Here is a 115343-nt window from a genome sequence, read left to right on the forward strand (position 1 = left end):
GGCCACGGCACAGCCACAGGTGGGGGTCAGACGGCCGATATAGGCCTTCAGGTAGCCGCAGACCATGTGGCTCAACGCCACAGCTTCGGCAAGTTCCCTCGACGAGGAGCCCTGATCTCCGGCAACGATGGCCAATGGTATGATGGCCGTGAGGCCGTGGTTGCCGCTGCCCGAGCTGCTCATGACAGGCATGCAGGCACCGGTCATGCGCAGATCTGATGCGGCGCCGGTCATGCATGTAATCAAGCCAATCAGGCCGGCCCGCTCTCGATCCAGGGCCGGCACGGATCCGAACTTCAGCCCCGCTGTGCTGCTGATGCCTTGCTCGGCAATCGCCATGTTCATTTCGACCCCTTCGAGCATCCGGGCCTCGAGCAAGTCGTCAATCTCGCCGGATAGTTGCCAGATGTCTTCAAAATCGAGCTGTTTCAATTGCTCCCGGGGATCGTCCGGTGTGTCATCCGCCATTTCTGCGGCTTTAAAAATGTTCTGTCCGTCGACTGTGATGCACGCTACGCGGTCGTGCCGCCCGGCGATAGTGCAGGCACTGGTTCGACCGGCGGCATACAGGGTTACCTCTGCCCATACCGAAGGGGCGTCCTGTTCTACGATTTCGGAAACACCTCCGCGTTCGAAGATTTCGCGAGCCCGCTGCAGCGCGGTTGCCGAGATCTGGCTCAGGGCGGTCAGGCCAAAATCGGGATCACCGCCCACGGCACCGAGGGCCGCCGCCATAGCGTTGCCGCGAATGCCGTCAACGCCCGGAAGTCCCACGGAACGACCATTTTTGAACAGATTGACGGATGAACGGACGCAGATCCTTTCTGCCTCAGCGTCAAGTTCACGGGCGGCCACGGCAGCCGCAAATGCCACGGCTCCGGGTTCCGTGCATCCCAAAGCGGGTTTGACTTCATTTTTGAAGAACCGGTGTAAATCCATATTTTTATTTTGCCTTTCAATCAGATGCGAACAGGCGGCTGGGCCTGCTGCCGCCCCTGAGTCAAAGCAGAGATCGTGCCACTCAACAAAAATCAGGATAACGAGCTATATTTATAAGAATATATTAGCGTTGGACATGTGGGACGTATGCGCATGGCTATTGTCAAACTTTCAGAATTGAAATATAGACAAGCTTTTTTCTCGAAAATGAAAAACAAGCGCCACCGTATAAAGCTCAGATTTTGTCCCAAGGAACCGCAACAAACCTGAGGAACAGCACCATGAAAAACTTCAGCCCTTCGTGGGCGGCTCCACCACAAATACGCATCGACGCCGACAACGGTTCCTTGTCTTGCTGGCAGGCAATCCATCCTATCATAGAGACTTTAGGCGAATTATTAGGTGTGGAAATCGCTATCATCAATCTTGATTACCTTTGCGTAGCCGGAACGGGGCCATATACAAAAGGGCTCGGCTTCAGGGTGCCGAAAGACACGGCCTTGGGGTACGGACTGCGATCACATGCAGGATCGATGCTGTTGCATCCTGGATCGGATGAAACCTGCCGCTCGTGTCCGATAAGAAATGATTGCCGAGATCAGGCGAATTACACAGGGCCACTCTATCTGGACGGCCAGATGATAGGTGCGATGCAGATCGTTGCATTTGACCAGCACCAGCGATCGATTTTGGTTGAAAAAGCAGAATCTGGCTTCTTCCTGGTTCGTCGGCTCATTGAACAACTCTATCGAGTCGGAGTTCTTCGCCCATTCGCTGAATCCGAGGAGAATCAAGCGACGGAACGGTGCGCCTTTCCCCGAGTGGGACAACTTGAGAACATCATCGGTGAAAGCCCGGCGATGATCACCCTGAAAGAGCATATCCTTAAAACCGCCGCCTGCGATTCAATCGCGTTGGTTCAAGGGGAATCGGGGACAGGCAAAGAACTGATAGCCCAGGCCATTCACAAATGCAGTGCCCGCGCAAGAGGTCCCTTCATCGCCATCAACTGCGGCGCGATCCCCGATGCGCTCCTCGAGAGTGAATTGTTTGGCTACGAAGGGGGCGCCTTCTCCGGCGCCAACGCCCAGGGCCGCAAAGGGCTGTTGGAAATGGCCCATGGTGGAACCGTTTTTTTTGATGAAATTTCCGAGTTGCCTTACCCGCTGCAGGTCAAGCTGCTACGCGTACTGCAGGAACGCTCGTTTCGCCGGATCGGCGGTCAATGCTTGATACAATTCGACTCACGGGTGATTGCCGCCAGCAATCAAAACCTTAGCGACCTGGTGCAGACCGGTAAATTCCGAAAGGACCTTTACTACCGGCTCAACGTTGTACCAATAACGGCACCACCGCTTCGGGAACGCAGGGAGGATATCGGTCTACTCGTGGATTATTTCATAAAGGCTTTTTCTACAGAGGCCTCAGGTAAGATCACCGGCGCCACCAGACAGTTAATGAGGCGTTTTGAAGGGTATGCCTGGCCGGGAAACGTGCGCGAGTTAAGAAATTTCATCGAGTACGGTGTGAATTTCTGCCCACCAGGTTTACTTACCCTCGAGCACCTGGCGCATCGCTTTGAAAACTTACTCCCCGTTGCTGGCGGGACAGAGCCGGATAGCGGCCGCGAGATGGATGAACGGAAAGCCGACGTGGTGAGGCTTTACCATGCCCGCAAAAGCGTGGAACTGGATCAGGTCATGAGAGCCTTGGCGATTCACGGGAGCACTGTTAAGGGGAAAAAGTCTGCGGCCCGGCAACTTGGTATCAGCCTTTCAACGCTCTACCGGATTTTGCGGGCGCAGACCGAGCCGAAGCCGGGGTCGTGCTAACCAATTGACATTGCATAGATATTGGCTAAAAAGACCTTCCATGCAAGCTTGATCCACAGTTTTTATCCCTGAAAACACCTGATTAAGGAAAGCGTTGTAAAATGGCCCGTGCAAAAAGACATTGTGTTCCCGGTCATGCATGGCATCTCACCCACAGGTGTCACAAGAGAGCCTTCCTACCAAAATAAGGAAAACCAGTGCTTATTGTCCTGTCAGTCGGGCAACTCTGTCCCTTGGTTCATGATATCCAGATATCCTGTGTAACTGAAAATCCGATTTCGTTTGAGGGAGGTCAGTTCACGGACAACCCCCAACCGTTGCAGATGGTCCAGGGATTTGTTGACCGTGGCCGGCGTGATACCTGTTTGAGTTTCCGGTAATTTCCGGGGACGGGCCAAGTCAACTAATTAAAATAAAAGTTAAATTGTTATAAAAGATGGCCGAAATACCCTCTATATTGAGATTTTTAGCGTCAAAAATTGCGATATAGGATGGTTTAATGGCACGGGCTAAACGACATTATGTTCCGGATCAAATCTGGCACATTACCCAAAGATGCCATAAACGTGAATTCCTGCTGAAATTTAAACAGGACCGTCACCGTTGGATTCAGTGGCTCTTCGAAGCGAAAAGGCGTTTCGGGCTGGTGGTATTAAACTATGCGGTGACATCAAATCATATCCACTTGATCGTGAAAGACGACAGCGATCACAGGACTATCCCACAAGCAGTTGGGCTGATCGCCGGAAGAACCGCCCAGGAATATAACCGTCGGAAACACCGGAAAGGGGCCTTTTGGGAAGATCGATACCATTCAACCGCAGTTGAAACCGGTGAACATCTGCTGCGGTGTCTGGTATACATCGATTTGAATATGGTTCGTGCCGGGGTTGTCGACCATCCATCGAAATGGCCTTATGGTGGGTATAATGAAATCCAGAAGCCACGGCGAAAAAATATCATCATTGCTTACCAAAGGCTGCGGGAGTTGGCTGGATTCAAGGATTATGGAACTTTCGCCTCAGCCCACTTGAAATGGGTTCAATCCGCCCTAAAAGACATTGACGCCAAACGGGCAAGCCGATGGACGGAAAGTATTGCCGTGGGGAGCAGACCGTTTATCGAACGCATTAAAAACGCCATGGGGGCGATGGCAAAGGGCCGCTCCATCCAGCCCACCGAAGGGGCATTTGAATTGCGGGAAGAACAATCCGCCTATAATTCGATTTTTGACCCCAAAAATCGCGATATAGACCCCAATTAAGCCCTCTATTACAATTATTATTTTTTAATTCCTGGTGTTTAGCTTGGCCCGTCCCTGATCCCGTTCTGGTGTTTAGCTTGGCCCGTCCCTGATCCTCTAATGTTCCGGATCAAATCTGGCACATTACCCAAAGATGCCATAAACGTGAATTCCTGCTGAAATTTAAACAGGACCGTCACCGTTGGATTCAGTGGCTCTTCGAAGCGAAAAGGCGTTTCGGGCTGGTGGTATTAAACTATGCGGTGACATCAAATCATATCCACTTGATCGTGAAAGACGACAGCGATCACAGGACTATCCCACAAGCAGTTGGGCTGATCGCCGGAAGAACCGCCCAGGAATATAACCGTCGGAAACACCGGAAAGGGTCCTTTTGGGAAGATCGATACCATTCAACCGCAGTTGAAACCGGTGAACATCTGCTGCGGTGTCTGGTATACATCGATTTGAATATGGTTCGTGCCGGGGTTGTCGACCATCCATCGAAATGGCCTTATGGTGGGTATAATGAAATCCAGAAGCCACGGCGAAAAAATATCATCATTGCTTACCAAAGGCTGCGGGAGTTGGCTGGATTCAAGGATTATGGAACTTTCGCCTCAGCCCACTTGAAATGGGTTCAATCCGCCCTAAAAGACATTGACGCCAAACGGGCAAGCCGATGGACGGAAAGTATTGCCGTGGGGAGCAGACCGTTTATCGAACGCATTAAAAACGCCATGGGGGCGATGGCAAAGGGCCGCTCCATCCAGCCCACCGAAGGGGCATTTGAATTGCGGGAAGCACAATCCGCCTATAATTCGATTTTTGACCCCAAAAATCGCGATATAGACCCCAATTAAGCCCTCTATTACAATTATTATTTTTTAATTCCTGGTGTTTAGCTTGGCCCGTCCCTGATCCTCTACCGAACAGTGCGCTCCCCGTACCGTGAGAAATGGTTTAAAGCCAGGGGAAACACAAAAAAGGAGGTTTGTATGACACAAGAAAAGGATGAGACCGTCGCTGTTTTCCGGTTCGGGGTCATTCACGAGTTTGTCGGCACGACGAACCTGACCAGAAGCGAGAAACGGCGACTGTTGAGGGAGAAGTGCGAGCGCAAATGGGTCATTCCCTATTCCAGCCGAACACGGATCAGCGAAAATACGATCTATCGCTGGATTCGACGTTACCAAAAAAGCAACGGCCGTATCGAATCGCTGTATCCCGGGAAAAGAGGCGATCAGGGTAGATCCCGAAACTTGGACGAAGAAACAGTCAACATCGTCCTTGCCACTAGACAAAGCCAGATGGCAACGCCAGTCCCGATGCTTTTGGAAAGTCTCAAACGCCAGACAATTGTTCCTGCAAGCTTTGGTCTTTCCACCCTCTATCGGCTGTTTCACCGACACGGGTTGATGGATCAATCCCCCAAACCGGAGGATCGAAGAAAGTACGAAGCCGAGCTGGTCAACGACATCTGGCAAAGCGATGTGATGCACGGACCCAAGGTGGTGGTCGATCAGAAAATGCGAAAAAGCTATTTGATCGCTTTTATCGACGATCATTCCCGATTGATCGTTTACGGCGGGTTCTACCTGTCGGAGAACCTGGCCAGTTTCATGGATGCTTTTGAAAAAGCACTTTCCAAACGAGGATTGCCGCGAAAACTGTACGTGGACAACGGCGCTGCCTATCGCAGCCGCAAACTCGAATTTACCTGTGCCTCACTGGCCATCGCCCTCATTCATGCAAGGCCGTACAAGCCCCAGGGCAAGGGCAAAATTGAGAGATTCTTCAAAACCGTTCGCGGTGGATTTTTACCTGCAGCCGATCTTTCCTCCCTGGAACGATTGAATCAGTCGTTTGCCCATTGGCTCGATACAGCCTATCACCAACGCATTCACAGCGCCACCGGCATGACGCCCTTTAACCGGTTCAGCAAAAACCTTGCCTGCATCCGAACGGCACCGAAGAACCTGAACGATCACTTTCGCACCGCCGTATACCGAACCGTCGCAAAGGATCGAACCGTCACACTCAACGGCAACCTGTTCGAAGCCCCGGTGGTATTGATCGGCAAGCGGGTGCTGATTTTGTATCACGAAAGCGAACCGAAAACGGCTGAGGTGTTTTTCAATCGGAAGTCCCACGGATTGTTGGTTCCCGTGGATCTGCATGTTAACTGCCGGGTAAAGCGGGACAAGAACATCAATACCCAACTCGAACCGGCCCACAAGACGGATTATCAGGGAGGCGGTCTATGGAAATGAATACGCCGTATCTGCCGTTCTTCGGTTTTGAGAAAGAGCCCTTCACGGCGGATATCGCGGTGACGGATATACTTGAAACGGATCAACTGGCGGCAGCGAAGAACCGTTTCGATTACAGTTTGGGGTTAGGGGCGATTTATCTGATCACCGGTGAGATCGGCTCCGGTAAATCCACAGCCATCCGTTATCTGGTAAACGGTCTGCATCCTTCCGAGTACAAGCTGGTCTACGTCACAGCCACGTCCGGTTCCATCCTGGAACTGTACCGCCTGATCATGGGAGAACTGGGAATGAAACCTGCCGGGACCTCCCGTGCGGCCATGACCGATGGAATCAAACGAGAAGTATTGGAATTGATCCACGGGAAAAAACAAAATGTCGTTCTGGTCATCGATGAAGCCTCTTTGCTCCGTCTGGAAGTCTTCGTGGAGCTGCATACGCTGTGTCAGTTCGAGATGGACTCAAAACCCTACCTGCCCATGGTACTGGCCGGACAAACTCATTTGATCGACAACCTGCGATATCCGGGTTGTCTTCCCCTGGCATCGCGGGTGGTGGCCAAAAGCCATTTCATCGGTTCCAAAAAAGAACAGATGCAAACCTATCTTCAGCATCATCTGACCATTGCCGGAATCGACCGGATGCTGTTCGAAGGTGATGCTATCACGGCCATCCACCAAGGATCGGGCGGCATCTTCAGGAAAGCCAACCACCTGGCTCGCGGTGCCCTGGTTGCCGCGGCAATGGGTCATGAAAAAACTGTCAACGCGGAACATGTGCGGCTTGCCGCATCCGAAATATTTTAGGAAAGGAGTCGATATGCCATCCCATCCGACCGCCGAAGATATCCGCCAAAAACTGGAGGCGCTTGTATTGGCCGCCATCTTAAATGTGCTCAACCGATTAACGGATGAGTTGTCTGTGGTAAGCCAGCAGAAAAAGATGAAATTTTAATCCGATTCGATACGGTTTGCCCGGTGAAACGGAGACAGGCTCTGCTGGGGAGCAACCTGTCAAGGGATAGCCGGGTGCAGGAGGCATTGAATAAAATGCCCAGAGGGGAGTAGCAAATCAGAAATGCTGCTCCCCTCATTTTATTCAAGCCTTCCTGCCCATGCCTTGAAAAACCCATAAGATTGGAGCGCGTAGCGCACCCTAATAGAGGTCCGACCAACGGTGGAAAGTCGTTGAAAACCGGTGGATATAAACAAAGTTCCAGTAAATTTGAAAACTTCGAAAACTCTTCAATTTAATCCGAAAATTGTCTTCCGTTGATTGCGGGAATCAACAGCCGGATGGCCTTTTTTACCGCTGCTGCAATCTCAACGCAGGCTTCGAATTCATTCTCGACAGGCTGCGATGGGCGCGGTTCCGCGTCCATAACCTCCAGGATTTCCTGTTTGGCGCTGATGTAGGCATCGACCTTTTCCTCAAACATGAAGTTGAAGGTCATCTGGTTGGGGTCGGGTGAAGTTCGCTTTGCCATTGACGGGCGCCTCCTGCTGGCGTAATAGATTGACTTGTCAACCTATGGGCGGGTCTATTTTTTGCGCCGGTCTAGACGTTGACCGGTATGTTGACGCGGGATAAGGTCGGATCATCAGGCACACTGCGAATCGCTATTGCGCTGATAATACTCAGGCCATACGTTCTCAACGCACTTTCCGATGGCCGCAGCTACCGCACGCCTAACATGATCCGAAACGCACTGATTGCCGATGACCCGGTTCACCTGGGACCGGGATACACCGCAATCCCTTGCAATGTCCGCCTGAGATATTCCGGCTTTCATGAGTTCGATTTTAATTTCGAGAGGTTTCATGATTGCTCCCTAAACCTTTTGAAGGTTGGCTCCTTTTTTAGGGTTTATGTTGCGCGGATGGTGTTAACTAAATACCTGAATAACCACGTATGGCGTTATGTGCCAAGATAAAAAATCACATATAGAGTTTGGCAAGCGGCTGCAAAAGATAAGGAAAAAGCTCGGCCTTAAACAACCAGAAATGGCTGAATCTCTTGATATAGCGACGAGCACATACCAATACTATGAGAGGGGCGAACGTGAAGCGCCTTTCACAATAATAAAGAAATTAACCACATTTGGCGTTAATTCTTCTTGGTTGATCACTGGTAAGAAAGAAACCAATTTTGATATTGGAAATAATGAGTCAAAAGAAGGCAAAACAGACGGTAAGCCGCCTCATTCTGCTATCATTCACAACTTTCAACAAAATGAGTTTGCCGGGGATATCCTATATGGCCTGTTGAAACTTGGACAATTCAAACCTGAAGCGCTGCAGGAAGTGAGCGATTTTATAAAATTCAAGATTGCCATGTATGATCGTCGCCATGGCGAACGTCGTCGACAAGACGCTTCAAATTTCAATCCAGATGAGGAACGCCGCTCTGGCCAAGAACGCAGAAAAGCGGCGGGGAGCTAACGCTTGTCAGGAGCAGACATGGCCCCGCCTGGCAAGCGGATAAAAAAATTGGAGGCCAGGCAATTATTCTCGCTCCAGAAAAGTTCACCAAATCCAATGGAGAACTCCTTCGCTGGCCCAAATTTCACGACGGCTGTGTCGATTCGATAATTACTGGCAGCGGGCTCATCGAAAAATGCTTGGTCAAGGGTGATTACCCGGCAAATATCAGTCCTAACTATTTTGTGGGAAAGTCTCTGGATGACATCCAGGGAATTGTGGACGGCATACCATCAATTAAGGAGGCCGTCCTTTCTACGATCCGAATGGGCAGTGGGGTGCCTGTACAATGTACCATCAAAGGTCATCGCAGGATCGGCATGACAATATTCATGCATCACCGGTACGCACTTCTGCGGCTCTTCGCGCAGAGAATTTGATTCAAATCCTTCCTGTTAAAAACTGATACATTTTTGTTGAGGTAATCGTTGTCTTCGGCGCGATATTTTATTGAAAACATTTTAGCTAAAAATGCCATTAAGAAACTACTCTCAAAAGAAATTTACACGATAATCAGTGAGGCTAAAACTGATAGCATATTTTTCGAAAAAAGTTTTCACCATCAAGGAGTTTAAATTGTGGTTACAGAACCCATCCAGATAACTGAACTTTCCAAATACTTAGAAGTCGCGCGGGAAAAATATGATGCATGCATGTCAAGGATGGATCTACCTATACAGATAGATGGTGAAAATGCAGTAGCAAGATTCAAATATGTTAAATTTGATAAAAATGGACAACCCAAATTCAAGGATCTTGCCGAGTGCCTTGCAGATCATATCACTCAATATTGTTTTTCAGTACGACGTAGGCAGAGGGCAATGTCCGAGGCCGACCGCAATAGGCTATATCGAGAGGCAAAGAAGCTTATGAGGTCATATGCGACAAGTGGTGAGGCTGGAGAACTTTTGCTTTATTTCTTACTTGAAGCGGTTTTGGAGGCACCCCAACTCGTAGCAAAAATGGACCTTAAAACAAGCACTGCCATGGAAATCCATGGATCAGATGGCATCCATATGCGTTGGGATGATTCAGCGAATTGCATGGACATCTATTTCGGTGAAGCAAAATTATATTCTAATATATCAAAGGCTCTTGATAGTGCTTTTGAAAGCATCACCAGTTTTCATAATAATAGGCAAACAGATCGAGAACTAAACATTGTAACTAGTCATTGTAAATGGGCAGATAAAAAGACAAAAAATATTGTATTACGCTATGTTGATCGATTAGATCCAATTGATGATTGCCGATTTAATCATGCGTGCCTCATTGGTTATGATTGGAAAAAATATAAGAAATTAAATGATAACCAAAGAACCACTTTCTTAACAAATTTTATCGAAGATTACAGTAAAGACATACCTCGTTTGATAAAACTTTTGAAAAGGAGATTCGAAAAATTTGAATTCTGTGAATTCAAATTTGAAATATTTTTTCTTCCTTTTAGGAGCGTTCAAGAGTTTAGAGATGAATTTACTAAAGCGTTATAAAAGAGATTAAAATGCCCACAGGATTAGACCTTAAATTAGAAACCTTATATGAACGCCTTATTGTTCACCACGTTAGACACCAACTCCCGGGAAATGCACTTTCAGAAGACGAGGCAATGTCTCAGTATGATTATAACCGACTAATGTCATTTGCATCTTGGTTAGCGCTTAAAGAAGATCAGGGTGACCAGGCAAAAGCATACGAGATAGCAACTCGAACAGCTGAAATGATACAGAATTCTAATGAGCCGCTGCTAAAAGCTGCTGCTGTCATTCTCTCGCGATTAGGAAATTTTCCTGGCCGACAACTTCTTCAAAAGCGTTTCAATTGTTTCGAAAATAAAAAAGATTCTTCATCGATGTATTTGGGATTCGAGACTATTGCTCGTGAGTGTGAAAACACGGTAGAGGTTACTCCCAATAAGCCCTTCCTTCTAACCAACTTTCAGAAAAGACTTTTTGACGGTCTTTCAACAGGACTTTCGCTAAGTGTTTCTGCACCGACCTCAGCAGGTAAATCCTTCGTTTTGTGTCTCGATACCATACGCAGGTTGAGAGAAAACGCAGGGGCGAGTATCGTTTTTGTAGTACCAACAAGAGCATTAATTCGCCAAATAGCTGATAAAATATCAAGGGAGCTTAAAGAGGCTGGGTTGAGTCAAGTTCCCGTTCGTTGTGTCCCACTTCCAATTGAAAGGTCCGAAGCAAAATGCGGCATAGTCTATGTGCTAACACAAGAACGTTTGCTTAGTTTGCTGTTCAGTGACCAAGGGCAACAGTGGATAACAACTTTGATAATAGACGAAGCGCAGGGCGTTAAAGATGGATCCCGTGGGATTCTTCTGCAATCCGCCATAGAAGAAGTCCATGATCGTTTCCCGACGGCTGAAATAATTTTTTCTAGTCCATTAATTAGGAACCCTGAATACTTATTGATGCTTTTTAATACATCAGATTCAGGTGCATACTTTACTGAAATACACTCTCCAGTTTCACAGAATATTATTCTATTGTCGGATGTTAAAGGGAAGCCATCACAGGCAAATTTTGAATTGTTAATGAATTCGAAACGTGCTGATCTGGGTTTATGGGATTTAACTTTTCGACTCCGTGGTCCCAAATTTGTACAACAAGCCGCCCTCGCAAGGGCAATTACACAAAAAAACGATTGCACAATATTATATGCTAATTTCCCCAAAAACACTGAAAAACTCGCAGATGCTTTACTTTCTGATGATAGTAATGAGATTCAAATAGAGCAAGAGGTTTTGGAGTTTATCGATTTTTTAAAAGAACATATCCATCCCAAATATCCTTTGATTAATCACTTGCCACATGGTGTTGCATATCATTATGGTTTTATGCCAGGAATTGTAAGATCACGTGTCGAAGATCTTTTTATATCAGGAAAGCTAAGGTTCATATGCTGTACGTCGACCCTCCTTCAAGGAGTCAATTTACCGGCGAGAAATATAATTATCGAGAATCCACGTAAAGGTTTGGGAGTCCCAATGCAGAGAGGGGACTTCCTTAACTTGGCTGGCCGCGCTGGCCGCTTATTGGAAGAATTTCACGGAAACATATGGTGTATTCGCGGTGATGAATGGGATCTGCCTGAGGGAAGCAACGAACCATGTTTCCAAGGAGAGATACTACAAGAGGTCTCATCTGCCTTTGAAAAAGTGTTATCTGATGGTGGAACATTGGTTCAAAAAACCCTTGATGGAGAGGTTTTACCCGAAAAAGAGAATGACTTGGCAATTGGAGCACTGGGAAAATTGTTTGCTGATTTTATTCAAGTCGATAAAGATTTGGATACTTCAAGGTATTCTAACGACAACAATAAGGAAAAGTTAAAGGAAACCAAAGAAAAATGCGCAGCAATTAAAGTTGATATGCCTAATTGGGTTTTTAAAAGAAACCCCACAATACATCCTGCTCGATTACAACAACTTCACGATCACCTAATTATACAGCCTGATATTGAAGAGTGGATCCCATTGCTACCACATGAAACTGGTTTTAATATGCGGATGAAACGCATATTTAGGGCAGTTGAAATTAATTTGAGTTTAGTCGATAATGAAAGCTATACTTTTGATGCTTGGTTAGCCTCACAGTGGGTTCATGATCAACCATTACGAGCGATAATTGAAAATCAAATCAGAAGAAAAAATGATCCTCCCCGTGACGTAATCTATGATATTCTTGATGCACTTGAAAATAGGATACGATATCGCTATGTGAAACACACTCGTGCTTACCAAGATGTTTTAATCGTAATTTTAGAGGATTCAGGAAAATCTGATCTGATAGAAACTGTCCGACCACTTCATCTTTTTCTGGAATGTGGTGCATCTAGCACAGTCGCCTTGAATTTGATGAGTCTTGGAATATCAAGAACAACATCTCTCTTGTTGAAGGGAGTTATCCAATTCCCTGAAGAGTCCTCCCCCGAAGAATGTTTTGATGTTTTGCGCAGGATCAATTTAAATAACCTAAACATTTCGTCCTTATGCAAACGAGAACTGATTAATATAGTTGGATCAAAAATTTAAATAATTTCTATCGGGAGGGAATTCAATTCAACCAATAGAGTTCCCATATGTATAAAAAGCCTCTTTGGCATTGCACCAGCTAAAAAACCAACAGGGGTACCTTTCCCATCAAAACGCTAAATTCTGAACTGTTTCTGCCGATATAGCCCCATAGTAGAGGGAAACAAGTCCTTTTTTTATTTGGTTGATTCTTTTCTGTTTTCCACCATTGCGGACGGATCAGAAAACAGCTTAACGGTGCTATTCCCGCTTCTCAACTTCGGGCAAGGTCCCTACCTTGGGTCTTGGCCATTTTTTTAATCGCTGGTCAGTTGTTCTGGAAAAGATTCTCTCGATAGGCAAACTTGGTTAGGACGTTAGGAAGGTGCAAGAATGAAATTTAGGAAGCAAAAATCCCCAAATTTCATTTCCCACTTTCGGTTTTCACGCTAAAACCCTTTTATATTGATTTTATATGATATTTTTAATTTCACACCGTTTTGAACCCATTTCCCCGCGTTTCCGGACTTTTTTTCCATGGTGACCATCGCCTGGTGGGCATAAAACCCGAAATAAGCCCCCGGATATAAAGCCTCAACGTCTATTTAAGCCCCATTAAATAGACATTCAACCATTATTAAATCCGGCCCAAAAACACCCTAAAAACCGGTTTTGGTTTCATTCTTTCAATCCGGGTTTCATCGCTGCACAACATCACGCAACGCCACGACATCACAACACATCCCACTGGATCCCGCCCTGTCCCGGCCAATCCCGGGTGGTTTCAAACCAAGTGCCAGATCACAAATGACAAAAAGCAATTAACTTGAGGTACCCAGAGTTACCTCCTATCGGTATATATAGGGTATAAATAAGAAAGGGGTTACAGATCTTTTCATCTGTAACCCCTTGTGATTATTGGTACGCCCGGCCCGATTCGAACGGGCGGCCTACGGATTCGAAGTCCGGCGATACAACTTTCAAAATAAACTCACAAGTTGTTTCTACGATAAAACTCAAAATCTGTTTTTTGGAAAATTAAATTGGGTTGGCAGTAAGACTACCGTGCAAAAAGTTGATTCAAATCGATTCCAATTATGCCGAACAACCCGAACAACATCCGAACAACAAAAAAAGGATGTTAAAATTAATTAACATCCCTATTTTATTACCAAATTTTGGTGGAGGGCTCGCCGCCTTCCAAAAACTTAGTCTCCCCAGCGCCGATACATTAAAAGTCCTTTATTTACAATGCCTTGAGAACCTCTGAGTCACGTTCTCCGCATCCCTACGGGGGAAATCCTTTTCTCCACATTTTCCCCAAACAGAGAACGGACGTGGGTTCGATTCCCGTTTGCATATCAAACGCGGTGATATCGCAACTCAAGTCTCCATTATTTCGTTCTCTTTGTTTATGCATGACCCTCCCCGTGAGCAACCCTTTTTATAACCGTTCTCGTTCTCCCGCAGTTAACTGAGAACCTCTCGATATCAATGGGTTATTAAAAATCCAGTCGTTTAGTGTCAGACGGAAGCGTTTTTAACGTGGACTTCCTTGAGGGAAGGATATCCACGAAACGCACGCGTCGCGTTGAGCAGTGCTAGCAGGGCGGTACCCATATCAGCGAAAACAGCCTCCCACATGGTAGCCAAACCAAAGGACCCGAACAATATGAATATCCCCTTAATGGTCAGTGCCAGCACGATATTCTGCAAAACAATTTTTCGGGTGTTCTTAGCGATGCTGACGGCATCGGCCATTTTTGTCGGAGCGTCGGTCATCAGCACCACATCGGCGGTTTCGATGGCGGCGTCTGAACCGAGGGCACCCATGGCCACCCCCACATCTGCCCGGGCCAAGACCGGCGCATCGTTGATGCCATCTCCCACAAAGGCGACCTTTCCGTCCTCTTTGGTTTCCGCGAGGATTTGTTCGAAAATTCGGACCTTGTCTTCCGGTAGCAATTCGGCATGAAATTGATCCAGATTGAGAGCCTTGGCAACGCTTGCAGCTGCGCACGCGTTGTCGCCCGTTAACATCACAAGCTTCGAAACCCCATCTGATCGCAGCCGCTCCATTGCCAGCTTGGCATCCGGTTTGAGTTGGTCACCGATTAAGATGTGACCGGCATATTGATTATCCACCACTACATGGGCAACGGTGCTGTCAAAGTCACATTTTCCATGATCGATCTGTCTTTCATGCAAAAGCGCATCGTTACCGACGGCGATGCTTTTCCCGTCAAAGACAGCCTTGACCCCCTTTCCGGAAATGGCGACGTGATTGCTCACCAGCGATTCATCAATGGCAAGACCTTTACTCGTCATCGCCTCTACGATGGACTTGCCAATGGGATGATCGGAGTGCAGTTCCACGGCTGCGGCCATTTGCAGTACCTGGTCCGACGAAAATCCATTGTCGGTAACGACACGATCCACCGTAAAAACGCCGCGTGTCAAAGTGCCGGTCTTGTCAAAAACCACTGTTTTGACTTTTGAAAGGGCATCGATGAACATTGATCCCTTGATCAGGATTCCACTGCGCGAGGCCCGGCCGATTCCACCGAAATAACCCAAGGGGATGCTGACCACCAGGGCACAGGGGCACGAGATCACCAGCAACACCAAGGCGCGATAGATCCAGGTCGAGAATTGGGCGTCATTTATGAGTAGAGGCGGAACCAGGGCGATAGCCGCCGCAATGGCCACCACCACCGGCGTATAATAACGGGCAAAGGTGGTGATAAACTTTTCAGTGGCGGCCTTGCGCGCGGCCGCACTTTCAACCAACTCCAATACCCGTGCAATCGAAGACGCTTCAAAAGGCTTTGTGACCCGAACCGTCAGCGCCGATGCCGTGTTGATGCTACCGGCCAAGACGGTATCGCCCGGGCGCGTTTGAACCGGAACCGGTTCGCCAGTCAAAGGCGAGGTGTCCACCTGCGAGACTCCTTCAATCACCGTACCGTCCAAAGCGACTTTCTCGCCGGGCTTGACCAGGATGATTTCGCCCACCTTGACCTTTTCGGGAGAGGTTTCCTTTAGACCACCCTCAGTCTTAAGCAAGGCCCGGTTCGGCCTGGCAGCCAGCAGCCCGCGAACCGAACGCCGTGATTTGGAAACTGCCATGTCCTGCAGCAGTTCGCCAACCTTGAAAAACAGCATCACACCGACTGCCTCGGACAGGGCGTGTATGGCCATGGCACCGGTCGTGGCGATGACCATAAGCACATTCTCATCAAAAAACTGCCCTCGCCGCAGCGTCCGCAGCGCACCGATTAAAACGCTCCAGCCGGCCAGCAAGTAAGCGGCAATCACGATGGGATATTCCACCCACGCCCACGGCCGCTGGTGCAATTGGTCTTCAAAAAACAGGTGAATCGCGAAGATAATACCAGCGATGATGATGATTCCGACTTGCTTTTGAAAATTGCCCGCCTCCGTTGATTCATGGTCATCCGCTTTCGAGCCCTGCAGGGTGGGCTCGATCTTGACGTCGGGTTCAATGCGCGCAACCGCTGCCAGAGCCTTCGAGATATCGGCCGCCCTCAAGTGCAGGGTGAGATTGGCAAAATCAACAACCGCCGCTTCAACTCCTTCGGTATTCTGCAGTTCCCTCTCTATCTTGGCCGCGCAGGCGGCGCAGTCAAGATTTTGAACGCGAAATCTCTTTTCCTGAACAGTTTCCATATTGCGACTCTCCTCGGCTATCGGTCGTTTCCCGCCGCTCGAGTGAGCTTATATTGTTTGGGGCAATCTCCAGAAAAAAGCCTATCGGCATCCCTTCGGAGAAAACCGCGCTTAATGATTAAGTTGGCCGTTCGAGATATATCATACGCCACCCGCCTTATCTCAAGGGTGTTGCGATGACTGTCCCAAATCACGTATTTTGCACGCGGATCGCCATCCCTGGGCTGTCCGACGGCACCGACATTGACGATATACCGATAATCCGAATCGAGTTTAATAGTTTCCTGCTGCAATGTATCGAATTGAAGATCCTTTCCATCATAACCCATGAGCATCAGGCGGTGGGTGTGTCCGGCAAAGGCAATGTCGAAACTGTTGGATGCAAAGGTTTCTTTAATCTCTGACAAACTCATATGGTTCAAGTAAATAGTCGGCGAATCAGGCGGACAGCCGTGTACCATCAGCGCGCCATTCATTTCTCGATAATACGGAAGGTTTTTAATATAGAGCAAAGACGCAGGTGTGAGATATTTCTGGGTCTGCTCCAGCGATACAATTGCCTGCGGTGAAAAATCGTCACGATAATCCCTATCGATCAGAGCAATCTCGTGGTTGCCTACGATATTGGGGATGCGAAATTTTTCCAACAGGACGAGAGCCTCTTCCGGTTGTGGGCCATATCCAATGACATCTCCCAAACTGACAATTTGGTCGACACCTGATCGCTCGATATCATCCAGGCAGCGGACAAGTGCCTCCAGGTTGCCATGAATGTCAGATATCACCGCTATTCTCATTGTCCTTGCTTTCTCGCTCATTCCGCCGAATTGTCGACAGCGGCGTTCTTTACAGTCCTGAAACCAATCTCCTCGAATCCTTCCCAGGGGAAACGCTCAACGACCGCGGGTAAAGAATTTTTATCCTTCGGAGCCCCCTCAACGCCACCGATAACCGCATAGCGATTTGTTTTCGAGGCGTCCGTCGATGGCTGGCCCTGCTGCTCTATGTAAACCCATTCGCCGATCTCATGGTTCAATCCCTTTATGCCCAACAGGTTCGGAGAAAAAGATGCGGCTGATAACAGAAATTCAGAACTCTTTGGTTCAGCTTTATCTTTGGCGCTCGGATTTGGCTCATGAGAAGCGCTGCTCCAATTTTCCGTTTCGCCCTGCCAGTCTCCCATCATACGCATCATGCCCCCCATCGGCTGGGTATTCACTTCCGCTGAGGGTTCTGCATTCACTTCCGAGCTGTCCGCTCCCTTGACCATTGTAAAGAGCATTTCCATTTCTGTCGGCAATCGTCTGCCGAAGTAGTTTGCAAAGGCCGAAGCGCCATAACCGGTAACGCGCAAAGCAGGACTAGAGGCATAGGCCGGATCACTGACATGAAATTCGTTGTTTCGGTAGACAATCGGCTCGTATCCCGCGCGCACCTCTCCCAACAAGAACCAGTTTGCACCACTGCCTTTCACCACACCGCTTTCTATGCTGATTTGTGAAAGATTGTGATTCAAAAAATCGACGAACTGCTGGTTGGTAACGAAAAACTCGTCCATGTAAAACGGTTCGATCCGGATCGATTGATCGCTGCTCCCATCCAATACCGCAGGGATCGAAAATGGTCCCCCTTGGATGAGGTGCTGTTTTCCAAGGTGCTCAGACGCGAAAGAATCCTTTTCGACGTTCGCCAGTCTTGCGGTAGTCTCGTTTTCCGGTCCTGTCTGGGTTTGGTGCTGGCCGGGAGCTGTCGAAATGCCACCCTTCGGTGGACCCAAGCCGGGTTCACCAATAAAATGCCAGACGGCCATCGACATGACCGACAGCACGGCGACAATGATACCTGTCCATATCCATCTCGGTTTCGTAAATAGGGAGGCTGATCGTTGCCGAGGAGATTTCGCATCCGCTTTATCGGACACCAACCCGTGGATCACGCGTTCAAGCTGTCCGAGCATGTCCCGGACGGATTCCGTTCGCTCGTCTCTGCTCTCAGCCGTAGCCATTTGAATGATTCGATCCAGCTCCTTAAAAAAAGGCGATTCGGTTTTGGCCAGCTTTGCGCTTTTAAACGGCGTTCCAGACTTGATTTTGCCGTCAACGGCTTCAAAGAGTATTTTCCCCAGGGAATAGACATCCGCGCGCTGGTCGGCTCGTTTGAAATCGAAAAAATGCTCCGGAGACATGTAATGCGGCGAGCCTTTCACGTCCATGGATTGGGTTACCGGCTTCAGCCGGCTCGAACGCGCCAGACCGAAATCGGCGATTTTGGGCGTGTCCTGGTCCATGAGGACATTTTCAGGTTTAAGATCGCGGTGCACAACGCCGTTTTCGTGCAGTGCCATCACACCCGTCAGTACTGGTAAAAAATACCGTTTCACCCAGGCTATGAAAAGATCCTCCTCCGGATAGAAGCCTTCCTCTGACATGGAGTCTCTAAGAGACCCGCCTGGAATATATTCCATGGCGATGTACTCTATGGATGCGTCTTGATCACATTTTTTTACGGTAATGGCATCGTGATCGAAAACCTGTAAAATATTCGGGTGCCGAATCTGGGCCATGGCCTGGACTTCCCGTCTGAAACGCTGGACCAGGGTTTCGGCCTCTTCGTCGCCCTCGTCAATGGATTCAAGCCATTCCCGTGAAACGACTTTGATCGCAACATCGCGATTCAGGTTGCTCTGGTGCGCCCGATAGACCTCGCCCATCCCGCCCTTGCCAATAAAGCCGAGGATTACCCATTTGTTGTTGAGGACCTCGCCGATCTTGAGCGTGGTTTTACAAGTCGTTGTCATATCATGTGCTTTCAATTCCATTATCGTTTTAATCCCCCGGCACCGATTCGCCCTCTCAGCGACTGAATCGTTCCGGACTGTTTGTCGATCAAGACCTCATCAATGACGGTGCCATCCTTTTCAACAAGCCGGGCAATGTAATATCGGCCGGTGTTTCTCAAATCCTTCAGGCCGTATTTTTCCCATTGATCGTCGTCAAGATGCCGATTGATAATGATTTTGGCAGTGGCGGTTCCCATGCCGTCAAAATATCTCGTCAGGGGATCTTGCCCATCCTCTATTGTTTCTTCATCAGTCGATTTTTCGGTCTTGCTTTTTTGATTAACGTTTTTTGATTGCATGTCAGGCACTTCCTTTCGAGCTTCGCAGTAAAGAATAACGTTTATGGCTGGGACAGGATTTGCCTCATTTTGACAAACTCTTCCCGCGAAATTTCCCCCTTGGCGAATCGCGCCTTCAAAATCGCCTCGGAATCGGAACGATCCCGGAACGGCCCCTGCGAGGCTTGGGTTTGCGACCTGAAGATACGAATTACGACATAAACAATTAAGAAAAGAGCCAAGCCCCATATCAGCAGGGACAATAAATTACCTGGGAAAAAGCCGCCCCACCAGCCGCCCGCCATTGGTCCATAATCACAGCCCCACATGATCGGTCCTCCTAATGTCTTTAATATGGCAATCGGTTTCGATTCGGCTGCCTCATCTGCTTTCAACTAAACTGAATATTCATGGTGCCATTCGTTATTGCCTTACTGAATAACAAATTTCGTGCCACAAAACCATAAAAAGGTGTAAGTATTTGATTAAATATAATTTTCTGGTATCAGAACAAGAAACTAAAGACCCTTGAGGAACATATTGGCGGGGCCATATTACCCAGCATGTCTGCACATGGAGATCGACCTGTTGCTAAAATACCCACTCATGCGTATACTGTTTAGGAGACAGGAAAATAATGAGGATGCCATGATTTCAAAAACAAGTCACCGCAGTCGGACAAGCCTGCACACATCGCCTTGGATTATCATTGGATCGGTGTCAATTCTGCTTATCGTCGTGGTGGTCCTGGCATATCAGAACTACAGCCGCGAAAAAAAATACATGTCCCGGATCTTAAGCGAAAAAGGGGCTGCCATTATCAAGGCGGTGGAAGCCGGAGCCCGTACGGGAATGATGGGGATGATGTGGGGCGGGCAGCAGGTACAGACCTTGCTCGAAGAGACCGCACGGCTCCCGGATGTATTCTACATCTCGGTGGTCAATAGCAATGGCTTGGTTCTGGCCAGCAGCAATCGCGGCTTGATCGGCACGCAAATGAGCGGCGGTCTTCCTGAAAAAGGACTTAATCAACCCGAGGCAACCAACTGGCGGTACAAGCGCATTGATGATCAGCGCAACGCGTTTGAGGTTTACCGGTCTTTTCGGCCGGTCTCCCATCGGGATACATGGATGGGCGATCGGATGAGACACATGATGCGAGGGCGCGGCATGATGATGGGGCCTGATAACGACTGGTTCCTGCCTTCCGCAAGCGGCGACAGCGACCAAATCATACTGGTTGGTTTGGACCCTCAACCATTTGAAGAAGGGCGTAAAGAGGACATCCGCAACACGGCCATTATATCAGGTGTCCTGATTCTGCTGGGGCTGGCCGGCTTTATTTCGATGTTCTGGATGCAAGGATACCGCTCGGCCAAAAAATCACTTCAGGACACCAGCGCCATAAAAGACCAAGTTGTAACCAGCCTTCCTGTGGGGTTGATTGCCACGGACAAAGACGGGAAAATCGCATTTTACAATAGCGCCGCCGAGCGGATCACCGGGCTTGACTTGGCCCAGGCGCGGGGGAAAGAACCCGACAGCGTTCTGCCAAGTCATTTATGTGGGTTGAAGGAGTCCCTGGATCTTGGGGAGTCGATAAACGAAAAAGAAATGGAATGTGAGTTCACCGAAAACAAGATTGTCCCGGTGAGCATCAGCGCCTCGGAAATTATCAACGAAGAAGGCCAGTTTGTCGGCCAGGTTTTGATTATTCGCGATCTTGGCGAGGTACGCCGCCTTCAGGGTGAAATCCGCCGCAAGGAGAAACTGGCGGCGATCGGCGGTCTTGCCGCCGGCGTGGCCCATGAAATCCGAAACCCGTTGAGTTCCATCAAAGGCATCGCTTCCTACTACAAGAGCAAGTTCGAGGACGGCAGCGAGGACAAAGAGATGGCCGGGGTCATGATCGAGGAGGTGGATCGCCTCAGCCGAGTCATCAGCGAGCTGCTGGAGTTCGCCAGGCCGACGAAATTAAACAAGAAGCTATCCGATATGAATGAACTGCTGAAACATTCAACCCGGCTGGTCGAGCAGGAAGCAGCGGCGAAAAAAGTCGATATTCAACTCAATCTTACATCCGATTCCATTGAGGCCGATGTCGATCCGGATCGTCTGACCCAGTGCTTTTTGAATCTGTTTCTGAATGCCTTGCAAGCCATGGAAAGCGGCGGCCGGTTGACCGTTTCCAGCTCCACAGGCGCAAACGGGAATGTTGCAATTGACATCAAGGATAACGGCTCGGGGATATCCGCAGAAGGTCTCAGCAAGATATTCGACCCCTATTTTACCACCAAACCAAAAGGCACCGGCTTGGGCTTGGCGATTGTGCACAAGATTATCGAAGCCCACCAGGGGCAAATCAAAGTTCGAAGCACCAGTGGTCAGGGCACCGTGTTCTCGATTGCCCTGCCGCTTGGGGACAGCGAAATGAGGTTATCATGACCATACAAAACCCTTCTCACATTCTGATTGTCGACGACGATCTAAACCACTTGAAAACGCTTCAAACCATCGTCAGAAGTTGGGGCTACAAGGTGTCCACGGCCGACGACGGGGTCAAGGCCGTTGAAAGTGTCAAGGAAAAACCGTTCGCCCTGATCTTGATGGATGTGCGCATGGCTCAGATGAGCGGCATCGAGGCCCTGAAGCAAATTAAACAGTACAATCCGGCCATACCGATTCTCATCATGACTGCATACTCTTCGGTTGATTCGGCGGTAGAGGCCTTAAAATCCGGGGCATACGATTATTTGACCAAACCCCTGGACTTTGAAGTGCTCAAAATCAGCCTGGCGCGTGCTTTGGAGCATTCCGGCCTCAAGGCGGAAAATGCGACCTTAAAATCAAAGATGAGCGCTGATTACGAGCTGGAAAATATTATCGGAAGAAGCCGGCCGATGAAGGAACTGGTCGACATGATGGCCATGGTTGCACCATCGGAGGCAACCGTGCTGATCACCGGGGAAAGCGGGACCGGCAAAGAGCTGATCGCCAAATCCATCCATCACAACAGCCAGCGCAAGGATCGCCCCATGGTGGTGGTCAATTGCGCGGCACTTACCGAGACATTGCTGGAATCGGAGCTGTTCGGCCATGAAAAAGGTGCGTTTACCGGTGCCGATAAACGCCGCGAAGGCAGATTCAAGCAGGCTGACAAGGGAACCATTTTTCTGGATGAGATCGGCGAAACCTCCGCCGCGATGCAGGCCAAGCTGCTGAGGGTCATTCAAGAGCGGGAAATCCAGCGGGTCGGCGGGGAAGAGACGTTAAGCGTGGATGTGCGGATTCTTGCCGCAACCAACCGGAACCTTGAGGATGAAGTCAAAGAAGGAAAATTCCGTGAAGACCTTTTTTATCGGTTGAACGTCGTCACCCTGCGCATCCCGCCGCTGCGCGAGCGTCAAGATGATACTCCTTTACTTGCCCAGCATTTCTTGGAGAAGTACGCGAAAAAAAATCACAAGCAGGTCAAAGGCTTTTCTCCGTTGGCAATGGATATGCTGCTAAAATACGCTTGGCCCGGCAATGTCAGGGAACTTGAAAACGTCATTGAGCGCGCCGTGATTCTCCTGCCGGATGAACACATCACAGAGAAAGAGCTGCCTGTCACCATCACCTCAAGTTATGCCGAGAAAAGCGAATGGGTGGCTCCGCCCCCACCGGTTGCAGCCAATCGCCCCCTGGACGAAGTTGAAAAGGAGGCGATTTTGGCCACACTTGAAGACAGTGGCGGGAATAAAAGTGAAACCGCACGCAGGCTCGGAATCAACCGCAAAACCCTTCACAAGAAACTCAAAGATTATGGAATAGATTGAGATTCCTAATGAAAGCGAATTCTTAACGGTCCATAAACTGCCCCTTTTAACCCCACAATGCAATTCGGGACAGACTAAAGTGGGTATTATTGAACCACATCCCCACCTGCATGCCTTAATCCGACCTACCCTACTGCATACTTAATATTTTAAAATCTAAGTTATTACAGGTACATATATTAATTTTGAGCCGGAATGGCAGAGTATTGGCATCATGTTTGCTCTATTCCTAAGACAAAGCCAAACGGCTTTCAGAAAGCGGCCGCTTTTTTGATTGGGAACAACTAATCGCAACGTATTACATAATGGAGGTACAAAATGAAACGAAATACCAAAGGGATTATGACGCTGGCCGTATTGGCCGTGTTTGGATTCTCGACCCTCGTGTTTGCCGGTTGGGGCGATGGATACGGCCACATGATGGGACCGGGTATGATGGGACCGGGCTGGCAGCAGGGGAATGGCTATTACGGAAATCTCTCCGCCGATGAAATCGCAAAACTGGATCAGCAGCGCGCAGAATTCTTCCGGGCGACAGAAAATACCAGGCAACAACTGTATGAGAAGAATCTGGCTCTGCAAAGCGAACTGGCGAAGGAAAATCCGGACACCGCCAAGGCATCAAGGCTTCAAAGCGAAATTTCCAAGCTGCAAAGCGACCTTGATCAAAAACGATTGGAGTATGATATCCAGGCCCGCAAATCAGCACCCAACTATAACCGCGGCTATAGAGGAGGATATGGTTCGATGATGGGTTACGGCCCCCGCGGTGGCGGATATTGCCGGTGGTAAACCAAGACGCAACGAAAAGCGTATGACAGGGCGGCGAACGCCGCCCTGTCATACATGAAACCAGCAGGGAATCCATAGGCGACTGCATCAAAGGACGACTCGATAGGATCGATAGAAAGGTGAGCTGATGAAAAGGAATTTTTTGAAAACGGCGATAAGGCCAATCATGCTTGTTGCGATAATAGGACTTGCATTAGCGGTGCTGGCAGGCTGCGGAATTGGCCATGGGCCATACCGGCATGGTTACAATAATTATCATGGTGCCGGAAGCGGCGATGATTACCGCAATAGTGGCTCCCACGGGGCTATTTACGGCCCCGACGGTAGTGGCTACCACCGACACAGACCTGCTGGCTACGGGGACGGCCGAGGCGGATACTGTGGGTGGTGATCGAGTTTATTCGCCCCAATATGAATAATCATCGAGGAGAAAGCTATGATCATTAAATATGTTTATAACAAAGTGTTGATGGGGCTTCTCGCGATATGGAGTCTGAACAATTTTATGTTAAGTCCCGCATTCGCCCAATCCGGCGGGTACCGAAACTGGCACATGGGGCGCTGGATGATGGGCGACTGGGGAATGGGGTGGTTCGGTATGATATTCATGTTACTTTTTTGGGTTTTAGTCATCGTCGGAGTCGTTTTTCTGATTCGCTGGCTGGTTCAAAACACGGGCGGCAGAGGCTCCTCCGGTGTCGGCACAGGTTCTCAGGCAATGGATATTTTAAAGGAACGCTATGCCAAGGGAGAAATCACCCACGATGAATTTGAGTCCATGAAAAAAGAGATCCTTAGATAGCCCTACAGGAGACCGACTATGAGAAACAGAAACACAGACCTGGGATTCGATGGCGGGCATTCCAGAAGGCAATTTTTGAAGTTGGCCGGCTATGGGACCATAGGATTGATGGCAGGCGGGCTCTGGCCTGGATTCGATGGTTTCGCAGCCGGACAAGCTCCTGATACAGAATTCATCCCCGACCTCGACATCACCCTTTCCGCCCGCTCCGGCGAGGTCGCTGTTTTACCGGGAGATCCCACTGGGGTTTGGCGCTACCATGCGACGGTGCACAAAGGCGACCGTGCCCGAATCGTTGAAATTCCAAGCAGCTATCTTGGTCCGATCATCAAAGTCCATCAGGGCGAGAAAATACGGATTCGCTTCAATAATGCCATTCCGGAAGAGTCTATCGTGCACTGGCACGGCCTTCATGTGCCCGCGATCATGGACGGACACCCGCGCTATGTCGTTCCGCAGGGGGAATCCTACTTGTATGAGTTCGAAGTCAAGAACAGAGCCGGTACCTATTGGTATCATCCACACCCCCACGGCAGAACCGGCCCACAGGTGTATCGTGGTTTGGCAGGCCTTTTTCTTGTGTCCGACGAGGAAGAGCAAGCTGTTGGCTTGCCCGATGGCGAATATGATGTTCCACTGGTGATTCAGGACCGAACATTCGATTCAGGCAATCAGCTGGTGTACATGTCGGGCCACAGAATGGAGCGGATGACCGGTTTTTTGGGCGATATGATAATGATAAACGGGCTGCCGGATTTCACGCTCCCCGTATCGACCGGTGCCTATCGGTTACGCTTGCTGAACGGCTCTAATTCACGAATTTATAAGTTGGCGTGGGAAGACGGCCGGCCGCTGACCATTATTGGTACGGACGGTGGATTGCTGGAAAGGCCGGTCTTCAGAAAGTATGCGTTTTTAAGCCCGGGAGAACGGTTGGAGATCTGGGCCGATTTCAGCGATAATCCGGTCGGCTATACGACATCCCTTTTAAGCCTTCCCTTCGATGTCGGTGGCATGGGCGGGGGGCGAATGGGCCGCGGCATGATGATGGGCGGACGAATGGGCCAAAATCAACGCCTTCCAAATGGTGTGGCTTTTTCCGTGTTTAAGGTGAAGGTGGCCCAGCCTGTGAAAACAGATTACCGTCTCCCGGACACACTTTCCGAGATCGGGCCTGTCCGACCTGATGACGCAGCGAATTTTTTTCGTCCACGGCAGTTCTATCTCACGATGCGGCATATGCAATGGACGATCAACGGGCGGGTGTTTCAAATGGAGGAGGTGGCAGACGACGAGATTGTCCAACTGGGCTCAACGGAGATTTGGGAATTCAACAACACCGGGGGTGGTATGATGAATATGATGAACATGCCCCATCCCATTCACCTGCATGGCAAGCAGTTCCGCGTTATTGAACGCAGCGGCGTTGCACATGAAGGCTATGTGGATGAAGGATGGAAAGACACGGTTTTGCTGATGCCCGGTGAGCGGATCAAAATATTGGTTGATTTTGACGATTATCCGGGAATGTTTCTGTACCATTGCCACAATTTGGAGCACGAAGATATGGGTATGATGCGCAATTATTTTGTGAGGAAATCTTAAAAATTGATGAAAGATCATGCTCTTCGTGGTTTTCCACCTTGAGCAAAAATCTCCAATTCTCCAGCAAGTTGATTGAGCTCTTCCTGTGCCTTTCCTATGATCAGGCTTGAGCATTCCATACAGTAATTGTTCTTTGCCATGTTTTCCTTAATCACCAAGCACTTGTCGCCTTTGCATATCACGTGTCCCTTGTTACGGGAGCACTGCCGCCGACGCTGAGCGGTTTCGAAGCAGGCGGATACGAGAAGGCGCTTTAGTTTAGGCATAGGTCATCTCCTTGAAAGGCGCTCCTGGATTTCTCCTTGGACCTCGTCCCCAATCTGATCTATCTGTTCAAGGACTTCCTCCAATCGCTCTAGCGGAATCTCGCCGCGCGTTCCGCCGTCGGCCTCAAGCCGCTCATTGACGGAGCGGTTCACGATCTGGATGACCGCCGCGAAATTGTTGACGCTTCGAAGCTCAGGATAGGCCAACGCAATGTTGCGTCCATTAATCGAAGCGCCAATCGCGGTCACGACGCGGTTAGCCAGGGTCCGGGAACGTTCATTCAGCCTTCGTCGGGCTTCCTGGCGTCGACGCTGGGGAGTTACTGGAATCTCACGGGGCTCCATGCCTTCACGGGTCCGAGCCTGGATGAGTCGCTGGCGGAGGTTGTCTCGGGATAGTCCGAGCGTTTCCGGATCAAGACCACGTCTCCGAAATTCCTCTATCAGGTCGTCGATCACTGCATCGTCCATTGGGTCCAGGTATGCCTGCTCAATGAAGTGACTGATAATTTCGTCCTGGACCACCATATCCGGTGTGAGGCGTCTCCTTTGGCCAGGTTCATCCGCAGGAGGGCGCTCATCTCCCGATTCAAGCCAGCCCTGGATAAGTTCCTGGTCCTCCTGATCAATTCGCCTGAAATCATCCCAATGGCGGTCGATGTTCAGTCCCACATGGGAAACCGCAATTCCTCTATTATCCGTGTGCTGCGGGTTGTTCTGGTGGATGACCCTCATCACCCTTCCGATGAACTGGACATAGGGAGATAGCGACCGGAAGGGTTGGAAAATTGCGGCCACGCTGAGATTTGGGTGGTCGAATCCCTCGCCGAGCATTCGAACCTGAACGATGCAGTCGATACGGCTTCGCCGCAGATCTTGGAGCACTTCCTCGACCTGGTCCGCCGGCATGTTGCTGTGAATTTCACGCGCGTTCAAGCCGCGCTCTGCATAGAGCGAACGGACTTGGCGGGAATGGTCCACTGAGCAGGCAACAGCGATCAATTGATGGAAGGTTCCAGACTGTCGTAGATGCTGAAGCCATTGGATGCTGGCGTCCACAATAGACCGGTTGCATTCCGGGGCCAGGGCCACACCGCGGCTGAACCATTCCTCGTCCCGTAGCTGAAGGACCTCATCAAGGGTGTGATGTCTGGAATCCCCTCGATAGGTGAAGGATATCTCCTGCGGAGCAACGTTCACCGCAGTGATCTGCTTGATATACCCACGCACCATGGCTGTGCGGAAGGGGTAAGCGTAGACCACCTCACCAGCAATCTCGCGACCGTCGCCCCTAAAGGGCGTGGCGGTTAGACTCACGACCTTGGCGTTGGGGAACCGCTCAAACACGCGCTCCCAGCTTCTGGCCACATTGTGGTGACCCTCGTCAACCATGATAAGGTCAAAAAAATCATCCGGGAAAGCAGGCAGCCATCGATCAGCCCGACTCGCCAGTTGCTGGATGTTGGTTACAACGATATGGGAATTCTCACAGTCATGAATATTTGCATCCTGACCGTCCAGGACGGCGGTATATGGACCATGATTTACATCAGTGAGGACACGTGTGTAGGTCCAGAAGCAGTCCCGCCCGGCAATGTCGAAGGCCGTGGAGATGCCCCGGCGTATCTCAAGGTTCGGAGCGATCACCAAGACACGACCCTGGGCGATACCGAAGGGAAGCAGCGCCATAAGCCCCGTTTTTCCGCAACCCACTGGAATCTGGAGAATGGCGTGCTCGGAACTGTTCCGAAAGTGCTGGCGCGTACGGAACCATCCCTCGACCTGGGGATCGCGCAGGTCGGGATTACCCTGGATATACGCCTGGGTGTCATTAAAGAAACGTGCTATATCTTCATTTGTCATTTGCGACTTCAGCCTCCTCCTTGATCTTTTCGTAGACCTCCTTAAGGGGATGTTTGTTGACCGCCTCCCGGAACTAATCCTCATTCGTGAATTTTGGTGTAATCTCTTGGTCCTGGTCCATTCGGTTTATGAAGCGCCCTCCAAAGCCTTACATGAAATGTAGCCAACGTTTTCCAGCGTGTTGCCTTCCTCTATTCCACATTGTCATTTAACCCCAATCCCCTCAAAGCCGCGCGGATGTCGTCTGTTTGCCGTTCGCCAAGGCCTCCTTCTGGTGAGGACTCAACATTCACCGTAATCTTAAGACCGCCAGCTGATACGAGTTTTGAAAGCACCTTCGTGTAAAAATTCATCCATTTTTGAGGCGGGATTTCGCCTGACCATTTCATTGTCTGTTCAGACGGAGGTGTAGTAGGTGTTGGCTTTTCTCCTGCAGGACTTGGTTCCTTGGCTACAGAGACACTGGCCTCGCCCTTTACACCCATGGCCTTTACAATCACAAGAAACCGTCCCTCGTCTTCCCCTGCCTGAAAGACGCCCTGCTCATCCATGACGCCACCGGTCGCGTTCCACTCGAGATCCGAACATTCGAAGTCACGGCCAAACTGATCCAATCCTTTTGCACTGAAGGTTTGCTTTGTCCCCGGTTTCATCTGCGCATATTCGGGGGTGACAAGGATACGAGTCAGTTCCGGCGGCTTGATGTGTTTCTCCGCATCTTCTGCGGTGATGATGAAGACATCATCTGAAATCTCGACATCGTTCTCATTAAGGGATTGTTTATAGATGAAGGGATCATATCCGTCCGTTCCCTGGGACACATAGGCCATTTGCCCTTCTGAAACACCCCGGGCAATGGCCCCTTTGACGGCCTCAACGCTCAGTAAACGAGGGAATAGCGGGGATGCGAAGAACGTATCCCTGACATCCTTTGTGCTCCACTCAGGCTTTGCGGGCGGCCAGTTCTTGAGCAAAAACCTCGGGCTGACCGCCTTCACAATCTCGTCATTCTGTCGCAATGTGGATAGAATCAACTTTGTTGGCGACTCGGCAGAACTTGATGTTACCAATCCGAGATCGACCGTTTTCAGCGCACCGTCTTTTCCCAGAAGCATAACCTTATTGTAACTGCGCCAGACGCTTTCCTTCAAGTCCCGGCGCGCGCGCTTCAAATGCTCGGCCAATTGTCGCCGCTGACCGTCGTCGAGGTTCATCGTACCTTTTTCGGCATCGATTGCCTCCCATGCCAACAATTTACGGGCGTCATCCCGCATGACGTCCGCGTTGTCCGGCACCACCCATATCAAAGCGCTTTTGAAGGTGCGCATGGAGCTGCCGGATTCTTTTGTCATGGCGGTGATTTCGGAAACAAGTTCCGGTGTATCTCGCAAGGATTTCTCTGGCGGACCGATTACGAGTGTAATAACAGGCCGGTTGGGAATTTGTCCGCTTTTCTCGGGAAAGAATACACGCTCCAGCCCATCTGCGTTGGCAAATACCTTTTCGACCTGCTCACGCACCAACCGCGCAACATCCTCTTCTTTAACCCCGGCGCGCCGATCCGAATAGCGCTTGTTGAGGTTCTCCATCATGCTGAAGTAGTAGCTGTTGCGCTCAAGGGTCAGGTAGTAGCATCGGTCGGTTAATGACTCCAGAGCGGTTTCGACATTCCCAATATCAATGGTCGGTCCGGCAACGGCCAGCCGTAGTTCAGGAACCGTCGCCGACTGCCTGTTCTCGCCCTGCCCACCGTTCGACTCAAAGAACACAGCCGTGGCGGATTTCTGGTGGACGCATGCCTTGCGAAGTGTCTCTTCCGCTTCCTTGTCCAGGAGCACGGCATGCGATCCCTTGCTACCCGCAATGTCGGTTGCGACGGCTCCCTCCAATCGAGACTCGCCGAGTTGTTCAAATACCGCGGTGCGAAACTGAGAATCACCCAGCGGTGCGGAACCCAGGCCAATCAGCAATTCCCTCTGTGCCCCTTTGAATCCGCTCTGGAAAGCATGGGAAACCCACAGGGCCAGAAGCCGCAGGACACCACGGGTTTGCTGAAAACGCGGTAGTTCGCGCCACTTGCGCTCGAAAACCGAGATCACCATCGGGTGGAAGGGATAGGTCGCCTCGAATGCGTCCTGGGCATGATCGGTGAACCAGTTGGGGACCTGGTTGCGGTTGTCCTGAATCCAATCGGCGTGTTCCCTGCATGCGTTCGAGGCATCTCTTGGCAACAAAAGCCTTCCTTCCGCGCCAACGGCCCGGAGGTCCCACTCGAACAAGCGCCGACGGATGATTTCGGACATCTCATTCTCGGCGGACATAATGACCGGCTTACCCTTGCGGTCCAGCATCTTCTTGAGACGCGTATAGTCCGCTTCGTCGTCTGCCCCCATTTCCAGTTCCGACGCGGGAATCGACACCACGGTGACCACACGATCCATCCCCGAGATTTCCTCGGAGAGCTTCATCAAGAAGTTATACATCTCCCCGGCGTGCTTGGTTTTTCGCTCGGGGCTGACGTAGTTCATGACTTCGTCAATTAGCAGCAGGGCGGGTTTATCGTCTGGGATCATCTTCCTGATGACATCGCCTGCCGGGGCTATCCCTTGCGCATCGTGTTCGCGCACAACATCAAAAGAAGCTTCCCCGCCCAGTTGCCACGCTAGCTCGCCCCATGGCGTACGGCGCTGAAGCGTGCCGTCGTCGCCACCGCGCCCAGTCAGCACATCAAAGCGTGTTCCGACGAAAATTCCGACATTCGCTTTTGGAATCTCGCTGACGTCCCCGGCTTGGAGAATGGATTGCACACCCATAAATGCCTTAGCCGCACCACCGGATGTCGCCAGATGATAGAGCAGCGCCAGGGAGTGGGTCTTACCACCACCGAATTGCGTTGTCATGTTATACAGGGCTGACGCCTCGGTGTTAATACCGTTCAGGCGGCGCAACACTTCTCCCGAAACGGCTCTCAGGTTCCGTGTCAAGAAGGTCCGCTCGAAAAACCGCACCGGGTCTTGATAGTCGGGATGGGCGTCACCGTCGCGAATATGATCCAAATGAACCGCGAATTCAGAGGCATCCAAGGGGCGGCCCTCCCGCAAGTCCTCGCGGGGGTTGACCACTTTGTACCAAGGCTTCAATTTGGGCATGAGTCGTTCCTTTATCCTTTAGAATCCAAGTCCTTTTTTACGTGCCAGCACGCCGTCCACCCATCGTTTTTCGTTGGTGTGTGACGGATAGAGAGCCGAGAGCGCCTGGGCGAGAGTCCAAAACTGCGGATTCGTGCCGATGCCGTCGTCCACCAAAAAGCGCTTGAGAGCCGCGCCCCGACCCGCCGTGAATAGTAGCATCGCCTGGTGTAACTGGTCCAACGCTGTTTTGCCCGCCGGAGGCCGCTCGAGTTCAGCCCGTTCCGCCACGGTTTCTTCTTCGTCGGGTACTCCCAGGAGGGAGAACAGGTCTTGCTGGACCGGACCATCCTTTTTCTTGCAGCGTTTGGTTGTCGCGCGGACGTCCTCTTTGCCGAAGAGATAGCGCGCCCGCGACTCCGCTGACAGCAGCATCGCCTTGTCTCCTTTAACCTCGACCAAGTGGGTCAGATTCTCCAGGTGACAGCCCAGCCCCTGGGCGATCTTTCGGGCTGCATCATATTCGAGGGTGTAACCCGGCAGGCTCGTAGCCTTCTCGTTGTCCGCGCCATTGCCGTTCGCTTCGGTGCGTAAGGTCCAGAGCCACATGGCCGTCAGTCGGGCATCCTCCTCGAAGCCGCTGGCGTTCGCGCCTTCAAAGATCATATTGAGCGCCTGCCGCGCCACCTCAGCCCAAATCTGTTCCAGATATTCGCGCAACGGCACAACCTCACCGCTGGCCTTTTCGACCGAGGAGTAGCGGGAGAATATCTCAAGCGCCGGTCCCAGGCACGCAAAAATAGCGTCCGCGCCCACCACGCCTTCCGACGCTAAACGGGGCAGCCAGTCCGCGATGCGTCCCGGTAGTTCCGAAAGCACATCCCGCCAGTCACCTACACGTTCGATCACGTTGCCGTCTTCGTCTTCTCGGGGGCGGCAGACGATGTGAACAGACGAACCGAGTGCTGCCGATTCTTGCGCTCGCTGTCTAGATGGCCGCTCTGTTTGAATTGGCCAACTTCCAGTAACAATCCATCCAGAATCAATCAGGCCCGTGACCAGGGCTTCCCAGCCTTCTGTAGTTTTATTCGCGAAGACAATAGTTCCAACGCTGTTTGGTTTGGAAATATCGCGTCCCCGTGAGAATACGGTGGACATCTGCTCTTGAAAATACTGGTGATCCTTAACTACTCCATCTTCACCATGAACCACATTGTATAGAACAATTTCCTCAGATTTTGGGACAGTGCCACCATCATAGTCCATCGCGCTGTCAGAAAGAGCACGTTTCGTCCAAATATAAAAAAAATCAGACAAATCAGAGTATGGAAAAGCGTCGTAATATGGTGGATCTGTAAAGAAAAAGTCGACCGAGTCAGTTGGCAGAGGTACTGTCTGGGCAGAAACTCGCTGAACTGTGGCTGGAGTGATACCTCCAGCAACAAGGCCCCGGACGACATTGTTTATCCACTTCATTTGCCCCTGCCAACTTCCACTTGCGCTAGCAATCGCCACTGTCTCAGCAAAATCGAGATTAACAGGCATACGATTCTGCCCACCATTCGCTGCTGCAACCGTTAGCCTGGTCGGGAGCCAACGGCAGTTTGACATGCAGAGATCATTAACACGCCCAACGCCTAGTGCGAGGATCGATTGGACCTCAGTGCGCTCCGAGCAATCCTGCACCAACCTTGAGAGGGTGGTCATCGATAGAAGCTGGCGTGGGGTATATAGATCGCTGAATGTATCAATGCCATAATTTCTCTGCGAAAAGGCCCGGCCAGCACCGGAACCTATGCCTGGGGGTGTCGGTTCCTCTGGTACAAAACTGTGTTTCCCAGTGTATGCAGCCTTTCGGCGCTCGAGTTCACTGGCAGATTTTCGAATGGCGTCAAGGTCGCGATCTCCGGGTAGACGGTAGAAACGCCCCTTCTGACCAGGCCGTGTGGTGACCACGGCGAACAGTCGGGCGTCGTTGGCGCCGCCTTTACGTGGTTTTAGTTGAGCGCGGACCGACTTGACGGGGGTGGTAAAACCGCAGCAAGGGCAGGTGGCTGAACCACGCGCCACCGTGGCGTCGAACTTAGGCTTCTCACAGGCCATTTCAGGCTTGTCCTGATAGACCCAATTCCCGTTCTCTTTCTTAATGATGACAAAGTCGCAGCGTTTCTCATCAGGCTTGGGCACAATCTGTACAGCGATAGATTTCTCGCCCTTCTTCGCCAACCATAGCGACCGCATGAGCGGTACTTCCGCACCGCAACCTGGCCCTTCGCAGGTAATCGTTCGCGCCCAGAGGTAAGCAATCGGTGTCGCTCCGTCTTCATCCTTCGGATAGAACTCGGCCAGTTCCTTCTCTGCCTGCTCCTTGATCCATTGACCCCACTTTTCGACTTCGTCGGCCAGGCGCTGTCCATACTTCGGAATGTATTCGAGCACGACCTTGTTTAGCAGGACGGCCACGGGGTTCAAATCACTGGCAAAGGCATCGGCCCCGCAGCGTAGCCCTTCTAACGGAATTGCGCCTCCTCCGGCGAAGGGATCAACAAGCAACGGTCGGGGTGCATCCTTAATGGCGTCATTGAGGCTTTCAACGCTGATTGATTCGGGAAGGGCAAAGGTGCTATTGTCTTCCAGCGCGTAATGCGCAGCCACAGTCAGCGTTCGTGCCACGGCCAGGTAGGCAGGATCAGTCGAGTTATCCCAATTGGCAAAGTCTGCGATAAAATCGAGCATCACCTTACGCAATTCCGCCGCATCATCGAGGCAGTGCGGTGTCCTGGTAATCTTGTTGAACCGCAGATAACTGTCTGTACTGCACTTTTGCAGGTGACTTTCGCCCCAATATGCCATCAACCGTTTGGCAACATTGATGAACCACGGTGGACAGATATCATCACATGGATCGGGCCACAACGAAGCGCACACCACTGCCCGGCACGCTGCCAACGGCCGCCGCGCCCACCAGATATGGAGTGTAGAAATATGCCCATGACGAATCGACTTCTCCCGCCGTGCATGCGCCGAAATCCGTTTGATAGGCAAATCCACTTCTATTAGTCGTTTGGGGTAGGTCACAGATGCTTCTCCTTCGGCTTTCTCAATCGGTACAAGTTCTTTTTTCGTCTCTGGATTCGTGTGCTATGGGAATAGATTCACTGGCCTCTTTCTGCGGTTCTGTACGTGCGAGAGCGGCGAGTACCTCAGCCACATTCGGTTTGCCTGACTTCCGGCTTCTGCTTAGCGGCTTTGCATGCAATTCCCGCAAGGATATCTTGATGTCTTCCTGCATATCTCCGTAGTTCAGGTAGAAAATTCTGCCACAAATTCCCGCTGTCCTGTTACGCGCAAAGCCCGACAACCATTTGGGGGACGGGTCGGAAATCAGTGCCGCATCCGCGAGTGATAGCTTAATTGCCGTTGCTTTCCCGACACCGCCCGGATACCACTTTTGCTGCGGTTTGGCCGCTGAAAGTACAGTCACCCGGTCTTCGTCCCACACGTCCTGTAAATCGCGCCGGATGTTGAACAAAAGAATGCCTTCTACAAGACAAATGATGACATGCGCACCCTGTTCCAGCGCAGTGCGGATGACGGGGCGGTCCGCCTTTGCGGAATATCCGGTCAAGATACGGACGCCTGGATTGGTCAGTTCCTTCACGCAGGCTACGACACCCTGTATTTCGCGCTCGGACGGTTTAATCGATGGGATTACCGCCACCATGGGGCCGCTCAGTGCTTCCACATCCCCCCTTAGATAAACGGTTGCACCTGATCTGCCGCGCAACGTCTCGGGATAGCCGGGATCGCCAGATTGCAGTCGTTTGATACCGAGTTCCTTTAAACGGGCGAGGGTTGACTCGTCCAGGCGCTCGCCGGCCGCGTGGGAAGACGATGGTTCAAACACGATAATCTCGGCGGCCAAATCGCCAAGAGCCGCCTCTATCATTTTCTGGACGCGTAACCAGTCCAGTCCGCCGTGCCCACAGCCTAAGGCAGGAAGGGCAACGCGCACCTCACCGTGTTTCTCGACAAACTCACGCAGCCATCGCAAACCCTTCTCGACGTACTCGTACTCGGAAGGTTGCCTCCAGTGATCTTTCGTCGGCAGGTTGACAACCGTGACAACTTCGTCGAACTCACTCTTTTCCCAAACGTGGGGCTTTCCTGGTCGGACCTCACCCGCCTTGCATGCCTTTGCGTACTTCTTGAACATTTCCGGGTATCGGTTCTTGAACGCCAGGGCCACGCCCGCACCCATTACGCCAACACAGTTCACCGTATTGATGCGGATGTCCGCAGGTGTGTCAAAGATATCACCTTGTGCGTAGCGGATCATCTATTCCTCGTCCTCCAAATTTTCCAATACCCAATCCCGCAGATCGGGCAGACCTGCCTTAATTCTTTCGAGCCATCCGGGATGTGAAGAGATCATCCTGGCCAATCCACCTTCTGGAATAAGGCTCTCAACGTCCGCGCAATTCAAAGCTGCGAGCATATCGAAGTCTTCAGCGCACTCGAGCACTTCGAGAAGTTGCTGCCGGTCGCGTCCCTTGCCTACGATATCACCGATCAAGTCATGGTAAGCGACGAGTAAAATTACCTGTCGAACCTCTTCCTCATCGATTGTTTCGATATCTTCGGTCAGAATCCTTTGAACCAGTGAAATTGCCCTCGCGGGATGATCCGCGTCGACTCTTTGACGCCCTTGATCGTCTCGCGGGCTTTTTCCCTTGCCTATATCATGAAGATATGCGGCAAATTCGACCAAAACCTTTTCTCGGTCGGATAGCGCTTCAAAGAGGTCAGAGTTTCTCAGCTTATCGACCACGGTCCGGGTATGCGCCCCGACATCCTCACGATGCTCCTGGTTCGCGGTGGGCAGATCGTTGATTTCAGCGAGCTCCGGCAAAGCGCAGAAGTCATCATCGAGCTCATCAACAGCGTCCTCAATACTATCGAACATTGCTTCATCCGGAGATTCTTCACTCCGGGTCTCCATCACTTCCTTTGCAGCCGCTTCATATTGATTTCGGAGACATATCGGTCCCGTGACGATCGATACCCTTCCCCCTTTGTCGTAAAAATTGATATAGTAGAAGTGCCTTCCCCTGTGGCCATCGAATACAATAGCGGGAGGGTCTATGTCGGCTTCGGCGTAAATCTCTTCAACCTTTTCCTTAACCATATCATTCCAGACAATGATGTGGTCGATTTTCGACACTTTTAAACGCCTATGAATCAACGCCTCAGCCATACGCGCGTGGCGAGCATCATCAGACGGGCTACCCCATTTCTTGGAATCGATATTCGCCCAGTCGAGGTTTGCGAGATCTGAAGGGTCTGAGTAAAATGTTGGAGGTACAGCAGTATTTGCCGAGGCATTAGTGAAAACGGCTTTAGGCAAAGCCAATACGTCAATGGGAACACCAAGATAAAGCAGATAGAGTTGATCAACGTTCTTTGCGTTTACGACCGAAAGAAGCATGGGAGACCTGGAACAGAAATAGAAAGGTACGTAGTCGTGCACAACGCCGCCGGGTCCAACTGGAACGTCCATCACTGCCCGACGGTCCTGAATACTGCTAGATGCAATGGAGATATGGGAAATTCCGCGCCGCTCCTTTTCGTTGTATGACAGGAGGCCGTGCTGCAAAATGTCCGGCAGATTTTCCAGATGCGTAAACTGGTAGATATGGCGGCTCTTGTGTTCATCAGGTATCGACATATCTCAGCCCTCCTCCGCCCGCAAAATATCCTGCGGTCCGACATGGTAATGTTCTATCTTGACGAGGGGTTTCCACCCAAGGCGAGCAGGATTTCGAATGATGTGCAATTCCGGATTAGTGGCGCAGTTGAAGACGACGTAGAGCCAGAAGTCACCTTGGAGCCGTTCGGCGGTCTGAAATTCATTGGTCGTAAGAGCCACCTCGCCGATGTGGGAACGGCCTTTGACTTCGATGAATCGAACTTCAACAGAGGTCTGCGGGTCTTCGGAATGGGGCCGACGCGAGATGAGGTCGAAGCCACGATTCTCACTTTCAACGCTCTGCACCTTCCATCCACGGGCCTCTTCGTGGGCAATGACAGTTTCCACGGCAACACGCTCGATTTCTGGATCGCTTACCATGGGCTTTATGTCAGGAGCCTCACGGTCCGGGTGCGGCAATACCCAAGCGGAGGCGAAACGGTGAATGTTACTGATGGTACATTCACGCTCCTGGAGCAGCTCGGCCCGACGGGTTTCGAGACGATTATTCAGTTCATCGAGACGGTCCTCAGTCATCTTGAGACGCCCCTCAAGGCCGATTTCATTAGTGCCCGCCTCTTTCTGGTTCATCAATTCGGCGAATTGGCACTGCACCTTGTCGATGACCGCGTTGAGACTGATTTCCATGTGTTCGGAAATCCTACGCGTTTCCTGCTCCCGGCGACCTATTTCCGCTTTAAGTAGGGGTTGTAAGGCTTGCTCATGGAGCGCAATTTCCAGAGCGGTAGCGTCGGGCGGTGTCAACCCCGCCGGGATTTCGGTGCCTTTGGGCGCAAGAGACAGGTCAAGAAAAATGGTGGGTTGCTTGACCATCATACGACCGTTGAAGTCAGTCTGTACGGCAAACAGGCGCTTGTGAAGCACATTGGCCCGCCCATCCCGCACCTCCGCTGAGAAAACGTCCAGATGCGCGGGGTTTGATGCGTGCAAATCGTAGAATACAGCGCCGCGTGAATGGCAATCTCTCACATCGCGCTCAATAAAAACGCGGATGCACTCAAACAATGGATGGCCGGGTGTCACCCACTCGAGGGTTGGATCTTCTTGAAGCTCCTCTTTGTCAAAGACGATGTGCTTGTATTCTCTGCCCAGGCGGCCGAATTGTGGCTCGAGTTCATTGGCAAGCGGCATCAGATTGCGGGGCAGACGCCCAATGCGGTAAACGTGTCGGTTCTGCTGCTGTGCTTTGGGTGAAACGCCGGCCAGCGGTGCAGCCCCCAGGAAGAAACCCTCAATGACTTCCGGAACAAGACGGCGTTCTTTCGCCTCTTCGGACTTTCCGACGATGGCCGATAGGTTCAGGCTTCGTTTGGCCAGTCCCTCCAGCGTGGATTCCGTGATCTCGCGCAGGCGTTCGGTATCCACCTGTTCAATGATGCGTGATTTGATGAGTTCCTCGGTCATCTGGTTGTGCGCATACATGTCCCGGAGCATCCGCTCGATTTGGTTGGCAGGAAAGACGTCGCCCAGGACATTGAAGACCTTGCCTGTGCGGTTCGGGTCCAGATCGGCTTCGATCTTATCAATCCGCTCAAAGAGTTTTTCGAAAACCCTGCCTTCACGGGTGTTCGTCGCCACAAAGTTTTGGATATAGCAGTCCTTTTCCTGACCGTAGCGATGGATACGCCCCATACGCTGCTCTAATCGATTCGGGTTCCACGGGATGTCGTAGTTGATCATGTACCAGCAGAACTGAAGGTTGATGCCCTCACCGGCAGCCTCTGTGGCCACGAGAATCTGGCAATCCTCCCTGAACTCTCGTTCTGCATAGATACGGGTCCCAGGGGTGTTCCGGTCTCCGATCTTCATACCACCATGGATTTGCGTGGCGTTGAATCCCCATTCTCGTAACTTCCCGAGAGGGCGCCCGTCGTGGCCGTCAGCCACGAGATAGTCCAGTGTGTCTTTATGTTCGGTAAATATGAGCAGCTTCATCCGAGGGTCATCAAAGAAATTCTCGTCGGTCAGGAAGGATTTCAGCCGAACGAGTTTTGACTCCACTTCCCGTTTTTCCAGCGCACACGCCTTCTCGACCAGGTTTTCGAGTTCAACGATATCATCGCGAAGGGCTTGGGGGTCGATGGAAATGACGGCTGCTTCGGCGGCTTCCAGAACGGATTGCTGCATGTCCTCGGGCAGATCTTCGAAATCGTCCGGTATTTTCTTCTCAATTTGCTTTTGCCGGTATTCTTCAGGGTTCTCAAGAATCCAGCGACGCTTTTGTATCATTCTTTCCAGGGTGCGCCGGACGGCATAAATGCTCGATGCGAAACGCCTTTGAAGCATGGCCATTGTAAATCCGACAGCCCTGGCTGCCGCCGTGTTCTGTTCCGACGCACGAATGGATTGGTCTTCAACATATTGGGTTAACGCATCGTAGAAATCCAGTTCCTCATCGTCTATTTCGAATCCGGCAGTGTGGACAATTCGCTTGGTGAACAGGCTCTTCGATTTTCCGGTTTTTTGATCAGGGAAGGTGACCAGCGCTTCCTTGACGCGGCGCAAATAAAACGGAGCCTCATTACGTTCCATAGCGAGGTGTATGCTCTTTACGTCGGCATACACGTCCGGATCGAGCAGCCGCAGGAATAACGAGAAGTTCTTGGGATCGCCTTTGTGCGGTGTCGCAGTCATTAAAAGGTAATGGTCCGTCCTACGCGACAACGACTCCCCTAATTGATAAGCCAGCGTCTTTTTGTCCTCGCCATAGGCGCTCATTTTGTGTGCTTCATCGACAATGACCAGATCCCAGTGGCTGCGCATCAAACTGTCTTTTGCATCCTCGATGCGGGACACCCAGGAAACGGATGTGATCACCAGGTCTATATCCTGCCAGGGATTTGCGCCGTAATTGGCCCGAAGCAAGTCGCTCCGGATCACTGTGAAGTCCTCGCGGAAACGGTCTTTGAGTTCACGCTGCCACTGAAAGGAAAGATTGGCGGGGGTGACGATCAACACGCGTCGAATCAGTCCACGAACTTTCAATTCTTTGACAAGTAATCCTGCCATGATCGTTTTTCCAGCGCCGGGGTCGTCGGCGAGTAAAAACCGGATGCGTGGGAGTTTGAGAAAGTAATCATAAACAGCTTCGAGCTGGTGCGGCAGGGGGTCTACGCGAGCGATGGAAAGACTGAAGTAGGGGTCATACTCATATGCCAGACCTAAACGAATAGATTCAATCCCAAGCCGAAAACGCTCCGGATCGCCATCGTATGGCTTTGAATCCGGCGAAACTTCGAGTGTCGCTATCTGTTCCGGGGACAGAACGGGCTGATGAACTTTGCCTGAATCCAGCCCTTCCGCGATAACTTTAACCGAGCTTCCCATTGGAATAACGGCAATGATTTTGACGGGTTCAGGAAATACTGGCCCGTATGCGATAGCATTTGGTTTGAGTTGTTCAAGATTCATGTCTTACCATGTCCCTTTTCGGTGATCATACTCGCTTGTTGCATTGTATCTGTCCGCGCTGATCTTCCATCAATTTCCCGTGGAGTCCTTCTGCCGGCCAGAACCAGAGCCCGCTATGTTTGCCCCTCCAGCTTCGACCCACGCGTCAACTTGATCTCTCTTGAATTTCCAGAGACGACCCATACGATGAGCAGGCATGTTATGCTTATCGATCCACCGGTATACGGTGTCACTGCTGACCCCGAGGTACTTGCCTATTTCATCTACTGATAACCAACGGTCTTCCATCTCGGCCATTTCTTGTGCTCCTCATGGGCGATTCTGTTAATAACCACATTCGCCGGAGGCGAAAACGGGATAGCTGGGCACAGCTCTCCCAATTTAAACCTTCGGTTAATATACATGGGTAAATACCCGCTGTCAATTGTTTTCATCAGGATAAAGCCGCACAAATAGGTTTAAGCGCGCCCCCATTGACCTTTGGCGACTCTTTGCTGGTGAGGTCGGCATTGCATCCGTTAGAATTAGGCAGGTGTGATGTGTGGTTTCACGCTATTCCCTGGAAATGGAAACCGGAAGGAAAAGAACACCGATCAGGTTCGTTCCCATGCTGTTCCGGTGTGTTTCTCCCATTTTCCGCCACCGGCTAGATCGGTGTTAAACCACTCATCTCCCAGAGCTGGGTTGGGGATGGCCGCGTCCCGCTCGGCCTCGGAGCCTTGACCGCGGCGAACGGATCTGCGGGCTGTGAGCCCCTGCCCCAAATGATCGGACCCGAGCAGGTCCTGCCAGCCGAGCGAGGCTGCCCTGAGACGCGAAACAAAGGTCCGATAGGAATCGGCGTCGCGAGCGGAGCGGTAAAGGAGCAGGGAACCGTCAGCGTCAATAGCGAGGCTGGGCGTGTAGCAACGTTCGAGGAAGGGCCCGTCACCCGCCTGAAACACGGGATTGAAAGAAGCCTTTGTCCAGTGGATTCGGTCCCAGGACCAGGCGTAACCGATGCCGGCGTTTCCTGCCGCGCCGCCGGAGTAGAGCATCCACCAGCGTCCGTCAGCCAGGCGCTCCACGTGGCAGGAGGAGACGTAGCCGTTCACCCCTTCCCAATCCTGAGCATCGATCAGTCCGGAGAGGATCGGCGTGTCCCCATAGAGTTGCCAGTCCATCCCGCCGTCAGAATAGCCCAAACCGAGACTGTCGTTGCCGCCCGTCGAGGCGATGAAAAGCATGGCGTAGCGCCAGGTGAAAGGTTTGCCGGGAATGGAGGTCGGTTCCGGGTTGTACCAGAGGAATGACGGCCCGTAGTGACCGCGGTTCCAGACAGCCTCGGTTCCCTCGGTAACCAGGTTGCCTGTGCAAGCCGCATCCTCGGTGAACACAGAGGCGTCTGCCTGCGGATTGCAGACAGCGATACGCAGACCGGCCATAGCATAGGGCTGGTTCAGAACGTCCGGGTCCCAGTAGAGAATCCTCAGGCGGTCAGAGGCTTCCAGGGCGCAGACGACATGGTAGCCGTTGGTCGCGATACCGGTGATCTCTTTCTCGTTATCCCATGTGATCCCGTCATCGGAAAAGGCGCAGCTCATGCCAGCACCGTCAGCGTAGTAGGCGACGAAATCCCGAAGCCCGGTCCCGTCGTGAAATCCACTGGGAGAACGAAGGACACGGACGTAATAGGCCCTGTCCGCCGTAATGGGCAGTGCATGGGGATAGTGATGATCGAACACGACCGGTGGCATGCCCTCTGGGGCTTCCGCACCTGAAGGGACGAGCAGGAGTCCGAGATCGAGGGCCCGGACAAGGTCCTCGGTCATGGCTGGTAGGCTTGTTGTTTTTCCCGGTCCGAGCGTGCCCGGCAGGCCGGGGAGTTCCAAAATGGTGTCGGTGTTGCTTTGAATTGTAATGGTCATGGTCATATCCTCTCAGAGTGGCTGACGCCGGAATCCAACAGCTTCCGGTTAATCCGCTTGGTTTCGGTTTCTTCCTGCTGAATGCGCTTCATGATCTCGGTAAAGGCCTCAGCCTCTTTGCTGGGAAGATCGAGCTCCGTTTCTATCCGCTGAAGCCTTGCATTCAGGTTCGCAATCAATTCAAGTGCGTTGTCGCGGATGACGCCGTCGCGTTTCTCACGCGGGGAAGGGATAAACTCGGTCAGTCCGCCTTGTTGTCTTACGATCATGGGCATTTCTCCATCAGCTCAACGTTGCCCCGAGGGTGTGAATCCGGGGATAGACCAGGTTGTTACCGGTCATTTCCGCCTTGTAGCGGACCTCGGTTCCGCTCGGATCGGAGAATGTCCGGGTGAGCGTGTACTCGGTCCACTCCTGATCGATTTCGCGTGTTGTCTCGATTGACATGGGCTCCCAGGTCGCGCCGTCGTCGTTGGAGGTGAACCAGTTGAGGCTGGTACCGCTGGGGATGTTCATCTGCGTGTAGACCTTGGTGGATTCCACTCCCTGGGTCAGTTCGTTCTCTCTGGAGATGTAAGCCCCGGTCGTGTTGTTCAAATGCCCGATCAGGTTCACGTCCTTGTAGTTCAACGCAGGCGAATCATTGACCGCGGTACTTTCAAAAAGCGCCCGCAGCAACACATCGTTTGCGATGTTCGGCAGGTTTTCCTCCTCGGCGGGTACGATAGCGTCCCAGGTGGTTCCACCATCCGTGGAATATTCCCAGACGATGCCGGTGCCTTCCGGGATGGCCGAGTATTCATCAAGATTGAGCTCGCTGAACTGCGCACCGGTGACAGGCTGGAATCGAACCTCGCCGGACGGCTGGAAATCGTATCCGTAAATCTTTACTGTAAGATCGGAACCGTTGAGCGGGGTCCAGGTCTCGGCATTGGAGCTTTCCAAAAGCACACCCTGGGCATAGGTCTGCTGGGTGATGACGCCGTTTTGCCCCATCTGTCCCAGCGTGGCGATGCGCACGCGATAGTTGGTACTGTTGGTGAGCAGCACCACCGCGTAGCTGGTGTTCGCCTCGGCGTAGAATGGGTCGTCGAAGGTGATCTTGGTTTCGCCACTCAGGCTGATCTCATCGGAAGAGACCACCTTCTCGGCCATAACCACTTCGTTGGGCAGGCCGGTGGTGACACCGCGAATCTGAACCGTCACCGGGATGGACGCGTCCTTTTGAGTGAAATGAACGCCCACAGCCGAGACGACACGGTTCTGGGTAAAACTGAAGGTCTGGGCCAGCGGGTCGCGCCTGCGCCATCGCCATCTCCAACGCCACACCGTCCGAACGACCGGCACCCGGACGATACGCGGCGGAACCCGTTGCACGATGGTTTGTCTGCGCACAATGGTGCGGTTGACCACAATGCGCTGGATTCGTGTGATGACCAGCGGATCGTTGACCTGCAGGTTGGTCTGGGCCGAATAGGTGCCGTCGGTTACTTCGACAATCCGGTCGCCATTACGGACATTGGTTGGGATAACAAAGGATGCGTTCACCCGTCCGGCAGCGTCAGCCGTGAGGTTGGAAGCGACCACTTGTCCGTCGCAGCGTACGGTGACATCTGTTGCGCTGGGCGTGAAGTTGGAACCGACCACGGCGATACCGGTCTGTCCCCGGCGTCCGATGTTCGGTGTGATCTCCACCGCGGCATCGGGCTTTTCAAAGACCGCATAAGGATTGATGTTCTTCTCCTCGGACCAGTCGGCCTGTTCGATCAGGACCTCCTCAGTGCCGGGAAGCAGCACCAGGCTTCCCTTGAACAGCGCGTCACTTGCGCCCAGGTCGACTTCGAGCAGGTTGGGTGTGGAAACACGATCCGGTCCCACAAATTGACTCACGCCGTCAATCCTGGCGCTCCATTCGCTGTGATAGATATCGGACTGGGCATCATTGGAGAAATCGTCCGAGTAGACGCCTTTCTTGGTTTGCGCGTCCCGGTTCTGCAGCTCGTTGTTCATCTGGAACTGGGCGTCGTTGTACTTGAGGTCTTCCACGTCATTGATGATCTCGTGGATCTGGTCCATGGTGACGCGGGTCAAACCGAAGTTGATGATGTCCATCTCAACCGAATTGGGCGGACAGTCGACGCTGCAAAGCCCCAGTGTGCCTTCGGGCACGACCGGCAGTTTTGGAAAATCAGCCGGCGCACCTTCCAGTCGTTTTATCTCACTGGTCGTTGCGTAGATGATGTCTTTGCGACCCAAGTAGTAGTCGTAATCGACGCTGCAGTTTGAGCCGTCCACCGGGTCGTCGCCGAGTCCGGTCCGGCCGAAGTTGACCAGACTCAAATTGCCCAGAGCCACCTGCACCGGTGACATGGTCAGACCGCTGGTATTGGATGCGGGTGGGTTACCGCCAACAATCTCGTCCACGCCGTCATCGACGTAGGTGGTGACCCCGGAAGCGACCTCCTTGAGAAGCTGAAAATCAGCCCGGTCGGAGTTCTGCGAACCACGATAGACGCGATAGCCGGTGGCTCCATTGACCGGCAACCAGGACAGCTTGTTGATTTCACCGGCCAGGGTATCGCGGGAAACGACATCAGCTGGGTCATATTCGGTCTCGCCGGAAGCGTCCAGAACCGTAACCTGGTAAAAATGTTCCCCAGCCGCAGGATGACCCGACTCACCAAACCAACCACCGTCCACATAATCCGTGCCTTTGACCATCTGCTTGGTATAGGTCCAGCGCACGGTGTAGGTGGTGCCGATGGCCGGTTCGCTGCCTGTCCCGAGCCAGTCCACATAATTCCCGGACTGCTGCCAGTCCACGCCTTCCTGAAAAACGGTCGCGCCCTGGCTCACCTCGAGAATATCCACCACCGGATTCGGGGCCAGCAGATCCTCGCCGCCTCCCACCGAGCCGCGAGTGATGTTGGAGACAATCTCGACAATGGCCTCGACCTGGGTACTTTCCTTCAATGGTGTGCTGTTGAGTGCGTAACGCCGAGTGCCGACGTTGTACGTCTTCTGCTCACCGCGCACCGATTTGGTGGCGACGGATTTGGGAACCATCGTGGTTGTCGGCAGATCCTTCTGCAGGCGGAATCCCTGTATGTAGGCCCGCCCTGCGTTGGTGATGACTTCGACGTTGTCGCTATCGTTATCACCGATGAAACTGTCCAGCCCCTTCACCAGGTAGCTGCCAGCCTGGTCGAAGGTTCGTTCAGCCAGATTCTGGAGCAGCGAGTTCAACCCCTCCGCCGCGGCAAAGGAAAGCTGATCCTCGGTAATGGAAGAAACCGTAATGCGACTGCCGGGAATCGTCCCCAGGAGATCCCGGAGGTACATGTTGGACTTTTCCTGGACCGTGGCGGTGACGTCACCGGTTTCCCGGTCGAACTTGTAAATGGGAACGACTTTGCGCTCGAGAACGTTATTGGGCAACGTCTCACCGCTCGTGTCATGGTCTTTCAGTGTCAAAACCCATTTTTCACGCTCGGCGGTGGGCTCGCCCGTGGCCGGATTGATGAGCGCCGCGTCCTGGTTGTAACCGTAGTTGTATTTGAGCAGCTCGACGTAAACGTAGTCCACACCCGATGTCTTGGCGGGATCGTAGGTCAGAACCGCGCCCGGAATCTGCTCAAGATAACCGTCGACATAGACAATCCCTTCGGCCACGGTCACTACATTGTCGATGACCGACACCCCGAGCCCGCTGATGACCGCCCCCTCCTTGAAGAGCATGTCGGCGATCTTCTTGCGCTCGAGGTTGATGATCTCCTGCTGCTCGTTCAATTCCGAGTCGAGCAGGTCACGGTCCTGGTGGTAGCGGATCTGTTTATAGTTTTTTGTCGGGTCGAATGTATCGCGCGAGATGGACATGGTTGTTCCTCCTAAATTTTGATGACCCCGACCAGCTCCACCCGCGTATCGGAGGTCTTGTTGAAGTCGGGGATGTTTTTCACTTCGTACAGGTACCCGGACGTGAGCACTTCACCGCTCGGATTGGTGTCCGGGTGGTAAACACCATTCGCCGCGTAATCCGATTGAAGACCATCGATATAGGCCACATCACCACCGAAGAATCCGTACTCCCGGATGGTAATGCCGTTGGCCTCACTTTCCTCGAAACGGAAAAACACACCGATGGTCTGGGTCTCCTCGGCGGTCTCGATGTAATGGATACCGTTGACGACCAGCGTCCCCTCCGAGTCTTCTTTGAGGAATGTGCGCTTGTAGTGCTTCTTTCTCGCCCGTTCGGTTTTAAGCGCCGTCTGGTCGATATCCGGCGCGGGCGGGTTGAGCGGGTCGATAAATGTGGCGTCACCGTCGCCGATGGCGCAGTGCGTGATTCCGTCGATGGGCTCTCCCATCAGCAGCCTCGCGGTGAGGATGCGGCCGGTTTTAACAATAAGTCCCAGTGACATATGTATTCCTCCTTCAGGTCTGGATCGCGTGGCTTTCGTTGATCAGCACAGCGAAGATTGTTTGTCCGATGTCAAAATCGCTTTCCAGCTGATGAACCACGCGTTGTTCGGTGTCCGTGTGACGTTCGATGGCGGCCGAAACCGCTTGCCGTGTATCGCCGTTGATTGAAAATGGGCGTATCACCAGCACGGAGATGTCTGTTTCGTATTGAGGGAAACGGACAACCCACATGCGGGCATCGAATTCCCGCAGCAGTGAATGCACAATCCTGGCTTGCGAGTCGGCTTCGACGGTAAATGGCGTCCATATCCGCATGGCGGTATTTGCATTGTTTCTCACCGTTCGTATCGAACTCGTCGCACCGACGGCCTCAAAAACAGCCGCCGGAAGGACCGGTCCCTGGGCGCGATTCATCGGGACCACACGTCCGGCGTGTGGTTGTAGTGTGAAACGATTGCCGTTATGGGTTGCCACGTCTCAGCCTCCCGCGAATTCGATATGCCACGCCGATCATCCGGGACGTCCGAAATTGTGGTACGACCCGTGCGGCTTTCTTGATTATTGCCTTCTTATTTCCTTGTCTTACAGCCATCTCTCTACTCCTTCACCGCGCACCACCCCGGTCCGGAGATATTGAATATCCGGTAGGTCATTCCGCTCATGTCGAGCACATCCTCTGAATCAGCGGCTCCGCTTCCGATGGCGTAGACTTCGATTAATTCGCCGCGCAGCTCTTTGTAGGCGCTTGATGTATGGGCTACGAGCCATGGAAACATGGTGAGCAGGCCGTAACGCTTGTCCGGGTTTGACGCGGTGTGAAAATTGCCGTGCGCCGCCGCCGATGATCCGGTTTGACCAGAGGTACTGGACCAGCCGTCGAACTTGTTCAGGGCATAGAAACTTCCCGGCGATTGGTAGCGCCCGATGATGACCGGTTGGGGGTCCTCGCCGATCTTCGCACCCACCGCATAGGCGTTTGCCAGACTCGCCACTGTTACCGTGTTGGGCGTAACGCCTGTATCCACGGCGGTGATCTGAACCCTTTCGATTCCAGCGTCGTCTTTGATCTGGTAATATCCATCCACGGTGAATATCGAGGCGTCGTTTACCTGCAGGACGACGTCGCTTCCGGGAGCGGCTGCGGTCTGGGTCACTGCCACCACGCCGGACCAGAATCTGTTGATCAATCCGCTGTAGTGGCCGTAGTAGGTTGCCGCCACCTTCGTGACCACGAATACATGATCGAGGTCGGCGAAGAACCAGTACAGAAACTGCGAAGCGTCCACGGTGCGGATATAGGTGTAGCTGTTGTGGTAAGCCTCTTTTACGCCCGCGTGTGCTGTTGCGTCCCAGAAAAGGCTTCCGCGTACGGCGATCCGGTCGGTATTCGTGTCGTCGATGAACTGCAGGTAAATGTCCTCGATGCCGGACTCGCCGACTGATTTCAGAACGTGGTAGGGATCGGGCTGTGCAGATCCGTCATCGTGGAGCGTCCACCCGACAACGGTCGTCAGAAAGTCTTTCAGCTTCACCAGGAAATCGGCGGTGTTGTCTGCGGTGCCGGATGTGCTGTGATAGGCCATTTATTCCTCCTACAGGATCGGGTTCTCTGTACCGGTGACACGGAGCCTGAGATCCGTCTTGTTCTGTACAGGTGTTCCGGCGGGCACGATGCAGCGCCTCCATAGCGAGACAGTGACGTTGTGCGCCTTGTCGCCCATGTTGAGCGGCGCGCCGGGAGTGGCTGTGTCCAGTTCCGCTTGGATCAGCGCCAGCGCATACCAGTCCGATTCGTCTCCGCCTACGGTATCCACCGGTTCAATTATCAGTCCCGTGTAGTCGTATCCGGAGTAGATTGCGGCACCGGCGTCATGCGCAGCTGGGGCTGTTCCCCCGTAACCGCGCTCCACACCGAGCGTCGTGGTTCCAGCGCCGCTCAAAACACGCAGTTGTTCGTTGTCGATGATGATGACTTCACCGTCGGCGAAGCGGGGCTCATCCAGCTGCAGTGAGGTTTCTCCCGAAGCCAAAGCAACAGCCAGAGTTGTCTGCTCGTTGGCGAGGAAAAGTTCCTTGTCTTTTGATTCGCCGTCGGTCCCGTTGTAGGTGTCGTCATCGGGGTTCGAGAGGTCGCCCTCGGATACCTGCTGGACCAGGGTGATGTCTTCATATAAGTGAATCGCCATAAAATCCTCCTATGCCGCCGGCCATTGCGTGACGGTGTACTGATTGGCTGCCGCGTCGATCCCGGTCTGGACTTCCGCGTGTTGGTCCTTTTGCCGGAAGCGCCAGCGCAGGCACGGCTCGGACAAGCGAAAACCGGAGCCGTTCAGCGGCATGTGGCCCAACCGCATCGGCCGGGTACGATCCACCGAAAGGCGGAGCCCCGTGTGGTTAAGCCTGCGGTTGTTGAGAAGCAGTGTCTCCACGCGTCGGCGGCGGGGAATGCCTGTATCCACGGTCAGCTCGAACGATGCCCGAGCCTCGGTGATGTATGCGTCGGTGATTTCAGTTGAGTTCAGGGTCCGGCTGTTCAATGAAAATCCGGGGCGACGGGCACGCCAGCGGTCCACCACGTCCCAGGCCCCAGAGACCTCCGACCAGTCCGCATGGGCATAGGCAGTAATGAACAGATGCCTGCCGGCAGCCGCGCCGGACACCTTGTCCATACCGTTCACGCAGGAATGCCCCAATCTGAACCAGTGAGAAAGTCGTGAACGGCGACCGTAACGATGGGTCCGCCGGTTCCCCTGATTTTCCGATTCGCTATGAAGCGCCTCGGATAACAGATCTTTCTGCCGGAATTTTATCTTGCAGGCCGGAGCGGATTGATTGAGTCGAGACCGGTTCAGATCCTGACCCGCCAGTCGCAAGACCGGCGTTGTGGTATCAGATGTTGGTTTGGTATCGATCCCGCAGCAGACGGCGAACTTCCGCTCGCTTATCCAGAGATTGGGCAGCCGGTCGGAATTGAGCGGTACACTATTCAACCGGAACCGCGGTGTGCGACCGTGCCAGCGTGAGAGACATACACCGGCCCGTTCAATATCCTGCAGGAGCGTTGTGCCGTCTGTAATCCGCCACAATCCCCAGGTCTTGTTCTTGCGGGTCAGGTGGTAGTCGGTGTTCAGCGCGTTGTGATTGACTACGAAAGTTTCATGCAGATGACCCAGACAGACGCGCTCCACCACCTTTTTGATAACCGCCTCAAAATCCGATTCCATCGACAGCAGCGAGTAGAGCCACTGCAGAAAAAAGACCCTGGTACTTGCCGGGTGATGGAATTCCAGTGCCGGACGAACGCCTTGTACGATGTTGTCGCTTTCGATGCGGTAGACACCGAGGCTGTAGATCAGTCCGGGCAGCTTTGAACGTCCCACCAGTGAACGTCGATTAAGCCGCAACGCCTTGCGGAAGGTTTCTTCTATACCTCCCTGCCAACCGATGTCAGTGAGAGACCGGCTGATCGCCGGGATAGTCCCTTTACGCCGATAGATCTCCACGGCCTCACGAATGAGCCTGCGCTGGGTCGGAGCGTCGGCGAGGGGATCGAAGCGATGTCCCACGATCTCTCCGAGGAAAGGGAGAAACCTGTCTTCGCAGCGGTCGACGTCAAAGAGTTCTGGAAATCTATCGATCAGTTCCTTGATCTCATCGAAACTGGCCGCAGGGACATTGAGAAGAGTCTGCAGATCGCCCGAGCCGTCACGTTCGCGGTAAAGCGGCGGCAGGAGGTCGATGAGTTTCTTCTCGAAGTACGATGCCATCAAACAGCCCTCCTGACATCGATATTAAGTATGCCGAGGACGGCGATTTCACCGGCTCGGATTTCAATATCCTGCTGCGGAGTGAACATCTTCACATGGCTCACACCGCGCACGCCGTCGATAGTGGAAACCAGGTCGGAGAAATGCACCGGTACGCCGAAATTCATCCGATCAAAGGCAAAAAAATCCTCCAGCGCCTGCTCGACCCGGCTGTGCACCAGATCCAGGTCTTCTCCCGCATAGGCGAATATCTCCGCGTCGATAACCACGGGTCGATATACCGGCTCAAAGAGATTGATCTCTACTGTGATGACCTTGCGCGATTCCAGATATTGGGCAAGGTCCTCTTTAAGAAGTGGTGAGGGTGGCCCACCGCCGTCCGGGGCGACAGCCAGGTTGACCTGGTAATAACGGATATTTCCGCAGTCGTTGACATCGAGAATCTGTGCCTTGGCGACACCGGGATAGCCCTCCGCCAGCGACTGATAGTCTTCCTTGGTGACCGCCTTCCACAGGGAACGCACTTCGGCCGGGGCTTGCTTGCGGGCGTGTTCCAGGCTCTCGCGGTCGGTTCCGCCGGTGGCCGGTACCGGATTGTCGACCGTGAGAGCGACTTGTTGACTGTCGAGATAAACGGGTGTCAGCAGTTCGCTGACCAGATTCGATCCGATGTTCCCGGACGCGCCCAGGGTTTCGAGATACGCCACCTCGATTTCCACTCCGGCGGTGGGAACTACCCCGCGTACGCCGTCACCAAAGACGATACTGGTCTTGTCCAGGGCGTCTGTGTCGGATTGAAAGTGAGGGGATTCTACTTCGCTTTCCTGGAAGTGAAGGACCTCTATCCACTCCTGGTCTTGTATCCGGATGCGGATGCTCCCTTGAGCGACCGCCGTCCCGGTGAGATTGATCGTCTGGCCCGGCTCGCCTGTGCCGGAAAAGGTTTCAGTTTTGCGAATCCCCTGGCGCGCGCCCACTTCGACCGCCATCCGGCCAGTCGGGATGGTGGCGTCTTTGGTCGTCTCAAACTCGACATCTTCGTCTTCCAGACGGGCCCTGCACGCCGTTCCTTCCGGTATGACCAGATCCGCGTCAAGGGGCGCAGCCAGGGAGAAACGCAAATCGGTTGTGGCAGCCACCGGCGAGTCCAACCGGTAGCTGATAAGTTTGCAAAGGTTGATGACGTTTTGCCGCTGGCGGGCGGTGGGCAGAAAGGCTTCGGCAGCCTGGGCGTCCAGATAGTACGCCAGCATATCGCCGACGCCGCAGAAAAGTTCGAGCAGAACGACACCGAGGTCGGACGCGTTGAAGTCCGTCCAACGGTCTGTCAGCTGCGGCACCCGCGCCAGAAGTTCCCGACGCAGGGAGTCGTAGTCCTTGTTTGTATAAGCGATACTTGCTCTGCCCATTTCCGGTCACCTGTCGGTTTTAGCAACATGGACTCCTCAAGCTGTCGCAAATGACAGAGAGGACCCGCTTGTTACTTACCCCTAAACGAGGCGATTTTGGTTTTGAACAGAAGTATTCTGGTAAAACATGGTAGAGAAATCGGGTTCTGCTGAGAATTTGATACTATTTCTGCAGACAAGCTATCCTGACCGAATTTGTTGTGGTCATATGCGCATTTTAGCCTGTTTTAGCGCACACCTCTCCACCGGTTTTACTCCAAATTTTATTTTCCCTGCGGGTTATTCGATAACCGGCGCTTTGCGGCACCGTTCAAACAACTCCGGCAAGCGTAGGTTTTCCAGGCAGGTCCTAGTCACCTTTAAGACCGTTTGCTCACTGTGGAAAACGATTTTACCGGCGATATCGATCAGCCGTCTACGCACCGTGGAGGCATAGGAACCAATCGATAATACCGGCGCACTGACATCTTCTTTAAACGACTCGAGCAGAAAATGACCGACCAGCATCATATAATACCAGGCTGCATTGGGGGCGAATCGTTTGAAAGGCAGTTGTTCGTGACCGAAATCCTTCAACGCCCGGTTGGCCAATTCGTCGCTGCCGCGTTCATGATAGCAGGCGACGAGCCCATTGGTGGTCAGATATTCCACCGCTCCGGCGTTTTCCAGCATACCGTCGATCGCCTGACCTTGACCGATGTTGGTGACGATGATGGTGTCAGGCCGAAATCCCGGAAGGTAAAGCTGTTTGCTGTTATCGTGCATCAACCGACAAAAAATCGCGCGGCGGAATTGTTTCCAGTTGCCTTGCCGGATACCGAACTCGGCGTATTTCCAGGCTTTCTTCTTTCCGGATTCGAACCGTTTCCATTTGGACGCATCCCAGTTGTCCGCCATTTGCTTGATGTCTTTATACACTTTGCCGCCGCAGACATAACCGACATGAAGCCTTTCGCAAAGCTCGAAGATTTTCTGGTCGAAAAACCCGCTGTCCATGCGGATGATAATCGGCACATCCCCACGGTAGTCGCATCTGATTTTAAGAACCATGTGCCGGATCATATTCAGGACCGTATCGCCATGATTGGAATGTTTGTCCCCACTGCGAAACACCGCATCGACAATCAAACGTCCCCAATTCATTTGCAGGGGTTGAAAGCCCTTTTTCTTCTTGTAGGTGGGCTTCACGCCGTGCCGGCATTTTGCATCGTCATTGTCCATGACCATCGTATCGATACCCAATTCGATCACATCGGGTTGCGTAATCCGCAGACGCCAGATGAAAAGGGCCTGCAAAAGGCGCCGGAACAAAAACACGCGAGTCCAGGCGAATGCTTTGAAAAAACGTTTGATTTGATGAGAAGAGGCCATGTCTTCAGTTGGCGTCTCTATGCTGCCGGCATAGCCCTCATCGCGAGAAATCTGGTCGAAATATGCCAGGCGCCGACTGGTCCCATCGGCGAAAAAGCAGAGCACTTGTTTGAAAAGTTCTGTAATGGCAAGGCCTTTTCGGTTCTTGCGGATGGATCCAAACCAGCGGTCGAACCAGCCAAAAACCTGAATGCCGTGCATATACGCCACGAACAGGGCCAGCCCGGCTCTTCCGGTCAACCGGTCGGACGTCGTTTCGATGCGTTGGATTTTGAGTTCACTTTGTCGGTAGTTTTTGCTATGCTTACTCATAGAGTCCTTTACCTATTGGGTGTGTTTACGCTTGTTGTAAACATGGTGGTTTTTAACAAGTATTATAACACATTATCCAATTTTAGAGGACTCTTTTTTTGTGAAAATCGCGTATTTTAGGTTACCGGCAATGGCGCGGAACTGTCGGGGAGCGGATACTTGAAGCGGCTCGCGGTGGAAGGGGTATACCAGGTTTCCTTCCACCTGGCTCTGGATAACGCGGTAGGAGATACGGACCGGCAAAATGTGACGGTCGATATTCTGCGAAGAATCGTCAAAGGACACGTCGGTGATGACCACCCGCTTTTCCCAGCGCTTGACGGCGTCGATGACGTAATGGCGGATCAGGCCTTTCAGAACTTCATCGTTGGGTTCAAAGATGAGATCCTTGAGCCGGGAGCCGAATTCGGGGCGCATGAATCGTTCACCCGGGCGGGTGCCGAGGATCTGGAGGATGCTCTCGTGGATGTGTTCATGTTCCAGCGAGGTGGCTGATGAGACCTGCGCCCCACCCGAGCGTTGCCGGAATCTGAAGGGAAATTTCAGCCCTTTTCCAAGAAAGTTGAATCCCATCATTCACGCTCCTCACAAATCACAGGAGCAACATCGTCGTTACCGTATTCTTCTCCGGTTCCTGCGTTTTCCGGAAAATGAATGACGAGGTCCAGACCGTTCGCCATGGAAAGATGGATCGTACCGTCGGCTTCAATGATTCCTTTGTGACCGCTTTCGGCTGCGGTGAATCCCTTGGCTCCGCCGGGAACCAGATGCACCTGAATATCCTCACCGACACCTTCGATACGAACGATGGCGAGAATATCGACGGTACCGGCAGGGTTGCCGACAACGGCGGTACGTTCGTCGTGAGAGACATCGAGACGGTATCCGCCCGGCAATTCAACCCGATAACGGCCTTGGGCCGTCTGGACCGGGTCGATATCAAGAGGCAAACCCTCGATTCCGGCGGCTTCATGCGTAACGCGGATCGTTTCCGGTTTAAGTATGAGTTCCCGACTGTCAGGAAGCGTCACGATACCACCGCTGGCAGGTTCAAGGGTGACGGCGGTTCCATCCCGGCTGATAGAGACAAGGCTGCCGTCTGCATTCACCCGCACAAGCACGCCGTCAGCCAGGGTGAAGATACGTCCGCCGTCCGGAAGATCCCGAACGATAGTTCCTTCCGGCATGGATACAAAAGGGTGAAAATCCGGCGGATCGGGTTGTTCGACCTGTTGAATATATTCCTGGGCGCTTTCCGCGTGGGCCTCCAATACGGTCTGGGCTTCGGCGCGGATCGCCTCCGAAGCGTTGTGGCTCTGCTCCAGGATATCCTTGATCGCGGAGACGCTGTTCTTGACCTGGAGAAGATAAGGTTCTTCTTCCTCGCCGGTCACGCCAAGGCCGAAGGCTAATAACCGCGCCAGCGTCATGATTTCATAGTGGGACAACGATGAACTGGTTTGTTCTATGATCGGCCCACCTTCCTCACCGTATCCGTAACCGTCTCCATATCCTGATCCTTCTTCATCCCAGAGGGCCATACCACGCGTCTCCTTTATGACGGTTCACCATATCCGCCGCCATATTCCTCGATCACTTCAATCTCTACGTAACGAATGCTGTCCCGCGACGGAGAATCGTAAACCATGATGATCGTGGCTCCCGTGCGCCAACCGAGCCGGACGCGTCCTTCCCAATCGACCCAGGCGATACTGGAATCGGCAGTCTCATATTGCAATTCGCCTTTTGGCGTTCCGCGAATCGAGAGGGGAACCGACATGGACCACCAACTGCGCGTCACCTTGATTTTTTTTGGAAACACATCCCAGTAATAAAACCCCAAATCTTGGTAATTCATCCGTCGAACCTCAGTTGTCAGTGGTGTCCAGGCTGCCGGTGACAATGACCGCGCCGCAGGCGGTGACGTCGCCGATGCGCGCGTTGGGCATACCTTCAGTGGTCGTATCGAGGCTTCCGGTAACAATGGGCGTGACCCCATGACCTGGAATAGGACATGCGTGCAAATCACCCAATCGTGCAGCGGGCCTACCGTTGACCACCGTTCTCATTGCGCCGGTGATGATCACACCGCCGTGGCTGGAAATGTCACCGAGTCTGGCTTGCGGTCTGGCCATGATCATTTCCCCGTCATCACGCGAATCAAAAAGCCGACCACACCGCCCACGGCTCCGCTGATGGCGAGTACCAGCCCTACCACCTTCCACATGGTCTCGACACCCATCTTCTGATTAAGACCTGTTTGCAGGTTTTTGATGTCGTCACTGTGACGACGCAGATCACCCTGGATGTTGCGGACCACAAGATCGACGTTCTCCTTGTCCGATTTTTTTTCGATCTCGCGCTCGATTTTTTCCAACCGCGCTTGGATTTCCCGGCGGTGATCTTCAAGAATCGCTCTGAACTCGGCTCGCCAGGAGTCGAAGGTGCGCGCCAGGAGACGCTCATTTTGCTCCCAGTTGCACGGTGTTTGGCCGTGATCGTGTTCATCCATCGGGTTCTCTCCTTTTTAGCGAAAAGCGTTCTCGAATTTGAAGATCGACCTCGAAGCGATCCGCCAGCCCCCTGCGCTTCAGAGTATTAGCAATGGCTTCCCGAGACCAGTGGACCTGTTCCAGCCGCATCTCATGGGAAATAGACCGGGGATGAACCCGGTATTGGTAAAGCGGCTTTTGAATGTGACGAATTTCAGTGACTTCAGATAAACGCATGCATAGGTCATAGTCTTCGGCGCACCTGAAATCGGGATCGATACCGCCCGCTTGCTCGAAAACGGAACGGCGTATGAGCCGAAAATGGAAAGTCATAAAATCGAGAAGCAACCGGTCCTTGCTATACGGAATACGACACCGCCGACCGTGTCCCTTAACCCGCCCGACAGTGTCAATGAGCTGGTAAGCTGTATAGACCATCCCCACCGACGTATCACCATCCAGGACCGCGACCGTTTCTTCCAATGCTGTGGGTGACAAAAGGTCATCGCTATCCACCCAGCACAGGTAGGCCCCGAAGGTATCCGCCACGGCGGCCTTCAAGGATTTAACGGCCCCCCGGTGATCGCATGCGGCGACACGGACGCGTCTGTCCTTCTTTGCATATTCGATGGCGATTTGGGCGGTCTTGTCGGTGGAGCCGTCATCCCAGACCAGTAGATCGAAGTCCGTATAAGTCTGAGCAAGCACGCTTTCGATGGCTTGGCCGATATATTGTTCTCGGTTGTAGCCCCTGATTATTACCGACACTGATGGATACATAAGATTTCCCCTCATGTGTTGATCAAGACCTTGTTGCTGGAGCGAACGATGATGTTGCCCATAACGCCGTCCATGAGGATGACGCTGCCGGATTTGTCGGTGGCCTGTATTCGTTCTCGCCCCGCGGCCGCGTTCATGACCACCACCTGGCCGGCCTTGTCGGTCAGCTGGATCTTTTCAGCACCGCTGGTGGAATCGATGAGAATCTCCTGAGTACCGCAAAGCCCCCAGATATGAACTTTTTCCCGTCCCTTGGTGGTATCGATGAGAATCTTCTGCCAGCGGGCCCGGGTCTTGTCGCAGGATTGGATATGGATTTTCTCCTTATCTTTCCATGCCTCCCACCGCATGAACTGACGGCAGAGATCGGTGATTTCGATACGGCCATGCTGGTCCTTGATGTCGGCGTCGATGTCCAGTTGATCACCTCGCTCGGCGTCCTTGGTCCCCCGTCGTCGGGAGTTGCCGGTTTGAGCATTCCGCTTTACCCGGCAATCCATGTGAAGGATTTGCCCGGCGCGGTCGATGATCTTTAAAAATTCCTCTTCATCCCGGTCGTCAAGCACAATGGTGTGGCCGGTCTCGGTTTTGAGCAGTACCTTGCGGCGCGGGCAGTAATATGGCGGATGGCCGTGGTATTTCTTATGTTCGAGGTTATCGTGGCTGTCGGGTTTGTGTTCGACTTTATCCTCACAGTCACGGCAGGTGGGGTCGCTGCAGACGCGTTTCGACTCCTCAGGCTGTTCACCGGGATTGCTCTTTGCCAGCCACACGCCCGACCAGATGGGGAACTGGACCTTGCCGCCTTCGAACTCCGCCCATACCGATGCCCCTTCTTCGGGAACAAGAAACACGCCGATGTCCTCGTTACCGCCGTAGGGAAAGCATGGCGATGCCCAGTCCGACCAATTCTCCTTGCCGGTACCAAGCACCGCCGGCACTTCCAAACGGCAGCGCCCGAGACGTTCGGGGTCGTTGTTATCGCGCACAAAACCCCGGTATTTGCCGTACCAGCGGTTCTTGTAACGCTCCTCATGTTGTCGGTCCTGGGTTTCGATCACAGACAATCCTCCCGCTTATTTCAGTGGCAGAACGCCGCGCAGTACCTCTCGCACCACACGGGTCGCAAGTCCATCAGCCTTCTTTTTCGGATCGGCCTTGGTCACCGCGTGACGAAGGGCATCCTTGGCCGCCGTCTGGAGATTGATTTCCTTAGTTGCGACTCCACTTTTCACCTCTTTTGCTCCCATTCGCTCAATGACACCGATAACCGCATCCAACGCCGCGGCCTTGGCCCGGCCCCACGAAGTCAGTTTGATAATCGCCAGAAGCGTCGCGAGAAAAGTCCCGATGAGCTCCTTGTGGTCCAAAATAAAGGTCAGAATCTGTTCAAGCTGTTGCATGGTCGTTTCCTCCTGTGTTTTTCAGCGCTTCTGCAAGCGCAACGTATTTCCCGTCGAGCTGTCCCCAGCGGGCTCGTCCGTCTCGCACATCCACATGAATAAATCCCTTATCCGGATAGACGCCGATTCCGCCGTTGTGAAAGGCCTCAATATCTTCGGCCAAGCGATACATCTCGGCCGGAGTCATTCCTATCACTACGATGTCCGCCGCGGTTCCGAGCAGATGCTGACTTCGGGTTGCTCCGCCTATCGCCCGATTGTGTTCCGAACAGCGGTAACCGCTGGTGACTCGAACCGGCAGACCTGCGAGATCGCGCAGCTCCTGCAGCGCATCCACCAGCCGCTGGTTGATCTCGGCCCGGTCGCAGCATCGACATGCGAATTCATGCCGTGAAAAGTTCTTGCTTAGATCTCCCATTTATTTCGCCTCCTTACCGTCGTTGCCCGCTATCCGCGTCGATGGTCACCATCTGAGGCGGTTCTTCCTGGGGTGTCAGCGGCGCTTCCTGATCGTTTTGCTTGCCCTTGGCCTCAATCGACTTGTCGCCGGCTCCTTTACCCAGGGCGTTTTTCTTGAGTTTGAGTTCGCACTGATATCCACCGTCACCGATGGCGTGGCGGATCGAATGGCAGTAATAGATTCCGGAGAACTTCTGACCGACGCCCTTGACTTCCACGTTCTGTTTGGCCCGCAGTACGGGAATGCCGATGGTGACGGCGACGGCCTCGACCTGGCGGAGCTCGGCTTCCTTGAACTTGCCTTCGGCCAGGTCCTGGGCGGGTTCCTGACGCGGCTCTTCGTGGAAGCCTTCGGAACGTTCAAAGCTGGGAACGATTTGTCCCGACTCCTGTTCCTTAAAGGCTCCCTCGCCGGTATTTCCGTCGACCAGGTAGGTGCGCTTACCGAGAGACGTGCGCTCCGGCGTGGTCTCGTTGTTGGCGGTATGTTCCACGGGCTCTTTCTTGCGTGGATTGACGCCGGTGGTCTTGGTCTCCGTTCCGGCTCCTTTTGCCCCCTGTGATTGGGTGGACGGGCGGAAGGAACGGAGCACGCCCTTACGTTCGGTGAAGTATTCAAGGACCGCGGCGGGCTTTTTCTCCAGCTCGCGGGGATGAAAGTGCAGTTCGTCGTCCTGGATGTAAAAGGCGTAGCCCGTAACTCCGTCGCCATCCTGTTCACGGGCTTTGATTGCGAGTTCCTTGAGAAACTGGGCGTCGGAGATGTTGCTTTGCGCGACCCGCAGATGTTGTCCCTTGGTGGGCTTCACCACCGACGTCAGCCCGTTGGCGGAGCTAATCTCCTCAGCGATCTCCGAGTAGAGGATGCCCGGAGCGGGCTTTTTCCAAACCTTCTGGTTCTCTTTGCCTGCCAGTTTGAAACCCTTGTCATAGGCCTTGATGCGAATGGTTGGATCGCCGCTCTCTGGAAAGTCGTAATCGATGTCCTTGATGACTGCCTTTTTGCGCGGGGAGAGGTTGTCGACATATCCGAAGCGCGCGACGATCTCGTTGCCCTCCTGGAACAACGGATCATCCACAAACTGCAGGTTGCGGTTCGTGACCGACAACTCCAGGACATCGAGTTCCTCCTCGTTGTCCTCAAAGACGAATGAGGTTATCTCCTGCGTGATGTCCGCCGATAATGTCTGTCCCTCGATCTGAATCAGGAACGTCGGTTTGAATGTGTCGAAATCCATGCGCCTAACTCCGGTTGTACCGCCGGCATGGCGGTCTTCACCGGATACTTACCGGAGCCTGGGAAAAGTTGTCGGCGCGAATGGAATGAAAGGCTTGAGTCAGCTCAGCAGACGCATCAGAACATGTTCAACGGACGGAATACGAAGCACGGTGCCGGGTTCGATCTCCAGGGGGAAAAAGATGTCGTTGTAATCGCAGATGATCCACCACAGACCGGCACGGTCCAGGTAGCGGTGGGCCAGCAGATCCAGCCTGTCGCCCTCGACCACCGTGTGGAAGCGATCATCGGGACGGGGAGTTGTATCGACGCGCGGACGGACTCCCAGAAACTCATCATCATGATCCGTGTAAAGGATGCCCGCTGCATAGCGGGAACGACGTCCGATCATCCGCGCACCTCCGAGTAATCCACCGACTCGTCGATGTACTCCTCGAGCACCATGTCGACTTCGGCATGTTGGGGAAGTAGATTGTCCCTGTCGAACAGGTGAAAAAAGCGCGCCTTGACCTGCCTGACCACGCAGAGCACACCGGGATAAAGATCACCAAACATGAACAGCACACGGTGCGGCGCGTTCTTGAGCATCGTTCCTGCATGCTCCGGGTAGAGGAGCGAGCGCAGCCAGTCCACCGATTCCTTGACCGGTCCCTTGAAGAATAGAATCTTGAAGCTGATCTTACGGGGCTCGCCGGCCACATATTGGTAGCGGGGATGGCTCATCCCTGGAATCTTGATGGCGGCGTAAGCGGTGCTTTTGTCGTCCACGATATCGTTGGGGTTGTATTGGAAATCCAGGTAGTCACCCGTATCCACATCCACGATGTATGCTGCGATCTCTTTCTGGTCCCAGGCCACGATCAAAACTCCTCGATCTCAATCACGGTCTTGCCCAAGTTAAGGGCGTGGTCCATCTCTCTGCGCATGCCGCTGGAAACCCCATCTCCGATATAGGCCCAGACCTCGTCACAGCTTTTCATGAAAATCAGTCCACAGGAGATGCCGATCTCCCGCTCCGACGCCTTTTCATCGTCAAGGAAGCGGGTAAACAAAAGATGGGGTGCGAAAGGAGAAAAACCGCGCTCCACAGCCTTGCGGCACAAGCGCTCGGCGACAGTTACATTGCGGGTGACGTCTCCCGCATATCGACTGCAAATGAATATTTTTTTCATGCTATCCTCACAGCGTTTCGTAATTCTTGATTTTGCGCTCACGCAGATCGCGATAGACCGATTGGGCAACCTGACGTCCATCGAGCAAGGTGGTCACCGAGACGTCGATGGGCCGTTCCGCGAGCGCGTCGAATTTGCTCAGGATGGCCTCCAATACCGGCAGGAGGTTCTCTCCGGTGGACGACTGCGTGAAACCGTTATTTCCTGCTCCAAGGACACCTCTGGTCTCGCCGAGAAGACGCGATTGTTCAGGAGGCGCAGCCTCCGGTCTCGTTTCCATGATCGCCGGTTCGGTTCCGAAGAGAGGCGTTCCCGCCGAAGGGATTTCACCAGCTACAACCGGCGTAAGCGCCAGTGTCCCGGCCAGCATCGATGGTACGGCTACACGTCCCAACATATCGTTCATGAAACCGAAGGCTCCAGCGATTGCCTTAGCAGGAACCGTCGCGGCCTTGGCGATCCCTCCAGCCAGCGCTTCCAGTAGTGCTGATCCGCTACGAGTCAGATTGGCCAGCGGACCTTCCTTGGCGTCGGAAAACGGCAACAGATCGCGAACAAAAGACAGGGCCGACTTGGCCGCCCGGTACGGTGCGGTGACCGCCGATTTGATCCCTTCTCCCACCGTGGTGAGAATGGCTTTCCCGCTTTCAAACGCGGTGCCTGCCAGGTTGGATACAGTGGACGTCACGGAATCCCACGCTCCCGAGGCGGCGTTCTTTACCTTTTCCCAGGCGGAAGATGCGACTGAAGCCAGCCCCTCGAACGGAGCTTTGATCCACTCCCAGGCGCTTTGCGACATTGATCTGAGACCGTCCCAGGCCATGGATGCGGCGTTGGTGATGTGACTCCACGCACTTGAAGCCGCATCGGCGATCCAGGTAAAGGGTGCGCTCACGAAGGACCACGCCGACTGAGCAAGGTTGCCGATCCCGTTCCACAATTCACTCGCGGTGGAACGAATCCCGTCCCAGACGCTTCCGGCTACATTACCGATCCAGTTAAACGGCGCGGCCACGGCATCAAACGCCGCTGCGCCGAGACCCTTGATCCCGTTCCAAGTGGAAGCGACCACGCCAGTGACGCCGCGCCACGCGGACGCGGCCAACTCGACGCCTTTTCGAAACGGCCAGGTCAGCGCCGAGAGGATGCCGGAGCCCAAGGACTTGATGCCTTGCCATACCCAGCGAACAGCGGAGAACATCCCCTTGAGCGCCACACCGAGTATCTTGCCCGGCAACGAAAGGACTCCCAGCATACCTTTGGCGAGAGTCTTGAGAATCGCCGCCCCGGAATTGCTCAGACTGGACAAAGGTCCTGTCTCGGCATCTGAGAACGGCAGCAGCTTTCTGAGCCAACCGAGCGCCTTCTTGAGAAGTTCGAAAGGATAGGTCACCGCCGACCAGAGACCTTTTCCCAGGGCGATCAATAGCCGTTTGCCGGCTTCGAAAAAGGTCGTGTCGCCCGAGAAAAAGCTCCGCACCGCCCCGAAAACATCCCTCAAAGTTCGCACCAGCGGCAGGTCCATGAACACGGCGACCAGCGACGATGCGATGGCGGTGAAGAACCGTCCGATAGACGAGAACAATCCCTTGATAAAATTCCAGACACCGACGATCACATCCCGGGCCCACAGAAACGGTGTGGCCAGGAAATTAAAAACGGTGCTGCCTATGGACTTTAATCCGTCGACTACTGAGAGGTCGCCGGTGAGCACTTGCCAGACTGTGTAAACCACCCGGCCGACCATGCGGAGCGCCTGGACCAGGAGGCGGATCGGCAGGAAAAACTTGTAGATGAACTTCCCGGCCTCGATGAAAGCCGTGACAATGGTCTTGCCCAGCCAGACGACCGCGCGCACCACCCAGGTGACGATCTTGACGACCGCCACCAGGTTGTAGATTACGAACTTGAGCAGATACGCGCCCACCTTGGCGATGACACCCAAAACCGTGCCGAGCGTTTCTCCCAAACTTCGATAGGATGAAGCGTCGGCGGAAGATGCCGCCAAGCCGAAGATTTCCAGAACCGAAAAGACCGCCTTGTAGAGAGCGCCGTATGCCTGCATGAGCGCACTAACCGCCGGTTCAAGAATCGCCCGGATCTTTCCGAACGCGTTGGAAAAGGCTTGCCATAAACCTGTCAGGAATTGGCGCACCCGGTAATAGATACGGAACACCGTAATTACGAGTCCCATCAATCCGGCCGCCTCTAACTTTTTGGCCAGCTCAGCCGACATCCGTCCGGACCCTCCGCTCAGGGAAGAGATCAGCTCACGGATACCGCCCACGACGAGTTTTACCTTTTCCCACGCTCCAAAAATCGTGTCGCGGATGCCGCCGAAGTTGGTCTCCCACGCCCGTTTGAGCAAATAGACGGCCAGCACCACGCCTCCGATGATGGCCACAACCGGCAGAAAATAGGTAGCGAACACCGACCCGACACCGGCCACAGCCGCTCCCATGGCCGCGAGACCGGCCTTGATGGCGGGAAGCATCAAACCGATGGTCCCCGCGGCGGCGATCACGCCGCCCACAACCACGAGCACCGCACCAAGGGCCATGGACAGGGTGAGAACAACCCTGGTCAATCCCGGCATGGACTTGGCCAGTTTCTGAAAGAAGAGCACGGCTTTGGAAATGCCCTGAATAATCGGTGTGACCACCGGGAGCAGTGTGCGGCCGAGGATTTCAGACAGGTTACTGATCTGCTGCCACAGGAGCTTGAACTGGCTGCCGATGTCCATGTTCATCGCCTGGGCCATCTCTTCGGTGACGGCGGTGCCGGTCTTCATGGCCCGCGCGACGGACTGAATATTGGTCTCCAGCGCCCCTACGCCCTGGGACATCTGTAAAAGGAACTTGACGGCTTCGTCGGAACCAAAGGCTTTCTTGATCTCCACCTGGGCCGCGGCCTGGGACAGGTCGGGGAAACGCCCTTTGATCTCCTGGAGGATGGGGATAATCCCTTTCAATCGTCCCGTGGAATCGATAAACGAAAGCCCGAGCTTCTCGCCGGCCTCGGCGGCTTTCATGATGAATGCCTTGTACAAGGTTCCGGCTTCCGAGCCGGGCATGGTGGTCTGGAGTTGCCCGAGTATGGCGAGTTGTTCCTGCAATGGGACATTGGAAGAGGCGGCCACCGCGCCGATGTTCTTGATGGCGTCGGCCATCTGGCGGCCATTGGTCTTGAAGGAAGCGACCGTCTGGGCCATGGCTCCGGCGAAGGTCTTCGCCCACTGCGCGTCCGACATATCCTGCATGATGGGCTTGAAAATGCCGTAGGCCGTGGTGAAGGTGCCGACCATCTCTTCGGTGGTCGCCTTGGTGGCTTTGCCGGTAAGGGCGGCCATGGCGGTGAACGATCCGACCGCTTCGTCGGTCAACCCGGATAAAGCGGAGCGGACGTCATAAGCGGCGGTGATGAATTCGGCCTTGGTCGATCCGGACCAGGTGTTGGTGAAGGATTCCGCGGCGTCTTCAATAGCCCGCAGATCCTTGACTCCGAGGGAGGACAGTTCACCGAGTGCTTTCTGGGTGGCTGCCGTGGATGCTACGAGACCGACCGGCAAGGCCATGAGCGCCAGACCCGCGCCGATCATCATGGTGCCTTTCTGGATACGGTCGAGGTTGCGCGTCATACGCTCGCTGGAAGCGGCGACTGTGGCGTCCAAGGACTGCATGGACGTCTGGACCCGGGCCGCGTTCTGCGAAAACCCGTCCTTCATCGAAACAACGACACCGAGTCCAAGATCTTCGTTCATGTGCGATTGCGCTCCAGTTCCTCACGTTCAAAAGCAAGCTGCCGCTCCATGGCTTCCACGAATTCGTGGCGGACCCGAAGCGGCAGCGCCCGTGTTTCCGAATAACTCCAATGGAGCCCGCCGTAAGCGAGAAAGAAGATGTCTCTTACAAGCGAACTCCGGGGAACAAAAAACCCGGTTCAGCCTCCAGACGCGTGCGGATACGGATACCGCAGGTCTCGCACTCGGTCTCCACGGTGGTATCGACGCCTGCGTCAACCCGCAGCATTTCCTGCCGCAGGGCGCTGCGGTCGCGCAGGGACATATCGTTCATCAGCTTCTTGCTCGGGGCCGCGCCATCGATGTCGATGAGACGGATCAGCATGGCCGAAGAGATGGACGGTTCTTTGAGCGCGGCCAGTCTTTTTTCCTTTTGTCCGTCCAGATAACCGAATCGCACCTTGCGTTTCGAACCGGGCAGGTCAAAGGTGAACTCCCGTTCTTCACCGTAAGGTGTAACCTCCAGATCATCCATGTTGACAGTCACGATGTTCGCGGCACGACAGGCTGTATTGGGACAGAGCAGTTCCAGCTCCGCCTCATCCCCGAGAGATATCTGCCGCAGCTTGACCAGGATAAACAGACGGTCTCCGGACAGAAGGTCGAGCACGTCTTTCATAGACGGCTCCTCGATCTCTCCCAGCCGGACGGTACAGTTCCTGAGCACTTGGTTTACAGCGTCACCGTTCCTGATGAGCCTTTGATTGGTAAGCAGTTCCTCCTCGGCTCCGGTCATTTCTCTGAGCTCGACTTCAGTTCCGCTTGGCAGTTCAAATATGTGCATGGCTTATCTCCTTGAATCAGGTCCAGTACTGGTAACTGATGGTGAGTTTTTCGATGGTGTTGTCCGTGTTCGCGCCCTCGAGTTCGTCGTATTCCAGGACCTTGACCCACGCTCCGTGCAGGGTCCACCGCCGGGTTTCGTTCCCGGCGCGGTCGTAACGGACGATGTCGATGTCGCGCATATAGTCGTTGGGCAATCCGCCCACAACAGCGTTGACATCCACCTGTTTCTTGGTCCATTCCCGCGCGGCCTCGTCGGAACCATCCTGCAGGATGCCTTTTTCAAGGGTGATGTCCTCGAACTTCACCCGCCCGGCGACCTTCTGGTCGAACATTGAACCGGCCGGTGCAAAAGCCACTTCCTCGAATTCGGTCTTGGGCTCCTGGCCTTTCTTGAAGAGCGCCACATCGAAACCGTTGACCTCGATGGCGAACTGCCAGTTCTGATACAGGCTCTTGGGCATATTTCCGCTACGCATGGGCTACCTCCTTACGCTGTCTTGAAGATTTCTTTGAAGTCGGCCCCGGTGGCGGTGAGCACGAAATTGAGTTCGATGAATTCAGCCGTCTTCGTGGGCTTGACGAAGATGCGGGCCACCAGCTCGTTGCGGTCGATGACCGCCGGGGTGTTGGTTTCCTCGTCGCACTGGACCGCAAAGTCATAGAACCCGCCCTTGTCCTTGATGTCCTGTAGAAAGGGATTGATCAGCCGGATCAGGGCCCGCCATGTCTGCGGATTGTTGGGTTCGAAGACCACGAAACGAGAGGATTCGGCGATGGCCTCCTCGATATACATCATCAGCCGCCGGACGTTTACGCGGTCCAGAGCGGAGGGTTGACTCTGCAAGGTCTTCTGTCCCCAGATGTTGATTCCGGTGTCGGGGAAAGATGCAATCACGTTGACACCCTCGGGGTAGATCACGTCCCTTTCACCCCGGCTGGCCTTGTAACCGAGCGACAGGGCGTTGAAGATTCGTCCGCGGTCGATGCCGGCGGGGGCATACCAGACATAGGTTTTCTGGTCGCTTCGCGCGTAACATCCGGCCACGGCCCCGGAGGGTGGAATCAGCTTTTTCTTGCCGGTAACCGGGTCGCTGATCTCAAGCCATGGGTAGTAGAGGGCCGCATAGGACGAGTTGAACGCCGCGTGCGAATACATGCCCTGGCCTTTGCGGAAATTGACTGTTTCAAGTGGTTCAAGATGGATGGGCGCTTCAGCGACGAGCATCAGGTCTTTGCGGTTTTCGGCATAGGTGATTCCGGCATGAATCACGTTGGCAGTGGTTACGCCGGGAGCCATAAGCATGTTCAGGGCGTCGATCTCGTCAAAAGCGTAGAATCCGGTGTGCTGCGAGGGGTCTCCGATGTAATCGATGTCATTCAAATCGACCAGCCCGTCGTCGCCGCCGAATAAACTGAATCCGCCCTTCGCAGGCCGATCATCCGGTGTGCCGGACAGGGGGCCGAGATCCTCGACGCTGATAAACTCGGAGCGCTCGTTGATCGCCAGCTCCACATGATTCGACGCCGATTCATCCATGGACAGGTCTTTGAAAACTTCGACGACCTCGTCTTTAAATCGGACGACGAGATTGAATCCCGTGGCAGGATCAAGCGTGCCGTCCTCAATTTGAACGCTGAGACGATCACCCCAGACGCCTTCGTTAACCGCGAGCATGCGGAGGGTGTCCTGGGCGTCCTGTCCGCCTGCAAGGTTCGCGGACGCTGCCGATTGTACGATGCCCGTATCCTCTGTGGTTGCTTGAACCAGGGCGTCCGCCTCCGGCTTCGCGGCAATTGCCTGGGCGACCTGGTCCGCGGTGGCGGCCGGATCGCCGGCGCTGTCCGTGGCCAGATTGACGGTGATTGCCTGACCTGTAACATCCACGGAAAGTTGTGTGTCGGTTCCCGAAGCGACGAGCTCTATAGAGATACCGTTTCCATCGACACCAGCCTGACGCGCAAGCCAGGTGATGCGATCCGTCCCGGCGGTGCCGGTTTCCAGCATCGCGGCTACAGCTCGCCGGTCCTTCAGCGTCACCGATGATTTCACGGCGGTGAGGCTGCTCTTGTCGGTGGGATCTGTCAGGTGGGCGATCCGATTCACATAGAGAACCGAGCCGCCGTTATCGAAGAAGGCCCTTGCGGCGTAGGCCAGATAACCGGCCTGCAGGTAGGAGCCGAACTTGTTGATGAACTGTTCCCAACTGGTGACCAGCACGGGCTTGTTGATCGGGCCTCGTTCGGCCACACCCACCATGCCGCAGGATGATGTGGAAATCTGTTTGACGTAATAACTGAAATCGATCTCGCGCGTGTAAACGCCCGGGGAAAGATAGGTGGCCATGATTTACCTCCGTTTCGTGCGCCGGGACGTTGGGGTTCCATCGCCCTTTGGTTTTGTCTTGGTCTTTTTCGCGGGAGACTTGCCTGTTTTCGCTGAGGCTTCCGGCGGTTTTGCCGTCTCGGTCAATAAAATCAGCCCCCGCTTTGCCGCGGCTTCGATTTCAGGTGACAGCTGTTCATTGCCTATTGATTTGCGTTCACGCGGGTTCAGATGCAGTCCTTGTCCATCGCCCGCGAGGTGAAACGTGAGCGGTTGGAAAAGTAGATTCTTGATTTCAATCATTTTGGTTTCTCCTCGTTTATGGTGTGTAGAGACGGTCCTCTTCGACACCGTCACGGAATTCGAACTTGCGGTCCTTGATGAGCGGACCGACTTCAACAGCCCCGTCATACACGGGGCAATCTTCGATACGGCAGCGACCGGAACTCTGGCGAAGATCTGAAAGATTCACTCTGCGCAAACCGCCCAGGGCGGTGAGTTCAGTGAGATTGAGCGATCCGCGGTCCTCCACGGTCAAAACCGGATGGCGCTGATAAAAACGGGCGACTTTTTCCTGGAGATCAAGCAGCTCGCCTTCATGCGCGGCGGTGACGACGACATCGAAGTCGAGGTGGTAAAGACGCGGATAGCGGCATTCTTCATAGCTCAGGTTTGGGACATCTTTTTCCACCATGCGGGCCTGGGTTCGGCGGTCGCCGTTTTCGATCAGCGTTGGTCCCTGCAGGATCAGGCTCGGGACATTGGGTACTTCGAACACATCGTCCGCGGCCACGAGTACCGCATCGGGGTCGATCTCGGCCTTTGTCAGGCGAATAAAGCTTTCAACAACTGTTCGAACGGTTTCCAACGATGCACCTCCGGTTATCCGGTTTCTTCTGGCTGTTACCTACCGGAACCTGTGCGGAAGTGTCGGAGTCGTCAGAGAACAGAGTGAATGGCCTGCCGGTAATTTTCGATAATCCGCTTGCGGTATTTCTGCATGGTGGGATGGAGAAACGGTCTGGGCGGGATCACAATCACCGCTCCATTGGGATGTTGGATAGTAGCTCCGTATTCCATTACCGCTCCGATATTGACCATGTCCTCACCGTCCTTGTTGACGGTGCCTCGCAGAAGTCCGACAAAGGCACGGTCGGCCATGATCTTTTGGGTGATGGCGTTGACCAGGAATCCGGTATCGATCAGGGCTTTGCTGGAGCCCTTGCGTTTGATAGTGCTTTCGGCGAGTTTGGCGAATGGTTTTCCGCCGGGAGCCTGGCTGCGGATGCCGCGTTTGATCTCCCGAACAAGCAGGATGGCGTTCTTGATGGTCGCTTGACGAAGCGCCAGGGCCAGTCGGGCACCGGGGGCATTGGCCAATTTCGCCCGGGCCTTGTCCCAGTCTCCGAATCGCTTAACTCCCATGGAGACGAACCAATTTGAGAACCTTGTGGGTCACCACGCCGAACAAACGCTCATCCTCAATGGTCTGAACACGAAACTCATCCGCTTCACTTCGGATGTGGTCTTCCTGCCGGATATCCATGTCCGGCAAAACGCAGGCGACGGCGTCGATTTTATTGCTCAGGTCTTCCGGTGGTGTCTCCACAAACTCCAGAGGGAACGGTCCGACTTCTTCGTATGTCGCGTCATCCGAACCGTAAAGCCGTTCACCGGGTTGACTTCGAAGCAGTACCGCCTCTTGTCCAGAGGCCAGAATCAAGTCCTGTACATCTTCCGCCGCCGAGATCTTTTCGTTATCGGTCAGCAGATTCACAAGTCGCCTCCCTGCTCGTAAATGACCGGTTTCATATCAGAAGGCGAAATGATGTAGTCCTCGGGGCTCGCCGCGGCCCCCGGCTTGATTTCGCTCAGGCGTTGCTTGTAAAGAGCCTTGAGGTCCTCCTCGAGTTTCGCCCAATGCTCGGGCTGCTTGGTCTTGTCGACCCGTTTGTCGCCGCTGGAAAACGAAAAGGTGTTCGCTGTGGTCGCACGCATGACCTGGCAGGCGTGTATCTGCCCGAGCAGCAGAAGCAGCTCGCGCGTTTCGCCTTCGGGGTCCGGTACGACCTCGTCACCTACAACGGATAGCGATATCTCCAGATCACGGGCCAGGCGGTAGACGCCTTTATGGATGCACCGCTGAAGTACATCATCCGCGAAAAGAGCGCTTTCAGGATCGGCCAGATCGATGCGAAGCGTGAGAACGAGGTCAGCTATCGCCACCTTCCACCTCCACCAAGCGCTTCTTCAGCGCATCGATAACCGTGCGTCGTTTTTCATTGGCGAGATGGGATTTGAGCCTGGCGGTGTCGTTTTCACCACCGACCTTGGAGATAGCCTCGGCCGCCGGGAGTTTTGACCAGTCAAGGTCCGTCTCACCGTCTGTTTCTTCCTTGGGTTTGATATTCGTGTCCGTGGGCGGATCTTCATCTTTTTCCGGCCTGGCGAGCAGGCCGGCTGAGATCGCTCGTTCCATGTGGGGTGTCAGCTCCTCGACTTCTTTTACACGCCCCGGCTCAAGTCGAAGTCCAGCATCGGCGATGACCAGGATTCCCGGTCGGACGTTTTTAACTTTGAACATAATAAGGCCCCTCCATTAGCCGAGAACCTTGATTTTTGCCATGATATCCGGACGCGTGATGCCTTGGCCCAGCTCGGACCATACCAGCCAACCGGTCTTGAAACGGGTCTTCTGCTCAATAGCCTCGGTCTTGATGTTTTCGCGCACCGGCATCTTGCCGACTTCCTCATCAGGAATAAGGAGAACCTCGTCCAGGGACTGGGCCGCAGTGAGCAGGATACCGCCGGTGCCGTAGTTCTTGATGACACCCTTGGCGCGCAGCTCGGCCTTGGTCTGGGGGTCGAGGTTCCAACTGCGAAGGTCGTTGAACCGCCGGCCTCGCATGACGATGTACTTCACCGACATCTCCATGTCCTCGATAATGGAGATCGCCTCGTTGAGCGCCTCCTCGGTGAGGCTCGTGCCGGTCACTTCCACCGTGTTGGCCGCCGGAACCGCGGACGAGATCACGGTAATGCTCCGTTTATCGATCTCTTTGCGGATTTCATCGGCAGCGGATGTCTGGATATCCATCAGGGTACCGATGTTGCCGTTCTTGAGCACCGAAACATCGACCATTGGCGCGGAGTGGATGCGGTGGGTTGGGAACTCCACTTCATCCTTTCCCAGCTCCTGCTCTTGGGCCTCGCCCTCGTTGCTGATCCAGTAGGCCTTAACTTTCGGCTTTTTCTGGTACAGCGGCCGTTCTCCCTTCGGCAGGGTATGACGGGTGAGCAGGAGAGATGAAATCTCCTTGCGTTTGATCTCCTGTTCAATGGGAGCGGCAATGGCGGCGGCCAGAGCCCGCATCCCTTCCGGAGACTCCAGCGCCTCGGACATGAGGCGGGCCATGGTCTCCATATATTCCTGGCTGTGTACGTTCACTTGAGTCTTCTCCATTTTAGGTCTCCTCCTGTAATTAGATGACAAGCCGGAACTTCAGCGTTCCGCCGGAGACGGAGACGGCCCGCGCGATAACCTCTTCACCGGATTGAATACCCGAGGTGAGGACGCCGGTGGCCGAAACCTTCAGGTCGTCGCCCGGATTGACGGTGCCCTCGAAAGCGTCGGTCTCGTACACGCCGCCCATGCAGTAAATGCCGGGCATCTCTCCGTTCTTGTAGTCTTTGATCAGAATGCCGAAGGACTTGATGGTCGGATCGGTGTTCACGGCGAACAGATCGTCGCCGACGATCCTCACCACCTGACCGAGTTGGCCGTCCCCCTGCATGTAGCCGTCGCCGTAAGCGAGGCCGCGATGGTTTGGGTTGATGTAAGGCATGGTCTATCCTCCTTATTAATTGGTTTGAACCGGTTCGCCGGTCATCAGACCCACGCGTTGGTTATAAGCGGCCATGAAGCCGGTCTTGAGCTTGTCTTCGAGGCTTTTCTTCCCGTCGTCCACGTCCCTGGGTCGCACGCCCGCGTCGCTGCGCATCCGAGGATCGTCTCTCTCGTCATCCGCTTTCGCCTGCTTTTTCCCGGCGTTGTTTTCGGGTTTATTCCCGCCGTCTTTGGCCTTCTCGGCGTCCGCCTTGATCATCCGATCAAAGGCGTCCTCGGTAGCGCTGAAGGCATCGTCGGAAAGCCCGGCCAGCCGGGTTAACTCGTTCGTACGGTCTTCATCGCTATCAAAGGTGATGCCGTGCTTTTCCACTTTGCTCAGGAGCTTTTGGGCTCTTGCACGGTTGGCCGCGGCTTTTTGCTCCGCTTCCATTTCTTCCACCTGCTTTTGCAGGGTGAGCACCTGTTGTTTGAGCTCCTTGTTCTCCTTTTCCAGCTCCTTGAGTCGAGCCTTATCATCAGTGGTGCCACCACCGCCGTCTTCGGTCTTCTTGGCGGCTTCAGCCGCCTCGTCTTTCGCTTTTTGTTTCTCGTCCATCGTCGGACCTCCTTCGTTAAGAGTTTCGGAAACCTCGCCCCGTTCAGAGGCGACCTGGGTGATACGTGCGTTTTCATCAGCGCCCTTGCGGTCAAGAAGGCCGAGGCCGGTGAATGTCACACCGTGAAGAATCTCAAAGACGGGCTTTCCCTGGAATGCGCCGCCTTTGTGTTTGCGCAGGTGAATGCAGTAGTCGTTTTTCGACTGCACCCGCTTGCCGCAAATGGAGCACTCACCCTCTTCGTAATCGCATTCCATCGAGACCTGGGTGATGATTCCCTTCCGGATCAGCTTGTAGGCCAGTTGGGAATGCGGGCTGTCCGAGATAAAGAGTTCACCGGCACACTCGATTCGCCCGCCGTTTTCGTCTTCGATGAAGTCGGCCGACACGATGCCGCCGACGATGTCCGTGAATTCCTGGGAATGTTTGAGATCGATCTTCTTGTTGACGGCTGTGGTGTAACGGGCCGCCAGTTCATCAGAGGTGAAATGGTCACCGTTCTTGTTGGTCCCGGCGCGACAGAGAACAAAGGTAAACTGCGGATCACCGGTTTCCTTCACCACATCCAGCGCTTCCGCGCTGAGGACCGTCGGCACAGGCGCATCGATCTCCACCGGAAAGGAGGTGTGGCAGGCCGCGGCGGAGGATGAACCAGACGAACGAGATGTGCTGCGTGGTTTAGTTGAGACGAACAGCAGCTCCCGGGCATGTTTTCCTTCCCGGCCGATGTCCTTGGCGATGTTGTAATCCACCTCCATACCGCGCACGCGAACCAGGCCGTAGTGCTCGGATAGAATCTCTCGGATTTCCGCTTCACGAGGAAATGCTCTGTCGCGGTATGACAAAAGGACCGTTCCATACTTGCCACGGGCGTCTGCGGCCAGCGTCTCCATCATGGACCGGATGGATTCCTTGGTGTACCTGGTGCGGGACGGGAAATTCTTGCGGGGGTTGGAATGAATTTTCTTGTCCGCCCAGCGGGTCATCAAACCTTCGATGAAATGAAGGGAATCCTCGTAATCGTTGCTGCCGAATTCGGTCACGTACGGCGGATCGAGATACAGGACATCCGAACCATAGCGCCGGACCGCTTCGGTCGCGTCCAGGTTGAACGCCTTACACTCTTTGCCGTTGTCAAACACTAGATTGTTGAGCTGGCGGACGGTACGCTTGAATGACTCGATAAATTTCGACAGCGGAGGATTGGAAAGCTGGGACTGTTCCAGGCTCGCCTCGGATTCCAGGTCGGCTTTGCGATGCATCTTCGAGCGGGAAAACTGCCCGAAGGCGCTCTTAGCCTTGACGGTACTCCCGAGCGCGGCGAGAGCCAGGTCTTTCTTATATCCGTGAAGCTTCTGGATATTGGCCCACACCTGGTCGAGCCAACGGAGCACCGGCTTGGTGTAGTAATAGCCGTAGAATTGATCGACGATGAAGGTGCCGGCGTCCGGGTTGGGGGCGAGTAACCTCTCCACATCCTCGTCAGTCAGCTTCTCGCGGGAATTTTCGACCACCGCCTTGGCAAGGTGATAAGGGAACCGCAACAGGTCGTTAGCAATAACCTTCATTCCCTTGCGTTTGAAGTGGTAAGCCACGTTCGCTCCGCCGGAAAAGGCGTCGAGAAAACTCTCAGCGTTCTTGGGGAGCTGGCTTTCAATCCAGCCGAGCATCAGGTATTTGCTGCCCATAAAACCGGTGACTCGGACGGTGTCCGCCTTGCCCGCCTGGCAAGACAGCAGGTCCAAGGAATCACCGAGTGGCGCATCGGCCAAAGCGCAGATATTTTCTTCCACGCGCAGAGCAGCCTCGGTCGCCGTGGAGGCTTCGTGTTTCTTGATCCACTCCTTGGCTTTCTCAATCGTCCAACCGTCCGGGTTGCGCTCGGTTTTACGAACAAACCGGTAGGCCTGGAGCACCATTGAGCGGGGATTATCGTCTTCGGGAACGAATTCCTTTTTGAATCTGCCGATTATGATGGAGACTCCGTCGACGCCCTCGAGCGTCTTATGCCGAAAACTGTCGGGCTCGAATTGCTTCGGGTCCTTGGCATGGTAGCGGATCTCGTTTTCGGTCTCTTCCCAGACCGCCTGTGTTTTGATGTTTTCAGCAGCGGCATCCGCTTTTGCGGACCGACCTTTACTGTGTTTACAGATAAAAAGCCGCTCTTTGGCGTGGGAAGCGTCCCCGTGCCGCGAGGTGATGGAATAATGGTGATCGCGGGAACGCATCGCCGGCTCGAAACCGTAAGTTGTTATGATTCCCCGCATCTCCCGCTCATTGGGATACGCGTGGTCTCGGTACGAAATCAGCCAGTTTGGGATGTGCTGGGCGTTGCCGAGGAAAGTCTCGAAGAACTCCTTGGCGTTGGTTCGGGAAACGGTTTGATGGTCCGTCTTGTAGTGCTTGGTCTTTGAACCCTCGACCAGGGTCAAACCGTCCCAATACGTCATCAGCCCTTCCACAAAGTGGTAGGACTTCTCGTAATTGGTGGTCGAGAACTCGGTGGCATACGGTGGATCGAAGTAGGCCAGGTCCACACGCACCTCGGACAACAGCCCGTTCACGTCCTTCCGGTAGGCCTTGCACTCTTTGCCGTTGTCGAAAACAAGCGCGTTGATGCGGACCACATTCTTGCGGAACCGCTCCTTGAACTCTTCCGGAGTGTCTTCGCGTTTTCCGTAGCGGGTTGAGGAGGAAAAATGGCCGAATCCGCCCTTGCCCGACATGCAGGTCTTGCCCAGGGCGAATAAGGCGATGTCCTTCTTGAACCCGGATAATTTGTCTATATTGGCCCGGATGGTGTCGATCAGTCCGTGGACGCCCTTGGCGAAGAATATCCCTTTGAAATTGTTGCGGATAAAGGAACCCGCCTTGGCGTTGCCGGCCAGGAGCGCTTCCAGTTCCTCGTCGGTGAGACGGACATTGCGGTTTTCAACGATGGCCCGAGCCGCGTGATAACAGTAACGAAGCCGGTCGTTGGCCAGGACACGCAATCCCTTGGTCTTGTACATATAAGCCACGACAGCCGAACCTGAAAACGCGTCCAGAATGGAGCCCACACCTTCCGGCGTGTGTTTCCAGATCCAGTCGACCAGCTTTTGCTTCGAGCCGATGTAATTGGTGATGTATTTTGGCCGTTTGGCCGGTGACGCCTCATCTGTGACAGCCTCCTTGGCCTGGGCTTCAAGGGTTTCGAAGTCCAGATCAAGAGCGGCATCAGTCTCAAGCAGAAACGCCAGTCGGTCACGGTCGGTGGCAAAAAGCTCCATTCGTATCTCCGGTCATGTCGCGACAATCTTCAGCTCTCCGCCCCGCGGAGCGGGTGCAAGAAAGCCCTGTCGCTGGATACCTACCGGAGGCCGTCGAAAAGTGTCGGGAAGATGGCCGGGATGGGATGAGGAGCGCGAATCTCAGTCGTATAAATGGATCACGCGGTTCCTTTGGGAATCTTAATCGTTTTCAGAGCTTCTCTGGTAACCGTTTGAGCGGCTTCCTCTCTTGCCGCTTTTTCAATCGCCTTGATAAGTTGCTGCTTATTCTTGGTCGTGGCGATGTGATATCTTTGCTGGGCTTCAATCAGGGACTTGCCTTTGAGTCCAGAATGGTCCACTTCTGGTTCCAGCTTATCGAGCAAGTCGATCACGTCCTGTCTTATCATGTAGATTGAAACGCCCTTTGTCCGGGCAACCTCCTGCAGTTCGTCCATAGTCAGTACATGAAGTCCTTCACCTTTTTTCAAGCGCTCGGATACAATCTGCGCCTTTTTCAGTGCCCTTTGCTTCTTGGCCAGGAGTTTAACCAGGTCATCCTTGGTTCGCAGCAGGCCGATTTTGTGTTCTTTTAGCTTCGCCTTCAGTACGGCTCCGGTGAGATCCGAATGGTCGAAGCCCGGCTCGACCTGGTCGAGCAGTTTGATGAAGTCGGCCTTGGTGCGGGCGATGGAGACGCCGTTTTGCTTCGATAGGGTCTGGAGCTGCTTCACGGTGAGGGTTTTCAGGTCCGCGACCTTCCCGCTCTCGAAGGCGGCCTTTAGCTTGGTGTCCTCCTTGGACTTCGCCTTTGCTTGTTTTTCGATGGCCTGGGGAGGGAGGATGCATGCATCAGGTTCAGCCGCAGCCTTCGCGCCCAACTCACCACCGCAAATCACCAGCGGCCAAGCCACCACGCTGGTGCAGCGACAGTTGGGATGGGCGGGCTGACGGGGAAACCTGCCTGTATCGAAAACCTTTCCGTCCAGCGGGCCACAGATCGGGCAGACCCGCTCATCCTCCATGGTCATCCATTCGAGCTTGCGAACACCGACCTGGTCGTGGAATTTGATCCGCCCCTGGTTATGGGCCCTCAGCACCTCAGTGCGTGCGATTACCTCCATACGGTACTGAGCCTTGGTGAACACTTTGGAACCCGCGTGGCGGAAGGATTCCGGGTCCTTCACAACACGTCCGAGATCGCGGGCGATGTCTTCGACACCTTTGCCGGTGGCGATACCGTTCATCACGGTCCGTTTGATACCGTCAGCCAATTCGCGGTGGACGTCTCCGGCAAGCACCATGTTGTAGTTGGTCATGAAATCGAGAGCGTCGGTGTTGACAAGGGTGAAGACGCGGGTGGCGAGCTTGTCGATGCCATTGGGAGTCAAGTCACGGTAAAACGGCAACTGGGCTACAGCGAATTCATCGATGCCGCGGTAGATGCCCTGGCGGAAGGAAGCCTTCGCCGTCTTTCGGAAAAGTAAAGTCTGGTCCTGGTGAAGCCGGGATGTGGTTTCACGGATATCGGCCTGGAGCTTCTTGAGTCCTTCGACAGCGGACAGCTTGTTGTCGGGAAGTGAGCCGAGGCTTTTATATCTGAGAATGGCCCGACGCACCTCGTCTTCGGCGTCGGTGAGCATGGCGGTTAATTCGGCGACCGTCTGCTCCGTGTACAGATTCCTTGCTCGCACGCTTTTCTCTGTGGCCCGGCGGATGGCCTCGGCCTGGGAAACAGGTTTCTTCGCTGCGAGCGCACCAATCATTTCTCGCACTCCCGGCAAGCCGTCGTCTGCTCTGGCACTTCACCTTCCTGATCGGATGGGATTTCCGAAGGAACGGTCTTGGAGTCGAAGAAGCGGCACACCGGGGTGTCGAAGGTGGTTTCGTTTCGCTGGACACGGCAGTGGTTGCGTTCGTCATCGAAATGCGCGCAGTCGTCACAGACGGCATCCCCTCTATCACCCCGGGCGAAAGGACCAGCCCAAGACGCCTCCGTCCGGCTTCCGGTGGGATTCTTTGCCGGGTCGAGACCGAGCATCTCTTGTGCGGTCTCAACACCCATGATTCCCGCCAAGACCATGTCGGCGATGGGCTTGACCTGTTTTTCATCCAGCAGGTCCACCGAGCGTTTCTCGTTTTCACGGTTGGCCGATTCGATATCCGGATCGAGGTCCATCTTTAGTTGGAGGCTGGAGCGGCTGATCAGTTTGCGGTCGTAGAGCTCGATGAGCAGACGCTTGACATCCACCGCGTCCGAGAGATCGAGGTCGTTGAACAGGAACTGGAGTGTCTTGTCTTCGTAACCTTTAAGCTCCGCCCAGTCGTCGAAAATCCAGGCAAGAATGTTCCGTGCGGCCTGTTTGATCTCCCGGATCATCACGAGCATCTTTTGGAGACTCACCGAGGCGGTGGCGAAATTCGGACCGTCACCGGTGACCAGGGAACGCGAGAGCCCCAGGGCCACGATAATATCTTCCTTTACCTCCTTGACCTTGTCTTCAACGTTGAGGACCTGCCCCTCGGTGCCGTGAGTTTCGACCGTGACATAAAAAGGCACGACCAACCCGCTTTTGAGGTCCATCTTGTTGACCATGTTGCGGACTTGTTCCAGCATCTTCTGATCGGGCATGACCATCTTTTGGCCGAAAGCGCCGCCGACCTTGAGCAGGCGGAATGGTGTGGCCCAACGCTTGGCGATGGCTTGTTCAGCCCGGCGGTAGTCACGCAACAATTCAATGGACTGGAAGGCGGGCAGGACCAGCGAGTTGCCCCGTGGGGAAAATGAAGGCGCGTCCCATTTGAGGTGGAGTACCTGATCGACCGGCAGTTCCAGACCTTCACCGATTCCGGGATTATCGTCAGGAAACTGGCGGGCCTCCATCATCTGTCCCTGGGCATACTTGACCTTCACGGAAACCGGATTGACGCATATGACCTCTTCCAGATCCTTACCGTTTTTGGTGTAGCGCTTGAACCCGACGGCGTCGCCTTTGACCAACAGTTGGAGAATCATGTCCTTGACGAATGCGGAGATGTTCAGCCGGTCGGCCAGGGAAGCGGCATCGTTCTTCACATTCTCATCGTCGCTGGTAATTTTGATTTCATCGCCTACAGCGAAGGTACGCCAGGAGTTGACGCAGTTTTTAACCAGCGGCTCTTCGATGTAATACTCCCAAGCCTTGCGCGCCCGTTCCTCCCAGGTTGCGGGTATGGCCTCAGTTGCGTTTACCTTGCTGAAGACCGAAGGGTCCAGGGCCGCCGCCGTAGCCAGAGGTGCGATTACCAATCCATCGGTTGATGAATTGGTAGTGGGACCGTTGCCATCGGCGGTAGTGGCGATTTCATCTGAAGTTGTGCGCTCGTTTTGTCTCTCCACCAGTATCCTCGCGTATTCTTGGCCTGCGGGTGCGACATCTGCGCCGTGTGGCGAGATGAAGCTCGTCCTGGGGTTATCTACCGGAGGCGGGGAAGAAACGTCGGTTGGGCGGGTATGTGATGTCGGTTCAGATAAACACCGGGTCTGTCAGGATAGGTATCAGGGAAACGGTCTCCTCTCCGATCTGATCGAGATTGGCCTGTTCCCGGGCCAGCAGAGCACAGCGGACGGCATCGATAATGTGGTCGTTGCCTTTGGAATAGATAACCCGGCCATCACGCAGCGTGTAGGTGTGGGTGGTGAATTGATCCTCCAATTCCAGGTCCTCCGCCGGAAAGACAATTCGCCGACGCTGGAGCGCTCCGTTGATGAGGCTGGTCATGAACTCCTTGGTGCGCTTTCTTACCTCTTTCCCATCCCGCACGGCCAGGGTCGTCATCCCTCCGAAATCGTAGCCGCGCAATCTACCCTCCAGTTGGAGATCTTTGTATTTGTCCAGTGTGTGAAGCTCCTGCACCACGGCCAGACCGTTGCCGCCGTTGTCCACCCCGATGCCGGTGGCGGTGTAGTATCGGTCCAGCAGCGCGATGGTCTGGGCGATGTGCGGGTAAGCCACGTGTTTCATATGAACGCGTAGGACGAGTTTAATGATTCGGCGCTCGCCCAGTTCCAGCTCCTGGAACACGACGAGTTCGGTCGGATCGTTGGTGTAACCAAGATCGCCGCCGATCCAGAACACGCCTGTCTGGGGTACAAGATTGAGTAGCGCCTCCAGCCGATCGTGCGATTCTTCTTCGGTATCGCAACCACTCAGCTCTTCGCCCGTGATAATCACTTTCTGATATTCCAGAAGTTCCTGGCGGCAGAAATTCAGATATTCAATATTGAAGGCCCCATACGACGGCTTGCCGTGTTCGCCGGCCACTTCATGCTGCCACCCGGCGCTGTCCCGGCCGCCGTAAAACTCCAACAGCTCCGCTTCGCGTTCCTCAGACCATATCGGGTTGAGCCAGGAGGGCCATCGAAACACCTTGAACTGCGTTGAGGTGGTCAGGCGATAGTATGTGCTGTTCCGCATCCCGTTCGGTGTGGAATAGATTCGCAGCTTACCTCCGGATTTCAAACACTGACGCAGCGCCTTCCACGCCCGCTCTGTGAGCCAGGCCCCTTCATCCACCCAGACACGTTCGACGTGAAGTGAGCGAAACGCGTCGCCGTATGCTCCGGCCGGGCGGAAATAGAGAATGGTGCCGTTGGTGAATTCGAGCCGGAAGTATGGTTTGCGATGGATCTTGGGTTTGCCGTATTTGCTCAGAGCGATACTGGCCATGAGATCCGGGTTAGTGTCCAATTGGAACTCGATCTCCTCGGCAATACTGTCGAGATGCCCCTGGTGCGGTGCGGCGATCAGTCCTTGGCCTCCACGGGTGGTAAAGGCGAAGTGGAGCGCGTCGGTACCGATGCAGACACTCTTGCCGACGTCACGTCCATCCAGGTGGATGATGTTCTTGTCCGGGCACAGCAGATCCTCCACCTGGTGCGGCCAGTATGTTCTTCGGCTGCCGTCGCGATTGCCCAGGTATGCCTGACCCCAGAGCACGGGGTCGGCCAGAGTCTGAGCCAGCTTACGGTCCTTGGCGGATATCCGCGCCATCAAGCCAACCTCGCTACAAAAAATGCCCACGGTACCGTTTCAACTAATATGGCCAGGGAGGCTGCTAAAATCGCAACTACGATGGCCCGCAATATAAGCTCCAATTCCTTTTTCATGAATGCCGTCCTCTCACTGCAAATACTTGTACATTCTTTAAGTAACCTGTGAATACGCCTTGACTTCCTTCGCACACGAAGCCTGTATGTGGATGTGCAATAACGTTGTAAATCAATGTGTTATAGAAATTTACAAACAATAACGGAGACAAGCCATGCACCGCAGAACCAGCAATAAAGACGCCCAGAAGGCATATCGAAAAAAACAGGAAGAGATCACAAAACTGATGGTCAGCATCCAGAGAAAGCTGAGACGGCATGCCGGGGAATCCGTTCATTGGGGTCACGTTGGCGACCTTGGCCATGTTGAAGAGCTGCTTAGCCAGATCGATGAATTCCTTGGATAAACCATCACAAACAAAAAAGGAGGTACTATTATGATGGAATCTACACTGCACGAGGCCGCGAAGGCCTACATTGAACATCTGAGGACCCAGGGCAAGACGGAGCGGACCATCTACACCTATGGAAAGGATTTCGAACAGATCGAAGCCTTCTTCGGTGCTGAGCGAAAGCTCACCAGCATCCTCGTTCCCCACGTTGGGAAATTCTTCAAATCCGATGTGCTCCTGAAACTGCAAAACGGAAAGGAACGGGCCAAGCCCACGGTGGATAAAACCAAGCGTGTGCTGCGCATGTTCCTTATCTGGGCTAAAGAGACCGGTCGCATCGATAAACTGCCTCTGCCCAAGGGAACCCCCATGGGCCGGAGCGTAAAGAAAGGAGACAAGAAAAATGACGAACACAGCCAACATTCCGCTCCAACTCCTGCCCAGGCCTGAGCCTTTTGGGCAGGCGGTGGAAGCCTTCGGCAGAAGGCTCGCCGCCGATGGTCGCTCGCCGAACACAATCAATGCATACATGCGAGACCTGAAATGCTTCGCGGGGGTGCTCTCGGTCCGGCATCCGGGAATTGCTGTCAATGGGGTGACGACAGGTATGATCGATGAGGCGTTGACGGCACCGGCGGTTTTGCGCACTGTTTCAGACACGCCTCGCTCACCGGCTTCACTCCACCGCTTCAAAGCGGCGGTCAGGTCCTTCTTCACGTGGCTGGAGGAGACAGGCCAAGCTTCGGAGAATCCAGCCAGGTCGGTGACGCTGCACAGGATTCCACGCACACCACCATCCTTTTTGACTGAGGCTGAGAAGCGAAGACTGCTCAAGGAACTTCGCGGGCGGTCTTCGACATTGGCCATCCGGGACCGGGCCGTCATTGAGCTGTTCCTCGGCACAGGAATCAGGCTGCAGGAGCTTGTCGACCTGGACATCGATGACGTTGACCTTGACGCCAAGCATTTGCACGTTCGCGCCAAGGGTGATGTTCCACAGGTGAAATTCTTGAAGTCCAAACTTCGATCCCTCCTACGCGGTTACCTGAAAGAACGCCGCCGTCAGGGTGACTGGGAATGCCGGGCGCTGTTCCTCTCTAACCGCGGAACACGCCTTTGTGAGCGTCAGGTTGCCCGAAGGCTTGAGCACTGGCTCAAGGCCGCGGGGATCGAAAAGCAGCTTACTCCGCATTCGCTGCGGCACACGTTCGCCACCCACCTTTACAGCCGAACCGGCGACATCCTGGTTGTCCAGCGCGCCCTCGGGCATCGCGACCTGTCTACCACTCAGATCTACACCCACCTTGTGGACGGGGTGCTCGAAGACGCCATCGAAAGGCTGTGACCGGTCTTCCGGTCCGGGAATACGGCGGTCCTTCGGGACCGCGTTCTCGTTCCAGGCTCCAAGAAGGCAATGACAGTATTGAGTGACAGTAGGCTCACAGTGACGCGCCTGAACACAATTCAGGATCATGATTGGATCATTACTGCGCAGCATCATGGGTGATGGGAAAAAATGATTGACTGATGTTTCCCGTTTCTGCGGCTTTCGGAATGTCAGAGAACACGTCTTATCTGACATTCCGGCAAACTGAAGCGCCGTAAATCCGCGTGACTGGCGCTCTCTTTTCTGGATGGCTCTGGTGTTATCCGACATTATTTCTGCGTTTTCTTTTTCTTAGCCGACTTCTTGGTTGGTTTCTTTTGTGACTCGGCCAGTTTTTCAAGCAGGGCGGTGGCCCATTCGGCCGGAGTGGTTTCCGGTCCCTTGGCGGCTTCACCCTCGCGGGCGATCTTGGTGGCCTTCAGGTCCTTGAGATGACAGCGGATCATGCGGTCGAGCTTCTCCGCGGCGTCCCAGTCGCCGGATTCCTGGGCCCGGCCCAGCTTGAGAAAGTAGACGGCCACCAATTCGACCTGCATGAAGTCAGAGCTCTTGTTGAACACAAAGTCCTGATAGAGTTGGCCGATGATGGTCTCGAACAACGGACGCTCCTCGGGTGAGAGGAACCGGTCGGCATAGATGCCGTGGCGCAAGCTGTTCTGGTTACCAGGAAGCGCTCCCGAGCCGACGCGTGCCTTAGCCGAACTGCGCACCTCCTCTTCGGATGCCGCGTTACGGTGCCAGCGGTCGAGCTGACCCGCATCCTGTTTTCCAATCTTGTTTTCTGCCTTGTCGTCAGCCATGATCTCCGCCGTTTTCGTTTTGGCACTTCGGGGTTCGGGGCGGGAGGCGAATTTCGCCCCCTGTCGCAGCCTCACGGATGTCCCCACGATTACTTACCGGAAGCCGTTTCAACCTGTCGGATCTCGGACTCTCTTCTGCGGTTGGCGAGGATTTGATTGACCCGTCGGGTGGTGACGCCGGCCAGGTGGGCGATCTCCTTGGTATTGACACCCTGTTCATGAAGGGCGATGACGAGTTGACGGCGCTCCTTGTAAAACCGGCTTGGGCATGGAATCCAAAGCACGCCGGTGTGATATTTCTGGACATCCTCGAGCAGTTCCTTGGGCAGAATCTTTCCCGCGTTGGCGTATCTTTTCATTTGTCAGTCTCCACTTTCTTTAACCATGGCTGCGAAACGTCCGGGTTGTGAAACCGCAGCGTGCTGGGACGCGGCGTGTTAGCGCCATGGATGATCTCGATGGATTGTTTTGTAACCGCTCCGATTTCCCGGTCCTCATCGACAAAGCAGACCAGTCCGTAATCCTGGCCGCAGGGAAACCGAAACCGTCCCTGGTTCTGATACAGCCGGGCTTCGGACCAACCGCAGGCCATGGCTTCATCGCGAATGGCGTCAACCTTGGCTACAGCCCGAGAAGTCACCGGCTGCTTACACTTCCAGGCTTCTTCCGCGGGATAAATCCAGTCTTTTTCTTGATGTATGGCAGGAACCTGGTAGGTCCTCGGATTCATGCCGCGTATGGCCTCCTGCAGGGCGTCTTCACCGAACTCCTCGATAGCCAACTTTTGTATCCGGTTGAATCGTTCCCGCAGGAGGTTCCATCGGTTGTCCGATAGTTTGCCGACCTTATGAGCGTTACCGGCGGCCGCCATCCTGGAACGAAGCCAGGCGAAATATTCGGGATCGAGACGGCGATAGATTTTTCCTTCGTATTCGATATCCCGATTTCCGCCTTCCTCGTATTCGAGGTGTCGAGACTCCAGATCGGTAGCCACGCAAAGGACTTCTGGAACAACGGATACTTCCTCGACCGGCGGATCAGGGCTCTGAACGGGGCACTCATCCTCCTTGCCGAGGTGAGCGATCATCGTTTTCATCAAACTCATAGGCGCATCTCCGGAAGTTGGGATTTACTGTTCTTCCCGTTACATACCGGAGCGAACGCGATACCGCCGGATTGCGAAGGTGCGAAGGTATCCTGCCGTCCTAAACACCTTCGCAGGGACCTTCGCAGTGCTGTAAGTGATTGATAAGATAGATAGATAAGATAAATAGAAGGTGAAGGTGCGAAGGGTGTAGAAGGTATTACTCTCGTGCGGACAGAAAAAAACACGGGTAGATCGGAGAATGTCTGACCGGTAAGACGTGTGATATTTTTTTTCGACAGAAGGGTGCGGACCCCTGAAACCCTTCGCACCTTCGCACAATCGGCGCAACTGTTTGAAATAACGGACGTTAAAGCTGCGAAGGTATATAAGGGTATGCGAAGGGTACCCTTCGCAATATCGTTCCGGGAAAGAAAAGGTGATCAGGCGATGTAGGTGATGTCGTAGGTGGCGGTGCGCCGGACGGAATGATTGGGCCGGTTGACCGTAATATCGAACCCGACCTGCCGGATGGTGTCCAGGTCGTTCGAGAACCGTTGGGCGAATTGTTGAACGGAGTTCATGTGGAAGGACAGGCCAAAATCCTTGGCCAGCCTTTTGATGGCGATGAAGAGGTCGCGAGCCAGGGCATCCTTGATGGTTTCCTCGTCCAGAAAATCCAGTTGATATCGTTCAAGGAAGGCGGCTTTGTTGGTCTTTGCCACATTGAGCGCGGTACTTTCCCGGTCGGCCTCCAACGCGTGGCGGTAAGCCTTGAAGAGCGCTGCCAGGACCGTGGCGATAGGATTTGATTCCCGGGCTGTTTCCATGCTGATTCTGTTGAGCGAAGCGATCCGGTCGAGAAACTGCCGGGGCATGGTTTCAAGCGCCTGGTCGATCTCTTCCTGGGGTTCACCGGCCAGCATCATCAAGTACATCAGGCTGAGATAGTCGTTGCAGCGGCGTTTGCCGTGATTACCCAGAGTCTTGTGAAGAAGGCGCATGACCTTCTCCTGTCCCCCGGCGTTGATCATGGCCAGAACCTGTTGCGTTCGCTTCATCAGCGCCGAGATGATCAGATCCCGGTGTTCGCGAATGGCTGCCAGAACCTTTGCCTCCAGAAAACAGTCACTGGCCTGCTCGTCCAGGTCGAAGCGGATGATAAAGGATCGAGAGAGTATCTCCGCCAATTCGCCTCCGAGTGGTTCGATACCGGTGGTGTTCAGCAAACACTTGGTGCGCTCGATGACAGTCTCGGTGTCGGTGCCGCTTTTGCGCTTTTCCTTGGCGATCCCGGTGATGCTGGTGAGGATGAAGGTTGTCAGGTCCTCGGTCATCTGTTTGACTTCAATGTTGTCGAGGACGATGAGCGGATTCTGCGAACCGTCGGTGTAATTGGCCGCGTCGGTGCTCTTCTTCTGCTGGGGCTCGCCATAAAGCAGCGCCGATATCAATTTGCTGGCCGTGGTCTTGCCCGAGCCGGCCGGACCTTCGAAGCGTGTCATCGGTCGTGTCCCAGCGAAGTCGATCAGCAAAAAACAGGACAGCCAGGAAAGGATCAGGTAACGGTCGCCCGGTGGACAGGTCATATTGCCGAGGATGAGTTCGCTCAGCAATTGGTCGGCCGCGTCCGGGTCGGCATCAGGCAGAAATCGGATGGGCTCCAGCTTGCGGGAGCTGTCCAGGATCACTCCGTCGGCGTTTCCGCCGTTCTTGAGTATCTCGATACCGCCCGGTGTGATCTTGGCTATCTCATGGTTGGGATTGTTGAGGTTGAAATACACCGTACAGTCGCCCACGTTGGTGTGCAGCCACGAAAAGTGGTCCCGAACCGGGCCTCGCTCGACGGCGAGGTTCGCCAGCACCTCGTAGAAGGTCCGGCCGCCGCCGGTGGTCTGAACAAGCCCCGTATGTTTGTAGATGACCGAGGAGTAGAGCCTCTTGCGCCCCCGGTCCGAGGTGTCCATCCAGAATATGGCGTCCTCGAAAAACATGAACGGCTCGCCCTGTGGCGTGCGAAAGAAACGGGCTCCATTGGCGGTGAACCAGTCGTAAGCGGCCTCGGCCACGCGGGGATAATCCGGCGATCCGGATTCCTCCTCCGTTTCAAACATGATCTGCTCTATCCGGGCCCGGCAGGAGCCGGCTGGCGCGCATGGTGTTCGTTTTTCCCGTTTCTTTTCCTGCTTGGTCTGAGCGCGTTTTTCCTTTTGTAGCATGCGAACTTGGTCGCGCAGAACGGCGAGGGAGAGATTGGATTTCCCGAAATGCTCCTGGATGAGTTTTAAATGCCGGTTCTGCTCCAGAGGAACAAGCTGCGCCACTTCGCGTAACACCGGCTCCAGTGACCGATTTCTTTCCTCCTCGGACACGTCGGCGGGCAGGCTTGAAATCCCGAACTCCAGCGGCATCTTTGCCTCGGCGATAAGTCCCTCGAAATCCGTTGCGGTGTGCCCGGCGGCGAAATAATCGTTGACATCGATCTTGGCCGCGGCCAGAAGTTCTTTAGCTTCCTTGATCTCTTTTTCCGGGCGTCCGGCAAGACGCTTGGTGAGATCTCGCGGACCCACCGCGGTATCCAGACCGAAACGCTCTTTGAGCTCTTTTCGTGCGTTTTCCCGATGCTCATCAAGGGGTAAGACCACCAGCCTGGTTTGGATCTTGTACCCGGCGAGAACGGACGCGGTTTTAAGCGCACCGTGCAATCCGGCCTGGGAAATCTCGTTGTCTTGGCAGATGTAGACGGTCTTGACGGTGCGCAGGCGCGGAAGCAGCCGTTCCCAGTCGGCGGCCCGGATACGGACCGTGACCGGCGACACCGCTGCGAACCCATGCTCCATGAGTGAAATGCAATCGGTGACACCCTCGGTGATGATCAGCCGCTCAGGATTGGCGAGAAGACAATCCTCGTTGAAGAGATAGCCGTTGTTGATACAGGGGGCGATGTGCTTGTTCGAGCTGTCGTTATGGACCGGGAGCTTCTTGTATTTGCCATGTTCCCAGTTCCGATCCGGAGTCCACGGCGTTTTGCGGCCGATCATGAAGACCACGCGACCGCGGCTCCAATAAGGGAATACGATCCGTTTTTCAAAGAATGGAAAAAGGCCGTCCTGTCCAGTCGGGCGGAACGCGCCCGTCGCGGATAGCTCCCGCAAGCTGAAGCCGTGATCCTTGTTGGTCAGGGTGGCGATGACACCTTCACGGTTTTCCGTATCTCCATTGTTGTCCGCATAGCCGATCAGCAGGCTCTCGATGGTCTCATCCGTGATCCCGTACTGAGAATGGAGCCATTGAAAAACCTCGGGGTTTTCCTTGAGCCGATGGTGATAGAACGAAGCGAGGTGGGTCAGTGCGGATTGAACACGCAGCTCCAGACTCCGCGCCGCTTCAGCTTCCGCCATTTGCTCCGGAGACAACCCATAGCTGGATAACGAGGGAAGACCCGCCTTGACGGCCAGGAAATCGCGGGCACCCTGGTGGCTTTCCGGCATGGGACCGGATTGACCCCGCGTTACCACGCCGTCATTGATGAACTCCACCAACTGCAATACATCGCCGCCCAAGCCACAGCCGAAACAGTACCATCCCTGCTTGTCCAGCATGACATGAAGCGACCGATGAGACTGGCTCTTGTGGTTCGGGCAATCGCACTGAAGAAGGTTGGCAGACTCCTGCACGACTCTGCCGCCCAAAAGTTCTCTCGCCACGAGGCCGATGTCGATCCCGGTGACGAGTCGATAATACTCCTTGACGTTATTCGATTGCTCCGATGCCATTCCGGCTCCGCTTCCACATGTTTTCATATCTGCAGCTCAACCGAAACAGCCGGATCGTTTGTGGTCCCAGCCTGGTCGGGTATAAGCAGCAGCGAAAGGAATGTCTTTCGTTCATCCTGCCGGCGCTTTCGGGCGCAATTCTGTATTCCCCACCGGTCTCCAATGACAACGGCCGTTTTCCTGGCTCGGGTGACGCCGGTATATAAAAGGTTGCGGTGATGCATAAACGAGTGCGCCTTATGAACCACAACAATGGCGCACGGAAATTCTGAGCCTTGGGCCTTGTGTATCGTGAGCGCGTAAGCCAACTGCAGGTCCTGCATATTCGGCGAGCCCGATTCGATATCTACCGGCACGCCATCGAATTCGATGGCCATTGAACCGTCGCGGTCTATACGGATCACATTGCCCATTGCGCCGTTCATCACGCCGAGGTCGTAATTGTTTCGGGTTTGGATCACCTTGTCGTGAAGCAGGAACTTTGGTCTTCGGCCCGGTTTCGGAACCGGTGCTTCAACGTCCCAGAGTTTCTTTTGGATCAACCTTTGAAGTTCTGTGTTGAGTGACTTGGTCCCGAGCGGGCCCTTGTGTGTCGGCGTCAGTACCTGGACGTCTTCTCGAAGGTCGTAGCGCAGCCGTTCATCCAGTACATTTTCGAACAGCTCGAGGAGGAAGCGTTGGGCGTCAGTCTGATCCGTAAACTGATCCACCACGTACCACGCCCGGCGACTGGAGTCTTCCGGCTCGCTGGTCTTGCGGATCTCCCCGCTCAAGACGGCAATACAGTTTTCCTTGAGTACCCCTGCTTGTCGCACAACCGTGTCCAGCAAAACCATCGGAACGGCTCGTGACTGAGTGAGATCCCGAAGCATATTCCCCGGTCCCACCGGGGGCAGCTGGTTATGGTCTCCCACGAGAACCACCGCTGTGCGCTCAAGATCGATGGTTCTGAACAAGTGCCAGGCCAGCGGAATGTCGACCATAGAGACTTCGTCGATGATGATGACATCGGCGTCGATTGGATCTTCGGGGCCACGCACGTATGTCTTGCCGTTGAATCCCAGCAGCCGGTGGATGGTGCTCGCGGAATGTCCGACGACCTGCTCAAGTCGCTTGGCTGCCTTCCCGGTCGGGGCTGATAGGACCACTCGAAGCTCGTGTTCCTCGAATATGTTGGTTACGGCTGAAACGGTGAATGTCTTGCCGCTACCGGCACCGCCGGAGATGACGGAAATGGAGTTTTTCAAAACGGTGTAAACGGCATCCCGCTGACCCTGGTTGAGTTGCGGTGCTACTCGTGAAATCAGTGATCGCAGGTCATCCCCATCGTCGAAGTGGGGATTTGCCTGTTTCCCGTTTGCGAGAGTCGCCGCCAGATCCTCTTCCATTCGGCGAATCTCGGGTTTTGCCACGAGGAACCGTCCCCCCCAGGAGGTACACGAGAGCGAGCCGTCCTCTATGAGTGCGTCCAGCGACTTTTCAATCCGTTCACGGCTGTCGAGGACATCCATGACAAGCAACGTATTCGCCCGGTCAACCAATTCCTCGTACTCGACCCAGCAGTCACCGTCATTGAGGGACTCTTCAACACAATGAAGCAACCCTGCCCGGATGCGAGTGTCATGCTCCTTGGGCGTACCCATCTTGCGGGCGATCTTGTCGACCCGTTTGAATCCGAAGCCGCGCACCTCCCGAACAATGAGGTAAGGATCGGCCTTGAGCATGCCGAGAACGTTGTTGCCGAGCTTCTTGACCAGGCTTGTCACCTGGTGGTGGGTCAGACCGAAAGCGGCCAGCCAGGTGATCGCTTTATTGACCTCCCTGGTTTTTTGCCATTCATCACGCAATCTTTCGACCGCAGCCAGCGGGAGTTTCGCAGCCTCGGCCACGGATTCCGATCGTTCAAGGAGCGCCTGGTCGAAATCATGTCCGAAGCGCTCGGCGATAAGTCGTGCCTTGACCGGCCCGATGCCTTTGATCTCTGGATGATTGGCCAGGTAGTGGGCGAGTCCGTCCGTGTCCAGCTCGAGGTCGTATTCCATGGCTTCGACATCGAATTGGCGACCGTACTTGGGATGGATGATCCAGTGGCCGCGGAGGACAACCGGCTCGTGCTCACGCACAAACAGTCGGCCCGCGAATTGGATCTCTTCGCCGGAGGAGGTTGCCAGCCTGCCAGCGGAAAACCGCGGCCCGGCGTAGAATACTGCTTCGACGCGACCGCGTATGGTTACTTGATCTCTGGTTGTTTTTCTTCGCATCGTCTCGATACCTTCCGGTGAAATCGCAATAGGAATTCCTCCACAAATCGGCAGGCGACCTGCCGGTCGGAGCAAAAGAAGACCGGGATTTGGAAGTCGACGACGATGGAAATAACGGTTCCAAGGACCGCGTTTGGATGGGCTCCTGATCGGTAACGTCCGGTCAGGACATCACGCAGGTCGGATTCGACCACGACGCACGCGGCTTCGTACTCTTCGAGACGCTGAAGCTCCCTGTAAAACCGCTTTCTTTGGCGGATGACGGTGGAGACGAAATCCTCGAGGGTTTTTCGCTCCACCGCCACAGAGTCTTCGAATCCTTCAATCGAGTAGTCGCCGGCTGGAAGTGCTCGGCGGACCACTTCGCAGCTGGCACCGAAGGCGTAGGGCTCCTGTTCCCGCGTATCGACGACGACGGTAATCCGGTCCACGTTAAAACGGGGTCAGGGCGTCTTTGGCGGCTGTGTCGTACTCGTCGCCGCCGTCTTCGAGCACAATGCGCTTGTTGAGATAGACGTTTTCGTTTTCACCCCGCGTACGCTTGGTTACTTCGAGCTTGATGTTGATCAGTTTCTCGAGGTTGGCCGGAAGGTCCGAGATCTTCTCAAGGCTCAGGCCGCAGGTGTGCAGGTCGGTCTTGAGCCACTTGATATTTTCGCGGGAGACCATGACGTTGTTCCGCCAGAGCAGACGTCCCCGGAACCGGGGCGCAATGATGCGCAGGGTCCACTTGAGCATGGGATTGCCCGAGGTCTTTGCGCGCGTCAGTTCCGCCCGCTCGACGTTCACCTGGTACTTGCCGTCGGGAATCGGCTCAAACTCATGATCTTCAACTTCCGCTTCGGCGAAATCATCGTCGAACTGTGCGAGATCGATGTCGTCCTGGCCGTAGCCTTGGTCATGGTTTTCGTAGTTATCGTTTTGCATGTTTCTATCCTCCAATCAGGGTTTTATTTTCCGGCGGAGGCAGGCACCTTGCTCTGCTTGTCCCCGGAGCCGACTTGAGATCGCGAGGCACTCGCCTTGGACGCGGTCGCCGGCATGTTGAACACTTCAATGAACTTGCTGAAATCGAGATCGATGGTCTCGGGCAGACGTCCGGTACGGTCACCGGCCTCATAGTTGGGACTCGGTTTGGTCCGCATCACACGGCGGTACGTGGGATTTCCGTCGTCGTCCTTGGTTATCTCGAGGTCGCAGAAGAGAATGAGGTCGACCATGCCGAGCACGATCTTCCGGGCCTTGTCGGGAAGAGTCGGAACAATGCGCGTGTGTTTGCCTGTTCGGGTCTCGATCTCTTTTTCCACCGAATGCGAAACAAGAAAAAGGCCGTATGACATGAAGGCCATCTTGGTCAAAACGCGGTGGAACTCGTTGTTGATCAGGGCCCAGCCTTTGCCGTAGCCGAGATCGGATTCGTGCTCGATCTTGAATTTCTTGCAGATGTACTCGCTGCACATCCGGTAGGCGTTGTCGACCGTGTCGATAATGATGGTCTTAAACGGGTGTTTGCCTTCGGCGATATCTCCGCAGGCGGTAAGCAAATCATCCCAGCTGCTTATCGGTACCTGATAGACATCCAGGGCGTTGAGTCCGGGTTCGGTCGCCAGGAACAGCGCGCCGTCGGACTGCGAGCACCAGGTTGATTTGCCGATCTTGCTGCGGCCGTAGATGAGTACCGTGAGGTCGGCCAGGTCTTGTTTGGGTTGGGTTTTCTTCGTTGGTAGCATATTTATCTCCTTTTCATTGGTCCTCAGAATGCCGGGGACTCTTCGATTGATTCCCCGTCCCGCAGCTCTTCATGCGGAGGGACTTGTTGGTACAGGTTCTCAATGACGTTGGGACTGCCGTCGGAACGGCATAGCGGGAAGTAGGCGCAAGGCCGGTGGTAGTGGAAACAAAAGCCGGTGTTGCGGTAAAAAACGCCGCGTCTCCGCGCGTCCAGGAAAGCCTGGGTCAGTTCCCAGAGATCCTCCTGCAACGACCTGAACTGATCGCGGGAGATGTAAAGGGTTTCCCGGTGGAACATTCCGAGGTCCGCGTACTTGACGCGCAATCGTTCCTGGAATGTTTCGTCCGATTCAGGCAGTTTCCGTTTGGCCGAACTCTTGCCGGTCTTTGACTTGGCGATAAGAATCCGGCGGCGTTCCTCAAACTCCGCCTCTGTCTCGCCGCGGCCTTGCTGAAGCCGGGCTTTGACCAGGATGTTGTAAAGAATGCCCGCGATACGGAACCCTTGGGTCTGCTCGATATACCAGGCGTAAAGAATGATCTGGAAATCGGTCCACAGCCGCTCCAGATAATCAGCATCGATCTGTGAGGCGGTCTTGTGTTCCAGTAGAAAGAACTCGTCGCCGATCCGGACAACGCCGTCAACTTTCCCAGCCAGGACGAAGCTTCTGGATGAAGCACGCGTGGCGGGGTTGACGATTTTTCCTTTGAAGGTCTTCTCCAGCGCGACGACCTCGAACTCCTCGGTCTGGTAGCGCGCGGCGTAGCCCTTCATCATGGCCGTGGCCAGGTGCCAATCTCGTTGTTCCCGGTCTTCCTGGGCCCGGTTGGGGCACGCGCGGTCGATGAAATCCAGCACCTGTTTCAGGTCCCGATCACGGTGCCAAATCTCCAGGCATTCATGGATCAAGGAACCGAAATTAAGGTTGTGATTTCGCTCCAGCGGAACGAGTTCACGCTGGTAACGCCAGTCGCAGGCCTTCCGGCAGTTGCGGAAGAGGCTCCACATCGAGTAAGTGGTCAGCATTGGAGTATTCATCACGCGGCCCCCGTTGCCTGAAGGCCGGTGTCCTGTTCATTGCCATGGCCCAGACGCTCGACCTTGAAAGCCTCCTCGCCGAACTCGCGAGTAAGAAACCCCGTGAAGATCCGGGCGATGTGACGGCCCACCTCGGTACCGGCGTCGACGACACAAGACCTCTTTTTTTCTTGCAGGCAGAATGATGCGTCCAGCCGAACCAGGGAGCGCCCGTGCAGGCTTTCCGTCGCAAGGACAGCGAGGAGCAAAGACTCCTCCACGTCTCTGAGCGGAACGTCCGCGGTAAAGTTGTATCTGTAAATTTCTCTGTTCATGAGTTTGCCTCCGTTCCCTTCGGTTAACTGTTTTTGAAGGGGCGCGCCCGGGTCCGATGTTTCGATAGCTGTTTCGCTTTCTCCAAACATCCGACCCGCTCCTTACCTACCGGAACCGGTCCAAGAGCGTCGGGCGATCACAGGTAATCCTTCAGCCCCGCGTCCTCGAACAGCGTCCGCAGTTTCTTGATGGACTCGTAGATGGTTCCCCGCGGAATACCTGTGTCGCGGGAGATATCTGTGACACTCTCGACCTGGAGGCGCTTGCACAGCTTGCGTAGTTCAGGCGGCAGTTTTTCGACGGCGCTGCGGACGTCGATGGACAGCCCCCGTAAATCGGATATGGGGCGGGAGAGTTTGCCGGTGCGTTGCAGGTAGTCGTCCTGGTTGATGGTGTCTATCCGCTCGACGGAACCGCCTTCTTCGTTTTCAAAGCGGTCGTTCAATGAAAAGGAGCAAAGTCGGTAATCCCGCATCCCGGCTTTTTGCGCCTCGATGATCGTGGCGACCTTGTGCTCGACCACCCGGGCGATGAACGTGTTGCGCTGGGCACGTTCGGGTTTGAACTTCGGTAAGCGGCGGAGCAGATCGAACACCATCTCCTGCTCCAGGTCCTGGCGGTCCGATTCGGTGAACCCAACCCGTCCAACCAGTTGTCTTGCCTTGTACCTGATGATCCGGACGGCATAGTCGTCTATGCCCTGATAGCGATTTTCGTAACCCATTTGAGCCTCCTCGGGGCCGAGGAGGAGCTCGTGTGGGTGCCGACATTCGCCGGGAGAGACGCGTTACCTGTGCCTTGCGGAGGTGTTGCGAGTTCGCCGGTTCTGGCGACACCCACAACGACCTCCGCTCTGCGGCCGGTCTGTTGTCTGGTGACCTTGTTTTGTGGTTCCGGGCCCTATGCCCGAACCGTTTCTTTCACACTCATGCGGAAGGGAAGTCCGTGCTTGATATCCAGACTCAGCACCGTTCCGTTCCCCAGGCGGTCGAGCTGTGCGAAAAGCTGGGTAGCCTGGGATTTCAAGGCGAAGTCTTCGACCGATACCTCTTGTCTCGGGCCATTTTCTCCGCCGAACTTGATCTCACGAACCACTTGCGGAGGCGGATCGAAACCCGGTTCACCGTCACGCACGGTCAGCTCTTCGATCCGCCCGAAATTGATTCTCTGCATCAGCTCCAGCAGGCGTCTCCGCCCTGGAGACAGCGATGCCTTTGTTGCCACTTTGGTCATGCCGAACCTCCTTTCGCGCCTCGCGGCGCATAAAAAAGCCCCTGGGAGGTAGGTCCGGCGAAGGGGTCCTCCCAGGGGCACTCACCCGGTCTCCCGAGCGATGTTTTACGGGGTGAAGGTTTCGCCGAACCTGTCACCCTTCTTTGGCGAAATTTCGTTGGGACTCTCGATGGAGGCAGACTGAAGAATGGGAAGGCTGGCTAATTACTCAGGAAAACAGGGGGATAAGGGAATTAGAGGAGGGAAATTTTTCTTAATTTTTTTTACCGCCCCCGGTGAAATTTCGTTGGCTTCGGTGATTTCACCGGAAACGGGCACAAAAAAAGCCGCCCGCTAAGGTCGGCCCATGTGTCGGTTTAATATGTGGTTTATGGTCAGGCTGAAGTGAAACCGAACATGGCCCGTTGCTCATCCCAGTCCGTGGGGAAGGTTTTGGTCAGTTTGGCCAACGACAGACCGGTCGGCTCCTCACCGTTCAGGATTGCCTCGACGATGTCGGGGGCGAGCGTGGACAGCTTCAAGATGCGGGCGACATAGGAGTTATCCACATCCAGGTTCATCGCGAGATCACTGATGGACTTGACCTCGCCGCTCTCAAGGATATCCGCCCAGGAGGACGCTCGGGCCAGTGCCTGCACGATGGCGGTCTGCACCATTTCTGGGCTGTCAGGAACATCGCCGTCAAGGGCTTTGGGAGCGATGATGACCTTCCGTCCGCGCATCCGGCGGATCAACATCGGAATGTGGATATGCAGATTGCCGGTCTCGGTAACAGTGATGGTCGGTTGTATGTTCATTTGCCGTTCCTCCGTTCCTTGACTTCACACGCCAGTCCGGTCAGCTCGGTGATGAGGCTCGTCAAGCCGTTGGTTTTCAATTCCATATCGATGCCGGTTTCCCTGATTTTCACGCTCTCTACCAGCATTTTCACAAGCCGATTACGCTCCAGGGGAAACAGGTCTTCCCAGAAGGTCTCGATGCTCTCAAAGGCTTCCGACACATCCCGCTCCGTTACCTGGCCGCTCTCAAACACCCGCAATCCGGCTGACACGTTTGTCAGATGCCGGGTCAGGGTTACCGCTCGCCGGTTGATCGTGGCCAGTTTTTCCTCCCGGTCGGGTTCGTTCTCGTCGGGCGACATTAATTCAAGGGCCTGTTTACGAACCAGCGTAAGGTCTTCTTCAAGCTGCTCTTTCTGTTTCGTCAGCCTGTCCCGTTCGGCTTCTTCCATCTCCTTGGCCGCGAAGTAGGTTTTGGCCACCAGCGTCGGGGTTCGGAATACAGCGCCCAGTTGTTCGAGCACAGCCTTCTCGATATCCCCTGCGGGTACCCGTTTCAACGGGCAGCGACTGACAGCCCGCTTGGCGTCCTTTTCACAGATGTAGTAGGTGTAGCGCCGTTCGCCTTTTTGAGTGTAGGTCGGCCCCATCGAGCAGTCACAATGACCACAACGAATCACTCCCTGCAGCGGGGAGATCATCTTGCTTCGGGCTTTGGTTTGCTTGGCCCTGGTATTCTCAGAGAGAATCGACTGGACCTTGTCCCACAGTTCCTTCTCGATAATGGCCTGGTGCTCTCCGGGATAGCTATTCCCTTTGTGGACCACTTCGCCGTTGTAGATCCGGTTACCAAGCAAACGGTAGATATGGCCGGTATTCCATTCGGCCCCTTTCCGTTCTTTTCCTTTCTTCGTGGTCCATGATTTGGTTTTGTATCCCTGTTCATTGAGCTCTTGGGCCAGCATTCTGGCCGATGCCAGCTGTGTGAATCGCCGGAAGATGTGCTGAACCAGGGGTGCTTCGTCCGGGTTGGTCAGCAGCTTCTTGTTTTCCCGATCCACGTCGTATCCGAGTATGGCCGGGCCGCCGCAGTATTTGCCCCGCCGCTTCGCCGCCGCCACCTTATCCCTGATACGCTCGGCGATGACCTCACGCTCGTATTGCGCAAAGGTTATCAGAATGCCGAGAAACATCCGACCGGTCGGGTCGGTGGTGTTGAAGTGCTCGGTAACCGAGACGAAATTTATACCCTTCTCATTGAACAGATCTACCATTTTCATAAAGTCGAGCAACGAACGTGAAAGGCGGTCGATTTTGTAAACCACGATTACATCCACTTTCCCGTCGTCCACGTCATCGAGGAGCCGCTTTAGCGCCGGACGTTCCATGTTGCCGCCGGAGAATCCACCATCGTCATAGCGGTCCGGCAACCCCTGCCAACCCTGCATTCGTTGGCTTTCGATATACGATTCTGAAGCCTCCCGCTGGGCGTCCAGCGAGTTGAATTCCTGCTCCAGGCCTTCCTCATGACTTTTGCGGGTGTAGATGGCGCAGCGCAGCGGCTTCTTCCGGGTGGATGTTGTATTGACGTTATCAAGCATTCTTGCCACCTCTGTTCTTTTTGCCGTAGCTTTTTTTCAGGCCGAAAAAGACCTTGCCGTTCCAGCGGGTGCCGGTGATTTCCCGAGCCACCGCGCTGAGAGAACGAAAGACCCGGCCGTCGTATTCAAAGCCCTTTTCCCGGGCGGTGACCTCGTATCGACGGTCATTCCAGACCCGCACGAACCGTGTTCCCGGCAGGATGTTTTTATTGGATTTGCGCTCCTCGGACACCTTGCCCTCGACCGTGGCCACCGGATCGTCCTGAGAGATTTGCCTCAGACGTGTCTTGGCGGTTTTAGACAGGCCACCGTAAAAGAGCTCCTGGATGCGATAGGCCAGGCGCTTGATGAGGAACTGCTTCTTGTAGCGGGGCGGGTCGCTGCCATAGAGGTCGATCCATTTCTCACGAAGTTGCTCCAGCGTCAGAGTCTGGAGCGTTGCCAGTTGCCGCAGGACGGAATTCCGGGCCCTTTCATCATTTTTCCCGTTGCGGGCTGGTTCTTGTAAGTCATTCATATACAACTCCTTATCCAAGGTTTCGGACGCGTTTGTCATGAATGAATGCTCGATTTCCGCAACAAATCAAGTCCTTCTCCGGTTGTTCCGGAAGATTCTTCGATATCCTCCAAGTTATTACTGGAAAATGCTTTGCGGACCTTTGAGCGCAGTACGGCAACCGCCAGAATTGAGGCGATGACATCCAGCCGGTTGCCAGGCGAAAGTCTCTTCGGATCAGGCTGTACGCCTGCTTCGAAAGGTATGGGGCTGGTAGTTTCAAGGGATAGATCGGCATCCAACATCGGTTCCTCCGGCGAATGTGACCGGGTTGTCGGTGTGGATGCCGGGATACCGTCATGCGGTTGAGATGCGTGGTTGCCGGCACCCACAACCGCCTGAGCTCTGCTCCCGGTCAGCTGTCTGGTTTCTAACTGCTCGTCCGGGCGCGATGCCCGGCTCTGTCAGTGGTTACATACCGAGAGCGTTCCCCGACTGTCGGAAATCCGGCTTTATAAGACTTCTTGACCTGATAGGTATCAGGTTGTATATTGGATCTTTATGCGGCCCAGTGGGCCTTTTCCTCTTTCTGAAAAATGGAATGAGCCATGGGCAGAAGTAAGACAGAGAAAATTACACCGCTGCAGCGGGAAACCCTCGAAGAGATGTGCCGCTATATCGACGCGAAGGGATATCCGCCGACGGTGAAGGAACTGAGCGTGATCCTTGGTATCAGCCATTCAAGCGTGCATGAACGCATTAACCAGCTGGTTCGAAAGGGATATTTAAAGCGTGAAGGCCGTAAGGCGCGCGGCTTGACCGTGGTCAAGCGGCCAAAGGATATGGCTGCCGATCTGGTGGCGGTGGCCGTGGTCAGAACAGTCTCAGCGAATGAGCCCGTCCTGGCCAAGGAGAACATCATCGGCGAAGTTCTGGTCGACGCCGCCACTGTCAAATCCGGAGAATTTTTCGCGCTCCGCGCTTTGGATGACAGCATGACGGACGCGGGAATAAACGACGGCGACCTGATCATCGTAAGACGTCAGCAGTTGGCGGAAGATGGGGACATTGTTGTGGCGGTGCTGAATGGAGAAACCACCGTGAAACGGTTGAAGATGGAAGCCAAACGAATCGCGCTTGTGCCAGAGAATCGCAGGCTGGCCCCGGTCACGATCCGGCCGGAGGATGACCTACGGATACTGGGCAAGGTTGTGGGTAGGAAAAATAAATGAGAGCGCCAAATAAAGGAAGGCTGACAAACTAAAGCAGGAGACGACAATGGCAACTTTCAATCTGCGCCGCTTTTCGAAGCCTGGGATGCTCAGGAGGATCGATCCAGAGCACTTGATCGCATTTCTTGAACCGTATGCGGACTATTTTTCAAATCGCGGCGTGGAGTTGCCAACGACTGGAAGCGGGGATGAACTGGATTACAAAGCGCTGAGCCAGGCTCTACTCAATCCGAATGCGTCCACCCCGGATGACTTGGCCGAGGCTTTATATTACGTGAACGAGATGTCCACTCAGGAAGGATTCGACTCCCTCCAGGAGGCCATTGCTGATACTGATTTAGATGTGGTAATCGGCGAGAACGCCGCTCACGCGGACCTGGCAATTCAGGTATGGATGCAGGACCGAGAACTCGTCGAACGGCTTCACGCCGAACAGTTCCTCTTTCGACCTCGCTCATTCGAATACTTCAAAACCAACAACGGTTCCGTCCCGGAATTTAAAGTACCTCCAGCTGAGACGATTCGAGCGCTGGAGGCCGAGTTGGACGAATGGTTCGCCAAAAAACGCCGGGGGAAACATTCAAAGGTCTATGTGTTTCCCAAAGAGGATTACACCTGGTTTCTGGTGCGCCACGGCAAACCTTATGCCCGTGAATCCGTGATAGAGGCAGGTGAGTCTGCGGCCCAGTATTTCCGTCCTGAAAAGTTCGATGTCATCGTGTACAACCCGGTTCATGGTGAAATTCGGATGAACGCCGAAACCAAGGGCGAGAAGGATCTCTATCGCACCAAGTTCGGCAAGTATTTCTTTGGTGATAGTGAATTTTTCAACGGCAAGAGCAAATTCACCCTCGAACCGTTAAGGGAGATCGGCGAAGATTCCATCCTTTGCGATGACATCGACGGTATGGAATGGGTGCGTCTCAAGGAGTATCAGATATACCACGGTGGTTCACAGAAAGATGTGGAGATCAGAAAGGCCGAGGATATCTTCGCCTCTTTACGTGAGCGAGAACGGTCGATTCCTCAAGGCGGCCCCCTTATAAGAGCCAGCTTTCTCATCAAGTTCAAAGACTCCAAGAACGCCAGGACATTGACCATCAGCTCCGGAAACCGGGCGCAGTTCAAGCGGGACGATGACGCTGAAATCATCGAGCAGTGGATGACCAACCGGGGTTTTATTGTCATGGATTCGGAGGATGGCGGTGAGTGATTGTCTGCTCTGGCAATACCTGGAAGATCTGCCCGGGCAAGCCGCCCCCCTGGTCGAGTGGCATCAGCATCTTGACGGGTGGTCTGGGTTCCAGAATTTCCAAAACCGCTACCTCAAATTGACCAGAAATCATGCAACGGCCGTGGATTGCGCGACGCAATGTGGTCTGGGGTGCCCGCGGAAGGTTGTAACGCACGCCCCCAACGATATCGTGGCCGTCTGTCCGGAGCGGGAGGAGCAGCCGTACCCGCTCAAGCGGCAGGACACTCTCATCTATTCAGTGAATCGACCTTCCCTGCACAAGGATATCTGTTCGGCGTTGGGGATCGATCACCGCGAAAGCAGGGTTGACGGCTGCCGGCACACATGGCGACTGGGTGATTTTGTACCCACGGCCGGACTGGTCTTTCCCGTATTCCTGACTCAGCAGGAAGGTCAGGACGAACTGCTTGAAATCGTGAAGAATCTTTGCCTGCTCCATGCCGATCCCTTTGTGCTCCTGACACCGACCCGGCGACGGTTGTCCCCTCCAGCCGAACAGATGCTGGCTCAACGCAAAGCCGTCTTCCTGGCGCTGGAAAATGAGATGCCGTTCGACGTGCAAGGCTGCCTTCAGGTACGCCGGACTCCCGACGATTTGTTCGCTCCGTTTCACGAGGAAATCCCCGAGCCTGGCTCCGGTGGCATGGTTCATTTCGATACACCGGCTGGAATCAGTTGGGGCAGAATCACAATCAAGTTCGTCGATGGGCATACGGTCTCAATCCACACCACGAAATCACACGGCCGATACAATTACACACAGATGGGGATGGCCAATACCCGAAACGGGAATCCCACTGTCCATTGGACACTGTTGCTGGACTTTGCAGAAAATCGTGGTGTCATAGATAATACCAGCCCCAAGGATACCCCGTTCCATAACATGCCAAAACGCAAGCAGGACCTATCTAAAAAGCTGAGGCAATTTTTCCGGCTTGAAGATGAACCCATCGAATATCTGAAGGAAGAAGGTTGTTACCGCTGCCATTTCACGATCAAACCAGAGGGAGATGATGAATTTGCATAACGACCATCTCTGCCACTTTGATTTTGAAAAATCTATGCCTTCCTCAATTAAAAGGGCTGCGGACTGGGCATGGACCTGTCTTGAACGCCTTTCCTCATCTTTCTGTTCTTCTTTTTGCCAGCCAGAAACTAAATGCGAACTGCAGCATCATCTAAAAGCAAGTCATAATATCGAGTTCGAGGAGGCTCAAAAGACTTTCCATCAGGCACTGGCATATCTACCTGTAATTGATGTTGCCAATGATGAATGCCCCGCCTGCTTGGTTACGAATGCCCTCAAAACATTTCCCTTAATTGCTTCCAAATCAGAAATCGCTCCGGTTTCTGAACTCAAAATGAACGGAGTGGACTGCTATCCCGAAGTTGTCCCAATGGGATTAGATACAAAGAGGTCTTTCCCTTGCTGTGTAATAAATACATGGATTGGAGACTCAGAGCACGAAATAGAAAATCAATGCCGGGAAATGGCTCTTTTAAACTTGGACCTTGATGAGTTGCCATCAATGCCTCCATGGGAATACGAAAACATCGAACATGCGTTTCTGCCCGGGCAGGCCGTTGTAAAACGACTGTGGGCAATCAAGCAGGGTGAACCTGAAGAGGAGGTCAAGAAAAGTGAACTCTTTCGGCACAACCTGACGAATGCTGTTGCTGCAACGATATGTTTGAGAGATTTGGTGAGAATAAAATGCTTTTACCCAGATGCAATACCAGAAGGTGATTTTGACTCTTTAATGGACTCCCTTACTGAGTGGATAAACTGTTCTGTTGAAAAGGAGCCTTTGCTAAAGAAAATATCCGACGAATTATTTAAGATCGAAACATCTGAAGCTTCATCTTATTTGGATTCTCTTTCAGCATTTTATTCAGTGATGTTGCTTCACCATCCCGACATGCCTTTGATCGATAGCGATCCGGGTAAAACAAAGGATACTATTTCGAAGATCATGAACAAATGCATCGAGGAATCCTTGCAACCGATCAAAGACGCTGGTGAATATGTAATTAATGCAAAGCTGAAAAGTTGCATATATCCAACGCCAGAAGGCCAGCAGCAATATCGTTCTACATCCAGGTATTTTATGATGCTTAGAGAGTACTGGATGCTTTGCCAAAGAGCTATCACAGATCGTACTTGCCATCATGTGGCTTGGCACCCGTACCCACTGTCAACCCTTGTGACCAATTTGAAGCACCGAATTGATACCTGCATCAAAGGGATGTCGGAAACCGGATTCGAATTTAACGAGAATATCAAGAGTGACATGGAAGAGCTGGTTGAGGCTCTTTTACTCTGGGATGTTGATGAAATCAGTATAGGTGGCGAGGAGTTATTAAACAAGATCCAGACTGTAACTTTGTGGTTGGAAGAGACTGACATTAAACTTGGGCGATGCCTTGTGGCGATGATTCCTGAAGAGCAGACTTATATTGAATATGCAAGGCAGCTTTTTGAGAATTACGATAATGATGCCAAGACATCGTTTAAGAGGATGTTGGATAACGCGGATAAACAAGCGGCAAAACAAAAGAAAAACATTACAGAAGGTTCCCAAAAAGAAAAAACTACAGAATGCTTTCCGACGCCAGACGGGACAAGATGGTCCGATATAAAAATCCAGTTTAGAAACGGGCACACGGTTACGATTTGGGCCGGTGGCCAAAGCGGGAGGTATACCTATTATCAAATGGGCATGTACAGCAAGAAGAATGGAGACTGTACCGTACAGTGGAAGCTCCTGGAAGCATTTGCCAATTCCAGAGGCGAAATCGATTGGCGCAGCCCCTTAGCAACAGACAAATTGAAGAAACAGAAGCAAGAACTGTCAAGGCGCTTGCGGGAATTTTTCCGTCTCAAGGAGGACCCCATCGAGTGGGTCAAGGGCGAAAAATGTTATCGTTGCCGGTTCCGAATCCTCCCTGAAGGAGCCGACGAGTATTGAGCATTCCCTGCCGGGAAATCCACATTAATCCCATTTCTTAAATCCTGCGAGGGACTTTTTGTTCGAAAATTAGGGTGCTTTTTCACACCACAGGCCGTGTTTCCATAACTCCCCAAACAGGCCGATGGCTTAAGTTATTGATATAAATAAGATTGACTAACCGGACGAGCTTCAGACTTCGTCCTGAGAAAACAGAGAATCCAGGGTCGAACAGAGAATGAAAGGCTGGAGAATGATGGAAATGGGGTGGCAGGAGAGGGGTCTGGCGTCGATGTAAAAACCGCCCAAACCCTTTGAAAACAAGGGGAAATAGAAAACCCGTCGCCCCCGAGAGTGGTCTCGGAGAGACGGGTTTGTCTTTTGTAAATGGTGGAGGGAATGCCGACCTACCACAAAACAGTCTCAAAGCCCGCGCTCCTCGTAACTCCTTGATAATAAATGCCGAAGTCATCTCGCACAACCACTTCCCGACAACCCGACCAGAGAAACGATTTTCTCCCCTGATTTCCCGGCACCGGACGAGGGTGACGAGTTTGCAGTAAAAACCGAATACCTGGCATCGAGCCGTAACAACTTCGAATCCGATTTTCGGACGCCGGTTCGGTTCCCAAAATGGGAATCGAATTGAGGTGCGCATCACCCCTTCGGCGGATACGGATCGTTCCCGTGACTGTCCTTGTTCTGGATCTTCCCGTCCTTGCCATGGATGTAGAACTCGGTGCCTTGGTTCTGGCTGATCTTGCGCCCGGCATCGACGGCATCCTGCTTCTTGTCGAAGTGCCCGCTGCTACGGGTCGCGCCGTCTTTTTTGACGTCCCAGCCGCCGTCGGCGTTGGGCACGACATGATGTGATCCTGGTTTCTTTGGCATGGTCGCCTCCTGTCTACTTGTGAAAATTTCCCGAAGAGATTTGCAGTATGTACATCAGCCACGAATCGGTTTTGAGGAGAATGGCCCTGAGCTGCTCATCAGTCAGCTCTGTTTCCAATTCGTGGACCCGGTTGAACAGCTCGATCAGCTTCACCAGCGCCCGGGTATCGTGTATCAGGAAGTCGGTCAGCGGATCGTTGTTCAGCTCCCGGCAGACATAAAGCACCCTGGCTCGACGAGTAGGCTTGCCGTCATGTAGCAGGTCCTTCTGATTGGACACCCCCGGAATCCACGCTGCGACCAGAGCATCGGGTGCCAATCGCCTGAGCAGATGGTTCCACAGCTCCCTGAGCGAGCTCAGAATGTGCCTGGCCCGGTCGGCATTGTTACCATAAAGGGCATCCCGAGCGCCGATGTACGGCCGAGCAAGCTCTGGATCGACCTGCTGCAGAAGAGCGATGCAGCCCGATGTTTCCAGCTCTGCTTCGGCGACAAGCTGAATTTCCGTTTCGGCCTCGTCCTCATCCCAGTCGTCCCAGGGGCGAAGGGTCTCGAGCGCGAAGCTGGTGGTGTAGATCTCACGAGTAGCCCCCGGCAAAACGAAGGCAGGCAGCCGCGTGATGTCCGAGATCTCCCGTAGAGACTCTGCCAAACCCCCATACGATGCTGCCACATGTGCTAAGTGGAATAAGATCGAGCATCGAATGTTTTCCTTTATCACTCAAAACTGGCGCGGCCGTCCCCTTGTCAGCTATGAGGCGATTATCAACCTGATCGGAAGCACTACCACTACCTCAGGGCTGCGTATCAAGGCCAAGTTGAATCGCCGAAAATACAAAACCGGATTAAAAGTCTCCAATGCAGAGTTGGCCAAGATAAATATTAAGCCCGCCAAATTTCATGGAGATTGGAACTATAAAATACTTCCAGGAATGACATAAACTGTTCAAGTTATTTATGCGCAGGCCCTTACCACCCAAACCATGCGGCGCAAGGGAGAGGTCGTGTGGCGGGTGGTGCAGGCATATATAACCCGATGGAAAGTAGAAGAAACAATTCGGTTCATAAAACAGAGCTATGACCTTGAAGATGTGCGGGTAATGACATATGAGCGACTGAAAAACATGGCCACTTTGGTTCTGGCGGCTTCGTTCTTCCCCAGCGTCCATTCCGGAGCCAAGGCCAAGCTGGAGGTCCTGGCCCTTCACGTGCTCAACGCCGCCGATCGCATCTTCGGAATCCCCAATTTCAGCTATTATGCTGCGTATTCCGCTCAATCTGACCACTCATTCCGGAGGATAGTGACCAGTCATTCCGCTCCAAAGTGACCACCCGTTCCGCTGCATTGTGACCACCTGTTCCGCTGGATAGTGACCACGTGGTCGGAGCGAAGCGACGCTGGTTTTTCCTACCTCCCAGACTTGTCTGTTTTCGTCAAGGACGAACGGATTTTTCTCATGGACTCTCCTTTCAGATTGATTCTGTGAGCGTTGTGAACCAGACGATCCAAAATGGCGTCGGCCAGAGTGGGATCACCGATATGCGCGATCCAGTTTTCCACAGGAACCTGGGTGGCGATGATGGTGGAGGAGATCGACTGCCGATCTTCCAGCACCTCTAAAAGATCCCGGCGCTCGGGATCGGTCATCGGGGCGATGCAGAAATCGTCGATGACCAGGACCTTGATCTTTGACAATCGATTCATCAGTTTGGGGTAGGAGCCGTCGGCCCGGGCAATGGCAACCTCCTGGTACAGCCGCGGAGCCCTTTTGTACATGGCGGCAAAACCGTTGCGGCAGGCGCTGTTGGCGATGGCACAGGCCAGATAGGTTTTGCCGACACCGGTGGGGCCGAGGATGATCGCATTCTGGGCCTTCTTGATCCAGTCGCTGCCGGCCAGCCTCACCACCAGGGATTTATCCAGGGCGCGGGGCGTCTTGAAGTCAACATTCTCGATACAGGCACAGTCCCTGAGTTTGGCGGTTCGCAGCAGCCGGGTCATGCGGCGGTCCTCTTTAAAGGTCCACTGCCGATCCACCAGCATGGCAAAACGGTCTTCAAAGCTCAGCTCTCCCAGATCCGGTTTACCCATCTGCTCGGCAAAGGCATCGGCCATGGCGGTCAGTTTCATATCGCAAAGCTTGTCTATGGTCTGCTGGGTCATCATGGGTGAGTCTCCTTCTGAAGGTAATAACGCGAGCCTCGGATATTGGGATGAGAGACGCTGCTGTCCTTGGACGGTGGCGTCAGCGGTTGCTTGTCGAGCCCGTTTTTGAGGATGGATTCGACATTGTGATAGGTATAGGCGCCGATGGCCACCGCTCGTTCGCAGGCCTTTTCCAGTCTGTCGGGACTGTAGCGTTTGCCCAGGCGCATCACTCCCAGACAGGATCGGAAGCCCTGCTCCGGATGCGGCTTGCGCCGCATGATTTCGGCAACCATTTGTTGGGTATACGGCCCCGTCTTTCCGGCCCAATGGATAATCCGTGAAGGCGTCCATTGCAGATGGCGCTGATGGGATTTGGGCATGTGTTCGGCTAAAGTGGTGTGACCGTATTTGCGGTGACTTCTATGGTGGCTGGCCACCCGGCGGTTTTTGTGAAAGACCGCGATGGCCGTGGCCGTCATGCTCACGTCGAGCTTCTGTCCCCGCAACTGGTAGGGAACGCTGTAATAGTGGCGGTCCACCTCCACATGGTAATCGATGTTGGCGGTCGCCTTTTTCCACTGGGCGAACTCGTATCGATGGGCAGGCAGCGGGGCCAGCGCCGGCCTGTCGACGGTCTCGAAAAGATGGTGACGGGATGCCTTCATCCGTTGCAGCGGGCGCTGGTTGAACAGCACCAGCTTCTCAGCGATCGCCTGATTGAGTTCAGCCAAAGAGAAGAATCGGTGGTTCCTCAATGCGGCCAGTATCCAGCGTTCGGCGATCAATACGGAGGTCTCCACCTTGGCCTTGTCCTTGGGCTTTCCGGGCCTTGCCGGAATGACCGTGGTGCCATAGTGGCGGGCCAGATCCATGTAGGTCGGGTTGACATCCGGTTCGTAGCGGCACGGATGGGTGACCCCGCTTTTCAAATTGTCGGGGACCAGGATTTGGGGAACCCCGCCGAAGAACTCCAGGGCACGAAGATGGGATTTGATCCAGTCGGGCAGTTTCTGGGACGCGGTGGCTTCAGCAAAGCTGTAGTTGCTGGCGCCCAGCGTGGCGACAAAAATCTGGGCCTCGAACGCGACCGCTCCCGTTCCGGGGTTGTAGATGGGCACCGTCTGTCCGGCATAATCGACGAACAGCTTTTCACCGGCCAGATGTTCCTGCCGCATACTGATGTCGAGGCCCTTGCGCCATTTGTGATACAGCTCGCAAAAATAGCTGTACTGGTACCCTTGCGGATTGTCCTGCTTGTATTCGTACCACAGCAGCTGCAAGGTGACGTGTTTGCGTTTGAGTTCCTTGAACAGATGCTCCATCGGCGGCATGGCTGGTTTCTGGGCCACAGCCCGATCGACCTTTTGGTATAGGCGCCGTTCAAGTTCCCCGTCGTCGATACCGTCTGGCAGCGGCCAGGTGATCCCGGCCTTTTCGGCCAGTGCAAGGTATTTCCCCACGGTGACATGGGACATGGCACAGCTCTTGGCAATCTTTCGGTTAGTCAACTGGTGCTCGTATTTGAGCCGCAGTACCTCTTTGAACTTTCGCATGGATAATCGATCCTTTGCCATCAATCCCCCTCACGGATAAAAATGAGGAGGATTATCGTTAACGGGTCAATTTATCCAGCGTCGCTTGGCTTGCTGAAAAAGTGGTCACTATGTTCCGGAATCGGTGGACAGTATGCTCCGGAATGGGTGGTCACAATGCAGCGGAATGAGTGGACAGTTTCCAGCGGAATGGGTGGTCACTTTGCGGCGGAATACGCAATTATGCCCTGGTTTATGGAATTAAGGAGGTATTGACCAAGGCGGGAAAGGGGGTATATGCAGCCGACAAAGATCCTAAAGGTAACATCGAGCAACTCGTACTGTTCGACCTGTGATCATTTTGGGGAAACCCCAGATAAGCCTACCTTTCAACAAGTCATTAAAGAACAGTTCGTTCCGGCAAGGGGAAACGAGGTTAAAGGCCGTTTCCAGGTCTCGCCCCTCCAGTTTGCACAGGACCAGATGGACTTGTCCACGTGCGATACACACAGGCAAGGCGCGGACCTCTTTTGTCGTCCAACATGAATATTGAGTGCATCCATCTCCACCGTATGATCCTTTCAGGTCGGTTAAAGACGGTTATATTTGATCGGGTCACTAAGCCATTCTTTTCGCCTAAGGGGGTTCGGGCTATTCTTTTCATATAATGACGTCCTCACACTTATTCAAACGACTCAGTTGTTATCTTCGTTGACGCCACCAGCTTATTCGGGCTTCAAGATGATTTAACATTCTCTACATCCTCCCGCTTCTCATGATCGATATCAGCAGCCAGAAGCCCATGGCACCTGCAACCAAGAAACCGATCAGGCCGATAACAGGGATTTCATGCCACTTGGGCGGAATCCCCGAAAGCACAATAAGGCCCGAGCCGATCACCAGGGATGCCAGGACAACGGAAAAGGAGAGCCGGTTGCTGATCCGGTCATTGGCGGCGATCATCGGTTCCAGTCCACGATGTTCAAACTCCATTTTGACCTTGCCCTGTCTGGCCAATTTGAGAATTGTTCGAACCTCTCCTGGGATATCCTTTAAAAGGTGGAAAAGATCGGTCCCGGAATTTGCCATGTCTTTGGTGATTCGTCGGGGGTGGATACGGTTTAACTGAATGCGCTTCATGAATGGAGCGGCCTGTTCGATAACATCCAAATCCGGATCGAGCGCTCGGCCGAGTCCTTCCACTGTACTCAAGGCCTTGATCATCAAGAACAGATCAGGCGGAATACCGAGACGATGTCTTTTCGCCATCTCCAGAAGCTGGTGCAACAGCGGTCCCAGTTCCACATCCTTTAAGGGACGGTAGCAATGTTGATCCATAAACTCGGCCGTATCTCTTTGAAGGGCAGGATAATCCGGACCCTCCTCCGAAAGCGTGAGCCTTAGCAGGGCTTTTGCCGCCTCTCGCTCATCCCGATGGACGATACTCATGATCAAATCGGCGAAACGTTCCCGAGCTTCCAATTCCAGTCGTCCCATCATGCCGAAGTCTATATAGCAGATGACATTGTCCGGAAGGACAAAGATGTTGCCCGGGTGGGGATCGGCATGAAAAAAACCATGCTCAAAGATCTGCTTCATGATCAAAACGAGGCCCTTTTTGGCGATTTTGATCCGGTCAAGCCCCTCTTTTTCCAACCGGTCAATGTCGGAGGCCTTAACGCCGTCTATATGTTCCATGGTAAGAACCCGTGATGTCGTTGCTTCGCGATAGACCTGGGGCACATAAACCGCATGCTCATCCTCAAATTGCCTGGCAAATCGCTCCATGTACGCAGCTTCCAGGGTGTAATCAAGCTCCCTCTCCAACGTATGGGCAAATTCTTCCACAACCCTTGTGGGACGCTGGATATCCCATCCTTCCAAATGACGCTCCATTAAGCCTGCCAGGTGCATCATGATCTCCAGGTCCACTTTAATAATACGCCGGATACCCGGCCGTTGAATTTTGACGACTACATTTTTTCCATCGAGCGTTCTCGCTTGGTGGACCTGACCGATAGAGGCGGCGGCAAGAGGTTGCTTTTCAAAACTCGAAAAAACCTGATCAATCGATTTTTGGAGTTCCTCTTTGACAACTGCTTCCACCTCCGGGAATGGAAACGGCGGCACTTCATCCTGAAGCTTAGGAAGCTCCTGAATAAACTCTACTGGCAACAGGTCAGGCCGGGTGGAGAGAATCTGGCCCATTTTGATGAAGGTAGGGCCCAGTTCTTCCAATACCATCCTTACCCGAACCGCACGGGAGAGCGTCTCTATTTTTTCCCGGTGTTTTCGGGAGAACAACTGCAACCCGATTTCCAGGTACTGTTCGATCTTAAGCGCGTCAACCATGTCTCCAAAACCATATTTTAAAAGCACCGTTAGAATCTGGCGGTAACGCTGCATGTGGCGGTAGGTTCGCCCAACACTTCCGATTTTTAAAATTGCCAAATTATCCTCCTTTCCCGGAAACAGGTTCAAGCTGGACCCTTGTTTTGTTATACCCTTACTCAGTATGTAAAGGAAAGGGTAATGGAGCCGAAAACCTGATCGTCTTCTTGCCCTTCGAACTCTTTTGTCCGCAAAACGTGGGTGTAGCAAAGCTTGAAGCGATGAATGATCAATCCGACGCCTGCTCCAATATCAGCCACAAAATTTTTTTTATCAACGCTGTGACTGTCGGTAAAGGTGTTTCCGTTCAGAAAGATGTTATGCAGCACGGCACACCCGTCAGCCGCGGCAAAAACATACAGACCGAATCCCTGGTCACTGGAGACGCGCGGGTCCTGTGCATTCAGAGGGGCATTGGGATCCCCGGACGGTCGGATTAGAGACGTCCCGAAATCCCAGGGGATATTCCATCCCAGCCGGGCTTCCATTCCAGCATTGGCATAGGTGTAAACATTGCCCAGTGCGCCGCCTATATGAGGAATGACATCAAAACCAAGTTTCCCGATATCCCTATCATACAGAAACCGCCATTTTCGTTCGTATATAACGGCAAGTCCGGGTTCGTTTTTAATTTGATTGTCCCAGCCATTCGGACGTTGAGAACCTACCAATTCATGGACCAATTTTTGCGTCTGTTCGGCGAAGGATGCAGGGCCTACCATGCCGAGCTGGATCTCCATCGAATCCAAACGGCGCTCATTTTTACTGTGCAAACCGATGCCGAAGTAGGTCCATCCCGAATATGGGCGGTCATCTTCAAGCAGATCTTCAGCCTCGATATCTTCAGGTGTATACATGTTCTGTCCGATGGAGAGAACGACATTGCGCTGCAAGCCCGTCTCATTGATGAAAGGCAGCCGACGGATGAGCGGCAAACTCCACTCCGGCAGCCTGCCACTCTCTGCATAACCTGTCAAATCATGTGAAATCCAGGACAGCTTTACACCGTTGGTGTAGCCCTGGTCGGTATCCGCAAACAGATCGTTTTCAAAATAAAAACTGAATGTCCGTGAATTTTCCGCAGCTTCACACGGTTTATCCCCAAAAACAAGTGCAATGCTCATTGGCAGCATCAGCAGTACCAAATATTTGAATGCAGTTCGTTTCACAGTTTCAGCTGTCACTATAAGTCCTTGATCCTCAATCGCTTTATCTTGCCATGAAAATGCTGGGTTGAGTCGCTACTGGTTGTCCTTTTCTTTTTGAAGAGCGTCTTTTGCCCCCTTCCACATTCCCGAGATGGCCCCTTTTGCAACGTCCACGGATCTTTTTCCAAGCTCCATCGCTTCATCGGCCATGGCGCGGGCTAGTTTGTCGGCGCTGTTCACGCTCGTTTGGACGGCTTCTTTTCCGGCTTTCTTCAGCCTTCCGGCGACTTTTTCCGCTGCGTGGCCGGTTTTTTCCCTTAGCACGGAAGTCGTTCTTTCAGTTTGTTCAACCAGATCAAGCAATACTGCCTTTGCTGTTTCTCCAGATCGTTTTGCCACCCTGCCGGCAGTCTCCAGGAGAAGTTCCTCGATTGCCTCAAGATCTTCCTTTGTCCGGGCAAGATCATCGTGGACAAATTCCTTAGTCTTGTCTCCAATAGACTCTACCGCTGACACGATTCCTTTTTGGGCACCTTCAAAGGCACCATGGGCAACATCCTTGACCTCTTGACCCGCTTCCTCCGCGGCCTCCACTGCGCCGGACATGACTTTTTCGGCAATTATCTTCACCCGGTCAGCGGTGAACCGCCTCTCTTTAAGCGCCCTTTCCGTGGCATCCCTGGCAATTTTAGTGACGGTCTCTTTCACATTCTCGCCGGTCTCGATAGCCTGTTTGACCGCCTCTTTAACCATCTCCCTGGTCAAACCTAATAGTTCCGTACTATTCAGTTTGATGTCGGTTGAAACAGATTCGATCTGAGTGCGGATCTCTTCGGAAAATACTTCACCCGCCTCTTTTGCTCCCTGGAGGGCATCCCTTACAGATTGGGCCAGTTCGGTTTTTTCTGCTGCGAGTTTTTCTTCAACTTCACGCATCTTTTTTCTGACAACATCGACAGCCTGATCCTTATGGACACGGACACCTTCTACGGCTCCTTCCAGAGCAGCCTTGATATTCTCCGCCGCATCCGCTTCGGCAGCCCTTAATCCTTCCACGGCGGCAGACACGGCATCCTTCACGATGGGCCGGATTGCTTCCGCGCCACCTTTGCCTTCGGATACGGCATCGGCCACCGCCTTTCTGACAATTTCATGAATCTTTTTCGAGGTAATCTTTCCTGTCTCCTTAGCAATCTTTACTTCTTCAACAATACGGTCCTTCACTTGATTCTCCGACATGGTTTGTACCTCCTAAAATTTAATGATGTTGATGGTTACAAGCTGATTCTACGCCTGATTTTCCGCGCTTTTTCCCAAAGTCCCAGACCGGACACCCAGGCCCTCCATTTTTCAACCTCCAGTGATGCGTAATTGTTGAACATATACAGTTCTTGCGCCCATACAGTGGGAATGGTAAAGCGCTGCAATGTTTCCGGCCCGACCAACGTCCCCACCTCGCAGGCCACCTGTTCCCGTGCCGCTGTTACCATGAAGTGGAGCCGGTTCAGCAAATTGACCTCGCTTGCCCCCGCATCCATGTCGAGAGAAAGCAGATTCAAATGAGGGAACATCTCCCTGAGTTTATTCTCCATCCCCTTTCCGGTAATGTGATTGGCAATGCAGCCGAAGGGCTGGAGACAGATGATGTTGCCGATCCCTTCATTGAGCATGGCGATCATTTCGGCGGTGAGAAGCCATCCTTCGCCAAACTGGTTGGCCAGGCTGACAACCTCGTCGGTTATTTCAGCCAATTCTCTCAAGTCATGAGCCTTTTTATAAAAGCGAAATCCCTGCATAACCCGCTCGATTTGGCCGATGTGGTATTTTGAGTATATCTCCAGCAACCTGTACTTGATACGATCTACCAAAGAACGTTTAAAAAAGGCCTTTTGGTCGTAGGTTTCATTGATAAAGCGCTGGGCGAAAAAACTCTGTATAGGAGGAAGAACCACTTCCACCCCCTGGCCGGACAGCCAGTCGATGATATTTCCGTTGGAGAAGAAGTTATATTTAACGAAGATCTCTCCAACAATCCCGATTCTTGGGACAGTCTTGTCGTTGATCTCAATCAGGTTGAAGTCCGCCACAGCTTTTTTCAGAAGATGGAGAAGATAATAATAATCTGCTTTCTCGATGCCTGTCTCCATTTCGGAGAGGTATTTTTCATGCAGGTTTTTTGATGTCCCGGGCACCTTTTCCCTGACCATTGTGGATAGATGCATCCTGGCCAGGGGATCGGCGAAAATAATTCCCAAGCCCATCCGTTTTATCAGCCCCATTTTATCTATTTTAAACCACGGCTGGGGATTGATTTCCTCATTGGATATGGCGATTACCGGAACCTCATCCAGGCCGGCGGCGGCCAGTCCTTTTCTGATAAGCGACACGTATGAGGATGCTCGGCATTGACCACCGGTCTGGGTCAGAATAACAGCGGTATTTTCAGGATCGTAGCGGCCTGAATGGAAGGCCTTGATGATATCGCCGGCAACCAGGATAGAGGGGTAGCACATGTCGTTGTTGATGGTTTTCAGACCCCATTCAACCGAGGCCTTATCCTGGGGCGGGAGGACTTCAACCCGGTAACCGAGGGGCCTGAAGGCAGACGGGATCAGCGGTGAATAGAAGGGTGAAAAATAGGGGGCGATCAGGGTTCTTTTTCTATCTTCGTCCACAACCGTTCGGTCTGTTTTTATTGTGCCGATGTCTGTGGCCCTTGTTTTACCGTTCTTTTCTTTCACTGCCTCCAGCATGGAGCGCAGCCTGATCCTGACGGCGCCCAGGTTGGCGATTTCATCCATCTTAATCAAGGCATGGATTTTTCCACCGTAACGCAAAATTTCTTTGACCTCGTCGGCCGAAACCGCATCCGGCCCGCACCCGAAGGAGGTCAACTGAACCATTTGGGCATTGGCCGTGTTCGTTACCCACCCGGCAGCTGCGTACAGTCTGTTTGCATAGCTCCACTGGGTCAGGACATTGACATCTTCCAGTGAGACAGCATCTGCATTCAAGGGAACAGCCGTTTCACTGATGACGTCCACTCCCAGTTCCGTCAACAGATTCGGAATACCGTGGTTGATAAGCGGGTCTACATGGTAGGGCCGGCCGGCAAGAACAATAGTTGTCCGTCCCCCGGCATCCGCCTTGCTCAGCATGGTTTTCGCCATGGACCTGAGTTGTTTCCTGTAATTCGACTGTGCCTCTATCCCCTTTTCGACGCCTTCTGACACCGTCCGGTAATTGATTCCAGACTGATTGAAGAACAGATAAAGCTGATCCTTCAGCAGATTGAAATTCTTAAAGCTGATGACCGGGTTATCCAGGGGAATTCCAAATTTTTGCTCAGGGTTAACCGCACTTTTCAGCAGGTCGGGATATCCGGTAACCACCGGGCAATTATAAGTATTTAAAGCATTTTC

Annotated in this window: 101 protein-coding genes and 1 pseudogene (2 of these 102 running past the window's edge); 23 read left to right on the forward strand and 79 right to left on the reverse strand. The window is 53.8% G+C overall.

Annotated features, from left to right (window positions below):
- A protein-coding gene (locus DSCA_RS01045; RefSeq protein ID WP_155314684.1) for an L-serine ammonia-lyase, iron-sulfur-dependent, subunit alpha crosses the window boundary here: on the reverse strand, positions 1–939 show its 5' portion. Its footprint begins 336 nt before the window's first position; only the first 939 of its 1275 coding nucleotides appear in the window; its start codon is at positions 937–939; the stop codon falls past the left edge of the window.
- A gap of 281 nt (positions 940–1220) precedes the next feature.
- Here DSCA_RS01045 and DSCA_RS01050 point away from each other — a divergent pair, with 281 nt between their 5' ends.
- The 6 genes from DSCA_RS01050 to DSCA_RS32825 all read left to right on the forward strand — a co-directional run bounded on the left by DSCA_RS01050 (position 1221) and on the right by DSCA_RS32825 (position 7241).
- On the forward strand, positions 1221–2771 hold the full coding sequence (locus DSCA_RS01050; protein WP_197904707.1) for a sigma-54 interaction domain-containing protein: 1551 nt from the start codon (positions 1221–1223) through the stop codon (positions 2769–2771).
- Between the two features lie 499 nt (positions 2772–3270).
- The gene (locus DSCA_RS01060) at positions 3271–4035 is read left to right on the forward strand and encodes a transposase (protein ID WP_155314685.1); all 765 of its coding nucleotides are present in this window, start codon (positions 3271–3273) and stop codon (positions 4033–4035) included.
- Positions 4036–4157: 122 nt separating this feature from the next.
- The gene (locus tag DSCA_RS01065) at positions 4158–4877 is read left to right on the forward strand and encodes a transposase (RefSeq protein WP_231716580.1); all 720 of its coding nucleotides are present in this window, start codon (positions 4158–4160) and stop codon (positions 4875–4877) included.
- A 135-nt stretch (positions 4878–5012) separates the two neighbouring features.
- The gene (locus DSCA_RS01070) at positions 5013–6287 is read left to right on the forward strand and encodes a DDE-type integrase/transposase/recombinase (RefSeq protein WP_155314545.1); all 1275 of its coding nucleotides are present in this window, start codon (positions 5013–5015) and stop codon (positions 6285–6287) included.
- Entirely contained in the window at positions 6278–7093 is an 816-nt protein-coding gene (locus DSCA_RS01075) for an ExeA family protein (protein ID WP_197904692.1), read from the forward strand. Before DSCA_RS01070 ends, DSCA_RS01075 begins: the two co-directional genes overlap by 10 nt.
- Before the next feature lie 13 nt (positions 7094–7106).
- Positions 7107–7241, forward strand: a complete 135-nt coding sequence (locus DSCA_RS32825; RefSeq protein ID WP_269434622.1) for a hypothetical protein — start codon at positions 7107–7109, stop codon at positions 7239–7241.
- A gap of 295 nt (positions 7242–7536) precedes the next feature.
- Here DSCA_RS32825 and DSCA_RS01080 read toward each other — a convergent pair whose 3' ends face one another.
- On the reverse strand, positions 7537–7773 hold the full coding sequence (locus tag DSCA_RS01080; protein WP_155314687.1) for a hypothetical protein: 237 nt from the start codon (positions 7771–7773) through the stop codon (positions 7537–7539).
- 114 nt (positions 7774–7887) lie between these two features.
- The gene (locus DSCA_RS33095; protein WP_155314688.1) at positions 7888–8109 is read right to left on the reverse strand and encodes a helix-turn-helix domain-containing protein; all 222 of its coding nucleotides are present in this window, start codon (positions 8107–8109) and stop codon (positions 7888–7890) included.
- Between the two features lie 97 nt (positions 8110–8206).
- Here DSCA_RS33095 and DSCA_RS01090 point away from each other — a divergent pair, with 97 nt between their 5' ends.
- From DSCA_RS01090 to DSCA_RS01100, 3 genes are all read left to right on the forward strand, one after another.
- A complete protein-coding gene (locus tag DSCA_RS01090; RefSeq protein WP_155314689.1) occupies positions 8207–8728 on the forward strand; it encodes a helix-turn-helix domain-containing protein in 522 nt (173 codons plus the stop codon).
- Positions 8729–9345: 617 nt separating this feature from the next.
- On the forward strand, positions 9346–10260 hold the full coding sequence (locus tag DSCA_RS01095; protein ID WP_155314690.1) for a HamA C-terminal domain-containing protein: 915 nt from the start codon (positions 9346–9348) through the stop codon (positions 10258–10260).
- 11 nt (positions 10261–10271) lie between these two features.
- On the forward strand, positions 10272–12818 hold the full coding sequence (locus tag DSCA_RS01100; RefSeq protein WP_155314691.1) for a DEAD/DEAH box helicase: 2547 nt from the start codon (positions 10272–10274) through the stop codon (positions 12816–12818).
- A 1503-nt stretch (positions 12819–14321) separates the two neighbouring features.
- Here the strand turns inward: DSCA_RS01100 and DSCA_RS01105 are convergent.
- The 5 genes from DSCA_RS01105 to DSCA_RS01125 are packed head-to-tail and all read right to left on the reverse strand — an operon-like array spanning position 14322 to position 19933.
- Positions 14322–16487, reverse strand: coding sequence for a heavy metal translocating P-type ATPase (locus DSCA_RS01105; RefSeq protein WP_155314692.1), 2166 nt, complete (start codon positions 16485–16487; stop codon positions 14322–14324).
- Positions 16488–16504: 17 nt separating this feature from the next.
- Complete coding sequence (locus DSCA_RS01110) at positions 16505–17284, reverse strand: metallophosphoesterase family protein (protein WP_155314693.1); 780 nt, start codon at positions 17282–17284, stop codon at positions 16505–16507.
- Between the two features lie 17 nt (positions 17285–17301).
- Positions 17302–19305 carry a bifunctional serine/threonine-protein kinase/formylglycine-generating enzyme family protein gene (locus DSCA_RS01115; RefSeq protein WP_155314694.1) on the reverse strand — a complete coding sequence of 668 codons (2004 nt, stop codon included), beginning with the start codon at positions 19303–19305 and terminating at the stop codon, positions 17302–17304.
- A complete protein-coding gene (locus DSCA_RS01120; protein ID WP_155314695.1) occupies positions 19305–19625 on the reverse strand; it encodes a hypothetical protein in 321 nt (106 codons plus the stop codon). The genes DSCA_RS01115 and DSCA_RS01120 overlap by 1 nt, the downstream gene beginning before the upstream one ends.
- A 41-nt stretch (positions 19626–19666) precedes the next feature.
- Positions 19667–19933: an SHOCT domain-containing protein gene (locus tag DSCA_RS01125; RefSeq protein WP_155314696.1), complete on the reverse strand. Its 267-nt coding sequence runs from the start codon at positions 19931–19933 to the stop codon at positions 19667–19669.
- A gap of 244 nt (positions 19934–20177) precedes the next feature.
- Here DSCA_RS01125 and DSCA_RS01130 point away from each other — a divergent pair, with 244 nt between their 5' ends.
- The 5 genes from DSCA_RS01130 (at position 20178) to DSCA_RS01150 (ending at position 26621) form a co-directional block, all read left to right on the forward strand.
- Positions 20178–22049 carry an ATP-binding protein gene (locus DSCA_RS01130; protein WP_197904708.1) on the forward strand — a complete coding sequence of 624 codons (1872 nt, stop codon included), beginning with the start codon at positions 20178–20180 and terminating at the stop codon, positions 22047–22049.
- Entirely contained in the window at positions 22046–23422 is a 1377-nt protein-coding gene (locus tag DSCA_RS01135; protein WP_155314697.1) for a sigma-54-dependent transcriptional regulator, read from the forward strand. Before DSCA_RS01130 ends, DSCA_RS01135 begins: the two co-directional genes overlap by 4 nt.
- Before the next feature lie 318 nt (positions 23423–23740).
- Entirely contained in the window at positions 23741–24214 is a 474-nt protein-coding gene (locus DSCA_RS01140; protein ID WP_155314698.1) for a periplasmic heavy metal sensor, read from the forward strand.
- Positions 24215–24650: 436 nt separating this feature from the next.
- Positions 24651–25016 carry an SHOCT domain-containing protein gene (locus DSCA_RS32210; protein ID WP_197904709.1) on the forward strand — a complete coding sequence of 122 codons (366 nt, stop codon included), beginning with the start codon at positions 24651–24653 and terminating at the stop codon, positions 25014–25016.
- Between the two features lie 18 nt (positions 25017–25034).
- The gene (locus DSCA_RS01150) at positions 25035–26621 is read left to right on the forward strand and encodes a multicopper oxidase family protein (protein WP_155314699.1); all 1587 of its coding nucleotides are present in this window, start codon (positions 25035–25037) and stop codon (positions 26619–26621) included.
- A 14-nt stretch (positions 26622–26635) separates the two neighbouring features.
- Here DSCA_RS01150 and DSCA_RS01155 read toward each other — a convergent pair whose 3' ends face one another.
- From DSCA_RS01155 to DSCA_RS01385, 47 genes are all read right to left on the reverse strand, one after another.
- A complete protein-coding gene (locus DSCA_RS01155; protein WP_155314700.1) occupies positions 26636–26887 on the reverse strand; it encodes a hypothetical protein in 252 nt (83 codons plus the stop codon).
- 3 nt (positions 26888–26890) lie between these two features.
- The gene (locus tag DSCA_RS01160) at positions 26891–28750 is read right to left on the reverse strand and encodes a DEAD/DEAH box helicase (protein WP_167527551.1); all 1860 of its coding nucleotides are present in this window, start codon (positions 28748–28750) and stop codon (positions 26891–26893) included.
- A gap of 191 nt (positions 28751–28941) precedes the next feature.
- The gene (locus DSCA_RS01165; protein ID WP_155314702.1) at positions 28942–31899 is read right to left on the reverse strand and encodes an ATP-binding protein; all 2958 of its coding nucleotides are present in this window, start codon (positions 31897–31899) and stop codon (positions 28942–28944) included.
- Positions 31900–31917: 18 nt separating this feature from the next.
- Positions 31918–34956, reverse strand: a complete 3039-nt coding sequence (locus DSCA_RS01170; RefSeq protein WP_155314703.1) for a DUF1156 domain-containing protein — start codon at positions 34954–34956, stop codon at positions 31918–31920.
- A gap of 22 nt (positions 34957–34978) precedes the next feature.
- Entirely contained in the window at positions 34979–36217 is a 1239-nt protein-coding gene (locus DSCA_RS01175; protein WP_155314704.1) for a macro domain-containing protein, read from the reverse strand.
- Positions 36218–37606 carry a type II toxin-antitoxin system toxin DNA ADP-ribosyl transferase DarT gene (gene darT / locus DSCA_RS01180; protein ID WP_155314705.1) on the reverse strand — a complete coding sequence of 463 codons (1389 nt, stop codon included), beginning with the start codon at positions 37604–37606 and terminating at the stop codon, positions 36218–36220.
- A 3-nt stretch (positions 37607–37609) separates the two neighbouring features.
- On the reverse strand, positions 37610–41059 hold the full coding sequence (locus DSCA_RS01185) for a helicase-related protein (protein ID WP_155314706.1): 3450 nt from the start codon (positions 41057–41059) through the stop codon (positions 37610–37612).
- 69 nt (positions 41060–41128) lie between these two features.
- Positions 41129–41356, reverse strand: a complete 228-nt coding sequence (locus tag DSCA_RS01190; RefSeq protein WP_155314707.1) for a helix-turn-helix domain-containing protein — start codon at positions 41354–41356, stop codon at positions 41129–41131.
- A gap of 296 nt (positions 41357–41652) precedes the next feature.
- The gene (locus tag DSCA_RS01195; protein WP_155314708.1) at positions 41653–42966 is read right to left on the reverse strand and encodes a hypothetical protein; all 1314 of its coding nucleotides are present in this window, start codon (positions 42964–42966) and stop codon (positions 41653–41655) included.
- 2 nt (positions 42967–42968) lie between these two features.
- Complete coding sequence (locus DSCA_RS01200) at positions 42969–43235, reverse strand: VrlD (protein ID WP_231716349.1); 267 nt, start codon at positions 43233–43235, stop codon at positions 42969–42971.
- A 13-nt stretch (positions 43236–43248) separates the two neighbouring features.
- A complete protein-coding gene (locus DSCA_RS01205) occupies positions 43249–46842 on the reverse strand; it encodes a DUF4815 domain-containing protein (protein WP_155314709.1) in 3594 nt (1197 codons plus the stop codon).
- Between the two features lie 11 nt (positions 46843–46853).
- On the reverse strand, positions 46854–47387 hold the full coding sequence (locus tag DSCA_RS01210; RefSeq protein WP_155314710.1) for a hypothetical protein: 534 nt from the start codon (positions 47385–47387) through the stop codon (positions 46854–46856).
- Positions 47388–47400: 13 nt separating this feature from the next.
- A complete protein-coding gene (locus DSCA_RS01215; protein WP_155314711.1) occupies positions 47401–47862 on the reverse strand; it encodes a hypothetical protein in 462 nt (153 codons plus the stop codon).
- A 122-nt stretch (positions 47863–47984) separates the two neighbouring features.
- Positions 47985–48971 carry a hypothetical protein gene (locus DSCA_RS01220; RefSeq protein ID WP_155314712.1) on the reverse strand — a complete coding sequence of 329 codons (987 nt, stop codon included), beginning with the start codon at positions 48969–48971 and terminating at the stop codon, positions 47985–47987.
- Positions 48972–48980: 9 nt separating this feature from the next.
- Complete coding sequence (locus tag DSCA_RS01225; protein WP_155314713.1) at positions 48981–49574, reverse strand: hypothetical protein; 594 nt, start codon at positions 49572–49574, stop codon at positions 48981–48983.
- A gap of 9 nt (positions 49575–49583) precedes the next feature.
- A complete protein-coding gene (locus tag DSCA_RS01230) occupies positions 49584–51155 on the reverse strand; it encodes a phage tail protein (RefSeq protein WP_155314714.1) in 1572 nt (523 codons plus the stop codon).
- Complete coding sequence (locus tag DSCA_RS01235) at positions 51155–52564, reverse strand: baseplate J/gp47 family protein (RefSeq protein WP_155314715.1); 1410 nt, start codon at positions 52562–52564, stop codon at positions 51155–51157. Before DSCA_RS01235 ends, DSCA_RS01230 begins: the two co-directional genes overlap by 1 nt.
- A 279-nt stretch (positions 52565–52843) precedes the next feature.
- Positions 52844–54247 carry an IS1380 family transposase gene (locus DSCA_RS01240; protein ID WP_155314716.1) on the reverse strand — a complete coding sequence of 468 codons (1404 nt, stop codon included), beginning with the start codon at positions 54245–54247 and terminating at the stop codon, positions 52844–52846.
- 72 nt (positions 54248–54319) lie between these two features.
- Positions 54320–54823: a GPW/gp25 family protein gene (locus tag DSCA_RS01245; RefSeq protein ID WP_197904710.1), complete on the reverse strand. Its 504-nt coding sequence runs from the start codon at positions 54821–54823 to the stop codon at positions 54320–54322.
- Positions 54820–55788 (reverse strand): hypothetical protein, encoded by a 969-nt coding sequence (locus tag DSCA_RS01250; RefSeq protein WP_155314717.1) that lies wholly within the window; start codon positions 55786–55788, stop codon positions 54820–54822. Before DSCA_RS01250 ends, DSCA_RS01245 begins: the two co-directional genes overlap by 4 nt.
- Positions 55789–55802: 14 nt before the next feature.
- Positions 55803–56105: a hypothetical protein gene (locus tag DSCA_RS01255; RefSeq protein ID WP_155314718.1), complete on the reverse strand. Its 303-nt coding sequence runs from the start codon at positions 56103–56105 to the stop codon at positions 55803–55805.
- Between the two features lie 10 nt (positions 56106–56115).
- Positions 56116–56382 (reverse strand): PAAR domain-containing protein, encoded by a 267-nt coding sequence (locus DSCA_RS01260; protein WP_155314719.1) that lies wholly within the window; start codon positions 56380–56382, stop codon positions 56116–56118.
- A gap of 2 nt (positions 56383–56384) precedes the next feature.
- Positions 56385–56759, reverse strand: coding sequence for a hypothetical protein (locus tag DSCA_RS01265; RefSeq protein ID WP_155314720.1), 375 nt, complete (start codon positions 56757–56759; stop codon positions 56385–56387).
- Positions 56752–57519: a glycosyltransferase gene (locus DSCA_RS01270; protein ID WP_155314721.1), complete on the reverse strand. Its 768-nt coding sequence runs from the start codon at positions 57517–57519 to the stop codon at positions 56752–56754. Before DSCA_RS01270 ends, DSCA_RS01265 begins: the two co-directional genes overlap by 8 nt.
- 11 nt (positions 57520–57530) lie before the next feature.
- Positions 57531–58580, reverse strand: a complete 1050-nt coding sequence (locus DSCA_RS01275) for a phage baseplate assembly protein V (RefSeq protein WP_155314722.1) — start codon at positions 58578–58580, stop codon at positions 57531–57533.
- A gap of 15 nt (positions 58581–58595) precedes the next feature.
- The gene (locus DSCA_RS01280) at positions 58596–58922 is read right to left on the reverse strand and encodes a hypothetical protein (protein ID WP_155311006.1); all 327 of its coding nucleotides are present in this window, start codon (positions 58920–58922) and stop codon (positions 58596–58598) included.
- Complete coding sequence (locus tag DSCA_RS01285) at positions 58909–59340, reverse strand: YcbK family protein (RefSeq protein WP_155314723.1); 432 nt, start codon at positions 59338–59340, stop codon at positions 58909–58911. The genes DSCA_RS01280 and DSCA_RS01285 overlap by 14 nt, the downstream gene beginning before the upstream one ends.
- Positions 59341–59353: 13 nt before the next feature.
- Positions 59354–60619, reverse strand: coding sequence for a phage late control D family protein (locus DSCA_RS01290; RefSeq protein WP_155314724.1), 1266 nt, complete (start codon positions 60617–60619; stop codon positions 59354–59356).
- A 99-nt stretch (positions 60620–60718) separates the two neighbouring features.
- On the reverse strand, positions 60719–61009 hold the full coding sequence (locus DSCA_RS01295) for a LysM peptidoglycan-binding domain-containing protein (protein ID WP_155314725.1): 291 nt from the start codon (positions 61007–61009) through the stop codon (positions 60719–60721).
- Positions 61006–61476 (reverse strand): CIS tube protein, encoded by a 471-nt coding sequence (locus tag DSCA_RS01300; protein ID WP_155314726.1) that lies wholly within the window; start codon positions 61474–61476, stop codon positions 61006–61008. Before DSCA_RS01300 ends, DSCA_RS01295 begins: the two co-directional genes overlap by 4 nt.
- A 2-nt stretch (positions 61477–61478) precedes the next feature.
- Complete coding sequence (locus DSCA_RS01305) at positions 61479–61790, reverse strand: DUF7768 domain-containing protein (protein ID WP_155314727.1); 312 nt, start codon at positions 61788–61790, stop codon at positions 61479–61481.
- Between the two features lie 7 nt (positions 61791–61797).
- A complete protein-coding gene (locus tag DSCA_RS01310) occupies positions 61798–65550 on the reverse strand; it encodes a phage tail tape measure protein (RefSeq protein ID WP_155314728.1) in 3753 nt (1250 codons plus the stop codon).
- A 145-nt stretch (positions 65551–65695) separates the two neighbouring features.
- Positions 65696–66373: a T4 family baseplate hub assembly chaperone gene (locus tag DSCA_RS01315; protein WP_155314729.1), complete on the reverse strand. Its 678-nt coding sequence runs from the start codon at positions 66371–66373 to the stop codon at positions 65696–65698.
- A 16-nt stretch (positions 66374–66389) separates the two neighbouring features.
- Entirely contained in the window at positions 66390–66851 is a 462-nt protein-coding gene (locus tag DSCA_RS01320) for a phage tail protein (RefSeq protein ID WP_155306459.1), read from the reverse strand.
- An 11-nt stretch (positions 66852–66862) separates the two neighbouring features.
- Positions 66863–68719, reverse strand: coding sequence for a phage tail sheath C-terminal domain-containing protein (locus DSCA_RS01325; protein WP_155314730.1), 1857 nt, complete (start codon positions 68717–68719; stop codon positions 66863–66865).
- A 3-nt stretch (positions 68720–68722) separates the two neighbouring features.
- Positions 68723–69001, reverse strand: coding sequence for a hypothetical protein (locus DSCA_RS01330; RefSeq protein WP_155314731.1), 279 nt, complete (start codon positions 68999–69001; stop codon positions 68723–68725).
- A 16-nt stretch (positions 69002–69017) separates the two neighbouring features.
- Positions 69018–69566, reverse strand: coding sequence for a hypothetical protein (locus tag DSCA_RS01335; RefSeq protein WP_155314732.1), 549 nt, complete (start codon positions 69564–69566; stop codon positions 69018–69020).
- Positions 69567–69637: 71 nt separating this feature from the next.
- Positions 69638–70123, reverse strand: a complete 486-nt coding sequence (locus tag DSCA_RS01340; protein WP_155314733.1) for a phage virion morphogenesis protein — start codon at positions 70121–70123, stop codon at positions 69638–69640.
- Positions 70113–70475, reverse strand: coding sequence for a hypothetical protein (locus DSCA_RS01345; RefSeq protein WP_155314734.1), 363 nt, complete (start codon positions 70473–70475; stop codon positions 70113–70115). The genes DSCA_RS01340 and DSCA_RS01345 overlap by 11 nt, the downstream gene beginning before the upstream one ends.
- Positions 70472–70924: a hypothetical protein gene (locus DSCA_RS01350; RefSeq protein WP_155314735.1), complete on the reverse strand. Its 453-nt coding sequence runs from the start codon at positions 70922–70924 to the stop codon at positions 70472–70474. Before DSCA_RS01350 ends, DSCA_RS01345 begins: the two co-directional genes overlap by 4 nt.
- Positions 70911–71282, reverse strand: a complete 372-nt coding sequence (locus DSCA_RS01355) for a hypothetical protein (protein ID WP_155314736.1) — start codon at positions 71280–71282, stop codon at positions 70911–70913. The genes DSCA_RS01350 and DSCA_RS01355 overlap by 14 nt, the downstream gene beginning before the upstream one ends.
- 15 nt (positions 71283–71297) lie before the next feature.
- Complete coding sequence (locus DSCA_RS01360) at positions 71298–72161, reverse strand: HK97-fold major capsid protein (protein ID WP_155314737.1); 864 nt, start codon at positions 72159–72161, stop codon at positions 71298–71300.
- A gap of 19 nt (positions 72162–72180) precedes the next feature.
- Complete coding sequence (locus tag DSCA_RS01365; protein ID WP_155314738.1) at positions 72181–72543, reverse strand: hypothetical protein; 363 nt, start codon at positions 72541–72543, stop codon at positions 72181–72183.
- Between the two features lie 15 nt (positions 72544–72558).
- Positions 72559–76413 (reverse strand): DNA adenine methylase, encoded by a 3855-nt coding sequence (locus DSCA_RS01370; protein ID WP_155314739.1) that lies wholly within the window; start codon positions 76411–76413, stop codon positions 72559–72561.
- Between the two features lie 158 nt (positions 76414–76571).
- Positions 76572–78158, reverse strand: coding sequence for a phage minor head protein (locus DSCA_RS01375; protein WP_155314740.1), 1587 nt, complete (start codon positions 78156–78158; stop codon positions 76572–76574).
- On the reverse strand, positions 78155–79771 hold the full coding sequence (locus tag DSCA_RS01380; protein ID WP_231716350.1) for a phage portal protein: 1617 nt from the start codon (positions 79769–79771) through the stop codon (positions 78155–78157). The genes DSCA_RS01375 and DSCA_RS01380 overlap by 4 nt, the downstream gene beginning before the upstream one ends.
- A 127-nt stretch (positions 79772–79898) precedes the next feature.
- Entirely contained in the window at positions 79899–81425 is a 1527-nt protein-coding gene (locus tag DSCA_RS01385; RefSeq protein ID WP_155314741.1) for a terminase large subunit domain-containing protein, read from the reverse strand.
- A gap of 271 nt (positions 81426–81696) precedes the next feature.
- Here DSCA_RS01385 and DSCA_RS01390 point away from each other — a divergent pair, with 271 nt between their 5' ends.
- From DSCA_RS01390 to DSCA_RS01400, 3 genes are read left to right on the forward strand one after another with little or no spacing between them, the layout of a single operon-like run.
- Positions 81697–81888: a hypothetical protein gene (locus tag DSCA_RS01390; RefSeq protein WP_155310984.1), complete on the forward strand. Its 192-nt coding sequence runs from the start codon at positions 81697–81699 to the stop codon at positions 81886–81888.
- Positions 81889–81918: 30 nt separating this feature from the next.
- Positions 81919–82323, forward strand: coding sequence for a hypothetical protein (locus DSCA_RS01395; protein ID WP_155314742.1), 405 nt, complete (start codon positions 81919–81921; stop codon positions 82321–82323).
- Positions 82277–83218: a tyrosine-type recombinase/integrase gene (locus DSCA_RS01400; protein ID WP_155314743.1), complete on the forward strand. Its 942-nt coding sequence runs from the start codon at positions 82277–82279 to the stop codon at positions 83216–83218. Before DSCA_RS01395 ends, DSCA_RS01400 begins: the two co-directional genes overlap by 47 nt.
- A 311-nt stretch (positions 83219–83529) precedes the next feature.
- Here the strand turns inward: DSCA_RS01400 and DSCA_RS01405 are convergent, their stop codons facing one another.
- The 16 genes from DSCA_RS01405 to DSCA_RS01480 all read right to left on the reverse strand — a co-directional run bounded on the left by DSCA_RS01405 (position 83530) and on the right by DSCA_RS01480 (position 98680).
- Positions 83530–84060, reverse strand: coding sequence for a hypothetical protein (locus DSCA_RS01405; RefSeq protein WP_155314744.1), 531 nt, complete (start codon positions 84058–84060; stop codon positions 83530–83532).
- An 89-nt stretch (positions 84061–84149) separates the two neighbouring features.
- Complete coding sequence (locus DSCA_RS01410; RefSeq protein ID WP_155314745.1) at positions 84150–84419, reverse strand: RNA polymerase sigma factor FliA; 270 nt, start codon at positions 84417–84419, stop codon at positions 84150–84152.
- Positions 84416–85165, reverse strand: a complete 750-nt coding sequence (locus DSCA_RS01415; protein WP_155314746.1) for a hypothetical protein — start codon at positions 85163–85165, stop codon at positions 84416–84418. Before DSCA_RS01415 ends, DSCA_RS01410 begins: the two co-directional genes overlap by 4 nt.
- A gap of 422 nt (positions 85166–85587) precedes the next feature.
- Positions 85588–88920, reverse strand: a complete 3333-nt coding sequence (locus DSCA_RS01420; protein ID WP_155314747.1) for a CHC2 zinc finger domain-containing protein — start codon at positions 88918–88920, stop codon at positions 85588–85590.
- A 23-nt stretch (positions 88921–88943) separates the two neighbouring features.
- Complete coding sequence (gene recD2, locus DSCA_RS01425; RefSeq protein WP_155314748.1) at positions 88944–91181, reverse strand: SF1B family DNA helicase RecD2; 2238 nt, start codon at positions 91179–91181, stop codon at positions 88944–88946.
- On the reverse strand, positions 91151–91612 hold the full coding sequence (locus DSCA_RS01430) for an ERCC4 domain-containing protein (protein WP_155314749.1): 462 nt from the start codon (positions 91610–91612) through the stop codon (positions 91151–91153). The genes recD2 and DSCA_RS01430 overlap by 31 nt, the downstream gene beginning before the upstream one ends.
- Before the next feature lies 1 nt (position 91613).
- Positions 91614–92108, reverse strand: a complete 495-nt coding sequence (locus DSCA_RS01435) for a DUF669 domain-containing protein (RefSeq protein ID WP_155314750.1) — start codon at positions 92106–92108, stop codon at positions 91614–91616.
- Between the two features lie 23 nt (positions 92109–92131).
- Positions 92132–92911, reverse strand: a complete 780-nt coding sequence (locus DSCA_RS01440) for an ATP-binding protein (protein WP_155314751.1) — start codon at positions 92909–92911, stop codon at positions 92132–92134.
- Positions 92912–92934: 23 nt separating this feature from the next.
- Positions 92935–93951 carry a PD-(D/E)XK nuclease family protein gene (locus DSCA_RS01445; RefSeq protein WP_155314752.1) on the reverse strand — a complete coding sequence of 339 codons (1017 nt, stop codon included), beginning with the start codon at positions 93949–93951 and terminating at the stop codon, positions 92935–92937.
- On the reverse strand, positions 93951–94265 hold the full coding sequence (locus DSCA_RS01450; protein ID WP_155314753.1) for a hypothetical protein: 315 nt from the start codon (positions 94263–94265) through the stop codon (positions 93951–93953). The genes DSCA_RS01445 and DSCA_RS01450 overlap by 1 nt, the downstream gene beginning before the upstream one ends.
- 137 nt (positions 94266–94402) lie before the next feature.
- A complete protein-coding gene (locus DSCA_RS01455) occupies positions 94403–94990 on the reverse strand; it encodes a sigma-70 RNA polymerase sigma factor region 4 domain-containing protein (RefSeq protein ID WP_155314754.1) in 588 nt (195 codons plus the stop codon).
- Between the two features lie 176 nt (positions 94991–95166).
- Positions 95167–95499 carry a hypothetical protein gene (locus tag DSCA_RS01460; protein WP_155314755.1) on the reverse strand — a complete coding sequence of 111 codons (333 nt, stop codon included), beginning with the start codon at positions 95497–95499 and terminating at the stop codon, positions 95167–95169.
- Between the two features lie 374 nt (positions 95500–95873).
- The gene (locus DSCA_RS01465; protein ID WP_155314756.1) at positions 95874–96296 is read right to left on the reverse strand and encodes a hypothetical protein; all 423 of its coding nucleotides are present in this window, start codon (positions 96294–96296) and stop codon (positions 95874–95876) included.
- Positions 96293–97879 carry a recombinase family protein gene (locus DSCA_RS01470; protein ID WP_155314757.1) on the reverse strand — a complete coding sequence of 529 codons (1587 nt, stop codon included), beginning with the start codon at positions 97877–97879 and terminating at the stop codon, positions 96293–96295. The genes DSCA_RS01465 and DSCA_RS01470 overlap by 4 nt, the downstream gene beginning before the upstream one ends.
- A complete protein-coding gene (locus tag DSCA_RS01475; protein WP_155314758.1) occupies positions 97872–98396 on the reverse strand; it encodes a DUF2924 domain-containing protein in 525 nt (174 codons plus the stop codon). The genes DSCA_RS01470 and DSCA_RS01475 overlap by 8 nt, the downstream gene beginning before the upstream one ends.
- A gap of 35 nt (positions 98397–98431) precedes the next feature.
- Entirely contained in the window at positions 98432–98680 is a 249-nt protein-coding gene (locus DSCA_RS01480; protein WP_155314759.1) for a hypothetical protein, read from the reverse strand.
- A gap of 303 nt (positions 98681–98983) precedes the next feature.
- Here DSCA_RS01480 and lexA point away from each other — a divergent pair, with 303 nt between their 5' ends.
- From lexA to DSCA_RS32215, 4 genes are read left to right on the forward strand one after another with little or no spacing between them, the layout of a single operon-like run.
- Positions 98984–99607 (forward strand): transcriptional repressor LexA, encoded by a 624-nt coding sequence (gene lexA / locus DSCA_RS01485; protein ID WP_155314760.1) that lies wholly within the window; start codon positions 98984–98986, stop codon positions 99605–99607.
- Between the two features lie 46 nt (positions 99608–99653).
- Positions 99654–100820: a hypothetical protein gene (locus DSCA_RS01490; protein WP_155314761.1), complete on the forward strand. Its 1167-nt coding sequence runs from the start codon at positions 99654–99656 to the stop codon at positions 100818–100820.
- Entirely contained in the window at positions 100807–101889 is a 1083-nt protein-coding gene (locus DSCA_RS01495; RefSeq protein WP_197904711.1) for a hypothetical protein, read from the forward strand. Before DSCA_RS01490 ends, DSCA_RS01495 begins: the two co-directional genes overlap by 14 nt.
- On the forward strand, positions 101882–103831 hold the full coding sequence (locus tag DSCA_RS32215; protein WP_197904712.1) for a hypothetical protein: 1950 nt from the start codon (positions 101882–101884) through the stop codon (positions 103829–103831). Before DSCA_RS01495 ends, DSCA_RS32215 begins: the two co-directional genes overlap by 8 nt.
- Before the next feature lie 636 nt (positions 103832–104467).
- Here DSCA_RS32215 and DSCA_RS01505 read toward each other — a convergent pair.
- Positions 104468–104701, reverse strand: coding sequence for a DUF2188 domain-containing protein (locus DSCA_RS01505; protein ID WP_011369119.1), 234 nt, complete (start codon positions 104699–104701; stop codon positions 104468–104470).
- A 13-nt stretch (positions 104702–104714) separates the two neighbouring features.
- Entirely contained in the window at positions 104715–105353 is a 639-nt protein-coding gene (locus DSCA_RS01510; protein ID WP_155314762.1) for a pPIWI-associating nuclease domain-containing protein, read from the reverse strand.
- Positions 105354–105378: 25 nt separating this feature from the next.
- Here DSCA_RS01510 and DSCA_RS01515 point away from each other — a divergent pair.
- Positions 105379–105642: pseudogene (locus tag DSCA_RS01515) on the forward strand (ISAzo13-like element transposase-related protein); the annotation flags it as partial.
- A 12-nt stretch (positions 105643–105654) separates the two neighbouring features.
- On the forward strand, positions 105655–106029 hold the full coding sequence (locus DSCA_RS01520; protein WP_331457182.1) for a transposase: 375 nt from the start codon (positions 105655–105657) through the stop codon (positions 106027–106029).
- Positions 106030–106109: 80 nt separating this feature from the next.
- Here the strand turns inward: DSCA_RS01520 and istB are convergent, their stop codons facing one another.
- From istB to DSCA_RS01550, 6 genes are all read right to left on the reverse strand, one after another.
- Positions 106110–106868: an IS21-like element helper ATPase IstB gene (gene istB / locus DSCA_RS01525; RefSeq protein WP_155314765.1), complete on the reverse strand. Its 759-nt coding sequence runs from the start codon at positions 106866–106868 to the stop codon at positions 106110–106112.
- Positions 106865–108424, reverse strand: coding sequence for an IS21 family transposase (istA, locus tag DSCA_RS01530; protein ID WP_155314766.1), 1560 nt, complete (start codon positions 108422–108424; stop codon positions 106865–106867). Before istA ends, istB begins: the two co-directional genes overlap by 4 nt.
- Positions 108425–109138: 714 nt before the next feature.
- Positions 109139–110833 (reverse strand): ABC1 kinase family protein, encoded by a 1695-nt coding sequence (locus tag DSCA_RS01535; protein ID WP_231716352.1) that lies wholly within the window; start codon positions 110831–110833, stop codon positions 109139–109141.
- A 59-nt stretch (positions 110834–110892) separates the two neighbouring features.
- A complete protein-coding gene (locus DSCA_RS01540; protein ID WP_155314767.1) occupies positions 110893–111957 on the reverse strand; it encodes a lipid A deacylase LpxR family protein in 1065 nt (354 codons plus the stop codon).
- Between the two features lie 57 nt (positions 111958–112014).
- On the reverse strand, positions 112015–113160 hold the full coding sequence (locus tag DSCA_RS01545) for a DUF6781 family protein (RefSeq protein WP_155314768.1): 1146 nt from the start codon (positions 113158–113160) through the stop codon (positions 112015–112017).
- A 35-nt stretch (positions 113161–113195) separates the two neighbouring features.
- Positions 113196–115343: the 3' portion of an acyl-CoA dehydratase activase-related protein gene (locus tag DSCA_RS01550; RefSeq protein ID WP_231716581.1), read on the reverse strand. It continues 1371 nt past the right edge of the window; only the last 2148 of its 3519 coding nucleotides appear in the window; its start codon lies off the right edge, out of view; its stop codon occupies positions 113196–113198.

It is taken from the genome of Desulfosarcina alkanivorans (assembly GCF_009688945.1).
Classification (GTDB): Bacteria; Desulfobacterota; Desulfobacteria; order Desulfobacterales; family Desulfosarcinaceae; genus Desulfosarcina; species Desulfosarcina alkanivorans.

What these genes read in the sequence shown, in the direction of transcription:
- DSCA_RS01265 (WP_155314720.1), bottom strand. Translation starts at nt 56,759, where the DNA reads ATGGATGAACACGATCACGGCCAAACACCGTGCAACTGGGAGCAAAAT.
- DSCA_RS01160 (WP_167527551.1), bottom strand. Translation starts at nt 28,750, where the DNA reads ATGACAAATGAAGATATAGCACGTTTCTTTAATGACACCCAGGCGTAT.
- DSCA_RS01320 (WP_155306459.1), bottom strand. Translation starts at nt 66,851, where the DNA reads ATGCGTAGCGGAAATATGCCCAAGAGCCTGTATCAGAACTGGCAGTTC.
- DSCA_RS01220 (WP_155314712.1), bottom strand. Translation starts at nt 48,971, where the DNA reads ATGGCCTATCACAGCACATCCGGCACCGCAGACAACACCGCCGATTTC.
- DSCA_RS01420 (WP_155314747.1), bottom strand. Translation starts at nt 88,920, where the DNA reads ATGGCATCGGAGCAATCGAATAACGTCAAGGAGTATTATCGACTCGTC.
- DSCA_RS01130 (WP_197904708.1), top strand. Translation starts at nt 20,178, where the DNA reads ATGGAGATCGACCTGTTGCTAAAATACCCACTCATGCGTATACTGTTT.
- DSCA_RS01455 (WP_155314754.1), bottom strand. Translation starts at nt 94,990, where the DNA reads ATGGGTTACGAAAATCGCTATCAGGGCATAGACGACTATGCCGTCCGG.
- DSCA_RS01280 (WP_155311006.1), bottom strand. Translation starts at nt 58,922, where the DNA reads ATGCAACAGCTTGAACAGATTCTGACCTTTATTTTGGACCACAAGGAG.
- DSCA_RS01400 (WP_155314743.1), top strand. Translation starts at nt 82,277, where the DNA reads ATGACGAACACAGCCAACATTCCGCTCCAACTCCTGCCCAGGCCTGAG.
- DSCA_RS01075 (WP_197904692.1), top strand. Translation starts at nt 6,278, where the DNA reads ATGGAAATGAATACGCCGTATCTGCCGTTCTTCGGTTTTGAGAAAGAG.
- DSCA_RS01445 (WP_155314752.1), bottom strand. Translation starts at nt 93,951, where the DNA reads ATGAATACTCCAATGCTGACCACTTACTCGATGTGGAGCCTCTTCCGC.
- DSCA_RS32210 (WP_197904709.1), top strand. Translation starts at nt 24,651, where the DNA reads ATGATCATTAAATATGTTTATAACAAAGTGTTGATGGGGCTTCTCGCG.
- DSCA_RS01375 (WP_155314740.1), bottom strand. Translation starts at nt 78,158, where the DNA reads ATGATTGGTGCGCTCGCAGCGAAGAAACCTGTTTCCCAGGCCGAGGCC.
- DSCA_RS01505 (WP_011369119.1), bottom strand. Translation starts at nt 104,701, where the DNA reads ATGCCAAAGAAACCAGGATCACATCATGTCGTGCCCAACGCCGACGGC.
- lexA (WP_155314760.1), top strand. Translation starts at nt 98,984, where the DNA reads ATGGGCAGAAGTAAGACAGAGAAAATTACACCGCTGCAGCGGGAAACC.
- DSCA_RS33095 (WP_155314688.1), bottom strand. Translation starts at nt 8,109, where the DNA reads ATGAAACCTCTCGAAATTAAAATCGAACTCATGAAAGCCGGAATATCT.
- DSCA_RS01105 (WP_155314692.1), bottom strand. Translation starts at nt 16,487, where the DNA reads ATGGAAACTGTTCAGGAAAAGAGATTTCGCGTTCAAAATCTTGACTGC.
- DSCA_RS01435 (WP_155314750.1), bottom strand. Translation starts at nt 92,108, where the DNA reads ATGCAAAACGATAACTACGAAAACCATGACCAAGGCTACGGCCAGGAC.
- DSCA_RS01470 (WP_155314757.1), bottom strand. Translation starts at nt 97,879, where the DNA reads ATGCTTGATAACGTCAATACAACATCCACCCGGAAGAAGCCGCTGCGC.
- darT (WP_155314705.1), bottom strand. Translation starts at nt 37,606, where the DNA reads ATGTCGATACCTGATGAACACAAGAGCCGCCATATCTACCAGTTTACG.
- DSCA_RS01120 (WP_155314695.1), bottom strand. Translation starts at nt 19,625, where the DNA reads ATGCAATCAAAAAACGTTAATCAAAAAAGCAAGACCGAAAAATCGACT.
- DSCA_RS01190 (WP_155314707.1), bottom strand. Translation starts at nt 41,356, where the DNA reads ATGGCCGAGATGGAAGACCGTTGGTTATCAGTAGATGAAATAGGCAAG.
- DSCA_RS01165 (WP_155314702.1), bottom strand. Translation starts at nt 31,899, where the DNA reads ATGCCCAAATTGAAGCCTTGGTACAAAGTGGTCAACCCCCGCGAGGAC.
- DSCA_RS01245 (WP_197904710.1), bottom strand. Translation starts at nt 54,823, where the DNA reads ATGATGGGATTCAACTTTCTTGGAAAAGGGCTGAAATTTCCCTTCAGA.
- DSCA_RS32825 (WP_269434622.1), top strand. Translation starts at nt 7,107, where the DNA reads ATGCCATCCCATCCGACCGCCGAAGATATCCGCCAAAAACTGGAGGCG.
- DSCA_RS01340 (WP_155314733.1), bottom strand. Translation starts at nt 70,123, where the DNA reads ATGGGAGTTAAGCGATTCGGAGACTGGGACAAGGCCCGGGCGAAATTG.
- DSCA_RS01185 (WP_155314706.1), bottom strand. Translation starts at nt 41,059, where the DNA reads ATGAATCTTGAACAACTCAAACCAAATGCTATCGCATACGGGCCAGTA.
- DSCA_RS01250 (WP_155314717.1), bottom strand. Translation starts at nt 55,788, where the DNA reads ATGGCCCTCTGGGATGAAGAAGGATCAGGATATGGAGACGGTTACGGA.
- DSCA_RS01150 (WP_155314699.1), top strand. Translation starts at nt 25,035, where the DNA reads ATGAGAAACAGAAACACAGACCTGGGATTCGATGGCGGGCATTCCAGA.
- DSCA_RS01240 (WP_155314716.1), bottom strand. Translation starts at nt 54,247, where the DNA reads ATGAGTAAGCATAGCAAAAACTACCGACAAAGTGAACTCAAAATCCAA.
- DSCA_RS01140 (WP_155314698.1), top strand. Translation starts at nt 23,741, where the DNA reads ATGAAACGAAATACCAAAGGGATTATGACGCTGGCCGTATTGGCCGTG.
- DSCA_RS01225 (WP_155314713.1), bottom strand. Translation starts at nt 49,574, where the DNA reads ATGGCGATTCACTTATATGAAGACATCACCCTGGTCCAGCAGGTATCC.
- DSCA_RS01295 (WP_155314725.1), bottom strand. Translation starts at nt 61,009, where the DNA reads ATGATCGGACGTCGTTCCCGCTATGCAGCGGGCATCCTTTACACGGAT.
- DSCA_RS01475 (WP_155314758.1), bottom strand. Translation starts at nt 98,396, where the DNA reads ATGAATGACTTACAAGAACCAGCCCGCAACGGGAAAAATGATGAAAGG.
- DSCA_RS01090 (WP_155314689.1), top strand. Translation starts at nt 8,207, where the DNA reads ATGTGCCAAGATAAAAAATCACATATAGAGTTTGGCAAGCGGCTGCAA.
- DSCA_RS01210 (WP_155314710.1), bottom strand. Translation starts at nt 47,387, where the DNA reads ATGTCACTGGGACTTATTGTTAAAACCGGCCGCATCCTCACCGCGAGG.
- DSCA_RS01545 (WP_155314768.1), bottom strand. Translation starts at nt 113,160, where the DNA reads ATGTCGGAGAATCAAGTGAAGGACCGTATTGTTGAAGAAGTAAAGATT.
- DSCA_RS01050 (WP_197904707.1), top strand. Translation starts at nt 1,221, where the DNA reads ATGAAAAACTTCAGCCCTTCGTGGGCGGCTCCACCACAAATACGCATC.
- DSCA_RS01235 (WP_155314715.1), bottom strand. Translation starts at nt 52,564, where the DNA reads ATGGGCAGAGCAAGTATCGCTTATACAAACAAGGACTACGACTCCCTG.
- DSCA_RS01285 (WP_155314723.1), bottom strand. Translation starts at nt 59,340, where the DNA reads ATGGGAGATCTAAGCAAGAACTTTTCACGGCATGAATTCGCATGTCGA.
- DSCA_RS01070 (WP_155314545.1), top strand. Translation starts at nt 5,013, where the DNA reads ATGACACAAGAAAAGGATGAGACCGTCGCTGTTTTCCGGTTCGGGGTC.
- DSCA_RS01060 (WP_155314685.1), top strand. Translation starts at nt 3,271, where the DNA reads ATGGCACGGGCTAAACGACATTATGTTCCGGATCAAATCTGGCACATT.
- DSCA_RS01395 (WP_155314742.1), top strand. Translation starts at nt 81,919, where the DNA reads ATGATGGAATCTACACTGCACGAGGCCGCGAAGGCCTACATTGAACAT.
- DSCA_RS01360 (WP_155314737.1), bottom strand. Translation starts at nt 72,161, where the DNA reads ATGGAGAAGACTCAAGTGAACGTACACAGCCAGGAATATATGGAGACC.
- DSCA_RS01260 (WP_155314719.1), bottom strand. Translation starts at nt 56,382, where the DNA reads ATGGCCAGACCGCAAGCCAGACTCGGTGACATTTCCAGCCACGGCGGT.
- DSCA_RS01385 (WP_155314741.1), bottom strand. Translation starts at nt 81,425, where the DNA reads ATGGCGCGGATATCCGCCAAGGACCGTAAGCTGGCTCAGACTCTGGCC.
- istA (WP_155314766.1), bottom strand. Translation starts at nt 108,424, where the DNA reads ATGGCAAAGGATCGATTATCCATGCGAAAGTTCAAAGAGGTACTGCGG.
- DSCA_RS01490 (WP_155314761.1), top strand. Translation starts at nt 99,654, where the DNA reads ATGGCAACTTTCAATCTGCGCCGCTTTTCGAAGCCTGGGATGCTCAGG.
- DSCA_RS01325 (WP_155314730.1), bottom strand. Translation starts at nt 68,719, where the DNA reads ATGGCCACCTATCTTTCCCCGGGCGTTTACACGCGCGAGATCGATTTC.
- DSCA_RS01310 (WP_155314728.1), bottom strand. Translation starts at nt 65,550, where the DNA reads ATGAACGAAGATCTTGGACTCGGTGTCGTTGTTTCGATGAAGGACGGG.
- DSCA_RS01255 (WP_155314718.1), bottom strand. Translation starts at nt 56,105, where the DNA reads ATGAATTACCAAGATTTGGGGTTTTATTACTGGGATGTGTTTCCAAAA.
- DSCA_RS01495 (WP_197904711.1), top strand. Translation starts at nt 100,807, where the DNA reads ATGGCGGTGAGTGATTGTCTGCTCTGGCAATACCTGGAAGATCTGCCC.
- DSCA_RS01175 (WP_155314704.1), bottom strand. Translation starts at nt 36,217, where the DNA reads ATGATCCGCTACGCACAAGGTGATATCTTTGACACACCTGCGGACATC.
- DSCA_RS01460 (WP_155314755.1), bottom strand. Translation starts at nt 95,499, where the DNA reads ATGACCAAAGTGGCAACAAAGGCATCGCTGTCTCCAGGGCGGAGACGC.
- DSCA_RS01230 (WP_155314714.1), bottom strand. Translation starts at nt 51,155, where the DNA reads ATGGCATCGTACTTCGAGAAGAAACTCATCGACCTCCTGCCGCCGCTT.
- DSCA_RS01370 (WP_155314739.1), bottom strand. Translation starts at nt 76,413, where the DNA reads ATGGAGCTTTTTGCCACCGACCGTGACCGACTGGCGTTTCTGCTTGAG.
- istB (WP_155314765.1), bottom strand. Translation starts at nt 106,868, where the DNA reads ATGATGACCCAGCAGACCATAGACAAGCTTTGCGATATGAAACTGACC.
- recD2 (WP_155314748.1), bottom strand. Translation starts at nt 91,181, where the DNA reads ATGCGAAGAAAAACAACCAGAGATCAAGTAACCATACGCGGTCGCGTC.
- DSCA_RS01440 (WP_155314751.1), bottom strand. Translation starts at nt 92,911, where the DNA reads ATGCTACCAACGAAGAAAACCCAACCCAAACAAGACCTGGCCGACCTC.
- DSCA_RS01270 (WP_155314721.1), bottom strand. Translation starts at nt 57,519, where the DNA reads ATGTATCCATCAGTGTCGGTAATAATCAGGGGCTACAACCGAGAACAA.
- DSCA_RS01135 (WP_155314697.1), top strand. Translation starts at nt 22,046, where the DNA reads ATGACCATACAAAACCCTTCTCACATTCTGATTGTCGACGACGATCTA.
- DSCA_RS01315 (WP_155314729.1), bottom strand. Translation starts at nt 66,373, where the DNA reads ATGCACATATTTGAACTGCCAAGCGGAACTGAAGTCGAGCTCAGAGAA.
- DSCA_RS01465 (WP_155314756.1), bottom strand. Translation starts at nt 96,296, where the DNA reads ATGAACATACAACCGACCATCACTGTTACCGAGACCGGCAATCTGCAT.
- DSCA_RS01080 (WP_155314687.1), bottom strand. Translation starts at nt 7,773, where the DNA reads ATGGCAAAGCGAACTTCACCCGACCCCAACCAGATGACCTTCAACTTC.
- DSCA_RS01330 (WP_155314731.1), bottom strand. Translation starts at nt 69,001, where the DNA reads ATGATTGAAATCAAGAATCTACTTTTCCAACCGCTCACGTTTCACCTC.
- DSCA_RS01355 (WP_155314736.1), bottom strand. Translation starts at nt 71,282, where the DNA reads ATGTTCAAAGTTAAAAACGTCCGACCGGGAATCCTGGTCATCGCCGAT.
- DSCA_RS01365 (WP_155314738.1), bottom strand. Translation starts at nt 72,543, where the DNA reads ATGCCTTACATCAACCCAAACCATCGCGGCCTCGCTTACGGCGACGGC.
- DSCA_RS01205 (WP_155314709.1), bottom strand. Translation starts at nt 46,842, where the DNA reads ATGTCCATCTCGCGCGATACATTCGACCCGACAAAAAACTATAAACAG.
- DSCA_RS01195 (WP_155314708.1), bottom strand. Translation starts at nt 42,966, where the DNA reads ATGACCATTACAATTCAAAGCAACACCGACACCATTTTGGAACTCCCC.
- DSCA_RS01415 (WP_155314746.1), bottom strand. Translation starts at nt 85,165, where the DNA reads ATGAGTTTGATGAAAACGATGATCGCTCACCTCGGCAAGGAGGATGAG.
- DSCA_RS01110 (WP_155314693.1), bottom strand. Translation starts at nt 17,284, where the DNA reads ATGAGAATAGCGGTGATATCTGACATTCATGGCAACCTGGAGGCACTT.
- DSCA_RS01410 (WP_155314745.1), bottom strand. Translation starts at nt 84,419, where the DNA reads ATGAAAAGATACGCCAACGCGGGAAAGATTCTGCCCAAGGAACTGCTC.
- DSCA_RS01450 (WP_155314753.1), bottom strand. Translation starts at nt 94,265, where the DNA reads ATGAACAGAGAAATTTACAGATACAACTTTACCGCGGACGTTCCGCTC.
- DSCA_RS01200 (WP_231716349.1), bottom strand. Translation starts at nt 43,235, where the DNA reads ATGATCGTAAGACAACAAGGCGGACTGACCGAGTTTATCCCTTCCCCG.
- DSCA_RS01125 (WP_155314696.1), bottom strand. Translation starts at nt 19,933, where the DNA reads ATGTGGGGCTGTGATTATGGACCAATGGCGGGCGGCTGGTGGGGCGGC.
- DSCA_RS01305 (WP_155314727.1), bottom strand. Translation starts at nt 61,790, where the DNA reads ATGAAAAAAATATTCATTTGCAGTCGATATGCGGGAGACGTCACCCGC.
- DSCA_RS01115 (WP_155314694.1), bottom strand. Translation starts at nt 19,305, where the DNA reads ATGGAATTGAAAGCACATGATATGACAACGACTTGTAAAACCACGCTC.
- DSCA_RS01155 (WP_155314700.1), bottom strand. Translation starts at nt 26,887, where the DNA reads ATGCCTAAACTAAAGCGCCTTCTCGTATCCGCCTGCTTCGAAACCGCT.
- DSCA_RS01405 (WP_155314744.1), bottom strand. Translation starts at nt 84,060, where the DNA reads ATGGCTGACGACAAGGCAGAAAACAAGATTGGAAAACAGGATGCGGGT.
- DSCA_RS01290 (WP_155314724.1), bottom strand. Translation starts at nt 60,619, where the DNA reads ATGGATTTCGACACATTCAAACCGACGTTCCTGATTCAGATCGAGGGA.
- DSCA_RS01100 (WP_155314691.1), top strand. Translation starts at nt 10,272, where the DNA reads ATGCCCACAGGATTAGACCTTAAATTAGAAACCTTATATGAACGCCTT.
- DSCA_RS01480 (WP_155314759.1), bottom strand. Translation starts at nt 98,680, where the DNA reads ATGTTGGATGCCGATCTATCCCTTGAAACTACCAGCCCCATACCTTTC.
- DSCA_RS01390 (WP_155310984.1), top strand. Translation starts at nt 81,697, where the DNA reads ATGCACCGCAGAACCAGCAATAAAGACGCCCAGAAGGCATATCGAAAA.